Origin of the sequence: Pseudomonas sp. NPDC087185, from assembly GCF_044744955.1 — a bacterium.
Classification (GTDB): Bacteria; Pseudomonadota; Gammaproteobacteria; order Pseudomonadales; family Pseudomonadaceae; genus Aquipseudomonas.
In genome coordinates this window covers 1-115,343 of record NZ_JBIUZK010000003.1, presented here as the reverse complement: position 1 = coordinate 115,343, position 115,343 = coordinate 1, and the positions used below count along the sequence as shown (strand labels likewise).

The 115,343-nt window shown below is 64.3% G+C and carries 88 protein-coding genes, 2 pseudogenes and 1 riboswitch (1 of these 91 running past the window's edge); of the genes and pseudogenes, 45 read left to right on the top strand and 45 right to left on the bottom strand.

Features of this window, described 5'->3' with window-relative positions:
• The 12 genes and pseudogenes from pcaF to ACIPIJ_RS10685 all read left to right on the top strand — a co-directional run.
• Positions 1 to 1,190, top strand: partial view of a 3-oxoadipyl-CoA thiolase gene (gene pcaF / locus ACIPIJ_RS10740; protein WP_401076045.1) — the 3' portion only. 31 nt of this gene lie to the left of the window's left edge; the window shows 1,190 of its 1,221 coding nt (coding positions 32-1,221); the start codon falls outside the window, past its left edge; it ends in the stop codon at positions 1,188 to 1,190.
• A gap of 100 nt (positions 1,191 to 1,290) precedes the next feature.
• On the top strand, positions 1,291 to 2,610 hold the full coding sequence (gene paaK, locus ACIPIJ_RS10735) for a phenylacetate--CoA ligase PaaK (RefSeq protein ID WP_401076042.1): 1,320 nt from the start codon (positions 1,291 to 1,293) through the stop codon (positions 2,608 to 2,610).
• Positions 2,611 to 2,791: 181 nt separating this feature from the next.
• Positions 2,792 to 3,781, top strand: coding sequence for a 1,2-phenylacetyl-CoA epoxidase subunit PaaA (gene paaA / locus ACIPIJ_RS10730; protein WP_401076040.1), 990 nt, complete (start codon positions 2,792 to 2,794; stop codon positions 3,779 to 3,781).
• Positions 3,782 to 3,806: 25 nt separating this feature from the next.
• A complete protein-coding gene (gene paaB / locus ACIPIJ_RS10725) occupies positions 3,807 to 4,088 on the top strand; it encodes a 1,2-phenylacetyl-CoA epoxidase subunit PaaB (RefSeq protein WP_401076037.1) in 282 nt (93 codons plus the stop codon).
• An 8-nt stretch (positions 4,089 to 4,096) separates the two neighbouring features.
• Positions 4,097 to 4,855, top strand: coding sequence for a 1,2-phenylacetyl-CoA epoxidase subunit PaaC (gene paaC, locus ACIPIJ_RS10720; protein ID WP_401076034.1), 759 nt, complete (start codon positions 4,097 to 4,099; stop codon positions 4,853 to 4,855).
• Positions 4,842 to 5,375 carry a 1,2-phenylacetyl-CoA epoxidase subunit PaaD gene (gene paaD / locus ACIPIJ_RS10715; RefSeq protein WP_401076031.1) on the top strand — a complete coding sequence of 178 codons (534 nt, stop codon included), beginning with the start codon at positions 4,842 to 4,844 and terminating at the stop codon, positions 5,373 to 5,375. The genes paaC and paaD overlap by 14 nt, the downstream gene beginning before the upstream one ends.
• Positions 5,376 to 5,390: 15 nt before the next feature.
• Positions 5,391 to 6,467 (top strand): 1,2-phenylacetyl-CoA epoxidase subunit PaaE, encoded by a 1,077-nt coding sequence (gene paaE / locus ACIPIJ_RS10710; protein ID WP_401076028.1) that lies wholly within the window; start codon positions 5,391 to 5,393, stop codon positions 6,465 to 6,467.
• 146 nt (positions 6,468 to 6,613) lie between these two features.
• Positions 6,614 to 6,922, top strand: a complete 309-nt coding sequence (locus ACIPIJ_RS10705) for a DUF485 domain-containing protein (RefSeq protein ID WP_401076025.1) — start codon at positions 6,614 to 6,616, stop codon at positions 6,920 to 6,922.
• A pseudogene (locus tag ACIPIJ_RS10700) lies at positions 6,919 to 8,481 on the top strand (cation acetate symporter); the annotation flags it as partial. The gene ACIPIJ_RS10705 and the pseudogene ACIPIJ_RS10700, both read left to right, overlap by 4 nt.
• A 27-nt stretch (positions 8,482 to 8,508) precedes the next feature.
• Entirely contained in the window at positions 8,509 to 9,741 is a 1,233-nt protein-coding gene (locus ACIPIJ_RS10695; protein WP_401076022.1) for an OprD family porin, read from the top strand.
• Positions 9,742 to 9,780: 39 nt separating this feature from the next.
• Complete coding sequence (paaZ, locus tag ACIPIJ_RS10690) at positions 9,781 to 11,832, top strand: phenylacetic acid degradation bifunctional protein PaaZ (RefSeq protein ID WP_401076019.1); 2,052 nt, start codon at positions 9,781 to 9,783, stop codon at positions 11,830 to 11,832.
• 190 nt (positions 11,833 to 12,022) lie between these two features.
• Positions 12,023 to 12,322: a hypothetical protein gene (locus tag ACIPIJ_RS10685; RefSeq protein ID WP_401076016.1), complete on the top strand. Its 300-nt coding sequence runs from the start codon at positions 12,023 to 12,025 to the stop codon at positions 12,320 to 12,322.
• A gap of 23 nt (positions 12,323 to 12,345) precedes the next feature.
• On the opposite strand, the gene ACIPIJ_RS10680 is transcribed toward ACIPIJ_RS10685, so the two are convergent.
• Positions 12,346 to 13,968, bottom strand: a complete 1,623-nt coding sequence (locus ACIPIJ_RS10680; RefSeq protein WP_401076013.1) for a hybrid sensor histidine kinase/response regulator — start codon at positions 13,966 to 13,968, stop codon at positions 12,346 to 12,348.
• A 115-nt stretch (positions 13,969 to 14,083) separates the two neighbouring features.
• Between ACIPIJ_RS10680 and ACIPIJ_RS10675 the strand changes: the two genes are divergently transcribed.
• The gene (locus ACIPIJ_RS10675; protein WP_401076010.1) at positions 14,084 to 14,698 is read left to right on the top strand and encodes a LuxR C-terminal-related transcriptional regulator; all 615 of its coding nucleotides are present in this window, start codon (positions 14,084 to 14,086) and stop codon (positions 14,696 to 14,698) included.
• An 87-nt stretch (positions 14,699 to 14,785) separates the two neighbouring features.
• Entirely contained in the window at positions 14,786 to 14,956 is a 171-nt protein-coding gene (locus ACIPIJ_RS10670; RefSeq protein ID WP_401076008.1) for a hypothetical protein, read from the top strand.
• Positions 14,957 to 14,991: 35 nt separating this feature from the next.
• Here ACIPIJ_RS10670 and ACIPIJ_RS10665 read toward each other — a convergent pair whose 3' ends face one another.
• From ACIPIJ_RS10665 to ACIPIJ_RS10650, 4 genes are all read right to left on the bottom strand, one after another.
• Positions 14,992 to 15,261 carry a DUF6555 family protein gene (locus tag ACIPIJ_RS10665; protein WP_401076005.1) on the bottom strand — a complete coding sequence of 90 codons (270 nt, stop codon included), beginning with the start codon at positions 15,259 to 15,261 and terminating at the stop codon, positions 14,992 to 14,994.
• A gap of 140 nt (positions 15,262 to 15,401) precedes the next feature.
• On the bottom strand, positions 15,402 to 15,617 hold the full coding sequence (locus tag ACIPIJ_RS10660; RefSeq protein ID WP_401076003.1) for a general stress protein: 216 nt from the start codon (positions 15,615 to 15,617) through the stop codon (positions 15,402 to 15,404).
• A gap of 168 nt (positions 15,618 to 15,785) precedes the next feature.
• A complete protein-coding gene (locus tag ACIPIJ_RS10655; RefSeq protein ID WP_401076000.1) occupies positions 15,786 to 16,337 on the bottom strand; it encodes an ATP-dependent Clp protease proteolytic subunit in 552 nt (183 codons plus the stop codon).
• Between the two features lie 46 nt (positions 16,338 to 16,383).
• Complete coding sequence (locus ACIPIJ_RS10650; RefSeq protein ID WP_401075997.1) at positions 16,384 to 16,776, bottom strand: low affinity iron permease family protein; 393 nt, start codon at positions 16,774 to 16,776, stop codon at positions 16,384 to 16,386.
• 152 nt (positions 16,777 to 16,928) lie between these two features.
• Here ACIPIJ_RS10650 and ACIPIJ_RS10645 point away from each other — a divergent pair, with 152 nt between their 5' ends.
• The 5 genes from ACIPIJ_RS10645 to ACIPIJ_RS10625 are packed head-to-tail and all read left to right on the top strand — an operon-like array spanning position 16,929 to position 21,232.
• Entirely contained in the window at positions 16,929 to 17,846 is a 918-nt protein-coding gene (locus tag ACIPIJ_RS10645) for a DUF72 domain-containing protein (protein ID WP_401075996.1), read from the top strand.
• A complete protein-coding gene (locus ACIPIJ_RS10640; protein ID WP_401075994.1) occupies positions 17,843 to 18,616 on the top strand; it encodes an endonuclease/exonuclease/phosphatase family protein in 774 nt (257 codons plus the stop codon). The genes ACIPIJ_RS10645 and ACIPIJ_RS10640 overlap by 4 nt, the downstream gene beginning before the upstream one ends.
• Positions 18,613 to 19,815 carry a cardiolipin synthase ClsB gene (clsB, locus tag ACIPIJ_RS10635; RefSeq protein WP_401075993.1) on the top strand — a complete coding sequence of 401 codons (1,203 nt, stop codon included), beginning with the start codon at positions 18,613 to 18,615 and terminating at the stop codon, positions 19,813 to 19,815. The genes ACIPIJ_RS10640 and clsB overlap by 4 nt, the downstream gene beginning before the upstream one ends.
• Positions 19,815 to 20,774: a lysylphosphatidylglycerol synthase domain-containing protein gene (locus ACIPIJ_RS10630; protein ID WP_401075991.1), complete on the top strand. Its 960-nt coding sequence runs from the start codon at positions 19,815 to 19,817 to the stop codon at positions 20,772 to 20,774. Before clsB ends, ACIPIJ_RS10630 begins: the two co-directional genes overlap by 1 nt.
• A 29-nt stretch (positions 20,775 to 20,803) precedes the next feature.
• Complete coding sequence (locus ACIPIJ_RS10625) at positions 20,804 to 21,232, top strand: hypothetical protein (protein WP_401075988.1); 429 nt, start codon at positions 20,804 to 20,806, stop codon at positions 21,230 to 21,232.
• Positions 21,233 to 21,244: 12 nt separating this feature from the next.
• Here the strand turns inward: ACIPIJ_RS10625 and ACIPIJ_RS10620 are convergent, their stop codons facing one another.
• A complete protein-coding gene (locus ACIPIJ_RS10620) occupies positions 21,245 to 21,706 on the bottom strand; it encodes a phosphotransferase system, HPr-related protein (RefSeq protein WP_401075986.1) in 462 nt (153 codons plus the stop codon).
• A 150-nt stretch (positions 21,707 to 21,856) separates the two neighbouring features.
• On the opposite strand from ACIPIJ_RS10620, the gene ligD reads away from it, so the two are divergent.
• Genes ligD through ACIPIJ_RS10595 form a run of 5 tightly spaced genes read left to right on the top strand, consistent with a single transcriptional unit; the run spans position 21,857 to position 27,417 of the window.
• On the top strand, positions 21,857 to 24,355 hold the full coding sequence (gene ligD / locus ACIPIJ_RS10615; protein ID WP_401075983.1) for a DNA ligase D: 2,499 nt from the start codon (positions 21,857 to 21,859) through the stop codon (positions 24,353 to 24,355).
• Positions 24,352 to 25,395 (top strand): acyl-CoA dehydrogenase, encoded by a 1,044-nt coding sequence (locus tag ACIPIJ_RS10610; RefSeq protein WP_401075980.1) that lies wholly within the window; start codon positions 24,352 to 24,354, stop codon positions 25,393 to 25,395. The genes ligD and ACIPIJ_RS10610 overlap by 4 nt, the downstream gene beginning before the upstream one ends.
• A complete protein-coding gene (locus tag ACIPIJ_RS10605; RefSeq protein WP_401075977.1) occupies positions 25,392 to 26,147 on the top strand; it encodes a PIG-L deacetylase family protein in 756 nt (251 codons plus the stop codon). Before ACIPIJ_RS10610 ends, ACIPIJ_RS10605 begins: the two co-directional genes overlap by 4 nt.
• An 11-nt stretch (positions 26,148 to 26,158) precedes the next feature.
• Positions 26,159 to 26,758 (top strand): class I SAM-dependent methyltransferase, encoded by a 600-nt coding sequence (locus tag ACIPIJ_RS10600; protein ID WP_401075974.1) that lies wholly within the window; start codon positions 26,159 to 26,161, stop codon positions 26,756 to 26,758.
• Positions 26,755 to 27,417: a glycosyltransferase gene (locus ACIPIJ_RS10595; protein WP_401077544.1), complete on the top strand. Its 663-nt coding sequence runs from the start codon at positions 26,755 to 26,757 to the stop codon at positions 27,415 to 27,417. The genes ACIPIJ_RS10600 and ACIPIJ_RS10595 overlap by 4 nt, the downstream gene beginning before the upstream one ends.
• A gap of 53 nt (positions 27,418 to 27,470) precedes the next feature.
• Here ACIPIJ_RS10595 and ACIPIJ_RS10590 read toward each other — a convergent pair whose 3' ends face one another.
• From ACIPIJ_RS10590 to ACIPIJ_RS10545, 10 genes are all read right to left on the bottom strand, one after another.
• Positions 27,471 to 28,319 carry a Ku protein gene (locus ACIPIJ_RS10590; RefSeq protein WP_401075971.1) on the bottom strand — a complete coding sequence of 283 codons (849 nt, stop codon included), beginning with the start codon at positions 28,317 to 28,319 and terminating at the stop codon, positions 27,471 to 27,473.
• A 10-nt stretch (positions 28,320 to 28,329) separates the two neighbouring features.
• Positions 28,330 to 28,467 (bottom strand): PSPA7_2676 family Cys-rich small protein, encoded by a 138-nt coding sequence (locus ACIPIJ_RS10585; protein WP_401075968.1) that lies wholly within the window; start codon positions 28,465 to 28,467, stop codon positions 28,330 to 28,332.
• 153 nt (positions 28,468 to 28,620) lie between these two features.
• Positions 28,621 to 29,211: a nucleosidase gene (locus ACIPIJ_RS10580; RefSeq protein ID WP_401077542.1), complete on the bottom strand. Its 591-nt coding sequence runs from the start codon at positions 29,209 to 29,211 to the stop codon at positions 28,621 to 28,623.
• Between the two features lie 85 nt (positions 29,212 to 29,296).
• The gene (locus tag ACIPIJ_RS10575; protein WP_401075965.1) at positions 29,297 to 30,247 is read right to left on the bottom strand and encodes a methyltransferase; all 951 of its coding nucleotides are present in this window, start codon (positions 30,245 to 30,247) and stop codon (positions 29,297 to 29,299) included.
• A gap of 2 nt (positions 30,248 to 30,249) precedes the next feature.
• Positions 30,250 to 31,584 carry an iron-containing redox enzyme family protein gene (locus ACIPIJ_RS10570; RefSeq protein WP_401075962.1) on the bottom strand — a complete coding sequence of 445 codons (1,335 nt, stop codon included), beginning with the start codon at positions 31,582 to 31,584 and terminating at the stop codon, positions 30,250 to 30,252.
• A gap of 19 nt (positions 31,585 to 31,603) precedes the next feature.
• On the bottom strand, positions 31,604 to 31,801 hold the full coding sequence (locus ACIPIJ_RS10565; protein ID WP_401075959.1) for a hypothetical protein: 198 nt from the start codon (positions 31,799 to 31,801) through the stop codon (positions 31,604 to 31,606).
• A gap of 62 nt (positions 31,802 to 31,863) precedes the next feature.
• Complete coding sequence (locus ACIPIJ_RS10560) at positions 31,864 to 32,046, bottom strand: general stress protein (protein ID WP_401075957.1); 183 nt, start codon at positions 32,044 to 32,046, stop codon at positions 31,864 to 31,866.
• Between the two features lie 111 nt (positions 32,047 to 32,157).
• Positions 32,158 to 33,465: an NTP/NDP exchange transporter gene (locus tag ACIPIJ_RS10555; protein WP_401075954.1), complete on the bottom strand. Its 1,308-nt coding sequence runs from the start codon at positions 33,463 to 33,465 to the stop codon at positions 32,158 to 32,160.
• Positions 33,466 to 33,469: 4 nt separating this feature from the next.
• Complete coding sequence (locus ACIPIJ_RS10550; protein WP_401075952.1) at positions 33,470 to 34,378, bottom strand: aldo/keto reductase; 909 nt, start codon at positions 34,376 to 34,378, stop codon at positions 33,470 to 33,472.
• Between the two features lie 88 nt (positions 34,379 to 34,466).
• Entirely contained in the window at positions 34,467 to 35,348 is an 882-nt protein-coding gene (locus tag ACIPIJ_RS10545) for a Dyp-type peroxidase (RefSeq protein ID WP_401075949.1), read from the bottom strand.
• A 193-nt stretch (positions 35,349 to 35,541) separates the two neighbouring features.
• On the opposite strand from ACIPIJ_RS10545, the gene ACIPIJ_RS10540 reads away from it, so the two are divergent.
• Complete coding sequence (locus ACIPIJ_RS10540) at positions 35,542 to 36,441, top strand: bile acid:sodium symporter family protein (protein WP_401075946.1); 900 nt, start codon at positions 35,542 to 35,544, stop codon at positions 36,439 to 36,441.
• A gap of 5 nt (positions 36,442 to 36,446) precedes the next feature.
• Here ACIPIJ_RS10540 and ACIPIJ_RS10535 read toward each other — a convergent pair whose 3' ends face one another.
• Positions 36,447 to 36,914 carry a sterol desaturase family protein gene (locus ACIPIJ_RS10535; RefSeq protein WP_401075943.1) on the bottom strand — a complete coding sequence of 156 codons (468 nt, stop codon included), beginning with the start codon at positions 36,912 to 36,914 and terminating at the stop codon, positions 36,447 to 36,449.
• Between the two features lie 412 nt (positions 36,915 to 37,326).
• Here ACIPIJ_RS10535 and ACIPIJ_RS10530 point away from each other — a divergent pair, with 412 nt between their 5' ends.
• Positions 37,327 to 38,040 carry an MgtC/SapB family protein gene (locus ACIPIJ_RS10530; protein WP_401075940.1) on the top strand — a complete coding sequence of 238 codons (714 nt, stop codon included), beginning with the start codon at positions 37,327 to 37,329 and terminating at the stop codon, positions 38,038 to 38,040.
• An 84-nt stretch (positions 38,041 to 38,124) separates the two neighbouring features.
• Here ACIPIJ_RS10530 and ACIPIJ_RS10525 read toward each other — a convergent pair whose 3' ends face one another.
• Genes ACIPIJ_RS10525 through ACIPIJ_RS10515 form a run of 3 tightly spaced genes read right to left on the bottom strand, consistent with a single transcriptional unit; the run spans position 38,125 to position 40,766 of the window.
• Positions 38,125 to 39,690 carry a diguanylate cyclase gene (locus ACIPIJ_RS10525; protein WP_401075937.1) on the bottom strand — a complete coding sequence of 522 codons (1,566 nt, stop codon included), beginning with the start codon at positions 39,688 to 39,690 and terminating at the stop codon, positions 38,125 to 38,127.
• 42 nt (positions 39,691 to 39,732) lie between these two features.
• Complete coding sequence (gene xth / locus ACIPIJ_RS10520) at positions 39,733 to 40,527, bottom strand: exodeoxyribonuclease III (RefSeq protein ID WP_401075934.1); 795 nt, start codon at positions 40,525 to 40,527, stop codon at positions 39,733 to 39,735.
• Positions 40,524 to 40,766 carry a hypothetical protein gene (locus tag ACIPIJ_RS10515; RefSeq protein WP_401075931.1) on the bottom strand — a complete coding sequence of 81 codons (243 nt, stop codon included), beginning with the start codon at positions 40,764 to 40,766 and terminating at the stop codon, positions 40,524 to 40,526. Before ACIPIJ_RS10515 ends, xth begins: the two co-directional genes overlap by 4 nt.
• A gap of 171 nt (positions 40,767 to 40,937) precedes the next feature.
• On the opposite strand from ACIPIJ_RS10515, the gene ACIPIJ_RS10510 reads away from it, so the two are divergent.
• Together ACIPIJ_RS10510 and ACIPIJ_RS10505 are read left to right on the top strand one after the other, a co-directional pair.
• Entirely contained in the window at positions 40,938 to 41,438 is a 501-nt protein-coding gene (locus ACIPIJ_RS10510; protein WP_401075928.1) for a DUF4142 domain-containing protein, read from the top strand.
• A 13-nt stretch (positions 41,439 to 41,451) separates the two neighbouring features.
• On the top strand, positions 41,452 to 41,703 hold the full coding sequence (locus ACIPIJ_RS10505; RefSeq protein WP_401075925.1) for a hypothetical protein: 252 nt from the start codon (positions 41,452 to 41,454) through the stop codon (positions 41,701 to 41,703).
• A 90-nt stretch (positions 41,704 to 41,793) separates the two neighbouring features.
• On the opposite strand, the gene ACIPIJ_RS10500 is transcribed toward ACIPIJ_RS10505, so the two are convergent.
• A complete protein-coding gene (locus tag ACIPIJ_RS10500) occupies positions 41,794 to 42,780 on the bottom strand; it encodes a DNA-binding protein (RefSeq protein ID WP_401075922.1) in 987 nt (328 codons plus the stop codon).
• A gap of 279 nt (positions 42,781 to 43,059) precedes the next feature.
• Between ACIPIJ_RS10500 and ACIPIJ_RS10495 the strand changes: the two genes are divergently transcribed.
• The 3 genes from ACIPIJ_RS10495 to ACIPIJ_RS10485 all read left to right on the top strand — a co-directional run bounded on the left by ACIPIJ_RS10495 (position 43,060) and on the right by ACIPIJ_RS10485 (position 45,683).
• Positions 43,060 to 43,674 carry a transcriptional regulator gene (locus tag ACIPIJ_RS10495; RefSeq protein WP_401075919.1) on the top strand — a complete coding sequence of 205 codons (615 nt, stop codon included), beginning with the start codon at positions 43,060 to 43,062 and terminating at the stop codon, positions 43,672 to 43,674.
• An 87-nt stretch (positions 43,675 to 43,761) separates the two neighbouring features.
• Complete coding sequence (locus ACIPIJ_RS10490) at positions 43,762 to 44,739, top strand: threonine/serine dehydratase (RefSeq protein WP_401075916.1); 978 nt, start codon at positions 43,762 to 43,764, stop codon at positions 44,737 to 44,739.
• Positions 44,736 to 45,683 (top strand): ornithine cyclodeaminase family protein, encoded by a 948-nt coding sequence (locus ACIPIJ_RS10485; RefSeq protein ID WP_401075913.1) that lies wholly within the window; start codon positions 44,736 to 44,738, stop codon positions 45,681 to 45,683. Before ACIPIJ_RS10490 ends, ACIPIJ_RS10485 begins: the two co-directional genes overlap by 4 nt.
• Positions 45,684 to 45,689: 6 nt before the next feature.
• On the opposite strand, the gene ACIPIJ_RS10480 is transcribed toward ACIPIJ_RS10485, so the two are convergent.
• From ACIPIJ_RS10480 to ACIPIJ_RS10460, 5 genes are all read right to left on the bottom strand, one after another.
• Complete coding sequence (locus tag ACIPIJ_RS10480; RefSeq protein ID WP_401075910.1) at positions 45,690 to 48,101, bottom strand: TonB-dependent siderophore receptor; 2,412 nt, start codon at positions 48,099 to 48,101, stop codon at positions 45,690 to 45,692.
• 105 nt (positions 48,102 to 48,206) lie between these two features.
• On the bottom strand, positions 48,207 to 49,175 hold the full coding sequence (locus tag ACIPIJ_RS10475; protein WP_401075907.1) for a DUF4880 domain-containing protein: 969 nt from the start codon (positions 49,173 to 49,175) through the stop codon (positions 48,207 to 48,209).
• Positions 49,172 to 49,675, bottom strand: coding sequence for a sigma-70 family RNA polymerase sigma factor (locus ACIPIJ_RS10470; protein ID WP_401075904.1), 504 nt, complete (start codon positions 49,673 to 49,675; stop codon positions 49,172 to 49,174). The genes ACIPIJ_RS10475 and ACIPIJ_RS10470 overlap by 4 nt, the downstream gene beginning before the upstream one ends.
• A gap of 86 nt (positions 49,676 to 49,761) precedes the next feature.
• On the bottom strand, positions 49,762 to 51,510 hold the full coding sequence (locus ACIPIJ_RS10465) for a BCCT family transporter (protein WP_401075901.1): 1,749 nt from the start codon (positions 51,508 to 51,510) through the stop codon (positions 49,762 to 49,764).
• Between the two features lie 241 nt (positions 51,511 to 51,751).
• The gene (locus ACIPIJ_RS10460) at positions 51,752 to 62,560 is read right to left on the bottom strand and encodes a peroxidase family protein (protein ID WP_401075898.1); all 10,809 of its coding nucleotides are present in this window, start codon (positions 62,558 to 62,560) and stop codon (positions 51,752 to 51,754) included.
• A 635-nt stretch (positions 62,561 to 63,195) separates the two neighbouring features.
• On the opposite strand from ACIPIJ_RS10460, the gene ACIPIJ_RS10455 reads away from it, so the two are divergent.
• From ACIPIJ_RS10455 to ACIPIJ_RS10445, 3 genes are read left to right on the top strand one after another with little or no spacing between them, the layout of a single operon-like run.
• Entirely contained in the window at positions 63,196 to 64,932 is a 1,737-nt protein-coding gene (locus tag ACIPIJ_RS10455) for a type I secretion system permease/ATPase (protein WP_401075895.1), read from the top strand.
• A 6-nt stretch (positions 64,933 to 64,938) separates the two neighbouring features.
• Positions 64,939 to 66,279, top strand: coding sequence for an HlyD family type I secretion periplasmic adaptor subunit (locus tag ACIPIJ_RS10450; RefSeq protein WP_401075892.1), 1,341 nt, complete (start codon positions 64,939 to 64,941; stop codon positions 66,277 to 66,279).
• A gap of 1 nt (position 66,280) precedes the next feature.
• On the top strand, positions 66,281 to 67,609 hold the full coding sequence (locus tag ACIPIJ_RS10445; protein ID WP_401075889.1) for a TolC family outer membrane protein: 1,329 nt from the start codon (positions 66,281 to 66,283) through the stop codon (positions 67,607 to 67,609).
• A gap of 88 nt (positions 67,610 to 67,697) precedes the next feature.
• Here the strand turns inward: ACIPIJ_RS10445 and tenA are convergent, their stop codons facing one another.
• Positions 67,698 to 68,363, bottom strand: coding sequence for a thiaminase II (gene tenA, locus ACIPIJ_RS10440; RefSeq protein WP_401077540.1), 666 nt, complete (start codon positions 68,361 to 68,363; stop codon positions 67,698 to 67,700).
• Positions 68,360 to 69,007, bottom strand: a complete 648-nt coding sequence (locus ACIPIJ_RS10435) for a TenA family protein (RefSeq protein WP_401075886.1) — start codon at positions 69,005 to 69,007, stop codon at positions 68,360 to 68,362. The genes tenA and ACIPIJ_RS10435 overlap by 4 nt, the downstream gene beginning before the upstream one ends.
• 78 nt (positions 69,008 to 69,085) lie before the next feature.
• Positions 69,086 to 69,199, bottom strand: a riboswitch (TPP riboswitch).
• Positions 69,200 to 69,440: 241 nt separating this feature from the next.
• Between ACIPIJ_RS10435 and ACIPIJ_RS10430 the strand changes: the two genes are divergently transcribed.
• The 5 genes from ACIPIJ_RS10430 to ACIPIJ_RS10410 all read left to right on the top strand — a co-directional run bounded on the left by ACIPIJ_RS10430 (position 69,441) and on the right by ACIPIJ_RS10410 (position 78,315).
• The gene (locus ACIPIJ_RS10430) at positions 69,441 to 72,839 is read left to right on the top strand and encodes an Ig-like domain-containing protein (protein WP_401075883.1); all 3,399 of its coding nucleotides are present in this window, start codon (positions 69,441 to 69,443) and stop codon (positions 72,837 to 72,839) included.
• Between the two features lie 85 nt (positions 72,840 to 72,924).
• A complete protein-coding gene (locus ACIPIJ_RS10425; protein WP_401075880.1) occupies positions 72,925 to 73,926 on the top strand; it encodes an SCO family protein in 1,002 nt (333 codons plus the stop codon).
• A gap of 80 nt (positions 73,927 to 74,006) precedes the next feature.
• Positions 74,007 to 76,334 (top strand): putative bifunctional diguanylate cyclase/phosphodiesterase, encoded by a 2,328-nt coding sequence (locus ACIPIJ_RS10420; RefSeq protein WP_401075877.1) that lies wholly within the window; start codon positions 74,007 to 74,009, stop codon positions 76,332 to 76,334.
• Positions 76,322 to 77,194 carry a phosphate/phosphite/phosphonate ABC transporter substrate-binding protein gene (locus tag ACIPIJ_RS10415; protein WP_401075874.1) on the top strand — a complete coding sequence of 291 codons (873 nt, stop codon included), beginning with the start codon at positions 76,322 to 76,324 and terminating at the stop codon, positions 77,192 to 77,194. Before ACIPIJ_RS10420 ends, ACIPIJ_RS10415 begins: the two co-directional genes overlap by 13 nt.
• Positions 77,195 to 77,334: 140 nt before the next feature.
• Positions 77,335 to 78,315 (top strand): site-specific integrase, encoded by a 981-nt coding sequence (locus ACIPIJ_RS10410; protein WP_401075871.1) that lies wholly within the window; start codon positions 77,335 to 77,337, stop codon positions 78,313 to 78,315.
• Here ACIPIJ_RS10410 and ACIPIJ_RS10405 read toward each other — a convergent pair.
• Both ACIPIJ_RS10405 and ACIPIJ_RS10400 read right to left on the bottom strand, forming a co-directional pair.
• Positions 78,305 to 79,414 (bottom strand): SMP-30/gluconolactonase/LRE family protein, encoded by a 1,110-nt coding sequence (locus ACIPIJ_RS10405; RefSeq protein WP_401077539.1) that lies wholly within the window; start codon positions 79,412 to 79,414, stop codon positions 78,305 to 78,307. The two genes, ACIPIJ_RS10410 and ACIPIJ_RS10405, sit on opposite strands and share 11 nt — an antisense overlap.
• Positions 79,409 to 80,029, bottom strand: a pseudogene (locus ACIPIJ_RS10400) (SDR family NAD(P)-dependent oxidoreductase); the annotation flags it as partial. The pseudogene ACIPIJ_RS10400 and the gene ACIPIJ_RS10405, both read right to left, overlap by 6 nt.
• Before the next feature lie 271 nt (positions 80,030 to 80,300).
• Between ACIPIJ_RS10400 and ACIPIJ_RS10395 the strand changes: the two are divergent.
• A complete protein-coding gene (locus ACIPIJ_RS10395; protein ID WP_401075868.1) occupies positions 80,301 to 81,272 on the top strand; it encodes a LysR family transcriptional regulator in 972 nt (323 codons plus the stop codon).
• Here the strand turns inward: ACIPIJ_RS10395 and asnB are convergent.
• Genes asnB through ACIPIJ_RS10360 form a run of 7 tightly spaced genes read right to left on the bottom strand, consistent with a single transcriptional unit; the run spans position 81,261 to position 89,197 of the window.
• Complete coding sequence (gene asnB, locus ACIPIJ_RS10390; RefSeq protein ID WP_401075865.1) at positions 81,261 to 83,096, bottom strand: asparagine synthase (glutamine-hydrolyzing); 1,836 nt, start codon at positions 83,094 to 83,096, stop codon at positions 81,261 to 81,263. The genes ACIPIJ_RS10395 and asnB overlap by 12 nt on opposite strands.
• 10 nt (positions 83,097 to 83,106) lie before the next feature.
• On the bottom strand, positions 83,107 to 84,492 hold the full coding sequence (locus ACIPIJ_RS10385; RefSeq protein ID WP_401075862.1) for an amidase family protein: 1,386 nt from the start codon (positions 84,490 to 84,492) through the stop codon (positions 83,107 to 83,109).
• On the bottom strand, positions 84,479 to 85,474 hold the full coding sequence (locus tag ACIPIJ_RS10380) for an AMP-binding protein (protein WP_401075859.1): 996 nt from the start codon (positions 85,472 to 85,474) through the stop codon (positions 84,479 to 84,481). The genes ACIPIJ_RS10385 and ACIPIJ_RS10380 overlap by 14 nt, the downstream gene beginning before the upstream one ends.
• A complete protein-coding gene (locus tag ACIPIJ_RS10375) occupies positions 85,471 to 85,755 on the bottom strand; it encodes an acyl carrier protein (RefSeq protein ID WP_401075856.1) in 285 nt (94 codons plus the stop codon). The genes ACIPIJ_RS10380 and ACIPIJ_RS10375 overlap by 4 nt, the downstream gene beginning before the upstream one ends.
• Positions 85,752 to 86,159, bottom strand: a complete 408-nt coding sequence (locus tag ACIPIJ_RS10370) for a hypothetical protein (protein ID WP_401075853.1) — start codon at positions 86,157 to 86,159, stop codon at positions 85,752 to 85,754. The genes ACIPIJ_RS10375 and ACIPIJ_RS10370 overlap by 4 nt, the downstream gene beginning before the upstream one ends.
• A gap of 9 nt (positions 86,160 to 86,168) precedes the next feature.
• Positions 86,169 to 87,884, bottom strand: a complete 1,716-nt coding sequence (locus ACIPIJ_RS10365) for a prenyltransferase/squalene oxidase repeat-containing protein (protein WP_401075850.1) — start codon at positions 87,882 to 87,884, stop codon at positions 86,169 to 86,171.
• Positions 87,881 to 89,197, bottom strand: coding sequence for an AMP-binding protein (locus ACIPIJ_RS10360; protein WP_401075847.1), 1,317 nt, complete (start codon positions 89,195 to 89,197; stop codon positions 87,881 to 87,883). Before ACIPIJ_RS10360 ends, ACIPIJ_RS10365 begins: the two co-directional genes overlap by 4 nt.
• A gap of 295 nt (positions 89,198 to 89,492) precedes the next feature.
• On the opposite strand from ACIPIJ_RS10360, the gene ACIPIJ_RS10355 reads away from it, so the two are divergent.
• Positions 89,493 to 90,872 carry a 3-deoxy-7-phosphoheptulonate synthase class II gene (locus ACIPIJ_RS10355; RefSeq protein WP_401075844.1) on the top strand — a complete coding sequence of 460 codons (1,380 nt, stop codon included), beginning with the start codon at positions 89,493 to 89,495 and terminating at the stop codon, positions 90,870 to 90,872.
• A 24-nt stretch (positions 90,873 to 90,896) separates the two neighbouring features.
• A complete protein-coding gene (locus tag ACIPIJ_RS10350) occupies positions 90,897 to 92,084 on the top strand; it encodes an MFS transporter (RefSeq protein WP_401075841.1) in 1,188 nt (395 codons plus the stop codon).
• 31 nt (positions 92,085 to 92,115) lie between these two features.
• Here the strand turns inward: ACIPIJ_RS10350 and ACIPIJ_RS10345 are convergent, their stop codons facing one another.
• Positions 92,116 to 93,255, bottom strand: coding sequence for a glycerate kinase (locus tag ACIPIJ_RS10345; RefSeq protein ID WP_401075838.1), 1,140 nt, complete (start codon positions 93,253 to 93,255; stop codon positions 92,116 to 92,118).
• Between the two features lie 112 nt (positions 93,256 to 93,367).
• Positions 93,368 to 94,465 (bottom strand): sugar diacid recognition domain-containing protein, encoded by a 1,098-nt coding sequence (locus ACIPIJ_RS10340; RefSeq protein WP_401075835.1) that lies wholly within the window; start codon positions 94,463 to 94,465, stop codon positions 93,368 to 93,370.
• A 163-nt stretch (positions 94,466 to 94,628) separates the two neighbouring features.
• On the opposite strand from ACIPIJ_RS10340, the gene ACIPIJ_RS10335 reads away from it, so the two are divergent.
• The gene (locus ACIPIJ_RS10335) at positions 94,629 to 95,957 is read left to right on the top strand and encodes an MFS transporter (protein WP_401075832.1); all 1,329 of its coding nucleotides are present in this window, start codon (positions 94,629 to 94,631) and stop codon (positions 95,955 to 95,957) included.
• A gap of 115 nt (positions 95,958 to 96,072) precedes the next feature.
• Positions 96,073 to 96,957 (top strand): alpha/beta hydrolase, encoded by an 885-nt coding sequence (locus ACIPIJ_RS10330; RefSeq protein WP_401075829.1) that lies wholly within the window; start codon positions 96,073 to 96,075, stop codon positions 96,955 to 96,957.
• A 7-nt stretch (positions 96,958 to 96,964) separates the two neighbouring features.
• Here ACIPIJ_RS10330 and ACIPIJ_RS10325 read toward each other — a convergent pair whose 3' ends face one another.
• Together ACIPIJ_RS10325 and hisN are read right to left on the bottom strand one after the other, a co-directional pair.
• Positions 96,965 to 97,696 carry a hypothetical protein gene (locus ACIPIJ_RS10325; protein WP_401077537.1) on the bottom strand — a complete coding sequence of 244 codons (732 nt, stop codon included), beginning with the start codon at positions 97,694 to 97,696 and terminating at the stop codon, positions 96,965 to 96,967.
• A gap of 161 nt (positions 97,697 to 97,857) precedes the next feature.
• Positions 97,858 to 98,649 (bottom strand): histidinol-phosphatase, encoded by a 792-nt coding sequence (gene hisN / locus ACIPIJ_RS10320; protein WP_401075826.1) that lies wholly within the window; start codon positions 98,647 to 98,649, stop codon positions 97,858 to 97,860.
• 220 nt (positions 98,650 to 98,869) lie between these two features.
• On the opposite strand from hisN, the gene ACIPIJ_RS10315 reads away from it, so the two are divergent.
• Positions 98,870 to 99,502: a LuxR C-terminal-related transcriptional regulator gene (locus ACIPIJ_RS10315; RefSeq protein WP_401075823.1), complete on the top strand. Its 633-nt coding sequence runs from the start codon at positions 98,870 to 98,872 to the stop codon at positions 99,500 to 99,502.
• 64 nt (positions 99,503 to 99,566) lie between these two features.
• Here ACIPIJ_RS10315 and ACIPIJ_RS10310 read toward each other — a convergent pair whose 3' ends face one another.
• The 4 genes from ACIPIJ_RS10310 to ACIPIJ_RS10295 all read right to left on the bottom strand — a co-directional run.
• Complete coding sequence (locus tag ACIPIJ_RS10310) at positions 99,567 to 101,570, bottom strand: MacB family efflux pump subunit (RefSeq protein WP_401075820.1); 2,004 nt, start codon at positions 101,568 to 101,570, stop codon at positions 99,567 to 99,569.
• Positions 101,571 to 101,572: 2 nt separating this feature from the next.
• Complete coding sequence (macA, locus tag ACIPIJ_RS10305; protein WP_401075817.1) at positions 101,573 to 102,730, bottom strand: macrolide transporter subunit MacA; 1,158 nt, start codon at positions 102,728 to 102,730, stop codon at positions 101,573 to 101,575.
• 176 nt (positions 102,731 to 102,906) lie between these two features.
• Positions 102,907 to 114,231, bottom strand: a complete 11,325-nt coding sequence (locus ACIPIJ_RS10300) for an amino acid adenylation domain-containing protein (RefSeq protein ID WP_401075814.1) — start codon at positions 114,229 to 114,231, stop codon at positions 102,907 to 102,909.
• On the bottom strand, positions 114,228 to 115,343 hold a 1,116-nt coding region (locus ACIPIJ_RS10295; protein ID WP_401075811.1), incomplete at its 5' end, for an AMP-binding protein. The genes ACIPIJ_RS10295 and ACIPIJ_RS10300, both read right to left, overlap by 4 nt.

The following is a 115,343-nucleotide window of genomic DNA, read 5'->3' as shown; positions in this document are numbered from 1 at the left end:
TCATCGATGCCGTGCGCACGCCAATCGGCCGGTACGGCGGCGCGCTCAGCAGCGTGCGCGCCGACGACCTGGCCGCCGTACCGATCAAGGCGCTGGTCGCACGCCACCCTGAGCTGGACTGGAGCGCCATCGACGACGTGATCCTCGGCTGTGCCAACCAGGCCGGTGAAGACAACCGCAACGTCGCGCGCATGGCCGCGCTGCTGGCCGGCCTGCCGACCCGCGTGCCGGGCACCACCCTCAACCGCCTGTGCGGTTCTGGCATGGACGCCATCGGCAATGCCGCCCGCGCCCTGCGCTGCGGTGAGGCCGGGTTGATACTGGCGGGTGGGGTCGAATCGATGTCGCGTGCACCGTTTGTCATGGGCAAATCGGAACAGGCCTTTGGCCGTAGCGCCGAGCTGTTCGACACGACGATTGGCTGGCGTTTCGTCAACAAACTGATGCACGCCGAATACGGCATCGATTCGATGCCAGAGACGGCTGAAAACGTCGCCGAACAGTTCGCCATTTCCCGTGCCGACCAGGATGCCTTTGCCTTGCGCAGCCAGCACAAGGCCGCCGCAGCCCAGGCCCGCGGTCGCCTGGCGCGTGAGATCGTGCCGGTCGAGATCGCCCAGCGCAAAGGCCCGGCCATTCGCGTCGAGCAGGATGAACACCCGCGGGCCGACACCACGCTGGAGCAACTGGCCAAGCTCGGCACCCCGTTCCGCCAGGGCGGGAGCGTCACCGCAGGCAACGCCTCCGGGGTCAACGATGGCGCCTGTGCGCTGTTGCTGGCCAATAGCGAAGCGGCTCGCCGCCACGGGCTCAAGGCGCGCGGGCGGATTGTCGGCATGGCCGTGGCCGGGGTCGAACCACGCATCATGGGCATCGGCCCGGTACCTGCGACGCGCAAGTTGCTGGCACTGACCGGCCTGGCGCTGGCCGACATGGACGTGATCGAACTCAATGAGGCGTTCGCTGCCCAGGGCCTGGCCGTGCTGCGCGAGTTGGGCTTGGCCGACGACGATGCGCGGGTCAACCGCAACGGCGGCGCCATTGCGCTGGGCCACCCGCTGGGCATGAGCGGTGCACGCCTGATCACCACCGCCCTGCACGAGCTGGAAGAAACCGCCGGACGCTACGCCTTGTGCACAATGTGCATCGGCGTCGGCCAAGGCATTGCCATGGTCATCGAGCGCCTCTGACCAATGGCGTGTTACTGAACGCGACGCCGCCGGTTATGCTGCGTCCATGACACTCACGGCCGCCCTGCGGCCGGTCTACAAGAACAATTCGAGTGATGCCATGAACATGTACCATGATGCCGATCGTGCCCTGCTGGACCCGATGGAAACCGCCAGTGTCGACGCCTTGCGCCAGCATCAGCTGGAGCGTCTGCGCTGGAGCCTGCAACACGCCTACGACAACGTCCCGCTTTACCGCAAACGCTTTGACGAATGCGGCGCTCACCCGGATGACCTGAAATCGCTCGACGACCTGGCGAAGTTCCCCTTCACCGGCAAGAACGACCTGCGCGACAACTACCCCTACGGCATGTTCGCCGTGCCCCAGCAGGAGGTCGTGCGCCTACATGCCTCCAGCGGCACCACCGGCAAGCCGACCGTGGTCGGCTACACCCAGAACGACATCGACACCTGGGCCAACGTGGTCGCCCGTTCGATCCGCGCCGCTGGGGGGCGCAAAGGCGACAAGGTGCATGTGTCCTACGGCTATGGCCTGTTTACTGGCGGCCTGGGCGCGCACTACGGTGCCGAACGCCTGGGTTGCACGGTGATCCCCATGTCGGGCGGCCAAACCGAGAAGCAGGTGCAGCTGATTCGCGACTTCCAGCCTGACATCATCATGGTCACCCCGTCGTACATGCTCAACCTCGCCGACGAGATCGAGCGCCAGGGCATCGACCCGCACGACCTCAAGCTGCGCCTGGGCATCTTCGGTGCCGAGCCCTGGACCGACGAGCTGCGCCGCTCCATCGAGCAGCGCCTGGGCATCGATGCGCTGGATATCTATGGCCTGTCCGAGATCATGGGCCCAGGCGTGGCCATGGAATGCCTCGAAACCAAGGATGGCCCGACCATCTGGGAAGACCACTTCTACCCCGAAATCATCGACCCGGTGACTGGCGCAGTGCTGCCGGACGGTCAGCTCGGCGAGCTGGTGTTCACCTCGCTGAGCAAGGAGGCGCTGCCGATGGTGCGCTACCGCACCCGCGACCTGACCCGTTTGCTGCCTGGCACGGCGCGGCCGATGCGGCGCATTGGCAAGATCACCGGGCGCAGTGACGACATGCTGATCATCCGCGGGGTCAACGTATTCCCGACGCAGATTGAGGAGCAGGTGCTTAAAATAAAACACCTTTCAGAGCTGTATGAAATACATCTGTATCGCAATGGGAATCTGGACAGTGTCGAGGTGCATGTGGAGCTTCGTGCCGAGTGCCAGGCGATGGAGGAAGGCCAGCGCAAGCTGCTTACCGGTGAACTGACCCAGCAAATCAAGACCTACATCGGCATCAGCACCCACGTTCGGCTACAGCCTTGCGGGACGCTCAAGCGCTCTGAGGGCAAGGCGTGTCACGTGTTCGACAAACGCTTGGCTAGCTGACCTATCAGCTGCCTGTTGCGCCCCGGCCTGGTCCGGGGCTTTTTTTTGCGTTGAATCTGAAGGCCTCTTCGCGGGCCAAGCCCGCATGTGATACACAAATCATATTTGATACATTCAAAACTGTTTGACGTTATGTTTTGTATCGCTTACAAATGACTCATGCCTTAGCAGGAGTCGGAACATGTACGCACAGCTAGTGGAAACCGGAGTCAAACGCGTCAAGGCGCTGGACGAGATGTCGCCTGAAGAGCGCAACTTCCAGGAAAAAATCGACGCCGAGATCAAGATCGAAGCCAAGAACTGGATGCCCGATGCCTATCGCCAGACCCTGATCCGGCAGATCTCCCAGCACGCCCATTCGGAAATCGTCGGCATGCTGCCCGAAGGCAACTGGGTCACCCGCGCCCCCAGCCTCAAGCGCAAACTGCAACTGATGGCCAAGATCCAGGACGAAGCCGGCCACGGCCTGTACCTGTACAGCGCCATGGAGACCCTCGGCGCCGACCGCGACGAAGAAATTGCCAAGCTGCACAGCGGCAAGGCCAAGTACTCGAGCATCTTCAACTACCCGACCCTGAGCTGGGCGGACATGGGCGCCGTGGGCTGGCTGGTCGATGGCGCCGCCATCGTCAACCAGGTAGTGCTGCAGCGCACCTCCTACGGCCCGTATTCCCGCGCGATGATCCGCATCTGCAAGGAAGAAAGCTTCCACCAGCGCCAGGGCTACGAGCTGCTGCTGACCATGATGCGCCAGGGCACCCAGGCGCAGAAGGACATGGTCCAGGACGCCATCAACCGCCTCTGGTGGCCGGCGTTGATGATGTTCGGCCCCAGCGACGAACACTCCCCCAACAGCGCCCAGTCGATGGCCTGGAAAATCAAGCGCCAGACCAACGACGAGCTGCGCCAACGCTTCATCGACCAGACTGTGCCGCAGCTCGAACTGCTCGGCTGCACGGCGCCCGATCCTGACCTGAAATGGAACGAAGCCCGCGGCCACTACGACTTCGGCGCCATCCAGTGGGACGAGTTCTACGAAGTTATCAAGGGCAACGGCCCGTGCAACCAGGAGCGTGTCGCCACCCGGCGCAAGGCCATCGAGGATGGCGCCTGGGTGCGCGAAGCCGCTGTGGCCTACGCACGCAAGCAACAGAACAAAAACGCCGCCTGAGCGGCGATTGATGCGGAGATCTGAAATGTCTGTCTGGACCCTCTATGAAGTGTTCGTGCGCAGCAAGCACGGCCTGAACCACAAGCATGTCGGCAGCGTGCACGCCGCCGACGCCGCCATGGCCATCGAGAACGCGCGCGAGCTGTACACCCGTCGCAGCGAAGGGGTCAGCCTGTGGGTGGTGCCTTCGGCACTGATCACCGCCTCCTCGCCTGACGATAAAGACCCGCTGTTCGCGCCGTCGGACGACAAGGTCTACCGCCACGCCAGCTTCTATGAACTGCCCGACGAAGTGGGGCACATGTGAGGTTGACCATGCACAAGCACGATCTCATCCCTTACCTGCTGTTGCTCGGTGACAGCGCCCTGGTCCAGGGTCAGCGCCTGTGCGAGTGGTGCGGCCACGCACCGGCACTGGAAGAAGAATTGGCCTTGATGAACGTCGGCCTCGACCTGGTGGGCCAAGCGCGCAACTGGCTGGAGTACGCCGCCGAGTTGCTGGACGACGGCCGCGACGCCGACGCCCTGGCTTTTAGCCGTGACGAGCGGGCGTACCGTAACCTGTTGCTGGTCGAACAGCCCAATGGCGACTTTGCCGTGACCATGGCCAAGCAGTTCTTCTATGACGCCTGGCACCACGCCGTGCTTCAGCGGTTGGTCGACTCCAGCGACGGGCGGATTGCCGGCATCGCTGCCAAAGCACTCAAGGAAGTCACCTACCACCTGCGCCGCTCGGCTGAATGGGTGCAGCGCCTGGGCGGTGGCACTGACGAAAGCCGTCGGCGCATGCTCGAAGCGATCCCGGCACTATGGCGCTTCACTGTCGAGCTCGCGGCGGGCAGCGATCACGAAGGGCAGATGGCCCAAGCCGGTATTGCGGCCGACCCGGCACAGGTGGGCGCGGATTGGCTCAAGCAGGTCAGCGCCGTCTTCACCTCGGTCGACCTGCCCCTGCCCCAGGCTGCCAGCCATTTCTACCTCAGTGGGCGCCAAGGGCTGCACACCGAACACCTGGGCCTGCTGCTGGCCGAGATGCAGTTCCTGCCAAGGGCTTACCCCGATGCAACCTGGTGAGCTGATCGCCGGTGACCGTGGCGCCCGGGCGCCGCGCGGCGACGACCTGGCGCGGGCCTGGGAAGTGCTGGGCGAGGTCATGGACCCGGAAGTGCCGGTGGTCAGCGTGGTCGACCTGGGCATTGTCCGCGACCTGGGCTGGCGTGACGGCCACCTGCACCTGGTGGTCACGCCCACCTACTCCGGTTGCCCCGCCACCGAAGTGATCGAGGGCGATATCCGCCAGGCGCTGGAGCAGGCCGGTTTTCCCGCGCCAGGCCTGGAGCGCCGGCTGACCCCGGCCTGGAGCACCGACTGGATCAGCGCCTTGGGCCGTGAACGCCTGCATGCCTACGGCATCGCCCCTCCAAGCGGCAGCGCCAGCAAGCGCAGCCTGCTCGGCGAGCCCCCCCAGGTGTGTTGCCCGCAGTGCGGCAGCCACCACACCGAACTGCTCAGCCAGTTCGGCTCCACGGCCTGCAAGGCGCTGTACCGCTGCCGCGAGTGCCTGGAGCCGTTCGACTATTTCAAATGCATTTGAGCCGTGGAGACGACCATGAGCCAGTTTCACAGCCTGACCATCAAGCAAGTGCGCAACGAGACCCGCGACGCGGTGTCAATTGCCTTCGACGTGCCGGCGCACCTGCAGGACGCCTTCCGCTTCACCCAAGGCCAGTACCTGGTAATGCGCACCCAGCTGGGCGATGAGGAAGTACGCCGCTCCTACTCCATCTGCAGCGCCGTGCAGGACGGCGAACTGCGCGTGGCCGTCAAACGCGTGCCTGGGGGGCGTTTTTCGGCGTTTGCCAACGAAGTGCTCAAGGCCGGCCAGCAACTGGAGGTGATGCCACCGTCCGGCAGTTTCTTTGTGCCGCTGGAGCCAGCCCGCCAGGGCAACTACCTGGGTGTGGCCGCCGGCAGCGGCATCACGCCGATCCTGTCGATCATCGCCACCACCTTGGCCAGCGAGCCGCACAGCCGCTTCACCTTGCTGTACGGCAACCGCTCCAGTTCCGGCGCGTTGTTCCGCAACACGCTGGAAGACCTGAAAAACCGCTACCTCGACCGCCTCAACCTGATTTTCGTGTTCAGCCGCGAGCAACAGGACGTCGACCTGTACAACGGCCGCATCGACGCCCACAAGTGTGGCCAGCTGTTTTCCCGCTGGATGGATGTGGGCAGCCTGGATGCCGCGTTCATCTGCGGCCCGCAAGCCATGACCGAAACGGTGCGTGACAGCCTGCAGGCCAACGGCATGGCCAAGGAGCGCATTCATTTCGAACTGTTCGCCGCCGCCGGCAGCGAAGCCCGTCGCGAAGCCCGCGAGGCGGCGCGCCAGGTGGATTCGGCGCTCAGCCACATCACCGTGATCAGCGATGGCCGGGCGCTGAGCTTCGACCTGCCGCGCAACACCCAGAACGTGCTGGACGCCGGCAACGCCATTGGTGCCGAACTGCCCTACTCGTGCAAGGCCGGGGTGTGCTCGACCTGCAAATGCCGGGTGATCGAAGGCGAGGTGGAGATGGACAGCAACCATGCGCTGGAAGACTACGAAGTGGCGGCCGGGTATGTGCTGTCGTGCCAGACCTACCCGGTCAGCGACAAGGTGGTCCTCGATTTCGACCAGCTTTGAGACCGATTCGCCTTCATCGCCGGCAAGCCGGCTCCCACGGATAGCCCCCCTGTGGGCGCCGGCTTGCCGGCGATAGGGCCCTGAGCAACACCGCATCACCCGCGTGACCTCACAAAAACAATTACAACACCCAGAGATCGCTTGCCATGACCCCCGAACACATCGAGAGCATCAGCAACCACCCCGATTTCCAGCACCTGGTGCGGCGTAAACGCCGTCTCAACGGCAGCCTGACCCTGGCCATGCTGGTGATCTACTACGGCTTCGTGTTGCTGGTGGCGTTCTCGCCCAGCACCCTGGGCCAGTCCCTCAGCGGCGGGGTGACCACCGTCGGCATGCTGGTCGGGGTGCTCATGGTCGTGCTGTCCTTCGCCCTCACCGGCCTCTACGTGCACCGCGCCAACAACGTGCTCGACCCGCTGAACGACAAGGTCAAGCAGGAGTGTGCGCAATGAACTGGACTGCCATCTCGATGTTCATGGTGTTCGTCTGCTTCACCTTGCTGGTGACACGCTGGGCTGCCTTGCGCACCCGCTCGGCCAGCGACTTCTACACCGCCGGCGGCGGCCTCACCGGCATGCAGAACGGCCTGGCGATTGCCGGCGACATGATCAGCGCCGCGTCCTTCCTGGGCATCTCGGCGATGATGTTCATGAACGGCTATGACGGCCTGCTGTATGCCCTGGGCGTACTGGCCGGTTGGCCGATCATCCTGTTCCTGATTGCCGAGCGCCTGCGCAACCTGGGCAAATACACCTTTGCCGACGTGGTCTCGTACCGCCTGGCGCAGACCCCGGTACGCCTCAGCTCGGCCTTCGGCACCCTGGTCGTGGCGCTGATGTACCTGGTGGCGCAGATGGTCGGTGCCGGCAAGCTGATCGAGCTGCTGTTCGGCATCAGCTACCTGTACGCGGTGATGCTGGTCGGCGTGTTGATGGTCGCCTACGTCACCTTCGGCGGCATGCTCGCCACCACCTGGGTGCAGATCATCAAAGCGGTCATGCTGTTGTCCGGAACCACGTTCATGGCCTTCATGGTGCTCAAGCATTTCGGCTTCAGCACCGAGGCAATGTTCGCCAACGCCGTGGCCGTGCACGCCAAGGGCCAGGCGATCATGGCGCCGGGTGGCTTGCTGTCGAACCCGGTGGATGCGATCTCGCTGGGCCTGGGCATGATGTTCGGCACCGCCGGCCTGCCGCATATCCTGATGCGCTTCTTCACCGTCAGCGATGCCAAGGAAGCGCGCAAGAGCGTGTTCTATGCCACCGGTTTCATCGGTTACTTCTACCTGCTGCTGATCGTCATCGGCTTCGGCGCCATCGTCATGGTCGGCACCGAGCCGGCCTACCGCGATGCCAGCGGCGCAATCATCGGCGGCGGCAACATGGTCGCCGTGCACCTGGCGCAAGCCGTGGGTGGCAACCTGTTCCTGGGTTTCATCTCCGCCGTGGCGTTCGCAACGATTCTTGCCGTGGTGGCTGGCCTGGCGCTTTCCGGTGCGTCGGCCGTGTCCCATGACCTGTATGCCTGCGTGGTGCGCAAAGGCCAGGCCACCGAACAGCAAGAGATGCGTGTCTCGCGCATCGCCACGCTGCTGATCGGCCTGCTGGCGGTGATGCTGGGGCTGATGTTCGAGTCGCAGAACATCGCCTTCCTTTCCGGCCTGGTATTGGCCGTGGCCGCCTCGGTCAACTTCCCAGTGCTGCTGCTCTCCATGTTCTGGAAGGGCCTGACCACCCGCGGCGCGGTGGTCGGCAGCATGGCCGGGCTGGTTTCGGCCGTGGTGCTGGTGGTGCTGGGCCCGGCGGTGTGGGTCAACGTGCTGCACAACGAGCGGGCGTTGTTCCCCTACAGCAACCCGGCGCTGTTCTCCATGAGCCTGGCGTTCCTCGGCGCCTGGGTGTTCTCGGTGACGGACACCTCCGCGCGTGCCAGCGAAGAGCGTGGCCGCTACCTGGCGCAGTTCATCCGTTCCATGACCGGTATCGGCGCCGCTGGCGCCAGCAAGCACTGAACCTTGAACAGCTCGGGTATAACAACAATGAACCGCATGCACTTCAAATCTGCCGCCTGGCTGGCCACCCTCGCCCTGCCCCTGCCGGCCCTGGCCGATTTCATCGGTGACAGCCACGCACGCCTGGACCTGCGCAACCACTACATCAACCGCGACTTCCGCCAGAGCAACGCCCCGCAGGCCAAGGCCGAGGAATGGGGCCAGGGCTTTACCGCCCGGCTGGAATCAGGCTTTACCGAAGGCCCGGTGGGCATGGGTGTGGACGCCATGGGCCAGTTGGGCATCAAGCTCGACGCCAGCCGTGACCGGCGCAACACCGGCCTGCTGCCGTTCGGCCCGAATAGCCAGGAGCCGGTGGACAACTACAGCGAACTGGGCCTGACCGGCAAAGTGCGTGTATCCAAGAGCACCCTGCGCCTCGGCACCCTGCAGCCGATCCTGCCGGTGGTGGTGTACAACGACACCCGATTGCTGGCCTCGACCTTCCAGGGCGGCCTGCTGAACAGCCAGGAACTGGCCGGCCTGACGGTCAACGCCGGGCGCCTGAGCAAGGCCAACCTGCGCGATTCGTCCGGCCGCGATGACATGGGCTACGGCGCCGCCAGCAGCGACCACCTGGACTTCGGCGGCGGCAGCTACGCGATCACCCCGCAGACCAGCGTCAGCTATTACTACGCCAAGCTCGAAGACATCTACCGCCAGCAGTTCGTCGGCCTGATCGACACCCGCCCGCTGGGCGAGGGCCTGAGCCTGCGTACCGACTTGCGCTATTTCGACAGCCGCAACGACGGCGCCAAACGCGCTGGCAACATCGACAACCGCAACTTCAACGCCATGTTCACCCTGGGCGTACGGGCGCACAAGTTCACCGCCACCTGGCAGCAGATGTCCGGCGACAGCGCCTTCCCGTTCGTCAACGGTGGCGACCCGTTCACCGTCAACCTGGTGACCTACAACACCTTCACCCGCGCCGGGCTGGATTCCTGGCAGGTGCGCTACGACTACGACTTCGTCGCCATGGGTATCCCCGGCCTGAGCTTCATGACCCGCTACACCGACGGCCGCCACGCCGAAACCGCCACCGTCAGCAATGGCCGTGAGCGCGAGCGCGACACCGACCTGACCTACGTCATCCAGAGCGGGCCGTTAAAGGACGTCAGCCTGCGTTGGCGCAACGTCACCTTCCGTTCCGGCAATGGCCTGACCAACGCCGTGGACGAGAACCGCCTGATTATCGGCTACACCCTGGCGCTGTGGTAACAGCGCCCTTCCCGACATTAGAACAGCATGGAGAACAGCATGTCTGACGCCCCAACCCTGCAGAGTTTCATCGCCGGCCGCTGGACCGGCCAGCACGGCGCCCAGGCCTTGCGTAGCGCACTGGATGGTCACGCCCTGGCCTATTGCCCCGAAGAGCGCCCTGATTTTGCCGAGGCCGTGGATTTTGCCCGGGCCCGTGGCCTGGTCGAACTGATGGCCATGGATTTCCAGCAACGCGCCGCCCGCCTCAAGGCCATTGCGCTGTACCTGGCCGAACGCAAGGAGCAGCTGTACGCGCTGTCCCACCACAGCGGTGCCACCCGCGCCGACAGCTGGATCGACATCGAGGGCGGCAATGCCACGCTCTTCGCCTATGCCGGCATCGGCAGCCGTGAACTGCCCTCGGGCAACCTGGTGCATGAAGGGCCGGCAATTGCGCTGGGCAAGCAGGGCCATTTCGCCGGCAGCCATATCCTGGTACCGCGCGCTGGCGTTGCCGTGCATATCAACGCCTTCAACTTCCCCATCTGGGGCATGTTGGAGAAGTTCGCACCCACTTTCCTGGCCGGCATGCCGTGCATCGTCAAACCCGCCACCTCCACCAGCTACCTGACCGAAGCCGTGGTGCGCCTGATGAACGAGTCCGGCCTGCTTCCGGCCGGCAGCCTGCAGTTGGTGATCGGCAGCACCGGCGATTTGCTCGACCGCCTGCAAGGCCAGGATGTGGTGACCTTTACCGGTTCCGCCGACACCGCGGCAAAACTGCGCGTCACGCCCAACCTGATCCGCAACTCGGTACCCTTCACTGCCGAGGCCGACTCGCTCAACTGCGCTATCCTCGGCCCAGATGTCAACCCGGACAGTGAAGAGTTCGACCTGTACATCAAGGAAGTGGTGCGTGAAATGACCACCAAGGCCGGGCAGAAATGCACCGCCATCCGCCGCGCCATCGTCCCGGCCAAGCACCTGGATGCCGTGGCCACGCGCCTGCGTGAGCGCCTGAGCAAGGTAGTGGTCGGCGACCCGTCGGTGGAAGGTGTGCGCATGGGCGCCCTGGCCTCGCATGACCAGCAGCGCGACGTCGGCGAGCGCGTACGCGCCCTGCTGAACAGCTGCGACCAACTGTTCGGCGCCAGCGATGGCTTCGCCCCGCGTGGCGAAGGCGTGGCTGAAGGTGCATTCTTCGCCCCGACCCTGCTCCAGGCCCGCGACCCGCATGCCGACGGCGGCGCACACGATATCGAAGCGTTCGGCCCGGTCAGCACGCTGATGGCCTACGATGACCTGGACGAGGCCCTGGCCCTGGCGGCGCGCGGCAAGGGCAGCCTGGTGGCGACCCTGGTCACCGCAGACCGCGCCGTGGCCGCCAAGGCGGTCCCGGTTGCCGCCGCCTGGCACGGCCGCTTGCTGGTACTGGACAGCGAGGCCGCTAAAGAATCCACCGGCCATGGCTCGCCATTGCCACAGCTCAAGCACGGTGGCCCTGGCCGCGCCGGTGGCGGTGAGGAGCTGGGTGGCCTGCGTGCGGTCAAGCATTACCTGCAACGCGCCGCCGTGCAGGGTTCGCCGAGCATGCTCACTGCCGTGACCGGTGAGTATGTACGCGGCGCTGAAGTGATCGAGACCGAAGTGCATCCGTTCCGCCGTTACTTCGGCGACCTGCGCATCGGTGAGTCGCTGCTCACCCACCGTCGCACGGTGACCGAAGCCGACCTGGTCAACTTCGGCTGTCTGTCGGGCGACCACTTCTACATGCACTTCGACGAGATTGCGGCCAAGGCGTCGCAGTTCGGCAAGCGTATCGCCCATGGCTATTTCGTGCTGTCAGCGGCGGCCGGGCTGTTCGTGTCCCCAGGCGTCGGGCCGGTGCTGGCCAACTACGGTCTGGATACCCTGCGCTTCATCAGCCCGGTGGGCATTGGCGATACCCTCCAGGCGCGGCTGACCTGCAAGCGCAAGATCGACCAGGGCAAGACCAGCCCGCTGGGGCAACCGCAAGGCGTGGTGGCCTGGGATGTAGAGGTCACCAACCAGCTGGGCGAGCTGGTGGCCAGTTACGACATTCTGACCTTGGTGCTGAAAGAGCCCTGACAGCAAACGCACGGGTCCTGTCGACAGCCTGGCTGCGACAAGACCCGTGCCCACAATGGCTAAAGGCAACTGGCCATCTCGTACATCCGCCCTAATCGCCCTCACCCTGCCTCGGCGCTATAGTCCGGCCACCCGCGCTGCAAACAGCGCGCGCCGTACACCCAGAACAACGCCAAGGAAGCCTATTGTCATGAATGCCCTCAAACTCCTCCTGAGCGCCGCCGTACTGGTCGGTGTCGCCGGATGCCAAACCATCAACCCTTCCAACGACACCCTCAAGGAGCGCGCCGAGTTTGCCTTGAACACCCCGGTGAGCAAGGTTGCCAATGTGCGCAGCGACAGCACCATCACCTACTACACCGCCACCACGGCCAAGGGCGAGTACAACTGCCAGATCCCGAGCGGCGCGATCGTCGCGGTCGGTGGCATGGGCTTGTACCAGCCGACGCCGTCGTGCCTCAAGGAAGGCCAGGCGTTGATCCTGCAGTAAAACGGGCCTGTCCCGACGCCGGTCTAGCCAGTCGGCGTCGAGGCCTCCTCGCGCAGCTTGCGCAAGGCTACCCGCAACTCCGCAGGACGCACGGGTTTGGAAAGGACGGCGATATTGCGCCCTTGCACGATGGCCTGAATCTTCTCAAGGTCATGCCCCGTCATGATCAGCGACGGGACCTGCCAGCCACGCTGCTGGCGCAGGCTGTCGATACAGTCCACCCCCGTCGCCTCCTGCCCCAGGTCATAATCGGCCACGATCACCTCGCATTGGCTGCTCAGCCCCACCGGTGAGCTGTGCGGCTCCACCTCGCACCCCCAGCGCTGCAGCAACGCTGACGTGGCGCGCAGCACGTTGTGGTCATCCTCCACCAGGCAAACACGCAAACCACCCAGCAACGCGTGCTGCAGCGCTTGCTGTTCAACGCCAGCCACCGGTTTTTGGGCGGCGAGCCGTGGCAAGCCCAGCAGACTGACCGCAGTACCTCGGCCAAGCCGTGAACGCAAGCGCACCTGCAAGCCCATCAGCTGCCCCAGCCGCTTGACGATCGACAAGCCCAAACCAACGCCTTCAACATCCTTGTCACGCAGCTGGCGCACGCGGTAGAACTCTTCGAAGACCAGCCCCTGGTGCTCGTCGGCAATGCCGCGCCCTTGGTCATAGACGACGATGGCCAGCCCTTCGCCATGGCGCCGAACGCCCATCAGCAAGGGGCGATGTGCCGCGTACTTGAAACAGTTCGAGAGCACGTTCTGCACCATGGTCGCGAGCATCCCGCGGTCGGCGCGGGTCCAGTGCCTGCTGGGGCGCAGGCGCATCTCCACGCCAGCCCAGCGGGCCGCTTCGGCGTTCTGGCGCAGCAGTTCGGCCAGAAGGTCGCCCACCGCAAAGGTGTCGTGCTTGGGCTGCACCCGGCCGTTGTCCAGGGTGTACAGGTCGAGGATCGAGCGGAACAGCTGCGACACATTGAGCAGGGACCGGTCGATGCTGTCCACCAGGCGTCGCTCCTGCTCGCCCAGTGACGCTTCGCGCAGGCATGCGGTGAACAGGCCGATGGAGTGGATCGGCTGGCGCAGGTCATGGCTGGCCTGGGCGAGGAACCGCGACTTCTCCTGGGTGGCGGCCATCGCCAGCTCCGAGGCCTGGCGCGTGCGCTCCAGCAGCATGTGGGCATATACCGGGATCACCGTACTGGTGGTCAGCAGCATGAGCACCATGAAGGGGTTGGCCTGCCAATAGGGGGTGAGCTGGTAGACCACCAGCAGCGCCGTCAGCGCCAGCAGCGTGGCAATCAGCAGGTAACGCGTGCCGAAGCGCATGCCGTTGCCCAGGTTGACCCAGACCATCACCGCATACAGCGGCAACGCCGCTTCGCCGCCCAGCACCAGGCCGAAGCAGGTGCCCGTGTAGTCATGCACGATGCCCAGCACCCGTCGCCAGGGGTAATGCCCCGGCCAGCGGGCGATGGCCTGGCGCAAGCCGATCGACAGCACGATGAAACTGACGATGTAGCAGATCACCGGCAGGTAGTCTTGCAGCGACTGCCCGGGCAAAAAGCCCAGCACGGTGATGTACACCAGGGCAAAGCTGGCGACCTTCACCCGCAGGTTGGCCTGGTCGAGTTCGTTGTTCTTGTCGTAGTCCATGGTGACATCCCTGTGCACGGGGTCGCATAACGGCCCTCTCGGCGCGACGTTTGCCGTTGTCAGCTGCTAAATTAGCATGGCCCGGAAAACCGGCGTTCACAGGGAGTGTCAGGACGTGACGTGCCGCATCATCGTGGCGGATGACCATCCGCTGTTCAGGGAAGCGATGGCCCGCACCGTACAGCGGGTGTTGCCCGATGCCCAACTGGAAGAAGCCGGCGACCTTCAACAGGTGCTGGCCCTGGCGTGTCAGGGCGAAGCGCCGGATACCCTCATCCTCGACCTGCGCTTCCCCGGGCTGACCGGCATCGACCGCCTGGCCGAGTTGCGCCAGCAACTGCGCCGCACCACGCTGATCATCGTGTCGATGGTCGATGACCCCGCGCTGATCGAGTTGGTCATGGCCAGCGGCGTCGATGGTTTCATCGGCAAGAGCATCGCGCCCGACGAGGTCGGCGCGGCGATCCTGGCCATTCGCGAGGGTGAAGTGCTGGTCAGGTACGCGCCTTCCGGGCTGTTGCCAAACTTGGGCGGTGATGCCGAACTCGAACAGCTCACCCACCGTCAGCATGAAGTGTTGCGGCTGATTGCCCAGGGCAAGACCAACAAGGAAATCGCCCGTGCCCTGGACATCTCGCCATTCACCGTACGCATTCATGTGTCATCGCTGCTCAAAGTGCTGAATGTCACCTCGCGTACGGCTGCAGCGGTCAAGTACACCGGTACCTGATGCCGTTGGTCGGGGGCGGCCGCCTGCAGGCCGATCATCCGTGGCGGATGCGCACTCTAAATTGCACATGCCACCAAGGAGACCGTGATGAACGAGACACTGCGAATGGGCGGCGGCAACGCCCAGGATGACTGGCCCGAACTCGACCCTGAAAAGCGTAATGACCGTGCGGACGATCCGGATGCCGACCCGAATGTCGCCGATGATGATCAAAACCGCCCTGGCGTGCCGGCCAGCGACCCGGAGTCGGGGGCGTAACCTGCCTGAGCGGGCCTGCAGCCCGCTCCCGCTTTTTAGCTGATCACTGCAGAATCCCCGACCGACTGGCTCGGTTTGCCCCCCGACAACCGCCAACTCACCGCGGTAATGCCATAACGCTCGGCCATCGGCCGGCTGACCTTCTTGATTTTCTCGCGGCCAAATTTGGGAATGATGCCGATACCCGCATCACAGCTTGCCCAATGCCAGGCTTCGGTATTGTCCATTCGCTCCATGCGAATGATGAAACTGCGTGGCTCGCCATGCAGTTGGTAGTCGATGATGTACAGCTGGGGGTTAGGCATCACGGGGCCCTCCTCTTCTCCATGGATGACTTCTTCATTGAGTGACACCTGACGGCAAAGATTCAAAATAATTGTCGAACAATTGCACTGAGCAGGGGCTCGCAGCGCGAACCCCTGAAGCCTGAAAGTGATCCAGACGTTCATCCCTGTGGCTGACGGCCCCCGCCGTGGCTGTTCTGGCCACCTTTGCGCCCGGCTTGCGAGGCCCTTTCACGGTCGTTGGCAAAATTGCCGCCTGAGGCCTGGCCGCCTTTGTGGCCGGCACGGGACGCCCGTTCGCGGTCATTGGCGAAGTTACCGGGGTTGGTTTCCTTGGTGCCGCCACGTTGTCCGGTCCGCTGTTGATCACGAGCCATGTCGTTTCTCCTTGCGATGGAATGGTTGGGCGCATGAAACGGTGCCATGCCTCTTTTCCGAGCCGGCCTGGCAGTGATCTGCTCAATCCATTTATGCAAAGCTGACCAGCGGCGCGAAACATCGGCCAGGCAAATGTTTGTGCGCCGCTTTTTCTGCTCTGCCGCCCATCAGGCATGCACGCTCCACTGGGTGACCTCAGCCTCGATCGGCATCTCGTCGATGGCGTGGATCATGCCGCTCTCCAGGGCCTCCTTGGGCCCCAGGATGCGCGGGTATGCCATTAAATAGCGCGGCACATCCAGCACTTCGCTACTGCCTTGGGTGCGTTCGGCGACGATCTCTGCGTATAGGCGCAAGTCGTAGTCCAGGCTCATCGCATACTCGGCCATGCGTGCGTGGTCTACCGAACCGTGCAGCGTCCAGTGGAACGGGTGGAAAAGGAACTTGCTGTGGGCGCAAGCGGTGCGGTGCTCGCCCGCCAGGAACAGGATGTTGCCCATCGATTCGACGGTGCCCAGGTTGTGGGTGTGCACCGGCACCGGCAAGGCGCGCAGGAAGTTGTACAGGGTGAAGCCGTAGCTGCACTCCCCGCCCATGGTGGCGATGTTCAGCTGCAGCACCTCGGCGCCTTGTTGCAGCACCTTTGAACAAGTGTTGATCAGGTTGCCGCAGGTGGATGAATTGATCGGGCCGGTGAAGTGGATGATGTGTCTGGCCATGCTTGCCTCCAGGTTGGCGGGTCATTCCAGATGAACGGGCAGGCCTTCAATCGCGCGTGTCATCCTCGTTGGATGCTGCTGGTTGATCACCGCCACGCTCGCCCATCAGCTGGTATTGCTTGCGCAGCGCATGCAGCTCGGCCGAGTCCATGTCTTCGAGGTCCAGCAAGGCCTTGTGCGCGCGGCGGGTGGTGCGCAGCAGTTCGTCGATCTTGATGTGCAGTTCGTCGTTGTCACGGTTCTGGGTGTTCTGGATGAGGAACACCATGAGAAAGGTGATGATGGTGGTCGAGGTGTTGATCACCAGCTGCCAGGTGTCGTTGAAGTCGAACAATGGCCCGCTCACGCCCCAGATCAGGATCAGCAGCAGGGCCACGGCGAAAGACAGCGGGCGGCCGGTCCAGTTGGCCAGCCATTGGGCGAAACGGTTGAATTTCATGCCAACGGTCCTCACCAGGCTTCGTCCTTCGGTGGAATCGTCGGCGGGCGCAAAGTTCCCCGGCGCTGGCTTGCCGGCCATTGGTCACAGACCCTGAACCGTTTGTGCTCATCGCGGGTCGCTATTCAAGGGACAGCAATGAGGACAACAGCGTGAGCGAGATCCGCATCGGAATATCCGGATGGCGCTACGGCCCCTGGCGCAAGGACTTCTACCCGCAGGGCCTGCCGCAGGACAGCGAATTGGCATTTGCCTCGCGGGCGGTCAACAGTATCGAGATCAATGGCTCGTTCTATAGCCTGCAGTCACCGGAACGCTACCAGCACTGGCGGGATGACACGCCCGACGATTTCGTGTTTTCGGTCAAAGGGCCGCGCTACATCACCCATGTACGCAGGCTCAAGGATGTCGAAGAACCGCTGGCCAATTTCTTTGCCTCCGGCCCCTTGCTGCTTGGCAAGAAGCTGGGGCCCATCCTGTGGCAGTTTCCGCCGAACATGACGTTCGATGAAGCCCGCTTTGCCCGCTTTCTCGAGCTGCTGCCGCGTGACCGCCAGGCTGCCCGCGCCTGCGCAGCGCAGTGCGCCGAACGCCTGCAGGGCAATGGCAGCACCGCCATCAAAGGCAATGCGCGTTTGCGCCATGCGGTGGAGATCCGAAACGAAAGCTTTCTGTGCGAGGCGTTCGTCCAGCTGCTGCGCAAGCATCGCGTGGCCCTGGTGGTAGCGGACAGTGCGGGTAAATGGCCCTGTGTCGAGGACGTGACTGCCGATTTCGTCTACATGCGCCTGCACGGCGATGTCGAACTCTACAGCAGCGGCTATACCGCCCGCGCCCTGCGGCGCTGGAAGCAGCGCATCCAGCACTGGAGCCAGGGCGGGCAGCCGGACGATGCGCAACTCATCGTCGACCGGCCACCGCGGCGGCGTGCCTCGCGGGACATCTACTGCTACTTCGATAATGACCAGAAGGTTCATGCCCCCTTCGACGCGCGCCGCCTGCTCGAGAAGCTTGAACTGGACGGTGAACTGGTCACCGAGCCCGGCGTCGAACCGGAGGTGGCATTGTGAACAAGACCTTGCCCAACCCCGGCTGCATCATCGACCGCATTACCACGGTACACCGCCTGAACGTGCTGACGATCAACGTGCATAAAGGGTTCACCGCGTTGAACCGGCGTTTCATCCTGCCAGAGTTGCGCGAGGCGGTACGCGCCACCGGTGCCGACCTGGTGTTCCTGCAGGAGGTGCATGGTAGCCATCAGCAGCATGCGCAGCGTCATCCAGCCTGGCCCGAGACGCCGCAATACGAGTTTCTGGCCGACAGCATGTGGCCGCAGTTCGCCTACGGGCGTAATGCCGTGTATCCGCATGGCGACCATGGCAACGCCCTGCTGTCGAAATTCCCCATTGCCGATCATCGCAACCTTGACGTGTCGATCAAAGGCAATGAAGAGCGCGGCTTGCTGCATTGCCGCCTGGATGTTCCGGGCCATGAGGACGTTCACGCCATTTGCGTGCACCTGGGCCTGCGCGAAGGGCATCGGCAACGCCAAGTGCACTTGTTACTCGAGCTGCTGGACAGCCTGCCGGCGAAAGCCCCGGTGATTATCGCGGGTGACTTCAACGATTGGCGGCTGAAAGCCGACGCTGTGCTCTCTCGACATGTAGAGGAAGCCTTTGGCAGCCCTGCACGCAGTTTTCCGGCGCGCCTGCCGTTGCTGCGCCTGGACCGCATCTACCTGCGCAACGCCAAGGCAAGCCAGGCGCAGGTGCTGTCGAAATACCCCTGGTCACACTTGTCGGACCATGCCCCCTTGGCTGCGGAGATCAACCTGTGAACAGACCCTGGGTGGACGGCAACAGCGTCGAGCTGTTGATCAACGGCGAAGACTATTACCCCCGCGTGTTCGAGGCCATGGCCCAGGCACGCGAGGAAATCCTCCTGGAGACCTTCATCATTTTCGACGACAAGGTCGGCCAGCAACTGCAGCAGGTGCTGATCGATGCAGCGCGCCGCGGCGTGCGCGTAGAGCTGGCGGTGGATGGCTACGGCACTGCAGACCTCCCGGAAGGGTTCATTTCAGCCATGACCGACGCGGGCGTGAATTTTCACGCGTTCGACCCGCAGCCGCGTGTGGCCGGCATGCGCACCAACCTGTTCCGCCGCCTGCACCGCAAGATCGTGGTGGTCGATGGCGAGCGGGCGTTTATCGGCGGGATCAACTACAGCGCCGACCATCTGGGCGACTTCGGCCCGATGGCCAAGCAGGATTATGCGGTGGAGGTGTGGGGCCCGGTGGTGGCGCAGGTGCATGCCTCCAGTCGACGGTTGATGGCACCGGTGCTGGACCCACCCAGCCAGGTGCGCCCCCTCACCCAGCCTGCAGGCCAGGCCAGCGCCGTGCTGGTCGAACGCGACAATGTGCGCCATCGTACCGATATAGAGGTGTGTTACCTGCAGGCGTTGCGCGCGGCGCGCCAGCGGATCGTGGTAGCCAACGCGTACTTTTTCCCGGGTTACCGGCTGTTGCGCGAATTGCGCAACGCGGCCCGCCGTGGCGTGCAGGTGACGTTGATTCTGCAAGGCCAACCGGACATGCGCTGGGTGCGCGCGCTCTCGCGGCTGCTGTACAACTACCTGCTGCGCGATGGCGTGCGGATTCACGAATATTGCCAACGGCCGCTGCACGGCAAGGTCGCCCTGGTGGACGATGAATGGTCGACCGTGGGTTCGAGCAACCTCGACCCGCTGAGCCTGTCGTTCAACCTGGAGGCCAACCTGCTGATACGTGACCGGGCCTTCAACCAGCACCTGTACCATCACCTCACGTCGCTGGCCAGCGAACAATGCAAGGCGGTAACGCTGGAACGGATGATTCGCGGCTACTGGTGGCGAGCACCGCTGATCTTCATCGGCTTTCACCTCACCCGCTATTTCCCGCGCATTGCCGGCTGGTTTCCGGCACACCGGCAACGGCTGCGCTCGTTGCAGCCGGAAATACAAGCTCAGGGCGACCTTCACGAGGGCAATACCTGATGGCACAAAAAGCCTGGCATACCTGGGGCAAGCGCGGGTTGACCCTGCTGTTCGTCATACTGGTCCCCACACTGCTGTACCTGCTGGCGCGCAACCTGGACTGGAACGAGGTGCGCCAGTCGCTGGTGGCCTACAAGCCAGGCACCCTGGTCGTCGGCCTGGCCCTGGCGCTGTGCAGCTACCTGACGTTCGCTAGCTACGACCTGCTGGCGCGGGCCTATACCGGGCATCACCTGCCCGCCAGTCAGGTGCTGCCGGTGGCGTTCGTCTGTTATGCCTTCAACCTCAACTTCACCACCTGGGTGGGTGGCGTGGCCCTGCGCTACCGGCTGTATGGGCGGCTGGGCCTGGACACCGCGACCATCACCAAAATCCTCACCCTGGGCCTGCTGACCAACTGGATGGGCTATATGCTGCTGGCCGGTACGGTCTTCGCGTTGCGCCTGGTCAAGTTGCCGAACAGCTGGGCGGTGGGCGTGACCGGGCTGCAGATGATTGGCTTGCTGTTGCTGGGTATCGCCCTGGCCTACCTGTTGGCGTGCGCATTCGCCAAGCGCCGCACCTGGCAGGTGCGCGAGCATGAGATCACCCTGCCTTCGCTGCGCCTGGCGCTGTGCCAGGTGATGCTGGGTGCGAGCAACTGGGCGTTGATGGCAGCGCTGATCTATTGGTTGTTGCCGGATGACCTGTTCTACCCGTCTGTCCTCGGCATCTTGTTGATCAGTTGCGTCGCGGGCGTTGTGGCGCATATTCCCGCCGGGCTTGGCGTGCTGGAAGCAGTATTCCTCGCGCTGCTCCACGGCCAGCTGGGTCAGGGCACCCTGGTGGCGGCACTGCTGGGCTACCGCACCCTGTATTACCTGATCCCGCTGCTGCTGGCGGTGATCACCTACCTGGTGCTGGAGAAACGCGCGCGCACCCTGCGCCAGCGCGGCGATACGTCCTTGCGCAAGACCTGAACACGGGCCAGCGGCCCGGGAGGTGACACATGCGTCTACCCCTGTTGATGGTGATGCTGGCCGGCCTGGCCAGTGGCGAGGTGCAGGCCGAGGCCTGCGAGGTGATGACCCGATCATCCAGTGAAGCGGTCAAGCCTGTCGAAGGGCGGACCTGCTACAGCTACAGCAACATGCCGGCCGAAGCGATCAACTGGTCGTGTAGCAACGAAAGCAAGGAGATGCTCAATACCGAGAAGCACAAAGTGGCGCGTTGCGCCGATGGCAGCGTCGGTAGCTGCATCGCGCCGCTGACCCAGGAAACCTTGGCCAACCCCAAAGCCGCAGGCCGCGACGAGCCTTCGACGCGGCCTGCACTGGGCAAGGATGCCAGGGTGATCACGTATTACTACGACACCCCCAGCCTGGGCCAGGCCCGCGCCGACTGCGAACGCAGCAACGGGATCTGGCAAACGCATTAGCGCGCTGGCGGGTCAGTTGGAAGGTTTTTCGTCCACCACGTCGTCAGTCCACGGTTCACCGTCCAGTGGCGCGGAGCGGGCAAGTTCGGCTTCGTCCAGGCCAATGCCGCCACCAATCTCGTTGGCCTCGACCTGCCGCAGGCTTTCGTCAGCCGGGCCCTCGCCATCGCCCGGCTCATACGGGTCGCGCGCGCCGGTTTCATCGAACAACGTATCCGGGCTGAGGTCATCGTCGGTGACGTTGTCCTCGTGCAGGCTGTCGGTGAGCGCCTCACCGCCGGTCATGCCGCTTTCTGCAACGCGCCGCGGCGTGAACTCCTTGGCCACTTCCGAAGCAGGGCGTTCATCACCGATTCGTCCCTCGCGGTCGTCGTTGCGGTCGCTGAAGTCCAGCTCATGCACGCTGCCCATGCGGTCCTCGGTGTCATCGATTTCATTGGGCGTGTAGGGCTTGCGGTCCGTGGGTTGGCTCATCTCGGCTCTCCATCAGCGGGGTGTATCCGGTCGACTGGTGGGGCCGCCGAAGATTCAGACTTTTTTGCCAGCGCGGTGAAATGAATTTTTGAACTACCGCCAAGCCCGTTGCCTCCCAAATTAAAGACCGCGACCCCTTTGGAGCCTGTCATGGCCAAACCCCTGCAGGAATATGAGCGCAAGCGCGATTTCAACGCCACGCCCGAGCCCAGTGGCAAGCGCGGCCGTGCCAAAACGGCGCATGCCCTGCAGTTTTGCATCCAGAAGCACGACGCCAGCCACCTTCATTACGACTTCCGGCTCGAACTGGATGGCACGTTGAAAAGCTGGGCGATCCCCAAAGGCCCATCGCTGGACCCGAAAGTGCGGCGCCTGGCCGTTCATGTAGAAGACCACCCCCTCGATTACGCCAATTTTGAAGGCCATATCCCGGAAGGCCACTACGGCGCCGGCGATGTGATTGTCTGGGATCGCGGTAGCTGGGAGCCCGAAGGTGACGCACGGGAGGCCTATGCCAAGGGCAAGCTGCGCTTTCGCCTGCAGGGCGAAAAGCTCAGTGGGGTGTGGAACCTGTTTCGCACCCACCTGGCCGGCAAGAAGGAACAGTGGATGCTGGTCAAGTCGCATGACGGCCAGGCACGCAGCGAGGCCGAGTACAGCATTGTCGAGGCGCAGCCCGACAGCGTGCTCAGCGACCGCACGTTAGTACCGCGACGTGCCGCCAACGCGGACAAGACCGCCAACCCCACCAAACGTCGACGTGCAAGTGCAGCCAAAAAAACCGCACTGCCCGATAAACTCCCGCCTCAGCTGGCGACCTTGGTCGACTCGCCCCCTGCGGGCGACTGGCGCTATGAAGTCAAATTCGACGGCTATCGCATCCTTGCCCGTATCGATGGTGACGATGTGCGCCTGTTCACCCGCAATGGCCACGACTGGAGCGCCAAGATGCCTCGGCAGGTGGCTGCACTGCGTGCATTGGGTGTTGATTCTGCCTGGCTCGATGGCGAGATGGTGGTCAATGGCGAGAACGGCGTGGCCGATTTCCAGGCCCTGCAGAATGCCTTTGACACCGACCAGGACGAGCAGATTGTCTATTACCTGTTCGACCTGCCTTATCTGGGCGGTCAGGACCTGCGCGAGCAGCCGGTCGAGGAGCGGCGCGAGGCGCTTCGCCAACTGCTGGAGCACGACAGCTCGGACGTGCTTCAATTTTCCGCCGACTTCGACCAGCCGGTCGACTCGTTGCTCGACAGTGCCTGCCGCTTGGCGCTTGAAGGCTTGATCGGCAAACGCGCCGGCAGCCCTTACAGCGGCCGGCGCAGCGCCGACTGGATCAAGCTCAAGTGCAAGCAGCGCCAGGAGTTCGTGATCGTCGGTTTCACCGACCCCAAGGGCAGCCGCAGCGGCTTCGGTGCTCTATTGTTGGCCCTGCATGACGCCGAAAACGGCGAGCTACGGTACGCCGGCAAGGTCGGCACGGGCTTCAGCGCCACCACGCTGGACAGCCTCCATGCCCGCCTCAAACCCCTGCAAATCGCCAAGCCCGCCCTGCCCCGACCGCCAACCGGTGCCGACGCCCGTGGCGTGCATTGGCTCAAGCCGCAACTGATGGCCGAGGTGGCCTATGCACAGATGACCCGGGACGGCATCGTGCGCCACTCGGTGTTCCACGGCTTGCGCGACGACAAACCGGCCAGAGCCATCGACCTGGAGCGCGCCATGCCTGCCAAGACCGTGTCCCAACGTAAAGCAGCGAAACAACACGAAGGCCTCGGCGACCTGCGCCTTACCCACCCGGACCGCGTGATCGACGCCACGATCGGCGCCACCAAGCGCCAGGTTGCCGAATACTACGCAGGCGTCAGCGAGTGGATCCTGCCCCACCTCAAGGAGCGTCCGGTCGCGTTGGTCCGCGCCCCGGACGGACTGGGCGGCGAACTGTTCTTCCAGAAAAATGCCGAGCAATTGCACATCGCCAACGTGGTCACCTACGACAAGACCGAGGCTGGCCAGGCGGCGATGGTCATCAACCGCCCCGATACCTTGCTCGGTGCGGTGCAGATGAACATGCTCGAACTGCACACCTGGAACGCCATCGACACGGATTTCGACAAGCCCGACCGCTTCGTGCTCGACCTCGACCCGGACCCGGCACTGCCGTGGAAAGCCATGCTCGAAGCCACCCAGTTGGCCCTGACCCTGCTCGACGAACTGGGCCTCACGGTGTTTCTGAAAACCAGCGGCGGCAAAGGCATTCACCTGGTAGTGCCCCTGACCCGGCGCGCCGGCTGGGACGAGGTCAAGGACTTCAGCCACGCCATCGTCAACTACCTGGCCAAGCTGTTCCCCGACCGCCTGAGCGCGGTGTCCGGGCCCAAGAACCGTGTGGGGCGGATCTTCATCGATTACCTGCGCAACGGCAAAGGCGCCACCACGGCTTGTGCCTATTCCCTGCGCGCCCGTGAGGGCCTGCCGGTGTCGGTACCGATCTGGCGCGAGGAGCTGGGGCAGCTCAAGGGCGCCAACCAGTGGCACATCGGCAACCTGCACGAACGCCTGGCCGAGGTCGACGACCCATGGGCAGGCATGGCCAAGACCCGCCAATCGATTACCGCACGCATGCGCAAACAGATGGGAATGGCATGAGCATCATTCAGGATTTCAACCTCAGCAACCTCGACAGCTTGCTGCGCACCTTTAGCGAACGGCCGCAGGCGCTCAACTTGGACACCCAGCTGGCACAGCTGATGCGGGCCTTGTTGGCCGACCACCTCGACCTGTTGCCGCTGCCTGGCCAAGGCCATACCCTGCAACGCTGGCAGACCCTGGCGCGCGTCGCCGGTTGCGACCTGGCGCTGGCGAAGCTGTATGAAGGCCATACCGACGCCCTGGCGATCCTGGCTGAATGTGGCGCGGCTCACCTCGTGGGTGATGCGATATGGGGGGTATGGGCTGCCGAACCCCCGGATGCCCGTGCCCGTATCATTGGCCGAGAGGGCGACCAGGTGCGCCTGGCAGGGCACAAGGCCTGGTGCTCCGGCGCCTTGCAGATCGATCGCGCGCTGATCACCGCCTGGGCCGATGACGAGCAGCCGCAGCTGGTCGCGATCGAACTCGGGCACACCAGCCAGAGCCTGCACGTCGATCACTGGCAAGCGGTCGGCATGGGCACCACCACCAGCGTGCAAATCGCCTTCGCCGACTCGCCGGGCATCGCGGTCGGCCAGCCAGGCCAATACTTGTCGCGCCCCGGGTTCTGGCACGGCGGCGGCGGTATTGCCGCCTGCTGGTACGGCGCCGCCGAAGCGTTGGCCGATTACCTGCGCGAGCAGTGCCGCAAGCCCCGGCCCGACCCTCATGCCCAGGCGCACCTCGGCGCGGTTGACGCAACGTTGTGTGGCGCCCGCGCGGCGTTGCGCGAATGCGCCGCATGGATTGATCACCAGCCCACCGCCGACGCCAGTTTCGAGGTGCGTCGCGTACGTGCCCAGGTGGAACAGGCGGTCGAACAGGTCATCCGGCACGTGGGGCGGGCCCTGGGCGCGACCCCGTTCTGCCGCAGCAGCCACTTCGCCCGGCTGAGTGCCGACCTGCCGGTGTTCCTGCGCCAGAGCCACGCCGAACGCGACCTGGCCGTACTTGGACAACAGCTGGCCCAAGTGCCGGCAGGAGCCTGGCAGCTATGACGGTAAACCTTATTCAGGCCAGTTCCGGCACGTCCTGGGCGGATTGGCAACAGTCCGCGCACCTGGCGCGGGCGACCTGGATCACGCCCGAGCAGCTGCTCCCACCGGGCCGGCGCCTGGTGTTGCTGGCCCCGCACCCGGATGACGAGATTCTGATGGCCGGTGGCTTGCTGGCCGGCATGCACGGCCGCGAGCAAGATTTGCTGTTGATTTCCGCCACCGATGGTGAAGGCAGCCACCCCGACTCTTCGACCTGGACCGAACACCGCCTGCGCCGCCAAAGGCCGCTGGAGAGCCGGCATGCCCTGCAACAGCTGGACCTGGACCTCAACCAGCTGGACTGGCGGCGTTTGCACCTCAAGGACGGTGCGCTACCGCGCGACGAAGCCTTTCTGGTCAACCACCTCAACCAACTGTTGCGCCCTGACGACCTGCTGATGACCACCTGGCGTGGCGACGGCCACTGCGACCACGAGGCGCTCGGCCGCGCCGCAGCCCAGGCGGCGCTCGCGCGCAAGGTGCAGCTGGTGGAAGTGCCGGTGTGGGCCTGGCACTGGGCGCAGCCTGACGACCCGCGCCTGCCTTGGCCACGGGCGCATCGCCTGCAGGTGGATGAACCTCGGGTGGCACGCAAACGCCAGGCGCTGGCCGCGCATCACAGCCAGCTGGAGCCCGATCAACACCGGCCACCGGTACTGCCCGCGCAGCTGCTCGACTGCCTGCTGCAACCGTTCGAACTGGTATTCCTCTGAAGGAGGTCGTCATGAGCCTCGATGCGCAGTATTTCGCTGAGTTGTATGCCAACGATGAAGACCCCTGGGCGTTTCGCACGCGCTGGTACGAGCGCCGCAAGCGTGACCTGCTGTTGGCCAGCCTGCCGCGCCAGTGCTACCAGCGCGTGTTCGAGCCGGCGTGTGCCAATGGCGAATTGAGCGCCGCGTTGGCGGAACGCTGCGCCGAACTGTTGTGCCAGGACCTGGACCCGACCGCCGTGCAGCTGGCACGGCAGCGCCTCACAGGGCTGCACAATGTGTCGGTTGCCGCGGGCCGCCTGCCAGCGGACTGGCCAGGCGGGCGCTTCGACCTGATCGTGCTCAGCGAGGTGGGTTATTACTTGGCCCCGACCGACTGGTTGCAAGTGATCGAGCAATCGGTCGCCAGCCTCACCTTGGACGGCGGGCTGCTGGCCTGTCACTGGCGCCATCCGATCGAAGGCTGCCCGCAAGAGGGTCGGGAAGTCCATCAACTGCTGGCCAAGTACCTGCCGTTGTACCCGGTATTGCGCCATGAAGAAGCGGATTTTCTGCTCGAGTACTGGTCATGCCAGCCCAGCGTGGTCGACCTGGGCGAGACCTGCTCATGATTGCCGTGGTCATTCCTGCGCATAACGAAGCGCGCCGCTTGGGCCGTTGCCTCAAGGCCATGGCGCTGGCGGTGGCGATGGCCGAGCAGGCAGGCCATCAGGTCGAGGTGCTGGTGGTGCTCGACCGGTGTGTCGACGGCAGTGTGGCGGTAGCCAGGCGCTTTGGCGTGCGCACGCTGGCGGTGCAGGCCGGCAGTGTCGGCATGGCCCGCCGGCTTGGCGCCGCGCTTATGCTGGACCGAGGCGCTACGTGGCTGGCCTGCACCGATGCCGACAGCCAGGTGCCGCCACACTGGTTGCTGTCGCAGCTGGCGTGCACGGCGGAGGTGGTGTGTGGCACGGTTCATATCGAGCGTTGGCAGCCCTGGCAACGTGCGGCCCTGCGCAAGCTGTACCGTAGTGGTTACCAGGCGTGCGAGGGGCACAGGCATATCCATGGCGCCAACCTTGGGGTGTGCGCGCGCGCCTATGAGCGTGTTGGCGGTTTTCAGCCTTTGGCGGCGCATGAGGATGTGCAGCTGGTGACTGACCTGGAAGCCAGCGGTGCGCAGATTGTCTGGACGGCCAGGCACAGTGTGGCGACCAGCAGCCGGCTGGATAGCCGGGCTCGGGAAGGGTTCGGGGATTTTCTGGCGGATCTGCAGGCTCAAGTGCTTTAGGGGGTTCACCGGCCTCTTCGCGGGGCAACCCGGCGAAGAGGCCGCGCCTGCTTTCAAGAGGCTTTGCGGGTTCGCTTGGCCGGTTTTTTCTCTGCCGGCGCCTTCTTGGCTGCTTTGCCGCCAAGGCTGCGCTTGAGCAACTCGGTAAGGTCGATGATGTCGGCGCTTTTCTCGCTGTCGCCACCCTCGCCCTTGTCGACCACGCTGATCTTGCCTTTACTGGCCTTCTCCTCCACCAGGTCCATGATGGTCTGGCGAAACGCGTCATGGTAGTCATCTGGCGCCCAGGCCCCGCTCATGTCCTCGACCAACCGCTTCGCCATGTCCAGTTCACGCTTGTCGACCTTGGTGTCGGTGACGCTCTTGTCCAGTTCCAGGGTATCCAGCCCGCGTACCTCTTCTGGCCAGCGCAACGTGATCATTACCAGTGCATCATCCAGCGGCCGCAACAGCGCCAGGTGCTGACGGGTGTGCAGCACCACCGTGGCGAGGGCTACTTTGCCAGTGCTTTCCAGGGTTTCACGCAGCAACGCATACACTTTGCCACCACGGCGGTCGGGGCTCAGGTAATAGGGGGTATCGAATTGCTGCAGCGGGATTTCGCTGGCGGCCACGAAAGAAAAAATGTCGATGGTCTGCGTCGCTTCGGGGCGGGCCTTGCGGATCTCATCCTCGCTGATCACCACATAGCGCCCTTTCTCGTACTCCACGCCTTTGACAATGTTGTCTTTGTCGATTTCCTTGCCGGTCACCTTGTTGACCCGCTTGTAACCCACCGGCTCCATGCTGCGCTTGTCCAGCCAGTCGAAGTCGATGCGTTCGGTGCGCACAGCGGTGTTGAGGGAGACCGGGATATGCACCAGGCCAAAACTGATCGCGCCTTTCCAGATTGCCCTGGCCATGGCGAGCCTCCTAAGGTTGCATGGGTTGGCCGGGCTGGCAGTAACGCACCGCGCCACAGCGTTCGCAAAGCTGGCAGTGCAGCCCGATCACTTCAGGGTTGGCCATGGCGCGCCAGTGGCAGCCACGCAGCAGGCAGACAAGGGTCATCAGCCACCTCCTTGGCCCGGAAATGCCGGGCGCTTACTTGAAGTGACTGCACGGCGCGCCGAAGGTTTATTCAATATGCTGGAAACCGCGTCGCCCTTTTCGCGTTTAAACCCCCTCAGGTTTGCCTGTGCTCAGGGCGGCCCCAAAGGAGGGTCAGCTCGCGGCGTTGAACAACACCCGCTTGAAGGCCTCAGCCGCCAAGTGAACCTGCACCGCCCAGTCCTCGGCCGCATCGCTGCCGGCGTCATCGGAGATGTATTTCAGGCACACGAACGGAATACCTTCATTACGGGCGATCAGCGCAAGCACGTAGGCCTCCATGTCGACGACGTCATACGGCGCTTCGCCGTGGTTGATCTCGAAACTGTCGCCGCTGCCGCAAGTCTCTACCGGCAGGCCGGGGATCTGGTGGCCATACTCCAGCAACACCGGAATGTCCGATAGCGGCGTTTGATAGCGGGCAAAGCCCAACGGGGTCACGTCCATGTCACGTTGCACGAAGCGCGTACAGCACACCACTGCGCCTTTGCCATGCCCTTGGCTGCCAGCGGAACCCAGGTTGACGATGAGCTTGGGCTTGCGCCGGTGGATGGCCTTGGTCAGGGCGATCGCGGCGTTGACCTTGCCGATGCCGGTGAACACGCTGTTCATCTCGGTAAAAACGTTGCCGGCTTCGGCTTCGAGGGCAAAGACGAACAGGGTATCAGCGAGGGAAATCTCGGGGAATTGCTGGATCAGCATCATGGCGCGGGCGGTTCCGAATGGCATGCGGGAGCGTCGCCATTGTCGGCAAACGCGGCCCTTTTGCAAGCCCTGCTGCAGCGTGCGCTCACGCGCTGCGGTTGACGGTCAGGGCCACTGCGGCGATGCGTTCGACCTGCTCATACCCAGGTTCGTCCAATTGTTCGCCGAATACGTCCGGGTCCACCTCGCGATACACCCACGCCCATTCCGGGCCGGCCAGCCGCAGACGGATGGCTTCGAGCAGAGGGTCGCGGCCCTCGACGATTGCCACGCCGGTGTAAAGCAACAGCGAGCCCCCTGGGCTCAAGCGTTCGCGGGCCTGTTCGACGATCCGCAGTGACAATTGCGCGCCAAGGCTGCCGCCCCCATGGCGGTAGGTGCGCTGAGTGGGGTCGAGCATATACGGCGGGTTGGCCACGATCAGGTCGAAACTGCCGCTGAGGCCGTCGAGCAGGTCGCTGCACTCGACCGATACATTGCTCACCCCCGCCAGCGCCGCGTTGATCGCGGTGTAGCGCAGGGCCAGCGGGTTGATGTCGACCGCGCTGACCTGTGCGTGCTGTGCGGCGCGGGCAATCAGCAAGGCGCCAATGCCTGTGCCGCAGCCGATGTCCACGGCATGTTCGACACGCACCGGGCAGCGCTGTAGGTGGTCGTGGATGACCTGGGCGAAACGGTAGCTGTCGGGGCCGAAGAACACCGCATCGCTGGCCTCGGTCGGGTAGGCGGAATGCACCAGAAGCAAGTCGTCGAGGCTGGACCAGCCCACCTGGCTGCGCAGCAGTGCGCCCTCTTCGTGCAGCACCTGCGCGGTGCGCAATTGTTCCAGTTCGTCAGCGGATAACAGCGAACGTGGGAACGGGCGGCTCCAGCCGAACACGCCGCGCAGGTCACTGGCCTGCGCGGCCCCACTTTTCGCGTTGTTGAGGGCATGAGTGGCAGGCGTCACGCAGGTAAAGCGATAGCCGTCAGCACGCAAGCGCCGGCCCAATTGCAGCAACGCTTGGTCTGCCTGGAACTGTTGTGGGGTGAGCATCGTCAGTGCGCCCGTTCCTGGGCGAGACCGGTGGCTTCGAGGTAGGCACGGGTGGCGTGCAGGCCCTCCGGCAGGGCGTGACGATTACCGGCCATGCGCGCGATCAGGGTGTCCATCTCCACCTGCACCTGAGCGGTGTCGTGCAGCGGCTTCTGCGGCGTAGCGGATTGCCAGCTGCCTGGCGCCACCCGGCGCAGCGGTGAATGCCACTCGCCGGCAATCCAGTCATGCCACAGCTGCTTTTCGTAGGCGTTGAATACGCCGAACATGGGTGCGCTGGGGCCTTCGATCAGCGACCACCAGCGGCTGTCGGCGGGGTTCTGCCCACGTTTGATCCAGCCCTGGGCTTGCAGGGCCTGCAAGAAATCCGGTAACGCACCGGGTTCGGCCAGCCATTGGTTGACTGTACGCTGCTGTAGCCGGCAGCGGTCAGCATGCATGAACTGGCCGAATACTCGCTTGCGCTCCAGCGCTGCGAGCAATTCGCCATCCAGGTCGAAGCAGCCGATCAGGCTCGGGGTGTCGGTGCCCAGGTCATTCAGGCGATAACCGTGTCTGACCCGTCGGTAGAACCGCTCGGCGCCGTGTTGCGGGCAGAGTTGCTGCAACGCATGGATGGCTTTGCTGGCATGGCCGCTGGATGCATTGTCGATAGTGACGTGCAATTGGAAGTAATGTCCGTCGATGCCAAGCTCGGCCAGTTCGTGGGTCGTGATCAGCAGATGAAGCGGCGGCTGCTCATAGCCCAGGTTGTAGCCGATCACTTCTGGCAGAAACTCATCACCGCTCAAACCCAGCGCCAGTTGCAGCGCGCCCTGCAGGTAACGGTCATCCTCCAGCGCTGCAGGCTCCAGGCAGCCTAGCCGGCTGAGCAGCCGGTGGTAGATCAGTACATGGTTGCAGCGTGGGTCGCCCTCGCCCAGTTCTTCGAGGTAGGTGCGAATCAAGCCGTGGAAACGGGGGTCCTGCCAGTGACGCAGCGTGCTGAACAGCCATGCTCCGTCCACAGCCTTGGTCGGTGCTACCTGCTGCACAAACCACAACGCATGGGCGCGGTTGGCGAAGTACCGGCGGGGCGCGCCTTGATGGCGTTTTTTAAGGTATTCGGCGTGCTCGCCGGCAACCTGTGAAGCGTGTCGCGCGCTCCAGGCAAGCAGCTCCTGCGGGTTGTCCGGCAGGTCATCGGGCTTGCCGTCGACCCGCGCGAGCTGTTCGCAAAGCCATTGCCGCGCGCCGCTGGCATTGCCATTCAAGAATGCCTGGTAGCGGTTGGCGAGGGTCGGACACGCGGTCTCTGCCCGTGTGGGTAGGGAGCTGTCATCGGTCAGTACCGTCATGCCGCGCCTCATCGTCTGTTTACTGGCTTTGGCCTTGGCCAGGCATCGGCTCAGGGCCTGGCGCGGGTTGTGGCGCAGGTTTTTCGGTGTTTTGCTGCATCTGCAGCGAGGGTTTGCTTTCGTCGGCATCCTTGGCCGGGTGGTCACTGTCACGGTCAAAACAACCGCCAATCAGGGACAAGGTGCCGAGTAGGCCCAACATCGGTATCAAGCGCATGGGTTGTCCTCGTTTTACGGTGAACCGCAGTGCCAGGTTGCCCCGGCACTGCGTTACGTCACTTACGAACGGCCGCCCTTGCGGCTCGTGTCGTTGGTGTGGCCACCACCGGACTGTTGGCCCCCTTTGCGTCCGGCCTCGGAGGCCTTCTCGCGGTCATTGGCGAAGTTCCCTGGGTTTTTGCTGCCGCCCTGGCTGCCCTGACCTGCCTGACTGCCGGAACTGCCCTTATCTTTCTTGTCCATGGTGCAAAACCTCATGTGACTTAGGGATGCACGGCTTGGCGCCGTACATAGGTTCGGAGTTCGGCGATATCCAGGGATTCGTTTTATTGCGATGGGTTCGGACCGGTGGCGTTAAATAAGCGGCGGTGGAGTATTTGGTGCGCCAGTGGTTGCCGTCGGTTCAACATCCAGCTGCTGCTGCCGCCTGCCCAACCAAGCACCGGTGACACCCCAGCCGAGGGCAATCGCCGTGCCGATGAGCATGGCCAGTTGCGGATGGTCGCCCAGCACATCCAGGCCACGCTTGACCCAACCGCTCAGGGCATCGCCGCCACGGTAGACCACCGTGTCGATAAAGTTCTTGGCTTTGTACTTGTCCTCGGCCGGCAACACCGTGAACAGCATCTCCCGCCCCGGCCGCACCAGGGCGTACTCCCCTGCCCGGCGGACCACCATCACCACCACGAACACGGCAAATACCGGGGCCAGTGCCAGCCAGACAAAGCCTGCCGCCATGACCAGCGGCACCGCCACCAGCAACACGCCGACGCCCATGCGTTTGGCCAGGCGGCCGGTGATAAAGACCTGGGTGAGTATCGCCAGGGCCTGGACCACACTGTCGATGAGGCCAAAGACTTGGGTCTGACGGGTGCGGTCGCTGAAGGTTACGCTGACGATCCGCGCCTGCTCGAAGTAAAGGAAAGTGCTGACGCTGGCCAATAGCACGACGAACAGGGCTATCCCCAACAGGTACGGCGAACGCAATACAGCGGTCGCGCCGGCGAATGGATTGCCGCCCAAGGGCTTCGAGGCAGATTGTTCACGGTGTGCAGGCAATGGATGCCGATCTCGCCAGCGTTGCAGGTAACCGCCTGCGGCAACGCTGCCGAGCAGAAACAGGCCAGCGAGCAGCACCAGGCCGGCATGGCCCAGTGGTGCGACCAGCAACGTGCCAAGGATCGGCCCGCTCAGGCCGCCCAGGCTGGCCCCGGCGGCCAGCAAACCGAACAGGCGCTTGCCCTGTTCGGTGGTAAATAGATCGGTGAGCACACTCCAGGCAAGTGAGATGGTCAGCAGGTTGAACACCGACAGCCAGATATAGAACGCCCGCGCAGTCCACAGGTCGTCCGGTTCACGGGCAAAGAGCATGGCAAACAGCAACAGGTTGCAGGCGAAGAAACCGTAGGTCCAAGGCAGGATCTGCCGTCGACGGACCTTCGAGGCCAACCAGCCGAACAGCGGCAGGCAGGCCAGCGTGGCAATGAAAGTGCCGGTAAACAGCCATTGCAGGTTGTCGACCCCTCCTGCGATACCCATGGTTTCACGCACCGGGCGCAACATGAAATAACCGGTGAACAGCAGGTAGAACAGCGCCAATCCCGCCACCACGGCCGGGCCCTCGCCCGGCTCAAGGTTCAGCCCTCCGCGCCAACGGCTCATGGTGTCAGGCGAACTGTTGGATCAGCGCCTGTTGCTGCGCCGGGGTGAGCAAGGGCTCGTGGCCCGCCTTGAGCTGGTCGAGCTGGCGATCGGGGCGGCCGGTTGCAGGGATGACGGTGGTCACGGCCGGGTGGCTGATGGCGAACTTGAGGAACAGCTGCGCCCAACTGCCAATGCCCGCCTCTGCGGCCCAGGCTGGCAAGGGTTGGTCCTTGACCTTGGCGAACAGGCGGCCGTCGTCGAACGCGCGGTTGATCAGCACGGCCACGCCTTTGTCCTGGCACAGTGGCAGCAGTTCACGGGCCGCGTGTGGCGCATTGACCGAATAGTTGATCTGGATGAAGTCCAGCGGCTCGCTGCGCACGATGCGCGCGACTTCGTCCTGGCCACTGTTGAGGTAATGGGTAATGCCGACGTAGCGGGTTTTGCCCTGCTGCTTGAGCTCACGGGCGTAGGGCAGTTGCGTCTGCCAGTCACGCAGGTTGTGGATCTGCAGCAGGTCGACCTTGTCGGTACGCAGGCTCTGGAGGCTGCCGGCCCATTGCGCCTCGGCGTCGGCCCGGCTGTCGGCTGCGATCTTGGTGGCGATGAAGCACTGCCGGTGCCAGCCACCCTCCTCCAGCAACTGGCCGAGAATGCTGTCGGCACCGCCGTAGTTCGGTGAGGTGTCAATGACCTTGCCGCCACCGTCGAAGAACGCCTTGAGCACCTGCTTGAGCTGCTGGTACTCGGCGGACCCGGCCACAACTTCGAAACTGCCTGAAGTGCCGGCGCCAATTACCGGCAAGGCCTCGCCTGTAGACGGGACCTTGCGCGTCAACAACCCGGCAGAGGGCGCAGCATGCAGCCAGGGGGCGGTGGCGAGCAGGCCTAAAGCCGCCCCGGCGCGTAGGACATCGCGACGTGCATACATGGAAAGCTCCCGTAATGAATCGGAAACTTTCAAGGCTAGCCGCTCTACCCTGGCCTGGCCTGTGATTCTGTATCTGGATGTTTAGTGATCAGGCGTGCAGCAGCAGGCTGAGGTCCAGGCGCGTATCGATCATCGGCGGGCACCAGTAGTAACCACCGGTCAGCGGGCGGCTGAAGCGGTACAGGCCATCGATGATGCCGTCTTCCAGGCCGCTCATGCGCCGCAGTTGCACCTCGAAGGCATCGAAGCTATGGCCAAGGGCGACAAATGCCAGGCCTGCGCCGCGGCTGTCGGCCCAGGCCACCGAGCGGCGCACCATGAAGGCCTCCGGCTCGAAGCTTTCCTGAGCGGTGCGTTTGACGTGGGCCGACTCCGGCGCGTCGTCGAGCTCTTCGTTGTCGCTCAAGCGACGGCCGATGATGTTGTCCTGGTCTGCCTGGGGCAGCGATTTGAAGTATTCCAGGTCATGCTTCCACAGCTGGAAGGCCGCAAAGCTGGAGCCCGCCAGGCCCGGTTCACCGTGCGCAACGATGGCGGCCTCGACGGCATCCTGATCCACTGGGTTTTCGGTACCGTCTTCGTAACCGGTCAGGTCGTGGCCACCGCGGTGCAGGAAGCCATCGACGCTGTCGGCCAGGTGCAAGGCTGGGGCCAGTGCCTGCTCCAGCGCGTGGGCTTGCAGCAGCAGGTCGCCGCGTTCATCGCCGCGCAGCCAGACCCACAAGGCGTGCTGGGTGCTGGGGTTCTCCACCGCTGCATCCAATTGCGGGAAGGCGCGCAGACCGGCTACTTCGCGGCCCAGGGCCTTCACCAGCGGCGCGCCGATGCCGACGATCAGGCGCTGGCCATCCACCTGCGGCAGCAGTGCGTCCAATGCAGCCGGCAATGCGTCGGCGGACTGCACGGAGAAGAACAGGTGGCGGGCGTGGGCCGGCACCGGAGTGGCAAGCAGACCTTGCTGGAACGGCATGACAGGCTAATCCTCGGTAAAAGCGGGAATGCTACTGTGCGCAGCGGGCTACCGCAACGAGGCATGCAGACGCGATGGCACCGGGCTTGCCGGGATTGCAGTAACAAAAGGTTACCAACTAGTGGCGCATTGCAATTAGCTATCGTTCAGGGCCGTCCTAGACTGCTTGGATCCCTTGCCCGAGTGACCGCCAATGACCGCCTCGCCCTTGCTGACCGCCTTTCTCCCTTTGGCCCTGGGCATCATCATGCTGGGCCTTGGCTTGTCACTGACCCTGGCCGACTTCGCCCGTGTAGTGAAGTATCCAAAACCCGTGGTGGTCGGCCTGGCCTGCCAGATACTGCTGCTGCCGCTGGTGTGCTTCCTGATTGCCAACGGCTTCGGCCTGGAGTCGGCATTGGCCGTCGGCCTGATGCTGCTGGCGGCCTCGCCGGGCGGTACCACCGCCAACCTGTTCAGCCACCTGGCGAAGGGTGATGTGGCGCTGAATATCACCCTGACGGCGGTCAACTCGTTGATCGCAATCCTGACCATGCCGCTCCTGGTGAACCTGTCGCTGATGTGGTTTATGGCATCGGACCAGGCCATCCCGCTGCAATTCGCCAAGGTGATGCAGGTGTTCGCCATCGTCCTGTTGCCGGTCGCCCTGGGCATGCTGATCCGCCGCTGGGCGCCGGGTTTTGCCGCACGCATGGAGAAGCCGATGAAGCTGGTGGCCGCGCTGTTCCTGGCGTTCACCATCGTGTTGGCCCTGGCCAAGGACTGGCAGACGGTGGTCGCGTACGCCCCCGTGGTCGGCCTGGCGGCGCTGCTGTTCAACCTGATCAGCCTGGCACTCGGTTACTGGGTGCCGCGCTGGTTGAACATTCCCAGGCGTCAGGCCATCGCCATTGGCATGGAGATCGGCATCCACAATGGCACCCTGGCGATCGCTTTGGCCTTGAGCCCTTCGCTGCTGAACAACGCAACCATGGCGGTGCCGGCGGCGCTGTACAGCCTGATCATGTTCTTCACGGCGGCGGGGTTTGGCTGGTGGGTGAGCCGTGGGCATGCGGCGGCAGCGCCGCAAGGCAAGGGTGAAACGGTGAATTGACGCGCTCAGCTACGGCTGCGCCGGGCCTGTAACTGGCGCTTGAGCACGTTCAGCGGCGGCGCATAGAAAAAACCGAACGACACGCTGCCCGTGCGCCCCTTGACCGCATGGTGCAGCCGGTGGGCGCGGTGCAGGCGTTTGAGGTAACGGTTGATGGGCCGCGGCGTGCGTGGCCAATGCCGATGGAATAAGCCGTCATGGGCCAGCACATACAACACCCCATAACCCGCCACACCGCCACCGACCCACTGCAATGGCGCATAGCCAGCCTTGCCCAGTGCCACCAGCGCAGCGGCGATCAGGCCCAGGGCCAGCAGATAGAGGTCGTTGGTTTCGAGCATGCCCAAGTGCGGCTCGTGGTGCGAACGGTGCAGCCACCAGCCCCAGCCATGCATGATGTATTTGTGTGCCAGCGTGCCGACACCTTCCATGGCCACCAGGGTGCCGATCAGCACGACGAAATTGAACAGCATGTCACGGTCCGGGTGATGGCGAAGAATGGCGCAAGGGTACCGATTACCGGCGTTTTTTTCCATGCAGCAGTGACCGACTGTAGGGCATTTCCTGATGAAGCCATTGTCATCTCTTTGCCCTTGACCCCGCGCAGACCGGGGCGTAAGGTCCACCCCGCAATTTCTCTTCCCTGAACAGGAGCCCTGCATTGGACAGTAGCCCCAGTCGCTTGCGACAGGCCCACTCGGCGAGCTAGTCCGGCAGCGTCCTGCCACTGTCTCGCTTACGGCTAGACGGTGGAATGCTCCAGCCCCATGGCTTGAGCCACTCCTCCCTTCCTACCCTTCGTGGTACTGCGCATTTCTGGTTTTTTCAAACCGCGCCACCTGCTGTGGCGTTAGAGCGGGCATGTGCCCGCGCAAGAGGTTCGCTATGGATTGGAAAGTATTTCTGCTGCGTGTCAGCATCGCCCTGCTGCTCGGTGCCGTGATCGGTGCCGAGCGCCAACTGCGTCAACGCCTGACCGGGCTGCGCACCAATGCGCTGGTCAGCACCGGCGCCTGTCTGTTCGTGCTGATGACCCAGGCCGTGCCCGGCATGGCCCCCACCGATGCTTCACGGGTTGCGGCCTATGTGGTGTCGGGGATCGGCTTTCTGGGGGGCGGTGTGATCATGCGCGACGGCATGACCGTGCGTGGCTTGAACACCGCTGCCACGCTGTGGTGCACCGCGGCGGTCGGTGTATTGTGCAGCCTTGGCCTGCTCCTGGAGGCCGCACTGGGTAGCCTGGTGGTGCTGTGCGCCAACATTTTGCTGCGCGACATCGCCCAGCGCCTGGACCGTCAGGAAGTGCTGCCGGCCAGCGAAGTCGAACAGCGCTACGAGGTGCGCGTGGTGTGCCGTGCCGAGGACGAGATCCAGGTGCGCAGCCTGATGCTGCACAGCCTGGGCGACCCGGAACTGCGCCTGCAGTCGCTGCACAGCGAGGACCTGGCCAACCCGGCGCGCCTGGAAGTGCGCGCCGAACTGCTGGGCAATCCGCAGGCACCGGCGCAACTGGAGCGCCTGGTGAGCCGGGTAAGCCTGGAGAAAGGTGTCAGTTCGGTGCGCTGGCAGTTGCAGGCGCAGCCATTGGCAACGGACTAAGGAACGCCGGCCCTACCTGTAGATCTTCCCAAACGCTCTCTGATTCAGTGAATAACCGCGAAGAGGCCGATAAAGCGCTCAAGGTCATCCGGTACTCATGGCCATGCTGCCCGCGACGGTGTAGCCATCCCTGCCCTGCCGCTTAGCCTGATACAAGGCACTGTCCGCTGCTGCCATCAGGCTTTCTGCGCTGCTTGCGTCAGTTGCCGGGTGCCCCACGGCTATGCCGGCACTGGCCGACACTCGCCCCAGCGGGCTGCCGGCATGCTCGATCAGTTGACGGCGCAGCAACTGCAGAATGTCCTCGACCACCAGCTCGGCGCCCTGCACGTCGGTGTCCGGCAACAGTACGGTGAACTCTTCACCGCCATAGCGCACGGCCAGGTCCGCCGGCCGTTTCAGCGCCTGCTGCAGCAGTTCGGCGAAACGCCGCAGGCACTGGTCACCCGCCGGGTGGCCATAGCGGTCGTTGTAGAGTTTGAAGTAATCCAGGTCGAGCATCACCAGCGCTAGCGCATAGCCTTGGCGCCGTGCCCGGCGAATCTCAGCCTCGAACACCGCATCCAGCCGGCGACGGTTGCCCAAGCCGGTCAGGCTGTCCGTCAGGGCCAGCGACTTGAGGGTCTGATGCGCCTGGTGCAACGCCCGTTCGATGGCGATCCGCTCGCGCAACTGGCGCAACACCACCCAGCCAAATGCGCCCAACCCCACCAGCAATAACAACAGCACCGCAGCCGACTTGATCACATCATGCCGCCAGGGCGCGATGATCGATTCGCGTGACAACCCTGCCTCGACCACCAAAGGGTAGCTCGCCAGTGCCCGATAGCCATACAGCCGCGGCGTACCGTCGACGACCGCAACGGCCTCTGCCAGCCCCTCACTTGCATAGGGCAGGTGGTTGAGAAAGATCTCGCTGTTGGCCAGGCTGCGGCCCACTACCTGTTCGACGAACGGCCGGCGTACCAGGATGGTGCCATCGCGCTTGGCCAATACCAGGGCGCCGCGCTCGTCGATCTTGAAGTCGCCGTAGTAGCGCACGAACCAGTCCACCTTGATGGTCCCGAGCAGAACCCCGGCGAAGCTGCCGTCAGGGTTGTCCAACCTGCGCGAGATGGGAATGATCAGGTCGCCGGTCGAACGGCTGCGCACCACCGAGCCGATGCGCACACTGCGGTCGGTATGGGTGCGGTGAAAAACAAAATAGTCACGGTCGCCATTGTTGGCATTGGCCGGGACATCGGCCTGATCGGTGACGATCCAGCTGCCGTCCGGGCCATAGACGAACAACCCGTGCAGTTGCGGCATGATTGCTTTCTGTTGCGCCAGCAAGGCATGCAACCGCGGACGGTCGAGGTGGTCGAAGCCATCGCCTTCGAGGCGCTCGGCCAGGGCTGCGGTGATGGCGTCGACCTGGCGGATGGCGTCTTCGGCGTGCTGGGCGGTGGCCCTCGCCAGGTTGCTGACCATGTTCTCGGCATTGCTGAAGGCGTGCCTGTAGTCACGCCAGATGCGCCAGCCCTCGATCGACACGAACGTCAGCATGACCACGGCCATGAAGGACAGCACCAGCCGGAACAACGCCACCGCGCGCCCCTCGCCGGTAACCGCGAATAGCCCGTCCTCGTCCTGTTTCCTGGCCGCACCCATGGAAGTCCTTGCCCTCAAGCGTTCGCCGCCTATCACTATAGTTCAGCGCTGCTTGCGCGTAGCCAGTTCGAGCCAAGTCGGCGCATGGTCGCTGGCCTTGGGTTCGTTGCGCACCCACGCGTCCACCCCGCCGGCCTTGAGGTACGGCGCAAGCCCGGGGTTGAGCAGCAGGTGGTCGATACGCAGCCCAGCGTTGCGCGCCCAATGGTTGCGAAAGTAATCCCAGAAGGTATAGATGCGCTCCTTGGGATAGAGGTGGCGGATGGCGTCGGTCCAGCCCTGGTCGAGCAGGCCTTGGTAGCAACTGCGCGACTCCGGCTGCAGCAACGCATCCTTGAGCCAGGATTTCGGGTTGTAGATGTCGAAATCGCTGGGTACCACATTGAAGTCGCCTGCCAGCACGGTGGGATGCCCCTTGCTCAGCAGTTCACGGGCATGCGCGTTCAAGCACTCGAACCAGCGCAGCTTGTAATCGAATTTGGGCCCAGGCTGGGGGTTGCCGTTGGGCAGGTACAGGCACCCCACCAGCAAGCCATGAACTGCGGCTTCCAGATAGCGGCTCTGGCCGTCGTCTTCCATGCCCGGCAGCCCTCGGCGCACCTCCAGTGGCTGGCTGCCGCGCGCCAGGATCGCGACCCCGTTCCACGACGGCTGGCCGTGGTGCAGGTAGCCATAGCCTGCGGCCTCGAAGGCTTCGCCAGGGAACTGCGCATCGGCTGCCTTGAGTTCCTGCAGGCAGGCGATGTCGGGCTTTTCCCGCTCCAGCCAGGCCAGCAAGCCCGGCAGGCGGCTGCGGATACCGTTGATATTGAAGGTGGCGATGCGCAGCGCTTTCATGCGTCTGGGTCTTCTACACGGGCCTGCACCGCGTCTTGCAACGCACCGACATGGGCCTCATCCGCCAAGGCCTTGAGCGCCAGCCAGTCGTCCCAGTCGATGGCGCCATCGTCACGCAGCGCTTCGGCTGTACGCACCAGTTCATGGTGGTAGGCGTCCGGCGACTCACGGCGGTAGCTGTCATCGTCGTACTGCGCATACCAGGCCTCCAGCTCGGGAATGCTGCGTTCAATGCTCATCCTCTGCTCCTTCGCGGCAACCTTTGAATGTGTGAGCGTAGCCGCCAGGCATCGTTCAACCGCAAAGGCGCGGTGGTCGCCAGCCCTTGAAAAAAATTAAACCTCTGACCACGGACGCGGCTCAACCGTACGCGACACTGAGGTCGCGCCACCGATAGCAAGGAGTGAGACATGAGCAATTTGTTCATCAAACGCGCAGGTTTGTCGTTGGTGCTGGGCATGGCGTCGCTGCAGGCTCTGGCGGCATCCTCCGATGACTTCGTCGATGCGGCCACCGAGGCCGGCATCGCCGAGGTGGTCACCGGCAATCTGGCCCTGGAAAAGAGCCAGAATGCTGAGATCAAGACCTTCGCCCAGCAGATGGTCACCGACCACACCAAGGCTAACCAGAAGCTCGGGGATATCGCCCGCAAACTCGACATCAGCGTGCCCGACGAGGCGGCCCTGACCGACAAGGTCAAGAAGGTGATCCTCGAATGGCGCGAGGAGTCTTTCGACAAGTCCTACGTCAACAACCAGGTCGATGCCCATGAAAAGGCCGTGGAGCTGTTCAAGAAGGAAGCCGCTTCATCTGACAAGGCTGAGCTGAAAGCGTTTGCCAGCGAAACGCTGCCCACGCTGCAGCACCACCTGGAGCAGGCTAAGGCGCTCCAGGCCACCCACGGCAAATGATCGGAGGACACCGATGACTATCGATACATTGCGCAGCGAAATCCTGACTCGGCTGTTGCATGCCCACCCGCACGGGCTGGGCAAAGAAGTGCTCGACAACTACCGTGGTGAAAAGGCCGTCGCCGATGTGCTCAATACCTTGCAAGCGCACGGGTTGATCCAGGATGGCAGCGTGGTGACCGAAGGTGATCACCCGCTGAGCATCAGCTACCCGATCAAGCTGTCTGCGGCAGGCGTTGAGGCCGCAAAGCAGGTTGACAGTTAACACCTGAAGGCTGTGTAGGAGCCGGCAAGCCGGCTCCTACACGAGTTGCGACACCTTTGGTCATTGGCGCAGCCAGTGGCTTGCGCAGCATTAGCGGGTCACTTCGTCGGCCGTGGCTTGAAGCGCCTTGATTGCCTCATCCCGCTTGAGCAACTCATCTTCAAGAAACTGCAGCTGCCTGCCCTGCTCTGCACTCAGCGCACGCTTGTCCTCAAGGGTCTGGTTCTGCGCCTGCAGCTGCCGGCGCATTTCATCGCTGGCGCCCTGCGCCTGCGCCAGGATGGTACGCAGGCCTTGGATCTGCGTGTCGCGCTGTTCAAGCAGCTCATCGAGTGCCTTGCGCTCGCTGCTGACCTGGCGATGCTCGCCGAGCAGGCGTTCGTTATCGCGGTGCAGCCGGGTCAACTCATCCTGCTTGATGATCATCCCCTGCTGCAGCTGACGCAGCTCGACTTGTAGCTGTTGCACTTGCGCCTCGTGGCGACGCTGGTCCTGCTCACGCTGCTCCCGGCTGGCGTTGCGGTAGTGCTCCAGGGCATCGCGGGCGTGGCGGTGTTTCTCCTCCAGCGAGCGCACCTGCTCGTCCTTGTCGGCCAGGCGCACCTGCAACTCGCCCAGCGCCTGGTTGAGGCTCGCACCGCGCAGTTGCTCGGCTTGCAGCGTGCTGAGCGTAGCGCTCAGGCGCTCCGATTCTGCGGCCAGCGCGGCGTCCTGGATCTGCTGTTGCTGGTGCGCGGCGGCCAGCGCCTGCTGGGCCAGTTGCAGCTGCGCTTCGAGCTGCTCGCGCTGTTGATTGAGCGTGGCTTCAACCTGCTCGAACCGCGCATCCGCCTCTTCCTGCAGTTGCTCTGCCAGCTGCGACACCAGTTTTGACAGCGTATCGCTCAAGGCAGGCGTGCCCTGCAGCGCCGCAGGCTTCACGCCTTCGAGCTCCTTGAGGTAGCGGTGAATGGTGGTCTTCGAGCCTGTATTGCCCAGCTCGATACGTACCGCATCGATGCTGGGGTACTCACCCCGGGCGATCAGCACCTGCCTTGCCTGCTGCACTACCGCCTTGTTGATACCGCCCCGGGCCATGTTTGCTCCTACGATTTCGTGTTGTGTTACGTACTATGTAATTACGTACTTATTTTGGCTTTTTAGCACTATAAAAACAAGCCTTATCTAAGGCGTAATAATCACGGCTTATCGCATGAGAGGGCATAAAAACCGCGTTTGGAATGAGCTGTCGTAGCAGGGGCAGTACGAAAGGCACTCAAAAGCGACTTTGCAGGCGCCTTGAAGTTGGGTAGCGGTTGAGTCCACCATGGACAAAATGGCTACACGCCAACTCCAGTCCTTGATCCTTGGCCGAAGATGAACATCGAAAACTACAAGGCAATCGCCGACAGCATCGCGCTGCTGCTCTTCCCCCACGCTGAAGTCATCGTCCATGAGGTGCGCAGCCAGACGGTGGTCCACATCGCGAATAATTTTTCCAAGCGCAAACTGGGCGATGACTCGGCACTGGACCTGGAGCTGGGCGATTTTCGCAACACTGCCAAGCTTGGCCCTTACGAGAAGCTCAACTGGGACGGGCAGAAGATTCGCTCGATTACTACCGTGCTCTACAACGCGAGCGGTGAAGCCGAACACCTGCTGTGCATCAACCTGAATTTCTCGGTACTGGAGCAGGCGCGCGAAGCGCTTGATGCGTTCTTCCAGCTCAGCCGCCTGGTGCCGCAGCCCGATGCGTTGTTCAAGGATGACTGGCAGGAACGCATCAACACCTTCCTGCACGCCTGGTTGCAGGCGCGCAACTTGTCATTGCGCACATTGAAGATGAAAGAGAAACGCGCCCTCGTGGAGGCGCTGCATGCCGAAGGCGCATTCGAAGGCCGCAGCGCTGCTGACTATGTGGCCAATGTACTGAGCATGGGGCGGGCGACGGTTTACAAGTACCTGAAAGAACTGCGGGACCTGCCCGCCTGAAGGCTTTCCAGGGGTCGCCCGGCCCTTGTCTATTGTAGATATTGAGTCTATTGTGGATTTCAAATCCACAAATGGACCCGTACTCCCATGTCTCTCGATGCCCATTACCTGACTTCGCTGTACCAGGCGATCAAAGAAGCCCATCAAGCGCTGCGCCCGGAAGTCAGTGTCACCCCGCTGACTTACAGCGCGCGGCTGTCGTCGAGCACCGAGTGCAGCGTGTATCTGAAATGCGAGCACCTGCAACACACTGGCTCGTTCAAGTTTCGCGGCGCCAGCAACAAGCTTCGCCTGCTGCCAGCCGAACAGCGCAAGCACGGCGTCATCACGGCCTCTTCGGGTAACCACGGGCAGGGCCTGGCACTGGCGGGCAAGGTGATGGGAGTGCCGGTCACCGTGTACACCACCACCTCGGCCTCTGCGTACAAGCTCGACGCCATGCGCGCGCTCGGCGCCGACGTGGTGACGCTCGCCCTGGACCCGCTGGGTGTGGAACTGGAAGCTGCACGGCAGGCCGCAACCCAGGGCAAACCCTTTGTCTCGCCCTACAACGACCCACAGGTCATCGCCGGCCAAGGCACCATCGGCATGGAACTGTTCGAACAGGCCCCAGACCTGGACGCGGTGTTCGTTGCGGTAGGGGGTGGTGGAATGATCTCGGGCATCGGCGTTGCACTGCGCGCGCTCAACCCGAACATCGACATCATCGGCTGCTGGCCCGCGAACGCACCAACCCTGCTGCGTTCGCTCGAAGCCGGGGACATCATCGAGATGGAAGAAGAGGACACGATCTCCGATGGCACCGCAGGCGGTGTCGAGCCGGGCTGCATCACTTTCCCGCTCTGCCAGGCGCTACTGACCCGCACCGTGCTGGTCAGCGAAGCTGAGATCAAGGCAGCGATGCGCGATGTCGCCAGCGCTGAGCGCTGGATCATCGAAGGCGCCGCCGGTGTCGCGGTTGCCGGCATGCAGAAACTGGCCAAGGACTATCGCGGCAAGCGCGTCGCCGTGGTGATCTGCGGGCGCAACATCGTGCTCGAAAAATTCCTCGAGGCGGTCCAATGAAAGTCTTCAGCAAAGAACAAATCATTTCCCGGCTTGATCTGGATCTGGCGGTGCAGCGCCTTGAGCAAGGGTTCATCGCCTTCTCACAGGGCAAGGTCCAGGTTCCACCCACCCAGGCATTCACGTTCCCGCAGGCGAACGGGGACTGCTGCATCAAGTCGGCCCATGTCGAAGGCAGCGACACCTTCACGGTGAAGGTGTCGACCGGCTTCTACGACAACCCGTCCAAAGGGTTGCCCAGCAATGACGGCCTGATGATGGTGGTCTCGGCCACCACCGGGCAGCCCATTGCCCTGTTGCAGGATGAGGGCTGGCTGACCTGCATCCGCACTGCGCTGGCCGGGCGCATCGCCGCTCGCCTGCTGGCGCCCGCCCAGGTCAAAGCGATCGGCATCCTGGGCACCGGCGTGCAGGCGCGGATGCAGCTGGAACAGCTGGCTAGCGTCACCCCTTGCCGTAAGGTGGTCGTGTGGGGGCGCGGTGAAACCCAGTTGGAGGAATACAAAGCATTCGCCAGCGGCCTTGGCTATGACGTTGACGTCACGCGCAGCGCTGAAAAGGTTGCACTCGATGCAAACTTCATCGTCTGCGCAACGCCCTCACGTGAACCGTTGTTACGCAGCGACTGGGTGCAACCCGGCAGCCATATCACCGCCGTGGGCGCAGACGCACTGGGCAAGCAGGAGCTGGATCCGGCACTGGTCGCGCGGGCTGAGCGCATCGTCGTTGACTCCCTTTACCAATGCACGCAGTACGGCGAGGTCTCCCACGCACTGAAAGCCGGCTTGATCGGCGAGCAGCAACTGGTCGAACTGGGCGCCCTGCTCGAAGGCCGCGCGCCAGGGCGTGACAACGACGAGCAGATTACCCTGGCCGATCTGACCGGCGTGGCCGTCCAGGACGCGCAGATTTCAAGCTGCGTCCTGGGCGCCCCCAATGGCTGAGTATTTTCAGAAGTCGTAACGCACATTCATCATCAGGTTACGCGGAGCGCCATAGTGCGCGTAGCTGCCGGCGAACCCCGCATAGTACTTCTCGTCGAACAGGTTGTTGAGGTTGAGCGTGGTCGACAGGTGATCGTTGATGCGGTACCGCGCCATCAGGTTGACCACGCTGTAGTCATCCTGGCCCACACGGCTGTTATATCGGCTGAAGTACAGCGAGTTGCTGGAATTCCAGTCGACGCCGCCGCCCAGGGTCAGGCGCCGCCATTCACCCGGCAGCTGGTAGGTGCTCCATAGGCGCAAGGTGTCCAGGGGCAGTTGCGCGGTCAGCCGTTGGCCGTCGGCATCCTCGGTGCGTGAATGGCTGTAGCCACCCTGCACGTTCCAGCCGGGGCTGAGCTCCCCTGCCAGCTCCAGGTCGATACCCTTGGTTTCGGCACCGTTCACTGCACGGTAGGCGCTCTCTTCGGGGTTGGTGCCGGGCACGGTGAAGCCGCCATCCAGTTCGGCGACGTTGTCGCGCTTGATCAGGTAAGCGGCAACGCTGGCGTTGAGCCGGCCTTCGTAGAATTCGCCCTTCCAGCCCATTTCATAGTTCTTGCCCACCACCGGGTCGAGCATTTTGCCGTCACGGTCGCGGCTCGATTGCGGTTTGAAGATGTCGGTGTAGCTGACATAGACCGATTGCTGCGCCGTCAGGTCGTAGACCAGGCCGGCGTAAGGCGTCACCACGCCACGTTCGGTCAGGCGGTAGTCGGTGGGTACGCCGTTGGGCAGGCTGCGCAGGTAATAGTGGTACCGGTAGTTGCTGCCACGGGCGCCGAGGATCAGGTGCAGGTCATCGCTAAGGTTGAAGCGCCCTGCGGCGAAATAGCCGCTCTGCTGAGTAGCGACATCGTAGTCCAGGTTGGGGGTGAAGCTGTCGATCGCAGGTTTGGGCAGCTCGTTGTCCCACTGGTTGAAATCGACAGTCACCGCCTGGCCGGCCACCGCGTGGTGGTGGTTGACGTAGTCGAGGTAGTTGGCACCCAGGATCAGCTCATGGGTCTGCCCGAACAGCTCGAACGGCCCTTGCAGCGTTGCGTCCACGGCTTTCTGCCGTTGGCTGGCCCAGGATGCGCTCTGGGCAATGCTGGCAAGCCCCTGCGGCGTGATATTGGAGTTGCCGGACGGGCTGGAATAGGAGCCTGTGCGGGTGTCGCGGTCGACGTCCATGTAGGTCGTCGCCACCTTGAACTGCCAGTCTCCCGCCAGCTGCTGTTCAAGCCCGAGATTGTAATTGGTGGTTTCGAAACGGTCCTCGTTCCAGCGTGCACCGGAGCTGGTCGAACGGGAAAAATCAGTTTGCTGGCCGTTGTTGTAGAGCAGCGGCACGCCTTGGGCGCCGGTCGGGCGATAGCGTTGGTGGTCAATGCTCAGGCGCAGCAGCGTGCTCTCGCTCAGGTCGGCTTCGAGCGCGCCGTAGGCAATGTCGCGGTCCTGCTGGTACCAGTCCATGAAGGTATGGTTGGTCTGTTTGGCCGCCACCAAGCGCCCGCGCAGGTTGCCGCTTGGGGTCAGCGGGCCGGAAATGTCCGCTTCCAGGCGCTGGTAGTTCCACGAGCCGATTCCGCCCTGGATATAAGCCTGGAAGGTCGGGGTCGGGCGCTTGCGCACCACGTTGACCACGCCACTAGGGTCGCCCGCACCGGTCATCAGGCCGGTGGCGCCGCGCACCACCTCGACGCGGTCGTAGATCGCCATGTCCAGCAATGTGCTAGGCATGGTGCGGGTCTGGTTCTCCTGGTAGGTGGTAACGCCGTCGAACTGGTAGGTATTCAGGGCACTGCCACGCGAGTAGATGTTAAAACGCTCGCCGCCGTCCTGAGACATGGTGATGCCCGGCGTGTGCTTGAGCACATCCGACATGCTGGTAAGTTGCTGGTCATCCATGAACTGGCGGGTGATGACGCTGATGCTCTGCGGGGTTTCGCGAACCGACAGGTTCATCTTGGTCGCGGTACTGGTCACCCCGGTGGTGTAGGCACCCGTGCCTTCGGTTGTGGAGCCGAGCCCTGAAGCATTGATGCTGGTGGCGCCCAGCTCCAGCGCATGGGCCTCGGCAGCCTTGCGGATCAACCGGTAACGGCCAGGGCCAACCGCCAGCGGTTGCAGCCCGGTCCCGGCGAGCAACACGGCAAGCCCCTGTTCGACCGCGTACTCACCTTTCAGCCCCGGGCTTTTCACACCTTTGGAATCCTGAGAATCCACCGCCACCATCACCCCCGCCTGTTGGCCGAATTGCCCTAGCACGCGATCGAGGCCGCCCGGTGCGATGTCGAAAGTTGCCGCCTGTGCAGGCAGGTGGAATGCGGCCACGGCAAGGCCGAACAGCAGCGGGCGCGCGGCAGTGGCAAGGGGGGTAAGGCGACAATGCATCGAGACAATCCTTGGCAGACAGGGGGAGTAAAAGCGCGGTCAATTCGGCGCTTTCCCTGTCTTGATGCGTGAAAATGGAAAACCTGCCGGCCGCCATGAAAAAAATCAGGCGGGCGTCACCGAGGCCCAGTAGCCGAGTACGCGCTGGATGCGAACGGGCAGCACCGCGGCGAGCAAGTCCAGGCTCGCCTCCGGCTGATCGACCGAAAACGATCCACTGACCTGCAGTTCGGCAATCCGTGGGTCGCAGCGCAGTACGCCGGGGCGATAGCGATCAAGCTCGGCCAGCAGCTGCGCCAAGGGCATGCGCTCGGCAACCAGTTGGCCTTGAGCCCAGGCCGCTGTACCCGCAGGCAGCGCAGCCAACGGCTCGGCAGTTCTTGCACTGAAGCGCTGTTGCCAGCCTGCGGCCAGCGCCACGTCCGCGCCCTGCCCGTACCCGACCAGTGCCGTGCCTTCGAGTAACTGCACCAGTGTGCTCGCTGCTTGCTGATAAACCACCAGGCGCGAGGCCGGCGCAGGCCTGACCCAGGCCTGACCGGTGCGCAAGCTGACACGCGCACCCGGCCCCGCCTCCAGCAACACCCGGCCGCGGTTGAGGGTCATGGCCTGCGCCCCGGCTGCGCTGTCGCTGTCCAACGCGCTGCCGGTGTCGAGTTGCAGGGCGACCTCGCCCATCAAGCGCCAACGGCGGCGCTCACCCGTGGCAGTGGCGTAATCGCTGAACACTGTTGGCAGTACGCTGCGCTGATGGACGCCATAACCACTGGCGATCATCACGCCAGCGCCGACCAACCCGCCCAGTACGGCTCTGCGTGAAACCACCGAGCGTGCCTGCAACAGATCACGCGCCCCCTGCGCAGACAAACCGCAGGCGCTATCGCGCAACCCCTGGCCAAGGCCGTTGAGCCGCTGCCACGCCAGTTCGTGGGCCGCGCTTTGCAGGCGCCAGCGCTGGCAGGCGAGCTGATCGGCCTCGCTGCTGAGCCCCGACTGCAGGTGCACCATCCACAGCATGGCCTGCTCCACAACGGCCGGGTCCAACCGTTGATCGTGCGCTGCCTGCGGTTTCATTCGCCGTAGACCTCGGCATAGCAATGCCGGTAGGCCTTGAGCATGGCTTTTTGCACCACATTGACGGTAAGCCCCAGGCGTTCGCCAATCTGCGCGTAGGTCAGGCCATCGAGCTGCGACAACAGGAAGACCTCGCGCACGCGACTGCCCAGGCCATCGAGCACCTGCCCCACCGCATCGAGCGCTTCGAGCACCAGCAGGCGGGTTTCTTCCGAAGGTTGATGCTGAGGCTCCAGCGCGGCTAGGCTTTCCAGATAAGCCCGCTCCAGCGCCTGTCGGCGAAAATGTTGCAGGCACAGGCGCCCGGCAACGGTGCTCAAATATGCCCGCGGCTCACGCAGCGGCGCAGGCAACTCGCTGCGCAGCAGGCGCACGAACGTGTCCTGGGCCAGGTCCAGCGCCTGCTCGCGGTTGCCAAGCCTGCGCCGCAACAAGCTCACGACCCAGCTATGGTGCTGCAGGTAGAGGTCTGCGACGGCGTTTTGGCGAGTGGGTGGCATGCAGCGGCTCTCTGGAACGGGCGGTGATATCCGCTCATGATAATACTTATCATTTGTTTTCAGCCAGAGGTGCCGCACGTAGGCCTTCAGGTTTCCGCGCGCTCGGCCTCCGTAGGTGCTGGCTTGAGCGAGGCCTTCTTCTCCTGCACCACGATGTAGAACTCCTCACCATGCTTGACCGCGCCGTACAGCACGGCCTTTTCGATCAGCTCGCTGCCGCGCAAGTGGCGCAGCATCATCGGGTCCTTGCGCAGGTCGCGGTACAGCGCCAGGCACAGCAGCACCATCACCAGCACAAAGGGCAGCGCCACAACGATGGTCAGGTTCTGCAGGCCGGTCAGCGCTTGGCCAGGGTTACCCGGGTCGCCGATGGCCAGCATGATGGCGGCGACCGTACCGGTCAGTGCGCCCCAGAAAATCACCGTACGCCGCGAGGGCTCCGTGGTGCCGTGCTCGGACAAGGTGCCCATCACCAGCGATGCGGCATCCGCCCCGGACACGAAGAAGATCGCCACCAGGATCATCACCAGCACTGAAGTCGCTGCTGCCAGCGGGTAGCTGTCGAGCAATTGATACAGCGCATGGTTGCTGTTTACCGCCCCGTCGATCAGCACGAAGCTGCCCTCGCGCAGGGCGTCGATGCCAGCGCCGCCGAAAATGCTGAACCACACCAGGCTCACCAGGCTCGGCACCAGCAGCACGCCGCTGACGAACTGGCGAATGCTGCGGCCTCGGCTGATGCGGGCGATGAACATGCCGACAAAGGGCGTCCAGGAAATCCACCAGGCCCAATAGAACACGGTCCAGCTGGCCAGCCAGCTGTCCATCGCATCGCCGCCACTGGCGCTGGTGCGCGCCATCATTTCGGGCAGCAACTTGATGTAGACGCCAATCGATGTCGGCAACAGGTTGAGCATCAACAAGGTCGGCCCGACCAGAAAGACGAACACCGCCAGCGCCAGTGCCAGCACCATGTTGGTGTTGGACAGCCACTGGATGCCTTTGCCGATACCGGACACGGCCGAGGCGACAAAGGCGATGGTCAGCACGGTGATCAGGGTAATGTAGAACAGCTTGCCCGGGTGTTCGATCCAGCCGTTGTATTCCAGGCCACCGGCGATCTGCAGGGCGCCGAGCCCCAGCGAAGCCGCCGAACCGAACAGGGTGGCGAAGATCGCCATCATGTCGATCACCCGGCCGAGGGGGCCGTTGGCATGCTTGCCGATCAATGGCCTGAACGCCGTCGAGATAAGCTGCGAGCGCCCGCGGCGAAAGGTGCCATAGGCAATCGCCAGGCCGACGATGGCGTACATCGCCCAGGGGTGCAGCGACCAGTGGAACAGCGTGGTTGCCATCGCCACCTGCAGCGCCTCGTCGGACTGCCCGGTGGCGGCGCCCGGCGGGGGCGTCACATAGTGCGACAGTGGCTCGGCGACGCCGAAGAACATCAGGCCGATGCCCATTCCTGCGCTGAACATCATGGCGACCCAGGACACCGTACGGAATTCCGGCGTTTCGCCGTCGCGCCCCAGCGGTATCCGCCCGTAGCGGCTGGCCGCCAGCCACAGCACGAAGATCACGAACACGGTCGAGGTCAGGACGAAGAACCAGCCGAAGTTGACGATGACCCAGGACTGCGCCGTGGAAGCGCTGGCCGCAAGGCTGGCCTGGTTGACGAAACCCCAGAGGATGAAGGCAATTGCCAGCACGCTGGTGACGCCGAACACCACCCAGTCGAGCTTGCCTTCCAGGTGGCGGTCCTGCCTGGCCTCGGCGGTCTTGGACGGGTCGGTGACGCCGAGCGCCGGTGTTTCAAGGTTCTCTTGCGTTGCCATCGGTGGGCCCTTTTCGGTTTTGCTGCAGGCTTTTGTTGTTGTAGGTGCGAGCGATGCCTGCGCAAGAACCGGGGACGGCCACAGGGAAGGCCTTGTGATTATCCAGTGCCCGAAACAACGGCCCCTATTCCAGGACCGTCCTGGCGCGTCCAATGAACGACCTGGCGGTCACACAGCGACCCAGTGGAACAACGCAAAAAAAGGGAGGGCATCCCTGCTCTCCCCCTTTACAGCCTGCGCACTACCCCAGGATGAAGTCCGCCGCCGTCACCGTCGTGGCATCAGCCACACCCACCAGGCGAATGGAGTCCGCAGCACCAATGCTGACCAAGGTGTCAGCGCCCACATCGGCGATGGTCACGCTGGCGGCAAAGTTCGCTGCGGTGATGTTGAGCGCGGTGATATCCAGCCGGTCCTGGCCGCCCGCCGGGTTGGCATCAAAGTTGATGATCAGGTCAGCGCCAAAACCGGCGGCGAACTGGAAGACATCGTTGCCGTCGGTTGCAATCATCGTGTCGTTGCCGGCCCCGCCGCTGACCGTGTCGTTACCCTCGGCGCCATTGAGGAAGTCATTGCCGTTGCCGCCCTGCAAGGTGTCGTTGCCGGCTGCGCCGAACAGCGTATCGCTACCGTCACCGCCCACCATCAGGTCGTTGCCGACATCGCCGTTGAGGTTGTCGTTACCCACCCCGCCCAGCATCGTGTCGTTGCCATTACCGCCGTTGAGGGTGTCGTCACCGTCGCCACCATCGAGGTTATCGTCACCACCGCCACCGTTCAGGCTGTCGGCACCCAGGCCACCGAACAGCTGGTCGTTACCGGCGTCACCATTGAGGGTGTCGTTGCCGGCGTTGCCGTTGAGGATGTCGTTGCCACCGTCACCGCTGAGGGTGTCATTGCCGGCACCGCCGTTGATGAGGTTGTTCAGACCGTTACCGATGGCGCTGAAATTGCCAACCCCGGTGAAGTTCAGGTTCTCGACGTTGGCCGCCAGGTTGTAGCTGCCCAGCGAGGTCTGCACGGTATCGGTACCGGCGCCGGTGGCCTCGACCACCACATCGCCGGCGTCATCGACCCCATAGGTATCGTTACCGACACCGCCCACCATACGGTCTGCCCCCGCTCCGCCGTTGAGTACATCATTGCTGGCGCCGCCGGTGAGGGTGTTGGCCAGGGCGTTACCGGTACCGGTAAAGCTGCTGCTGCCGGTGTAGGTCAGGTTCTCGACGTTGGCGCCGAGGGTGTAGCTGGCCAGGCCGGTCTGCACCAGGTCGGTGCCGCCATTGGCGGCCTCGGTGACGCTGTCGCCGAGGCTGTCGACCACGAAGGTATCGTTGCCGGCACCGCCATTCATGGCATCGACGCCGGTGCCGCCGTCGAGGGTGTCGTTGCCATCATCGCCATTGAGGATGTCGTTGTCGGCACCCCCGTTGAGGATGTCGTTACCTAGGCCACCGAACAGCTGATCGTTGCCAGCCAGGCCGTTGAGGGTATCGTTGCCGCCCAGCCCGGACAGCACATCGTTGCCCAGGGTACCGGTGAGTGTGTTGGCCTGGTTGTTACCCGTCAGCACCACGCCCGGTGGCACCACCACGGCCGCTGTTGCCGCCGAGGTCAGCGATTCCAGCGTGCCGAAGCCATCGGTATAGCGCACGATCACCCGCAGTTGCTGGTTACCTTGCGCGGCGCCCGGGGTGAAGGTTGCCGCGGTAGCGCCAGCGATATCGCTGAAGCTGGCGCCGGTACCCTGTTGCCACTGGAAGCTGAACGTTCCCAGCCCGTCCAGGTCGGCGATGCCAGTGGTCGAGGCCGTCAGCAGCTGGCCCTGGTCCGGGGTGGTGTCGCTGATCAGCGGCAGGCCGGTCGGGGCATCGTTGACGTTGGCCACCGGGTCGAGGATGTCCGACGCCACGCTTTCGCTGACACCGAAGTCATCCACGTAGCTGACCACCACGCGCATGTTCTGCCCCACCTGGGCCTGGGTGAGAACGAAGGTGCTGCCGATGGCGCCGGCGATATTGACCCAGCCCACGCCACGGTTCGCCTGCCACTGGAAGGTGAACTGCGGGTTGCTCAGGCCATCGATGTCGACGATGCTCGCCGGGTTGGCGGTCAATGTCTGGTTCTGCACCAGTAGCCCAGTAACGGTCGGCCCGGCGCTGGCGGTGCTGTTCGGCGACGAGTCGACGATCTCAAGCGTGCCCTTGGCGTCCTGGTACACCGCCCGCACGCGGATGTTCAGCCCCGCCACGTCGTCGGTAACCCGGAAAGTGGTACCGGTTGCCCGCGTGGCTTCGCCGGCAGCGACAAGGGTGATGTCCTCGTACACGCCCGAGCCTGGTAGGGCTTCAACCTGCCAGTAGTACGCCACGCCTCCGGTGACTGCGCCGCTCGGGTTGGCCCCGTTGACGTTATCGGCGTCATGCACTGCACGGTCGGTAACCCGCAGCAGTTGGCCGGCAACCGGTGTGTCGTCACGCACACCGCTGGCATCGTCGAGGATCACCAGGTGCCCCGATGGGCCGTTGTTGACCGCGGTACCCACGCCAGACGCCAGCGCGCGGTCGGAGAACTGCAGCCGTTCGATGCCGGTCAGGTGGTCGACACCATCGCGCCCGGCCACCAGGTCGGTGACGGTCACGCCATTGCCATCGACCACCACGTTGTAGTCCGTCGCCACCCCGGAGAACAAGGCCGTGTCGTAGCTGTTGCTGCCGTTGAGGATCTCCCGCACGATCACCAGCTGGCCAGGGTTGTAGGTGCCGTTGAGCATGTAAGGCACCATCGGTTCCATGCTGTCGAAGCTGGCGATTTCCGGGCCGCTGCCGTCAACGTTGGCGCGTACGCTGATGCGCACGTTCAGCCACTTGTCGCCGTCGAGGATGTCATCGCCGCCGCGGCCTTCAAGCAGGTCGCTGCCGCTGCCGCCGAGGATGATGTTGCCGCCATCATAGAACGTCGCGCCGGCGGCCAGCAGGTCGGCCAGGCCATTGATCAGGCTGATGTTGGTCAGCACGCTGCCGGTGGCCCCGGCGGTGGGCAGTGAGGTGGCATCCTCATTGTCACCGCGCAGGAAGTCACCGTGCGCCGAACCCGAAAGGCCTTCCATGATGTCGAAGCGCACCAGTGCCGAGGCGCCGGAGCCTGGCACCAGCGGCACATCGAAGAAGCGGTCGCTCATGTCGATGCTCACGCCTTGGGCAAGGCCCTTGAACGTCGCCCAGTCGTAGCCGGAACCGCCGATGTAGCGGTCGCCGAAGCCAAGGCTGCCGACCATGATGTCATCGCCGCCCTCCCCGTTGAACTTGTCATTCTCGTTGCCGCCGATGAACACGTCGTTGCCGATCACCGGGTCGTTGCCGAGCGGGTCGAAGTTGTCGCCGGGCGCACCGTCCGAGGTGCCCTTCTCGATCCAGTCATCGCCTTCGTTGCCCATGTCCTGCTCGTTGGCCTTGCTGCCCAGGATGAAGTCGTTGCCCTGGCCGCCAATCGCTTCGGAGGCATCCTCGCCGGTGATGATGAAGTCGCTGCCGAAACCACCGATGATCAGGTTGACGCCGTTGCCACCGTGCAGCACGTCGTTGCCGTCGCCGCCCTGGATGTTATCGTCGCCGCCCACGTCAGTGATGATGTCATCGCCGGCGCCACCGCGCAGTTGGTCGTTGCCGTCCCCCCCTTCGATGCGGTCGTTGCCCGCGTCGCCCCACACGGTGTCATCACCGGCGCCAGCGACGAGAATGTCGGCGTTGTTGCTGCCACCGAGCACGATGTGCTCGTCGCCTGCATAGCGGATGTAGTTGCTGTCCGCCCCGGCGGTCACCGGGTTGTTGCGGAACACGCCATCCGGGTCGGCGCTGCCCAGGCCGTCGTTGTACTGCTTGCTCTGGTCCACTTCCAGGTAGAACGCCGGGTCCGAGAACACCAGGCCCGGCAGGTGGGTGGCCGAGGTGTTGGCCATGATCAGCTTGGCGAACGAGTTGCTTTCCAGCTCGGCGTTCATCGAAAGCCCAGCAGTGCGCTCCAGGTAATAGAAGCGGTCGCCGTCCTGGAGTTTCTCCAGCTGGTTTTCGAACACGAAGTTGAAGGTGCTGCCGAGCATGCCGCCAAAGGGCGTTTTCGCTTCGGCCAGGCCGCCGATCCACAGGTCGATGGCATCGACACCGGTGACCGTCACGCCTTTGAGGTCGTCGACGGTACCCATCACGCCATCCTTGCCCGCCCGGGTGATACTGGCCCAGGCACCCGTGCCGTTGAGGAAGTCCAGGCGGTCAGCCGGTGCGCCGTCACCACCGAATATCAACGCCATGGCGGCATCGCGCTTGGCGACCAATGTGCTTGCCGAGGTGATGGAGGCATGGGTGCCGTAGGCGGCAATGAAGTTGATCAGCGACTCTGGGTGCTTCAGGTGCTGCACCAGGTCCACCCAGCTGGTGTACGGCTTGAGCTGGGTATCGCCGGTTTGCCCGTAGATGTCACGGCGCACCGCGTTCAGTGACGGGATACCGGCATCGCGGCCACGGGCGATGTTGATCGCCGGCAGGTCCAGCGGCAGGCCAAGCAGGTTGTTGCGCAGCGCCTCGGTGACGAACTCGTCGATTTCATTGCCGGCTTGCCGGGTGACCCCGCGCACGATCGCGCTGGTCGCATCCTCCGGGGTCACGCCACTGGCGGCGTACGCCAGCGGGTTGAGGAACGCCGCGATCAGACCAAGCTGCTGGTCAGGGTTGGCACTGCTCGGGTCGCCGATGACGTTGAAGTCGATGTCGAAGCGGTCGACCGTCTCGGTCAGCATCGAGTGGCCAAAGCGGTACACGGTGTGCGCGAATTCGGCGACGATCGACGCATCGAGGTCGACGTCATACACCTGGGTCGGGGCGAAGAACAGGTCGACACGGGGCTGGATGGTACGCGCGAACTCCTCGAACACCAGGTGCTGGTACTGCATCTCGGTGCCGAACTTGGCGGCCTGGAACAACCGCTCGCCATTCCACACCATCGCATCGATTTCGGCCTGGCTGGCCGGCAGTGTGGTGACCGGGTTGAGCAGCCATTCGTTGAGGAAGGCCACATCACCTGAATCGAGCACCGTGTCCTTGGTTTGCGCCACCAGCCGGTTGTGCTCCGAATGGAAGATCGCATGCACGGCGGTCAGGCCGATGTTCTCGTTGACCCGGCCGTCACCCGCGATGTAATGCGCGTCCAGCAGTTCATTGTCGTAGGCGAGATTGTTGCCGGTCTGCGGGTTCATCGGCACGGCGTTGCCAGCCACGTTGTCAGCGTCTGGCGCGAGCACGCCGCCACTGAACACCGGCACGGCATTGTGGGCGATATCGGCGAGGAACTGGTGGCCGGTGCGTACCGCGTTGGTCAGGTCGATCGGTGCCAGCGGGTTGCCTTCAACCAGCGTGTCATCCGCCGTGCCGCCCAGGCCGTCAGCGCCCTTCATCACCACCATCGGGTAGCCATGCGGGCCTTTGATGAAGTTGCCATAGGCATCGGTCGCCAGCAGCGGCACGTTGTCGACGTCCGCATCGGTCAGGCGGATGCCGAGCACATCGTTGGCCTGCGCCTTGACCACCTTCCAGGTCGCCATGCCGCCGATTTCGATGTCGTCGCCGGTCCCGTACTTGCCATCGGCGCCCAGGTCACGGTTGGTGATCAGCTGGCCCGTGGCAACTGGGCCATTGCTGGTCAGCTGGTAGCCACGCAGGAACACCTGGTGGGACGGGTGCGAGCTGTAGGTCTGGTTCTGGTCCACGAATGGCGTGGTGGTGTTGGTGTGCTCGTGAATGTCGTCGGCGGTGCCGAGCACGCCATCGGCGCCTGGCTGGTTGGTGGCGCGGGTCAGCACCATGAAGTTGCTGTGGCCGCCCGGTACGTACAACGGGTCGTCCGGCTGCAGTGGGATGAACACCGTGCCCGAGCCGCCCTTGGTGAGCAGGTCCAGGCCATGGTCGAAGAACTGCCCGAAGAAGGTCATCCAGGCGTTGAACGGGGCCGACAAGCCGGCATCGGCGGTGGTGTTCTCGAACAGGTAGACGTCGTGGTCGTCGGTGGTGCCGAACTTGCCGTCCATGCCTGGGCTGGCGACGATGCGCACACCGTCCTTGAGTACGTCATCGTTACCCTCGGCACCGTAGTCGAGTTTGCCGTCTGCACCTGGGTCATAGGCTGTGGCATAGGCCGCCGGGTTGTTGGAGGTCTGGTCGACGATCAGGTTACTGATGGTGCGTGGCTGCGAGTCGAACACGTAACCACTGGTCTGCTGGTAAGAGGAACCGGGTATGGCCGGCGAACCGGGGCCGAAGAAGCCTGCCGGCGCACCTTCTGCCGGGTTGAACACCGGGTCGGTCACGCGCGGGAAGAGGTTGTCTGCAGCGCCGTACTGGGTGTTGTTTTGGCCGTTGAGGTTCAGCAGGTTGTTGTTCGAGCCGTCAACTGAACGCAGGCCCAGGGGCGCACGAACGTTCGGCACCAGCGAGAGGATGTCCTGCCCCGCTGCGTCCGCTTCGGCAATCTTGATCTGGGCGAGGATGAAGTTCAGGTCCGAACGGACCATGTGCAGCCCGTCACCGCCTGCAGTGGCATCCACCACAGGCGTAGCCGGCGTAGGCACGACCGGCGCACCGGGCTCGACCACGCCAGTCGGCTGGGAGTACAGCACTTCGGTGGTGCCATGGGCATCCTGGTAGATCGCCTTGACCCGCAGCGACAAGCCTGCCAAGTCCGGCGACACCTTGAACGCCGTGCCGTCAGCACTCTGGAACGCCAGGTCGCCGGCAGGCAACAGGACGATGTCCTCGAACACACCGCTGCCCGGGTCGGCCTCGAACTGCCAGTAGTAGGACACCGAACTGTCGTTGAGCGTACCCAGCGGGTTACCCACGCCGATATTGTCGGCATCACGCACGCCCGCCACGCTGACCGTGAGCAGGTCACCCACGGTGATCGCGCCGCCGTTGCCATCGGTGAGGGTTGGCGTGCCCGTAGGCTGCGCGTTCACACCTGTCACCAGTACCCGCTGGCCATCGGCGAACTGCAGGCGCTCGATGTGCAGCAGCGTGTCGGTGCCGTCGCGCCCGGCCACCGTGTCGGTCACCGTCCACACATCATCGGCGGTATTGGCGGTGCCACGGTCGTTGACGCTGACCACGTACTCACCCTGCAGGCCGGAGAACACGGCCGTGTCGAACGCTGCGCCGCCGGTCGAGGTGCCGGGCAGGATTTCCCGCACGGCCTTGAGCTGGCCGGGGTTGTAGGTGCGGTCGAGCATGAACGGGATCATCTCGACCATGCTGTCGAAGCTGGCGATCTCAGGGCCGGTATGGTTGACGTCGCCGGGGGCATACACCGCGATGCGCACGTTGAGCCACTTGTCGCCGTCGATCAGGTCATCGCCACCGCGCCCTTCGATCAGGTCACTGCCATTGCCGCCGAGCAGGATGTTGCCCGTGGCAAAGCCTGTGGTCGGCAAGCCTGCCTCGGCCAGGAACTGCTCCAGCCCCCGAATCAACGCGACGTTGCTCAGCGCGCTGCCTGTGGCCCCGCCATGGTTGAGGATGGTCACGGCATCGACGTTGTCGCCCTTGAGCACGTCGGCGAATTTCGAGCCTGACACGCCTTCGACCTCGGCAAAGCGGTCGAGAATCGACGCTGGCGAGGCGCCGACCGGGTTGAACACCCCAGCATTCTGGTTCGGCGCGTTGCCATGCGGCTGGGCCAGCGCGGCCAGGCTCAGGTCGACGGTCACGCCCGCCAGGTCGTTCTTGTGGGTCACCCAGTCGAAACCGGACATGCCGTCCATCTTGTCCTGGGCATCGCTGCCCACAAAAATGTCGTCGCCGCCCTCGCCGAGCATTTCGTCAAAACCACCGCCACCGACAAAGATGTCGTTGCCGATCACATCATCGGTCAGCAGCGGCGCGAAGTTGTCGCCGGGCGCGCCGTCCTGGGTGCCCTTCTCGATCCAGTCGTCACCTGCGTTACCGGTGGGCGGCAGGTTGGTCTTGGCGCCCAGGATGAAGTCGTCACCCTGGCCACCGAAGGTGGTGCTGATGTCTTCGGTGGTGATGATGAAGTCCTGGCCATCACCACCGAGGATCAGGTTGCCGGCGGCGAGCATGCTGCCAGCCACGATCACATCGTTGCCGGCGTTGCCTTCCAGGCGGTTGTCGCCGAACGCGTCGGTGATGATGTCATCGCCTGCGCCGCCGAGCACCGCGTCGTTACCGGCACCGCCTTCGAGGCGGTCGTTGCCGCCGTCACCGTACAGGGTATCGTCGCCCTCACCGGAGACGATGATGTCATCGCCGGCGGTGCCACCCAGCACCACATGGTCTTCGCCGTTGTACTGCAGGAAGTTGCTGTCCGGGCCTGCTGTGTCGGGGTTGTCGCGCACCACCAGCTTGACGATTTCCACGCCGTTGATCATCAGGCCGCCAGTCGGGTCGGCCTTGCCATCGGTACCCAGGCCGGTGAACTGGCTGGCCTGGTTCACTTCAAGGGTGTAGGTCGGCGTCAGGAACACCGTGTTGGACAAGTGGGTGACATCGGTGTTGAGCATGATCAATTTGGCGAACGAGTTGTTCTCAAGCTCGGTGCCGAAGTTCAAGCCGGCGGTACGCGACAGGTAGTAGAAACGGTCGCCGTCCTGCAGGGCCTCAAGCTGAGTTTCGAAGACGAAGTTGAAGCTGGAGCCAAGCATGCCGCCGAATGGCATCTTCTGCTCGGCAAGGCCACCGACCCAGAAATCGATGGCGTCGACACCGCTGATGGTGACACCGGTCACGTCATCCGCAGTACCGGTAAGCCCATCCTTGCCCGCCAGGCTGACGTTGGCCCAGGCACCCGAACTGCTCAGGAAGTCCAGGCGGTCTGCCGGGGAGCCCGAACCACCGAACACCAGGGCCATGGCGGCGGCGCGTTTGTCTGCCAGCGTGGTGGCATTGGTGATCGAGCTATGGGTGCCGTAGGCGGCGATGAAGTTGACCAGCGAGGCCGGGTGTTTCAGGTGGTCGGCAAAGTCTATCCAGCTGGTGTACGCCTTCAGCTGGCTGTCGCCGGTCATGTCGTAGAACTCGCGGCGTGCCTGGTTCAGCGTGGGGATGCCGGTGTCGCGGCCCCGTGCCAGGTTCAGTGCGGGCAGGTCGAGCGGCAGGCCGAGCAAATTGTTGCGCAGCGCTTCGGTGACGAATTCGTCGATCTCGTTACCGAGCTGGCGTGTCACCCCACGGATGATCGCCCCGGCGGCTTCGTCCGCAGTCGCCCCGCTGCCGGCGAACGCCAACGGGTTCAGGAACGCCGCAATGAGGCCCATTTGCTGGTCGGGGTTGTTCGGGTCGGTGAGGATCGGGTTGAACTGCGGGTCCAGGCGATCGACAGTCTCGGTCAGCATCGAGTGGCCGAAGCGGTACACCACGTGGGCGAACTCGGCCAGGATGGCCGGGTTGATCGAGGTGTCGTAACCATTGGGCGCGAGGAACGCGTCGACTTGCGGCTGAATGGTGCGCGCGAACTCCTCGAATACCAGGTGCTGATATTGCATCTCGGTGCCGAACTTGGCGGCCTGGAACAGCCGCTCGCCGTCCCACACCAGGGCAGCGATCTGCGCAGGAGTGGTGGGTATCGCGACGACGTCGTCGATCAGCCATTCATTGAGGAAGGCCAGGTCGCCCGCCGCGAGAATGGTGTCCTTCGATTGCTGCACCAGGCGGTTGTGCTCGGAGTGGAACACGTGGTGCACGGCGGTGAGGCCGATGTTTTCGTTGGCGCGACCGTCACCGGCGATGTAGTGGGCGTCGAGCAACTCGTTGTCGTAGGTCAGGTTGTTGCCGCCAGTGCCAACCGGCTGGGCATTGCCCACATCGCTGTCGGCATCAGCTTGCAGCACGCCGCCGACCACGACTGGCGCGGCATCGTGGGCGATATCGTCAAGGAAGCCATGCCCGGTGCTGACGGCATTGGCCAGGCTGATCGGCGCTGCGCGATTGCCTTCGACCAGTTGCGTGACGTCATCGGCGGTGCCGGCGATACCGTCGGCACCGTTGCTGACGCGCATCACCACCTGGGGCATGCCGCCCGGCCCGCGAATGAAGTTGCCATAGGCGTCGGTGGCCAGCAGCGGCACATTATGCACGTCGGCGTCGGTCAGGTTGATGCCCAGGATGTCACGCGCCTGGGCCTTGACCACCGCCCAGGTGGCCATGCCGCCATTCTCGCCGTCGCCATCGTCGGCGGTACCGAACTTGCCATCGGCGCCCAGGTCGCGGTTGGTGATCAGGCGCCCGGTCGCCAACGGCTGACCGGCAGCATTGACGGTGTACTCGCGCAGGAACACCTGGTGCGAGGGGTGCGAACTGTAGGTCTGGCTCTGGTCGACGAAGGGCGACGTAGTGTTCGGCTGGCCATCGTCGGCGGTGCCGACCACGCCATCGGCGCCGGCAGTGCGCACCGCACGCGACAGCACCATGAAGTTGGTCGGGCTGCCCGGTTCGTACAGCGGATCGTCCGGCTGCAGTGGGATGAACACGATGTCGCTGGTGCTTTTGCTGACCAGGTCCAGGCCATGGTCAAAGAATTGCCCGAAGAACGTCATCCAGGAGTTGAAGCCTGCGGTGAGCCCGGCGTCCGCCGAAACGTTGGGTATGAAGAACACCGGCGTATCGTCGGCCGTGCCGAATACTCCGTCCTGGCCGGGGCTCATTACCGGCGTGGCGCCGGCGTTGGCCTCCACCGCTGCCGGGTTGTTGGCAGTCTGGTCGACGATCAGGTTGCTGATGACCCGTGGTTGCGAATCCACCACCGTGCCCGTCGCGGCATAGGCTGCCGACCAGTACTGGGCATCGAGCAGGCGCAGGAACGAGTTGTCGGCGGCGCCAAACTCGGTTTGCCCGGCGACCAGGTTGTTGTAGCTGCCATCGACGGTACGCAGGCCGAACGGCACCTGGCCGTTCGGCAGTAGATCGATGAGGTTGGCGCCCTTGGCATGGGCTTCGGCGATGAAGATTTGCTGGAGGATGAACGCCAGGTCCGACTTGCTGAAATTGGCCATTTTCGATTGCCCTCGATGTGTCGGGAGAAGACACAGGGCGACAGGGTCCATCCCGCGCCCGGTCTGTGATGACTTGCGCAGTGAGTGGGAAGCTGTTTTCAGGCGAGCACTGGCGCGGGGATGCCTTCACCGCGGGGGCAGGATATGCACCTGGAAATCGCGAAGCTGTAACGGCGGCCTAACAGGCAGGTGGGCCGTGGAAGCAGAAGGTCGAGTGGATGGCCATGGGAAGCTCCAGGTGCTCGACAGAGCCAGGGCGAGGTTTATCGGTGGGCAAGGCTCAATCCCTTGCCGTAGGCCGCGTAGATAAAGACCTGCTCCTGCAGCTGCCGCGATTAAGCAAGACTAAAGTCGCATAGCCAAAGCTTGTCAACATTGCGTCGAAAAAATGGCTCTCGATGATAATGCGTTGCAACTCGCTGTTTTGCTGGAACTTATGAAAAGTTCAAAACTTTATTAGAGCAAAATGATATTACAAGATATTTCGTTGCAACCTACGCTCGTGCATGAGGGAGCTGCACAAGCATTTTGCCCAGCCGCCAACACAACGACCGGCCTGCACCCCCTCTAGAACGCCTGTTTGTTGAAGTCCGGCGCGCCGCAATGGCCCCCGGTTGTTCGAAAAGGGAGGCCTCATGCACAAGTCGTCACGCACCCGCTCCGAGCTGGCCGATGCTTTTTTTCGCCTGCGCCGCAGTTTTTTTGCCTTGGCCGCCTTCAGCGGTGTGATCAACGTCATGATGTTGACGCCATCGGTGTACATGCTTCAGGTGTACGACCGGGCGCTGGTCAGCCGCAACGTGACGACGCTGACCATGCTGACGTTCCTGGTGGTCGGGCTGTTCCTGCTGATGTCCACCCTGGAGTGGGTGCGCAGCCGGGTGCTGGTGCGGGTCGGAAACTGCCTCGACATGGGCCTCAACCAGCGCATCTTCAGTGCAGCGTTCGAGCGCAACCTGAGCCGCGCCGGTGGTAACCCGGCGCAAGCCCTGCAGGACTTGGCGCAGGTGCGCCAATTTCTGACCGGAAATGCCCTGTTCGCCTTTTTCGATGCGCCGTGGACACCGATCTACCTGCTGGTGTCGTACCTGATCCACCCACTGCTGGGCCTGGTCACGTTGATCGGTTCACTGATGCTGGTTGCCCTGGCCTACCTGACCGAAAAGGCCACGCAAAAGCCGCTGGCCGAGGCCAACCAGGCGGCCCTCTCCAGCGCCAACTACGCCAACAACAACTTGCGCAACGCCGAAGTGATCGAGGCCATGGGCATGCTGCCATCGATCAGCAAACGCTGGTATCAGGGCCATCTGCGCATCCTGCAGATGCAAGGCCTGGCGTCCGACCGCGCCGCCATCATCAGCAGCACCGGGCGCTTCGTGCGCATCAGCCTGCAATCGCTGATTCTTGGCACCGGCGCGCTGCTGGCCATCGAGGGCAAGATCACCCCAGGCATGATGATCGCCTGCTCGATCCTCACCGGCCGGGCACTGGGCCCGGTGGAACAGGTCATCGCCTCGTGGAAGCAGCTGCTCGGGTGCCGCTCGGCATGGGGGCGGCTCAACGAATTGCTCAACGACTACCCACGCCGCCCACCGAGCATGTCACTGCAGCGCCCGCTGGGCATGCTGGCCGTGGAGAACATATTCGCCGGCGCTCCGGGTGCCAACAACACGATCGTGCGCGGGGTGAGTTTCAACCTGGCCCCGGGCGAAAGCCTCGGCATCATCGGCCCGTCCGCCTCGGGCAAGTCCACACTCGCCCGCCTGCTGGTGGGCGTCTGGCCGACGCAGGCCGGCAAGGTGCGCCTGGACGGCGCCGACATCTTCAGCTGGAACAAGGCCGAACTCGGCCCCTGGCTCGGCTACCTGCCACAGGACGTGGAGCTGTTCGAAGGCACCATCGCCGACAACATCGCCCGCTTTGGCGAAGTGGACAGTGACGCGGTGATCCGCGCCGCCAAAATCACCGGCGTACACGAGATGATCCTGCGCCTGGCCCAAGGCTACGACACCCGCCTGGGCACCGATGGCAGCCCGCTGTCCGGTGGCCAGAAGCAACGCATTGCGTTGGCCCGTGCGCTGTATGGCGAGCCCAGCCTGGTGGTATTGGACGAGCCAAACGCCAGCCTGGACGACGTTGGCGAAAAGGCCCTGGTCGATGCCCTGGCCGATCTCAAAGCCCGCGGCGCCACGGTCATTTTGATCTCCCACCGGCCCAATGTGCTGGGCGCTGTCGACAAGGTGCTGATGCTGCGAGACGGCGGCGTGCAGATGCTTGGCAGCCGCGATGAAGTGTTCACCGCGTTGCGCAAAGCCAGTGTGATACCGGCTGGCGCCGCAGCCCCGTTGGCCGCCGTGAAAGTACGGGAGTGACCGATCATGCAACTGAGCCAACACACCGAGATCATCCCCGCCGATGGCAAGAGCCTGATCGACCTGGACGTCGGCAAACCGGCGCGGGTGGGCCTGTGGCTGATGCTTGCCGGGTTCGGCGGTTTCCTGCTGTGGTCCTGGCTGGCGCCGCTGGATGCCGGCGTGGTCGCGACCGGCACGGTCAAGGTCACCAGCAATCGCAAGGCGGTGCAGCACCTGACCGGGGGCACCGTGGAGGCGATCCTGGTACGCGAGGGCGATGTCGTGAAAAAGGGCCAGGAAGTGGTCCGCCTCGACGCCTTGCACGCGTTGGCCGAACAAGGTGCGCTGAGCGCCCAGTACATCGTCAGCCAGACCGTGCAGAACCGCCTGGAAGCCGAACGGGATGGCCGCGACACGGTGGCCTACGCCCCCGAACTGACCCAGCGCTACGCCGATGACCCGCGCCTGGTGGCTGCCATGGACTTGCAACAGCGGTTGCTCGACACCCGGCGTGCAGGGCTGGCAGGCGAAATCAGCATCCTCGAGGAAAACCTCACCGCTTCGAACGTGCAGCTCAAGGGCTTGCAGCAGGTCTATGGTGCTCGCGCCTCGCAAATCGGCTTTCTCAATCAGGAGCTCAAAGGCACCCGTACACTGGCCGCTGAAGGCTATGTACCGCGCAACCGCCTGCTGGAACTGGAACGCAGCAATGCCGACCTGTCCGCCGGCCAGGCCGAAAACCTCAACAACATCGCCCGGGTGCGCAGCCAGGTGACGGAAATCAAGCTGCGCATCCTGCAGCGCCAGCACGACTACCTGAAGGAAGTCGAGTCGCAGCTGACCGACACCGCCAAGGAAAACACTACCCTCGCCGACCGTCTGCGCGCGCTGGATTACGAAGTGACGCACACGGTGATCCGCTCACCGATCGACGGCATGATCCAGGCGCTGAGCATCGCCACCGTCGGCGGCATCATCCAGCCTGGCGCGAAGATCATGGAGGTCGTACCGCTGAACGAGCCGCTGCAAGTCGATGCGATGATACCGGTGCAGGCCATCGACAAGATGGTCCCCGGCCTTGCCGTGGACATCGCCTTCCCGGCCTTCAACCATGCACAAACGCCAAACATCCCCGGCCGGGTCAAGACCATTTCGGCTGACCGGCTGATGGATGAGGAAAGCAAACAACCCTTCTACCTGGCCCAGGTTGAAGTCACCCCCACGGGCATGAAACTGCTTGGCAGCAACCATATACGGCCTGGCATGCCGGCTACGGTCACCATCAAGACCGGCGAGCGCAACCTGCTCAGCTACCTGCTCAAACCCATGCTCGAACGCGTCGACAGCGCGTTCAAGGAGCAATGAAATGAACCGTCATTGCCTGTTCGTCTGCCTGTTGGGGTTGGCCGCACCGGCCAGCGCCATGGACCTCAAGCAAGCCTGGGACCTGTTGCAGTACCAGGGGCCTATCTACCAGGCCGCCGTGCACGAGAAGCAGGCCGGCGCCGAGAACCGCGCCATCGGCCAGGCGGGCCTGCTGCCGCAGATCAATGGCTCGGCCTACTACAACAAGATCAATGGCAGCCAACGCCAGAACGGCCTTGACCGCGACCTCGACTACGACTCCAAAGGCGCCAGCGTGCGCCTGCGCCAACCCGTGTTCAATAAACAGAAAATGGCCGAGTACCACCAGGGCCAGCAGCGCGCCGACTACAGCGTCGCGGTGTTCGATGCCAAGAGCCAGGACGCTGCGGTGCGCCTGGCCGACAGTTATTTCGACGTGCTCCTGGCCAGTGAAACCATCACCCTGGCCAAGGCCAAACTGAGTGCATTCGAGGAGCAACTGGCGTCGGCCAGGCGGCGCATGGAGCTGGGTGACGGCACCATCACCGACATCGACGAATCGGCCGCCCGGCGCGACCTGGCCGAAGCCGAGCTGATCGAGGCGCAGGACAACCTGGTTAATACGCGACGCAAGCTGGAGGAATACATCGGCGAAACGCCTGACTCGCTGACCACTCTGCAGCCTGCCTTCGATACGCCGCCGTTGCTGCCGAGCAACCTGCAGGACTGGCTGGTCAAGGCCCAGGCCGATAGCCCGTTGATCCATGCCCGCCGGCACAGCTACGAGCTGGCCGAAGAGGAAGTCAAACGCGCACGGGCTGGCCATTATCCGACCCTCGACTTTGTCGCGGGTTACACCGCCGGCGAAAGCCAGTCGATCTCCGAGCTGAACCAGCGCAACCACTACAGCTCGATTGGCCTGGAGCTGAATATTCCGCTGTACAGCGGTGGCGGTGTCAGTGCGCTGACGCGCCAGGCCTCGGCCAACAGTTCCAAGGCGCTGGATGAACTCGACGCTACGCGCCAGGAAGTGATTTCCGGCACCACCCGGGAGTACCGTGGCGTGCAAAGCGGCGCGTTGCGGGTGCGTGCGCTGGAGAAAGCCGTGGCCTCCAACGAACGCTCGCTGCTGTCGACACGCAAGGGCTTCAAGGAAGGCGGCACCAGCACCAACTCGGATGTGCTCAATGCCGAGGAGTTGCTGTTCGTGGCCCGGCATGACCTGTTCGAGGCCAAGTTGCGCTACCTGATGTCACGCTTGCGCCTGGCGTCTTCGGTGGGCAGCCTGGGGGATGATGATATCGCGCTGGTCAACGGCTACCTGGGGCCGGAGTTGATGGTCAGTAATTGAACTCTACCGCGGTCGATAGCACGGGCTTCGCCCGTGTTTCGGTGCCCCGATCAACCCGCTCCACAGGGGCCGCGACCAGCAAGGTGGGTTATGCCACCCCATCCAACCCCATCTGCCAGAAATCCGCCTCCAGCCGCGAAGCCTGGCCGAAGATCCCCGCCAGCTCGACAAAGCGCTGCTCGGTCATGCTGCGTGCCGCCAGCTCATCGAGGTGCTTGCGTGCCGCCGCCGCCACGCCCTGGTAACCTTCGCCGGCATATTCGCCAATCCACTCCCGGTAAGGGTGATTGCTCAGGTCACCGATCTGCTGCGCCAGCGTGCGGCCAATTTCGGCGTAGCCAATCACGCACGGCGCCAACGCCACGTGCAGCTCCAGCAGGTCGCCGGCAGCGCCGCAGTCAAGCACATAACGCGTGTAGGCCACCGTAGCCTGGTGCTCGGGCGCCGCCTCGATATCGGCCTGCGACAGGCCCCAGCGCGCACACAGGCGCAGGTGCAGCTCGGTTTCATCGAGGATGGCCGCCAGGCCAGCCTGCGCAGCGCGAATGTCGGCCGGCAGGCGGCTCTTGTAGGCGGCCAGTGCCCAGGCGCGGGCGAACTGGATCAGGAACAGGTAGTCCTGCACCAGGTACGTCCGGAAGGCCTCCTCGCTCAAGGTGCCCTCACCCATCTGCCGCACGAAATCGTGGTCCACGTAGCTGGCCCACTGCGGTGTGGTGGCGGCTTTCAGGCGCTCGAAGATATCCATGCTCAGGCCTCCTCCTCAAAGAGGGCGTCGAAGAAGGCGAGCTCCAGTGCCACGGTGCGCGCATAGAAATCGCGGCTCAGCGCAGCCGCTTGCGGCCCTACACGGTCGAGTTCCGCCTGCAGGAAGGCGACAAACTCAGCGAACGCCGGGTTGTCGTGCAGGGTGATCCATTCGGCATGCACAAAGTTGCCGGGCAAGGGTTTGGCGGCTTTGCTTGCCCAATCCAGGTACAGGCCCTCGGCCACGTTCAGCACGGCCAGCGCCGCGGCATACGAACGGGTGGCGGCGGCTTCCTGCATGATCGCTTTGAAGCCGGCAGTGGGTACCGTGTCCTTCGCTTCGACGCGCTGCGCAGGGCTTACATCCAGCGCCTCGAAGGCACGCAGGAAGTAGGTGTTTTCGTCGCTGGAAATCATCCCGGCGAAACGGCCGAAGCGCAGCCGTGCCTCGAAGGTATCGGCGGTGGCGATGGCGGCGCCCAGCAAGGTCAGGAAGCTGTCGAGAAAGCGATGGTCCTGGACCAGGTAGCGGACCATGATCGGGTCCGCCACGCTGCCGTCGCACAGCTCAGTGACGAAGCGGTGGCCAACGGCAGCCGACCAGGTCGGTTCGCTCTGGCGGCGCAGGGTTTCAGTGAAGCGTTCGGTCATGGTGCTGCACTCCATGGGGTGACAGCGAGACCGTTACGGTGCGGCATGGAGCGGCCTCGCAATGAGGCCGGCAAAAAGGCAGGTCGTTCGTCCCATCCCTTCGCCGGCATGATCCGGATCAGGTTCGAAGGGTCACCGCGCTGCTGTGCCAGCGGTCTCTCAGCCCGTTGCCGGACGCCCCTTGGTGGGGTGCAGGTATACAGCACCTGCACCGGGGTTGTCACGGGGCAAATCACCAGAACTGGGCCTTGCCATACCCGCTTGTGGGTACCTATACCCATTTTTTGACGCGACAACGTTTATGTCGCATCAGTTCCGACAAGGTTTTGTTTAACAAAAGATTACTTGGCACAGCCGTTGCTCCGGCCAGTAAAACGAGGCAATACGCCATTGATGGCCCCAAGCCATTTAGCTGCGACCGAGGCATAAGGCGATGAAAAAAGCTGCCGTGATCCACCCCTGCCGCCCCCTGTTCAGATTGACCGCTGTGACCGCGATGATCCTCAGCCTTGGGCAGCACGGTGCCGTGGCTGGCTCTATGGATGATGTCAGCCAGCCGCCGCCAACGGACCCTTCCCACTTTGACGACCAACCGGCAGATCCGAACCCGGCCCTGCTCAACCTGCTTACACTGCCCGAGGCCAACCAGGGCTCGCTTGAGCTCAAGGACGGTGTCTATGGCGACCGCGACACCAACCGCGTCGACAACGTGCTGCCACCGGCCATGCAGACCTCACGCAATTACCCTACCAACGGCAAGCCCAGCCCGCTGTATGGCGCGCAACCCTTCACCCAGCAGCTGCTGCTGTTCGAAGAGTTCGGCCCGGAGAAACTCGACCCGAGCCTGCCGCCGCCCAGCCTGACGTTCCCTGTCCCCACGCTCGGTGCGGCACCGGCACAGGACCCTGACATCGTCGCCCGCAGCAGCCCGAACGGCAACGCCCTGGAAGCCTTCCTCAAGCAACCCGGGCTGTACCCGTTCCCGACCCAGTATTCCAACGTGTTGGACCGCAACCCGTGGAAGGCGCAGATCGAGATGTTCCTCAATCGCAATTCGGTCGGCTCGCCGGCGGAAGGCCGGCCGCCAGGAAAAGGCTGGTCGCACCAGCGCTGGAACGAGTTCTACCCCCAGGCCGCGTTCAAGACCGCACAGGCGGGTGCGCGCATCAACCAGGGGCTGCGTGACCGCAAGCAGCTGCACAACTATGCCGTGGGCGAATTCGCGCCAGGTGGGTTGTACTACCAGACCTCGGATATCCCCACCACGCTCGGCACCACCAAAGGCATCGACACGCGCTTTCACCCGAACATGCCGCTGCAGAACCACAAGTCACTGTGGACGTTCGACGGCACCTTCCCTACCAAGTTGCTGATGGTCCGCTACGGCCAGCCGGTGCTCATGCGCCACTACAACGCGTTGCCGATCGACCCGGCCGCCAACGCCGGGTTCGGCCTGCACACCATCTCGACCCACGAGCACAACGGCCATTCCCCGGCCGAGAGCGATGGTTTCGCCAACGCCTACTTCTTCCCCGGCCAGTACTACGACTACCGCTGGCCGATCCAGCTGGCCGGCTATGACACCATCAACACCCGCGCCCAGGACCCCCGCGCAGCATTCCCCTGCGCGCCGGGCGAAACCCTGTTCGTCAACGACGCATCCCCTGGCCTGAAGACCTGCCAGAACGGCAGCATCAAGATTCGCGGCGACTGGCGCGAAACCATGAGTACCCACTGGTTCCACGACCACATGATGGATTTCACGGCGCAGAACGTCTACAAAGGCAATGCCGTGATGATGAACTACTACAGCGCCCTGGACCGCGGCAACGAAGCCCTGCAGGACGGTGTCAACCTGCGCTTCCCAAGCGGTAGCGGCATGGCCTGGGGCAACCGCGACTACGACGTTAACCTGGTGATCGCCGACAAGGCCTGGGATCAGAACGGCCAGCTGTGGTTCAACCCGTTCAATACCGACGGGTTCCTGGGCGATCAGATCCTGGTCAACTGGCAGTACCAGCCCACGCTCAAGGTACGCGCGCGCAGCTACCGCTTCCGCATTCTCAATGGTTCGGTGTCGCGCTACTTCAAGTTCGCCGTGGTGCGTGAAATCGCAGGCAGCAGCGGTGAATTCAAAGGCCCGAGCGGCTCCAATGTGTCCTATGCACGCGTGCCGTTCCACATGATTGCCAACGACGGCAACATCATGGAACACGCGGTGCCATTCGACGGCACCCTGGACCTCAATGCTGACGGCAACCTGCAGGACAATAATGGCATCCTGCCGTTGCAGGCCATTGCCGAGCGCTACGACATCATCATCAACTTCGCCAAGAACGGCATCAAGGCCGGCGACAAGCTGTACTTCGTCAACCTGATGGAGCACGAAACCGGCAAGGGCCCGAAACAGGCCATCGCGCTGGCCGATGTTTTGTCGGAGAAATACAAGGCGGTCATCAAGCAGACCAGCAAAGGGCCGGAATGGGACAACGGCGACCCGGTGGTGGGCAAGTTCATGCAGTTGCTGGTGCAGCCCTACAGCGGTCAGGACGTGAGCATGGACCCAACCGCCTACGAGCCCGCCAAGCCCGGCAAGGCCGAAGGCCTGAAGATGATCCCGCTGACCATCGACCGCACCGCCCAGGCCGACAAGGACAAGATCAATGCCGCCCGCCACCGCGAGTTCATCTTCGGCCGCTCCGACGGCACCGACACCGCACCCTGGACCATCAAGACCGACGGCGGCTTCGGCTACAGCATGGACCCACGGCGCATCACGGCCGCCGCGCAATTGACGAACGAAGCCACCGACGGCGGCTTCAGCGGCGACGGCACCCTGGAAGTGTGGAAGATCAAGAACGGCGGCAACGGCTGGAGCCACCCGGTGCACGTGCACTTCGAAGAAGGTGTGATCCTCAGCCGCGATGGCAAGGCGCCGCCTGAGTGGGAAAAATGGGCACGCAAGGACGTGTATCGGATCGGCTCCGAGGTGGACTCCTCCGAAGAGGTTGAAATGGCGATTCGCTTCCGCGAGTTCGCCGGGACCTACATGGAGCATTGCCACAACACCCAGCATGAAGACTCCTCGATGCTGCTGCGCTGGGACATCGAGCACCCAGGGCAATTCCAGGTGATGCCGACCCCGTTGCCGGGCTGGGACGGCGTGCAGTACGTCGCCTCGGTCGGCCTGCCGACCTTCCGCACCAGCAGTGGCCATGGCGGTGGCGACGACACCAGCAACAAGCCACCAGTGGCCGTGAACGACAGTGCAGCCACCACGGCCGGCAAACCGATCGTGCTCAATGTGCTGGCGAACGACACCGACCCGGAGGGCAACCTGCCGCTGAGCGTCATAGGCCTGAGCCAACCGGATTCCGGCAAGGGTTCGGTGAGCACCGATGGCACTGTCGTCACCTATACCCCGCCGGCGACGGTGCCCACCCCCTTCACCGCCAGCTTCAATTACTCGGCGCGTGATGCCAAAGGGGCCGAGTCAGTGGCACCGGCCACGGTCAGCATTGCAGTGGGCCCGGCGGTGGCCATGGACGAGATCCAGGTCAGCAGTGCATCGGTGCAGTTGCGCAGCAACAACCGCTACACCTGGGACGTGTCCGGTACCACCTCGGTGGCCACGGGCAACAGCATCACGGTGACTGCCGCAACCACCAGCGGGCCGCTGAACCTGGGTACCGCCACGCTGACAGCGGCGACCACCGGGGCACGCTGGCGGTTGTCGGTCACCACCACCGGCAGTGGCCCGGCCACGCCTGCGACGGTAACCGTGAAGTCGACGCTGGGGCAGAGCGTGACCGCCCCGGTCAGCATCAGGTAAGGCGGGGGCTGCTTTGCAGCCCTATCGCCGGCTTGCCGGCGATAGGGCCTAAACAGACCCTGAAATAACACAAGAGGACTGCATCATGACCGGCTCATGGCGTGTTCTGCTCGCACTCTCCCTGTTCGCCGCCAGCACCCACTACTGGCCGATCAAGCCAGTGCTGCAGGCTCAAGCACAAATCCCGATCCAGGCCCAAGGCACCAGCCCTTGGGGCGCCGATTACTTCCCCAATACCCGCTTGCTCACCCAGGACGGCCAGCAAGTCCACTTCTTCGACGACCTGATCAAGGACAAGGTCGTCGCGATCAACTTCATCTTCACCGGCTGTTCCGACTCCTGCCCGGTCGAAACCGCGCGCCTGCGACAAGTCCAGAAGATCCTCGGCGACCGCGTGGGCAAGGACATCTTCCTCTATTCCATCAGCATCGACCCGTACAACGACACCCCCGCAACGCTCAAACGCTACGCCGAACAGTTCGGCATCGGCCCTGGGTGGACCCTGCTCACCGGTGAACCCGGCGACATCGAACACCTGCGCCGGCGCCTGGGCCTGTATATAGAAGGCCTGGAAAACGGCCGCTCGAAGGACCACAACCTGAGCCTGATCATCGGTAACCAGGCCACCGGCCGCTGGATGAAAGCCTCGCCCTTCGAAAGCCCCTACATCCTCGCCGACCGCCTGGGCAACAGCCTGCACAACTGGAAGCAGGCCGCGGCAATGGCCAACGACTACGCCAGCGCCCCCGACATCCGCCCACCCAGCAGCGGCGAGCAGATTTTCCGCACCCGCTGTTCGTCCTGCCATTCGGTGGGTAACACCGAACCCGGTCAACCTGGCATCGGCCCCGACTTGCTCGGTGTCACCCGCCAGCGTGAAGCCCGCTGGCTGGCCCGCTGGCTCAAGGAGCCGGACCAGATGCTCGCCGAAAAGGACCCGCTGGCCACGCTGCTCTTTGAACAGTACAACCGCCTGGCCATGCCCAACATGCGATTGGGCGACGCCGAGGTCGCTGCCTTGCTCAGCTACCTCGAAGAGGAAACCACGCGGCTGCAGGCCCCCCTGGCAGATCGGGGAAAACCTTAACGGCATTTAGCCATCAGTCATGAGCCTGTCATCTGGCTGTCGTATTTTTCGACCATCACCCAGGGTCGGGAACACCAGCCGTGATACGCCGTTTTCTCTCGTCTGCAGGCCTGCTGCGCCTGTTGATCCTGATGCTCTGTGCAGCCACCCTCACCTTCCTTTGGGGGCTGCACTTCAGCCAGAAGGCTGCCGCACGCCAGGATGCGTTGCGGGCCAAGGCGGCCGAGCATCTGAACCTCGCCAGCATCGTCGGCGAAAGCCTGCGCCAGCTGGTTGACCGTGCGCAGGCCGTAGGTCGCGTCACCCAGGACGACATGAAAGTGCTGCGCCAGGGCAACCTGAGCCTGGCCCGGTTGCTGGCCGAAGACCCGGTGTTCAAGCGCATGAGCCTGTACGACCGCAACGGGCGGCTGCTCTCGGCGAGCCACAGCGATGAAGCGCCAGCGCTGCCGGAAGACTGGCTGCAACAGCTGAAACTGCACGTGGCCCACTACGGTTTCAAACCCTTCCTGCCGCGAACCGCGCCCGCGCTCACCCCGCCAGCCATGCCGAACTGGCGCCTGCCCTTCCTCCTGCCCTTGACCAACCTGCCGGGCCGCGAAATCGACAATATCCTCGTGGTTCAGCTGGATATTGGCTACCTCGCCGTGTTGTTCCAGCACATCGACCTGGGCACGACTGGTTTGATGCGCCTGTTGCAGGATGACGGCCAGGAGCGCCTGCGTATCGACACCAGTGGCGTGGTCGTCGCCGGCGACGCGTTCGAGCCCGGCCTGCCGGCCCTGGGTAGCGAGTCGGGTTTGCTGGTCCAGTACGCGGCAGGCAACCCTTACCAAAGCCTGTACCGGCGCACCGACGAACGCGGCTTCAGCATCGTGGTCAGCCAGCGCTATGACGAAATCCTCGCCCCCACCGCCCTGGCCTACTCGCGGCAGTTCTGGCTGAACCTGAGCATGACCCTGATGATCCTCGCCAGCCTGGCCTGGACCTTGCGTCTGCTGGGCAAGCGCCAGGAAGCCTTCAGTGCCCTGGAGCACGCGCAGCAGGTCAACCAGCAACTGATCGGGCGCCTGGAGGACGAACACCGGCGCAGCAGCCATGCCGCCGCCACCGACCACCTCAGCGGTTTGCACAACCGCCGCCAGTTCGTCGAAGTCGCAGGCCTGGCACTGACCCGGCAACGCGGCAAGCGCCGGTTGATGGCAATCCTGTTCATCGACATGGACCGCTTCAAGTCGATCAACGACTCGCTCGGGCACAAGATCGGCGACCTGCTGCTGCAGGCCGTGGCTGGGCGCATCCAGCGCCTGCTCGAACCAGGCGACGAAGCCTCGCGCTTTGGCGGCGACGAATTCGTGGTGCTGCTGGCGGGTGAACGCAGCGAAGAACAGATCAACAACTGGGTGCGCAACTTGGTGCAAAAGCTCTCGGCGACCTATGCCCTTGACGGCCAGGAGGTCAACACCAGCCCCAGTGTCGGGGTCAGCATCTGCCCGCGCGACGGCCAGGACATCGACAGCCTGATCCGCTGTGCCGACGCTGCAATGTATTCGGCCAAGCAGGCCGGGCGCGCCCAGTATCGCTTCTTCGACCCGTCACTGAACCTGGCCGACATCCAGGCTTTCACCCTCGAACAGGCCTTCGGCAGTGCCCTGGCCGAACGCCAGTTCGTGCTGCACTACCAGCCGCAGATTCGCCTGGATACCCACCAGGTACTGGGTTACGAAGCGCTGGTGCGCTGGGAGCACCCGGAGTTCGGCCTGCTCTACCCGGACCGATTCATCGGCCTGGCCGAGCGCAGCGGCTTTATCATCGAGCTGGGCTGGGAAGTGTTGCGCCTGGCTTGCGAAGCGCTGGCACGCTGGGACGCCCAAGGCCGTGAAACGTGCCTGGCGGTGAATGTTTCGGCGCTGCAGCTGCGCCAGGCCGACTTCAGCACCCGACTGCTGGCCAAGTTGCAGCTGCACGGCATCGCCCCCCAACGGCTGGAGCTGGAGATCACCGAAACCACCATTCTCGACCCCGAAGGCACTGCGGTCGATCACCTGCACCGCCTTCGCGCGGCGGGCCTGGGGATCAGCCTGGACGATTTCGGCCGCGGCTACGCAGGCTTTGCGCACTTGCAGTCGTTGCCGTTGAGCAAGCTCAAGATCGACCGTTCGCTGATCGCCCCGTTGTCCAACAGCTACGACGACAGCCCGATCGTTTCCTCGACCATCATCCTCGCCAAGCGCCTGGGCCTGGAGGTGGTTGCCGAAGGCGTCGAGACCCGCGAGCAGGTGGTGTGCCTGAGAATTGCCGGCTGCGACATCGCCCAGGGCTACCACTTCAGCCGCCCCTTGTCGCCGGCGCAATTGCGTGACTACCCGCCCTTCAACGGTATCGAGGTAAAACCATGCGTGCTTTGAAGGCGCTGGCCGTTCTGTTGCTGGCCATCCTGTCGGCAGCCAACGTGCTGGCCGACTGCACGCCCCGCAGCCTGCGCCTGGCGGTGATACCGATCACAAGCAACGAGGACATGACACAGGACCATCAAGCCCTGCTGCAGCGCTTGAGCCAGGCGACCGGTGTACCGGTGGAGCTGGTCATCGCCGCCTCCTATGAAAGCGTGGTCGATGCCATCGTTTCCGGCGGCGCCGACATCGCCCGCCTCGGCCCTGCTTCTTATGTGCTTGCCCAACGCCGTGAACCGCGGATAGAACCCTTTGCCACCTTCACCCTGAGCGCCGGGCCTTTCACTGCAGCGGGCAATCATTACCAGGCCTTGCTGTTGACCCGAGCCGACGGCCCTGACGGTATCGACCCGCTGCGCGGCAAGCGCCTGGCCCTTAGCGACCCGGCCAGCACCTCGGGCAGCCTGGTGCCCAGCGTGGAGTTCGCTGCCCAGGTGGGCGTGCCTTTGCCACGGTTTTTCGGCTCACTGGTGTACGCCGGCAACCACGACAAAGCGCTGGAAGCACTGCTGGATGGCCGTGTGGATGCAGCCTTCGTCGCCAGTGAACGGGCCGATGCCTACCTGGCCCGGCACGCGCTGGCACCGGGTACGCTCACCGTGCAGTGGCGTTCGCGGCCGATCTATTACGACCCTTATGTGTTCAGTGCCAACGTGTGTCCGGTGCTGAAAAACCGTATTCGCCAAGCAATGCTGGATGACCCAGGGGCCTTGGCGGCGTTCGTTGCCACCCAGGATGCCAGCGGGCTGGTGCCGGTGAGCCAGGCCGAGTACGAACCCTTGCGGCAACTGATGGATGCTGCAGTACCACGCTGAAACTGGCTTCGTTTACACCGGCCCTTTCGCAGGGCAAGCCCGCTCCCACAGGAACCGTGTGATCTTCAAGCCAGTGCAATACCTGTAGGAGCCGGCTTGCCGGCGAAAGGGCCGGGACAGACAAACCAATAAGCTTTATCGTGTCACTGTCCACCACCACACCGCCGACCATGACCGATATCGAGCGCTACGTCCGCGCCGCCACCCGCGACAACACCCGGCGCAGCTACCAGGCCGCCATCGAGCATTTCGAGGCGCACTGGGGTGGGTTCCTGCCCGCCACCGCCGACAGCATCGCCCGCTACCTGGCCGATCATGCCGAACAGCACGCGGTCAGCACCCTGCGCCAACGCCTGGCAGCCCTCAGCCAATGGCACATCAGCCAGGGCTTCCCCGACCCGACCAAGGCGCCCCTGGTGCGCCAGGTACTGCGCGGCATCCGCACCTTGCACCCGACGCCACCCAAACAGGCTGCGCCGCTGCTGTTGCAGCACCTGCAAACCGCTGTCGAGTGTTTCGAGGAAGCCGCCAGGCAAGCCCGCGAGCACCACGATCTGCCAGCTTTGCGCCGTGCCCGGCGTGACACGGCACTGCTGCTGTTGGGCTTCTGGCGAGGCTTTCGCGGTGATGAACTGGCGCGCCTGCGCGTTGAGCATATCCAGGCCGAGGCAGGCGTCGGCATCACGCTGTTCCTGCCGCGTAGCAAGGGCGACCGTGAAGCGCTCGGCGTACAGCACCGCACACCGGCGCTCAAGGCGCTGTGCCCGGTCACAGCCTACCTGCAGTGGCTGGAAGTGGCCGGCATTGCCCACGGCCCGGTGTTTCGCAAGCTCGACCGCTGGGGCAACCTGAGTGACACGCCGCTCAACAGCAACAGCCTGGTGGGCCTGCTGCGGCGCATGCTCGAGCGCGCCGGCGTGCCGGCGGCGCTGTACACCGGCCACTCCCTGCGCCGCGGCTTTGCCACCTGGGCCACGGCCAACGGCTGGGAGTTGAAGTCGCTGATGAGTTACGTCGGTTGGAAGGATGCCAAATCGGCGCTGCGCTACATCGACTCGGCGCAACGCTTCGGCGAGCTGGCCGTGTTACCGGCCAGCCAGGTGCAAGCGCTTATTCCTTGAAGGCGACGCGCGCGATGCCGCCCACTTCCGGGCGGATCGCATACAGGTCACCGGCGTCCGGGTAGTGCCGCAGCTCGGCGGGCGACATGCCGACACGGGCTGTGGTGATGAACAGTGTGCCCATGCCATCGCCACCGAAACAGCAACTGGTCGGGCGTGGCACCGGCATGACCACCTGGTCGGTCAGGTGCCCATCGCGGTCATAGCGCAGCAGGCAGCTGCCATTGAACTGGCAGACCCACAGCCCACCCTCACGATCCAGCGCAATGCCGTCCGGGCGCCCCAGTTCGGCGGGCGTCTCGGCGAACAGGCTGACCTGCTCCAGGCGGCCTTCGGCCAGATACTCGGCCCGGTAGATCGCGCGCGCAACGGAATCGACGAAGAACACAGTCTGGCCATCCGCCGACCAGGCAATCCCGTTGGGTAACGACAAACCGTCGTGGATCACCTCATCGTGCAGTTCGCCGTCAAAGCGGAACAAGGCGCCGGTCTTGCCGCTCGGGCCCTCGTCCATCAACCCGGTAACGAAGCGCCCTTGCGGGTCGCAGGCACCGTCGTTGAAGCGGTAGCTCGAGCGGTGATGCACCGGCACGGAATATTGCCGCACCTTGCCCGGCTGTACATCGAGAATGGCCACGCTGGCGTCTTCGGTGAAGATCAGGTTGCCCTGATCGGTCAGCGCCAGGGCACCGATGCGCGCAGCCGATTCGTAGAGCATCTCGACCTCGCCATCGGGCAGCAGCCGGTGGATGCGCCCGCCCGTGATGTCGACAAAATACAGCGCGCCTGTGCGGGCATCCCACACCGGGCTTTCGCCCAGGTCGGCACGGGTATTGGCGACCTTGATCGGCACGTAGTGGCATTCCTTGATGCGGCTCCAGCGCTCGGCCACCTCGGCCAGGCTGGTCGCCTCCACCCGCGCCAGGTCACGCGGGTAGCTGACGCCGCTGTTCTCGCTGAAACGCGTGGCGGTGAACTGGCCATTGCTGGCGCGCAGGATGTAGCCGGTATCCCGGCACAGCGCACTGGCCAGGTACAGCACACCCGGTGTCACCCATTCGGGCTTGAGCTCTTCCGGCGGCTGGGTCACGCCCCACATGCGGGTCTTGGCCACCGGCGAGATCGCGTTCACCAGGATGCCGTGCTCCTGCCCTTCCATGCTGAGGGCATTCATGATGCCCACCTGGGCCATCTTGCCGGCCGAGTACGCGACCAGGCCCGGCTGGGCATAGCGTTGGTACATGGCGCGGTCCGAGGTGGTCAAGACGATGCGTGGCGCTTCGGACGCCTTGAGGTGCTTCCAGGCATGCTTGGCCAGCCACACCGGGGCGTGCACGCTGATACCCAGCGCACGCTCGAGAAACGCCTGCTCCTGGGTCTCGATGCCTTGGTAGTCGACCCAGCCGGCGTTGTGGATCAGGATATCCAACGCACCGAAATGCGCGATGGCCAGCTCCACCAGCTGGCTGCATTCTTCTTCGTTCTCCAGGTGGCCGACATGGGCGACCACCTCATAGCCCTTGGCCTGCAGGGCTTGGAGGGCCTCGCTGACCGCACCGGGGTTCTGCCCTTCGCCCGAGCGATCCGTGCCCAGGTCGCTGATGACCACCCGTGCACCGCGCGCGGCCAAGGCCATGGCGTAGTCCAGGCCTAGCCCCTGGGCGGCACCGGTGACGATGGCGACTTTGTCTTTGAATGGGTCTGTGCTTGGCATTGTAGCGCCCTTCCGATTCTCCTTTTTTACGATAACAATAAAAAAATCAATGACTTAATATTAAAAGCATGCAACTTTGATATCTCGCAGATATCACCTGAGACCCGCGACCCACGGGTGTGCTCCTGCCAACAACGTAATGCCCCACCCAACACGATTGCAGCAGAGGCTTTGTCACCGCGATGCCACGCACTATGATGGCCGCCTTGCCGGGTCGCCCGCCGGAATACGCCCTCCTGGCGCCCGTTCGACTCGATGAAGGAACGTAAGCATGATCGAGACACGTTTGCTCAGGCAGTTCATTGCCGTGGCCGAGGAGCTGCACTTTCACAAGGCAGCCATCCGCCTGCACATGGCACAGCCCCCCCTGAGCCAGGCGATCAACCGACTCGAAGAGAAGCTGGGCTTCAGCCTGTTCCTGCGCAACAAGCGCGGGGTCAAGCTGACTGCCGCCGGCATGGCGTTCCTGGAAACCGCCTACCGCACGCTCAAGGAGCTGGAGCAAGGCATCGAGTACGCGCGAAACGTCTCCGAAGGCATCTGCGGCAAGCTGACCATCACCGCCATTTCCATCGCGTACTACGAATCGCTGCTCAATACACTGAAGAAATTTCGCGAGATCTACCCGAACGTGCGGCTGACCATCCGCGAGATGCCGTCGGCCTCCCAGGCCAAGGCGTTGATGGCCGGCGAAGCGGACATCGGCTTCATGCGCAAGCTGCCGATGCCGCCGGACACCATCGAATCACGGCTGCTGCTCAATGAGCAGATCGTCATGGCCCTGCCCACCAGCCACGCCAAGGCCCAGCAAGCGGTGGTCGACCTGCGTGATTTTGCCGAAGAAGACTTCGTCTTCACCCCGCAGGCGCTGGGCAGCGGCTACCACAGCCAGTTGATCGCCCTGTGCGAATCGGCCGGTTTCTACCCCAAGGTGGTGCAGGAAGCGGCGCAGATCCACACCCTGATCGGCCTGGTCGCCTGCGGCTTCGGCGTTGCATTGGTACCCGAGTCCATCGCCTACTCCACGCTGCGTGACCGCGTGCAGTTCCGCCCCATCCGGCCGATCAAGGACCAGCCGACACCGACCATGGGCCTGTACATGAACTGGAACCTGCAAAACGCCTCCCCAGCCCTGGGCAGCTTCATTTCCATGCTCGACCTGGGGGCGCCACGGCGCTATGCCGATACCATCCAGAACCCGGTGATGCTGGATGGCAGCGACACGCGCGAACTACACCGTTAAGCGGTATTCACGCAGCCAGGCATCCAGCGCCAGGGCCGTTTCCAGGTTGTTGCGCCGCAGCTGCGAGTTGAAATAGCCCTCGGGCTTGCGCAGTTCAGCGGCCAGGCGACCACGGTCGACCACCTGGAACACCGGGCTGCCAGCCTCACCCAGCAATTGCCTGGCACGCTCACGCAGGAACCGCTCATACGCCAGGTTGGCCGAGGTCGGGTACGGGCTCTTGCGCCGCTGCAACACCGCCGGCGGCAGGATGTCGGCACAGGCCTGCTTGAGCAGCCACTTCTCCTGGCCATCCTTGCCCTTGATCGCCCACGGCACGTTGTACACGTATTCGACCAGTTCATGGTCGGTGAACGGCACCCGCACCTCCAGGCTGGCAGCCATGCTCAAGCGGTCCTTGCGATCGAGCAGGATGGGTAGCCAGCGCTGCAGGTGCATGTGGCAGAGTTCGCGCATGCGCCGCTCTTGCGCGCTGTCGCCCGGCAAGTGCTCGACGCTGTCCAGCGCCTGGTGGTAGCAACTGTCCTGGTAGTTGGCAAAGTCGCACAGCTGGTTGAACTCAGGGTTGATCAACGCGGGCTGCAGCAACTGCATGCGCGATAGCCAGGGGAAACGCTGCGCTGCCACGGCCTGTGGGTCGCGGAACCAGGGGTAACCGCCAAACACCTCGTCCGCCGCTTCACCGGAAATGGCCACCGTGGAGTGACCGCGGATGGCCTTGAACAGCAGGTACAACGAGGTGTCGACATCGCCGAAGGTCGCCGCCGAGTCATTGGCCCGGTACACCGCCCTGCGCGCGGGGTCGGCGACCAGTTCGCGGTTGTCGATGAGGATGGTCTGGTGCTGGCTGCCAATGTACTCGGCAGCCGCCAGCGCGTAAAGCTGGTCGCGCTCCGGGCGGAATTCGTCGCTCTGGAACTGTTCGGCCTGGCCGACGAAGTCCACCGAGAACGAATTGACCCTGCCGCCCTGCTCTGCCTGCAGGCGCTGCTGCGCCATGGCGGTGAGGATGGTCGAGTCCAGCCCGCCAGAAAGCAGCGAGCACACCGGCACATCGGCGTACAGCTGTTCGCCCAACGCCTTGCCAAGCAATTCGCGGGTACGCGCCACGGTACTCGCCAGGTCGTCCGGGTGCTCGCGCCGCTGCAGCTGCCAGTAGCGGCTGAGCGTGGGCTGCCCGTTGGGCCGCCACGACATGCGATGCCCCGGCGGCAGTTCGCTGACCCCACGCAAGGCCGTGCGCACGGTGCCGCGCGACAAGCTCAGGGCATCTACCAGGCCGACCACATCCAGTGCGCTGACGAACTCCGGGTGCGCCAGGATGGCCTTGATCTCCGAACCGAACAGCAGCCCTTGCTGATGCCGGGCGTAATACAGGGGTTTGACCCCCAGGCGATCACGCACCAGCAGGAAGTGGCCGTCGCGCCCGTCGAACACGGCGAAAGCGAACATCCCGCTCAAGTACTCGCAGCACTGCTCGCCCCATTCCAGATAAGCGTGCAGCACCACTTCGGTGTCGCTGCGGGTCTGAAATTGATGCCCTGCCTGCTGCAACCGCTGACGCAGTGCGTTGTGGTTGTAGACCTCGCCGGTGTAGACCAGGGCGATTTCCTCGCCGCTGGCACAGCGGTAGGTCATCGGTTGCACGCCCCCGCTGAGGTCGATGATCGCCAACCGCCGATGGCCCAACAGGGCATTGCGATGCTGCCAGCTGCCGCTGGCATCCGGGCCGCGCAGGGCCAGGGTATCGGTCATGGCTCCGAGGGCCGCTGTGGCCTGGGGCAGGTCGCGGGTGTAGTCCACCCAGCCGGTGATTCCGCACATGCTGCGCTCCTTACACCTGAAGACGATGGGTTGGCAGCAGGCCCGTCACAGCCTGCAGGCGCTTGGCAATGTCCAGCAGCTGCCGCTCGCTGTCGCGCCGGCCCATGATCTGCACAGCCAGCGGTGCCTTGCCGTCGGCACTCAGGCAGATCGGCACGGTGATGGCCGGCAGGCCGCTGAAGCTGGCCAAGGGCGTGAAACTGATCTTCTGGTCATAGCCCGGTTCCGCTGGGCACGGAATGGTCGAGTCACCGGGTTGCGGGTTGCGTCGATCGAATGGCCGGTTGGGGTCCATGGGGAACACCACGAAGTCCACCCGGGCGGTGTCGAACCAGGCGTCAATACCGGCACGGATGCTGTCCATGCGCTGGTGGATGCGCTGGTAGTCGCTGTCGCTGACACCCTCGCCCACCTTGAGCGCGCTGAGCGTCGACCAATGCAGTTCGCAGTCGAAACGCTGCGCCCAGGCCGCCGAAGCCAGCCATGCATCGCGCGCGCACAACTGCCACGCGTCACCGCGGCAGGCCCACAGCTCGGGCATGGCAACTTCGCCGGGGGCCATGCCCAGGTCTGCCAGTGCGCTGCGCGCCTGGCCCAGCATGTCGAGCATCGCCGGGCTGGTCAGCGCCGGGTCTAGCGCGTGTTCCAGAATGGCGACCTGGTAGCGGTCCTTCAGGGGTTGTTGCTGCCCCAGCAGCGGCTCCAGGCCCAGCAACGGGAACAGCAGATCGAGGTCGTCAGCGCTGCGGGTCACCCAGCCCAAGGCGTCCATGCGCGGCGACAGCGGGAACACCCCGGCCAGGCTCGCGGCCTTCTGGGTCATGCGCAAGCCGACCATGCCGCAATGCGAGGCTGGCCAGCGTACCGAACCCAGCACATCGGTACCCAGCGAGATATCACACAGGCCTGCGGCCACCGACACCGCCGACCCGGTGCTGGAACCGGACGGGTCAATGGTCGGGAAATACGGGTTGCGACAGCCCGCGCCGAAGGCGATGTTCAGCTCGGTGGTGGCGACCTTGCTGGCCACGGCGACGCGCGGGTCGAGGAAGGTCAGCGCCTGGGCGCTGCGCTGCGGGTAGTGGCGGTAGCTGCGCAGGCCCAGGCGGGTCGGCAGGCCGGCAACGTCGACGGTGTCCTTGACGCCCAGGCGGTACCAGGGTGCTTCAACGTCGCGGGTGCTGGTCAGGCAACGGTAGTGGCTGTCGGCGTGCACCGACCATGGTTGGTACTGGGATGCCCAGTCCGCCGCCAACGCAGGGTTGCTCTGCAGCAGTTGGTGACGCTTGCGCAGGCTGAGGCCGAGGTACTCGGGCTGTACGCGGCCGCTGCTGGCATCGGCGCCGCAGCTGCCGAGGTACTGGGTGATGGTGTCCTGGGTATTAGCGGGGGTCATGGGTGTATTCCTTGACAGACATTGAGGCCGCCCACGGCAAGGGCTTGCCAGTGGCGGATAAAGGCAGGTCGGTAACGCGGCGCACCGCAACCGGCCGCGGATGGCCCGCAGGCAGTTGCTGAAACGCCTCCAGCACAGTGCGCTCGCTAAGCGTGATCGAGCTGAACAGCACTTCGAACGCTTCACCGCGCAGCGCATCGCTGACTGCCACGCAGGCCAGCGTCGAGCATTGCAGGCGCTGGCCGAGCTCACTGGCCAGGCGGGCCAGGTCGACGCGCAGGCCGTTGACCTTGATCAGGCTGCTGGCCCTGCCCAGCCACTGGAAGCGCTGCGGGCCCAACGCCAGTATCTGGTCATCGCAGCAATGACTGGCCGCAGGCAGTGCCTGGCCCTGCTCACGGGCAATGCGCGGGCTGGCGACTTCGAGTGCGCACGGTCGGCCCGGGGCGCTGAGCAGCGTGACATCGTCGAGCAGCGTCCAGGCCTGCTCCGGGCTGCTGTGTGCATCCAGCTCGCGGTAGGCCATGGCGCCGGTTTCGGTAGAACCCAGCAATTCGACGAAGCGCACCTGTGGCCCCGCATGGCACCGCACCGTGGCCAGGGCGTCCGGTGGCAGCAGCGAGGCGCTGTGCACCACCAGCACCGTGCGCTGGGCCGAAAGCCGGGCCAGCAGCGCCGGCAGCACACGCCAGGTACTGGCAATGGCAAGAATCACGCACGGCCCGTCGCCGTCGAGCACGGGCAGCCGCTGCTGCTCCAGCGAGCAGGCTTGCAGTTGCGCGTTCAACACCCGCGCACCGACTTCACCCAGGATCATGCCGTAGCTGTGGCTGGCCGGCGCAAAGGAGAAAATCTCCCGGGCATCGGGTGCCCAGCGGCCGAGAATCAAGGCCGCCTCGCGCTCCATCTGCGCCACACTGCGCAGCCATTGGCGCGGCATACCGGTGGAGCCGGAAGTCGCGAACAAATGCTCGGCGTTCACTCGGCGGCCTGCAAGGTCAGTTGGTCTTCCAGTTTCTGCCCGACGAATTGCTCCATTTTCTCCAACGTTTCGAACCAGAAGCGCACGTCGTCGCTGAGGTAGTCCACTTCGATGTCGAAACTGGCTTCGATGGCGGTGATCACTTCGACGGCCATGAGGCTGTCGAAGCGCTCGCCGAGAAAGTCGCGAAAGCTGTCGCGCTTGTCGATGGCGTCGACCTGCTCGCCAAGCAGTTGGCCGAGGGTCTGGCGAATGCGCTGTTCAATGCTGAGGTCGTTCACGAGCCGGTCTTTCCTTGTTGATAGGCAGCGTTGATCAATTCTGCGCCGGCACTGAAGAACACGTGCTCGGGCAGGATCGGGTCGAAATGCAGGTAGATGAAAGCGTTGGGGTACAGTGTCCGCAGGCAGCCGTGCAGCCCTTGGGCCAGCGCCTGATGCGCCAGTGTGTCGCGCGCCACCGACAGGGTGATGCGCACATGGAACTGCGCCGCTACGCCATCGCGGTCAACGGTTGGCAGCGGCATGCCAGCGCTGAACACGCAGGCCTCGGGCAACGGGTTGAAGAACACCATGCAGTGGGCGGTATCCGCGCCCAGGTTTTTCAGTTGGCGGGTAAAGGCCAGCGCCAGGCGTTTGCGCTCCAGCGTTGGCAGTGGCGCGCAGGAAACAGTGAGGGTGGGCATGACGATTCCTTACGACAACTGCAGGCTGGGCAACTGCTGACGCTGGCCGTTGGCAAAGGCTTCCAGCAAACGCCCCAGGCACGTGGACAGCGCATCGACCCCTTGCAGGAACAGCGGTGACCAGGCGTGGCCTGCATCACTGCGCACCTTGTCGAGGAAGAAGCTCAGGTGCGCCATGTCCACCGGCAGGCCCAGGTCGGCAGCCAGTGCTACCGCCTGGTAGGTACTGAGCAGGTCGGGGATACGCTGCCCCTGGTTGGCGAAACCGCCCTGGCGCACCGTGTGCGCGGCCAGTAACTGCGCTGCAGCCTCGGCAACGTGATGGCCGAGATAGGCAAGGCAACCCAGCGCCTGCAGCCCGGCACGCAGGGACGTTTCGCCACGCGGGAACGAGGCGTAGCCCTGCGCCTGCCGGCAGCTGGCCAGGTACGTTTCGATGGCCACAAGGTCCACGCCGCTGGCGTCCCCCAGTTGGCGCAGGATCGAAACGGCCGAAGCAGTGGACACCATATCCGAGCCACGCCCCTCCCAGAAGCCGAAGCCACCGTCGGGGTTTTGCAGCGAGGCCAGCCAGCGCCCGATCGCCTGGCGTGCGGCAGGTTGACCGGTGAACGCACCGGCCGCCAGCCCCCAATTGGTGCAACGCACTTCGGCGCCCCGGCCAGGCATGTACATGATCCCCGGCTCGTTGGGCATCTGGCAGCCTTCGATCCAACGCACGGCGGCATCGCGCTGCTCGGGTGCCAGGCTGCCACCCAGCACCGCAGACGCGCTGGTGAGGACGTCCGCTGCGCTGTCGGCCAAGCGGTAGGTGTAGCCGCCCTGGGGCATCGACAAGGTTGCAATGAACCGCGCCACATCGTCAGCCAGGTGCGCCACCGGCTCCCCCATGGCCTTGAGCGAACCCACCGCGCAGAAAGCTGCCCAGACATCCTCGCCGTCGTAACCGGCCCAGCGCACAAAGGCCCCCGTCGGGCCGCGCAACGCAGCGATCCACTCGGCGCAGCACTGCCGGCCCAGCGGTTGCGCGTGCAAGGCCGCGAGGCTGGCCGTGGCGCGATAGGTCGCCCACAGGCAGGGCACCTGCGCCGCTTCGCTGAAACGAAAGCCGCCGCAATCCATCTGCTGCGCCTGCAACCAGGCGACCAGCCGCGGCACGTCCCACTGCGGCGCTGGCAGGCCCTGACGTGCCAGGGCACGTGCAGCCATCACGCCGTAGAAGCAGGCGCGCGTATCCGCGAGATTGCGCCGGGCAAAATCGGCGGACCAGCTGAGGCCGCCATTGGCGCACTGCAGGCCTTTGAGCCAGGCATACAGGGGGGCGGTGTCTGCCACCTGGCCCTGGCAGACTTCAATCAAGGTACGCAGCGCATAGTGGCTGGCCCACACGTCGGCCGTCTGGCCAGGGCACATGGCGTAAGCGTCACCGTCAAACAGCGTGTGCAGCCACTTCGCGGTCTCGTCGCAGCGTTCGACTGCAACGCCCAGGTCATTCAACGTTTCGGTGCAGTAGAAGGTGGCCCAGGCATCGGAGGGCATGCCCTTGCTCCAGGCAAAGCCACCATCGCGGTTGCGCCGCGACTGGATGTAAGCCTGCAATGCCGGAGCATCCACCTGTTCGAGCCGTTCAATCCAGGCCAGGGTGCGAATCGCGGCATAGGTGCACCACAAGTCCGGCTGGCCGTTGCCCAGGCCCTGCCCCTGGGGAACGCGTGGCGGCATCATTGCGGGCCCCCGACAAACCGCAGGTTGGTCTTCTTCCAGCTCTTTTGCGAGGCGCCGCTCTTGTTCACCGCCGACAGGTTGTTGACGAACAGCACACGGCTCCAGCGCAGCCCCATGTGCTGCTCGGAGCGTGCCAGTAACAGAGCCTGCAACTGCGCTTCCTGGCTGGCGTCCCAGCCAACGTCACGCTCGAGAATCAGCGCAGCGCTATCATGCTGGCGGTCCACTTCGATGACATAACCGGTGGCATCGCAGGTGCCATAGACGACCTCTTCGACCGCGCGGATTTCCAACCCGACCCCGCCGACCACGATGCTGTCGCTGTCGCGGCCGTTGATCAACAGGCTCGGGCTAATGTGGCCAGGCTCCCATGGCGCGGTGATGGTCACGCTGTCGCCGGTGTCCAGGCGCAACAGGGGGCGCGCGTACAGGTTGAGCGGCGTGACCACCAGGCGGCCCGTCAGGCCTTCGGCCGGGGTGACCAGCCTGCCATCGGGCAGCAGCAGTTCGAAATAGTGGGTGGCGGTGGCCAGGCGCATCTGCAGGTCGTGGCCCACTGCCGCCAGCGTACCGGTTTCTGTGCTGCCGTAACTGGCGTCAAACACTTCGCACTGCCACCAACGCGCCAGGCGCTCACGGAACGGCTGGGTGTTGACCTCGCCGAGCAGCATGATCGCGCGCACCGATTCAGCGAAGGTCTGCAGCAATTCACGCTGTTTCAGGTAGCGGGTCAGTTGCACCAGCACCCCCGGTGCAATGAACAGCACGGTTGGCCGATAGGTGTCGAAGGTCTTGCACACCCGCTCCCAGTCGGTAATACCCGTGGTGAACGGGTAAAGACGCACGTGGGAAACATCCAGGTACTCGCAGACATTGGCGATCAAGTCGCCGACCGGAACGATATCCGATGGCATCAGGTTGGCCACCCGTGCGCCGGGGCGCAGTACCGCTCGCCAGTGGCTGGCGACGCTGACGGCGTTCCAGATGATGTCTTCTTTCAACCGTGGCGTCGGTGTTGGCTCGCCGGTCGTACCGGTGGTTGCGTAGTACTTGGCCGCCTCGCCAAGTTCCACTGTGCAAAACTGCAACGGTTGACGTTTTAATAATGCCTTGGCGGTCAGCGGCAATTGCTTGAACGCAGTAAAACTGTATTGACCTATGTTTGCGTAGTGGCTGCTGTCTTGTGCCCGCGCCCACACTGCTTGCAACTTGCGCTCATAAAATGCAGCGTCGGGGATATGCCCCGCCTGCAGCTGAAGCTCGCGCTCCGCCTCCTTCAGCACACCGTAATCCTGGTCGCCGTGAACTAACATCGACTCGCCCTCTCGAATAAACAGCGCAGAGAATTAGCGAGCGTCCGCCCCAAGTAAAATACTTATTTGAAACTACCCGTGATAGTTGAAAGGTATTAGTCAACTGTTTCCGCAGACAGAAACTGGTCGGTGCGTGGGAAATTTCTGGCAGCAACTGGTGATACACCCCGTGAATCCGGTGAGATATCAGACAAAGATATTTATTGTATTTCCCAAGCCGTGTCTGCCCTGCGCACTATCGCCGCCACCTGCTCTTCGGGCAGATCGAGCGAAGCACCTCTCAGGAGAGACATACATGCAGCCCCCCACCGCCACAGTGCAGGACGCCCTGGCGCCCTGGACGATCGACTCATGGCGCGGCATGCCGGCCCTGCAGCAACCGGTCTATGAAGAGCTTCACGCACTACACCTCGCGCTCGACGTACTCAGGCAACGCCCCGCGCTGGTGGCCGCCGAGCGCGTCCAACAGCTCAAGGCGCTGCTGGCCGAAGCCCAGCAAGGGCGCCGTTTCGTCCTGCAGCTAGGCGACTGCGCGGAGCGTTTCGAGCACAACGACCTGGCGCAGAGCACGCGCCAGGTTGCGCTGCTGCAGCAGATGAGCCAGGTGCTGATGCATGGCCTGCAACTGCCGATCGTGCAGATCGGCCGCCTGGCCGGGCAATATGCAAAGCCGCGCTCCAGTGATCGGGAGCAACGCGAAGGGCTGAGTCTGCCGGTGTATCGCGGTGATATCGTCAACCATCATGATTTCACTGCGCAGGCGCGCCGGGCAGACCCGCAGCGCCTGCTGCAGGCCCATGCCCACTCGGCGACAACCCTCGAACACCTGCATCAGTTGCAAGCTGAAGGTATCGACAACCTGTTGCTGCCCGCACGCTGGCCGCTCGACTGGCTCAACCGGGCCCACGGCGGCGAGCGGCTACGTCCACTGCTGGCGGAGATTCACGGTGCCTTGCAGTTCATGCGCACCTTGGCCGGCTCGCAGCCGGGTAATTTCCTGCACCGTGAAATGTACATTTCCCACGAAGCGTTACTGTTGGAGTACGAACAGGCGCTGACCCGTCTGCACCACGATGGCCGTTGGTACAACCTGGGCACTCACCTGCCGTGGATCGGCTTGCGTACCGCGCAGCCGGATGGCGCCCATGTCGAGTACCTGCGCGGCCTGGCCAACCCACTGGCGGTCAAGGTGGGTATCGACACCGCCCCGGATCAACTACGCCGCCTGCTCACGCGGCTCAACCCCAGCAACGAACCCGGGCGCCTGACCCTGATCCACCGCATGGGCGCGGCGCACCTGCAGGACCACCTGGGGCGGCTGATCGAAACCGTCCGCTCGGCTGACGCCCAGGTGCTTTGGCTGTGCGACCCGATGCACGGCAACACCCACGCCCTGCCCTGCGGCACCAAGACACGCGCCTTCGACGACATTCTCGCGGAGATCACCAGCGCCTTCGCCGTGCATGCGCGCCACGGGTCGACACTGGGCGGCTTGCACCTGGAAGCCAGTGGCGATGCCGTCACCGAATGCCTGGGCGGTGCGCTGGGCCTGCAACCGGCGGACCTGGGCCAGCGCTATCTGAGCCAGGTCGACCCGCGGCTCAATCGCGACCAGGCCATGGAACTGGCGCTGCGCGTCAGCCTCGACGCCAGTGCCTGGCGGCAGCACCCTTGAACCTGTAAGGACCCTGTTCACCCCATGCCAATCGTCATCTATGTATTTTCCCTGTGTACCTTCACCTTCGGGCTGTCGGAGTTCGTGGTGGCCGGGCTGGTTTCGGCCATGGCCGACGACCTCGCTGCGTCCACCACCGCCGTCGGCTCGGCCATCGCCGCCTATGCACTGGGCGCGGCCATCGGCGCACCGCTGCTGACCGCCTGGGTGCTCAATTGGCGTGAGCGCACGTCACTGGCGCTGACCTTGACCGTGCTGGCCGTGGGCAGCCTGGCATTTGCCTGGGTCGAACAGCTCGCGACCGTGAACCTGGTGCGGTTCGTCATCGGCCTGGCACATGGCGTATTCATGGCAGTGGCGGCTGACGTGGCGGTAAAGCTGGTCGACGCACCTCGCGCAGGCCGGGCCTTGTCGCTGGTGTGGCTGGGGCTGACCCTGGCACTGGCCTTGGGTGTACCACTGGGGACGTTGCTGGGCAGCCTGTGGTCGTGGCGGGCCATTTTCGTGGTGCTGGGGGTGATGGGCCTGCTCAGCCTATTCGGGCTGCTGCGCCTGATGCCCCGGCAAGACGCACCACCACTGCCCGCGGGAGGCCGCTTGGCAGGCCTGGCTGCATTGATGCAGCGGCCACTGTTGGCGGCAGCAAGCATTGCCATGCTGGTGAGCGTCGCCACGTTTTCGTTCCTGACTTACGTATCGCCATTCCTGCTGCAGGTGACCCTCGGCGGCATACGGTTGCTGAGCCTGGCGATGCTGCTGTTCGGCGCTGCAACCATCCTGGGCAACCTGCTGGGCGGCGTGTTGGCCGACCGGTTCGAGCCGGGGCAATGCCTGAAAGTCGCCTTGGCCGTGCTTGCCGCGAACCTTGGCCTGCTTTACCTGGGGCGTGAGCAACCGTGGGCGGTGGTGCTGCTGGTCGGCGTATTGGGCGCGGTGTTTTTTGCCATCGTCACCCTGTCCACCCTGCGCCTGCTCAGCCTGGCCAGGCAGTGGGCGCCGCAGGCAACGGGGGTGGCATCAGGGTTGAGTATCGCGGCGTTCAACCTGGGGACGGCCCTGGGTGGTGGGCTAGGTGGGTGGATGATCGAACGGTTCGGCTTGGCTTATCTGCCGTTGACGGGCGCGGTGGCTGCATTGCTTGCGCTTGGGTTGTTGACAGTCCAGTCAAGCCGTTCGCCATCTCCACTCCGGCAGATCAAGCCCCAGGCCTAGGGGCGCATAGCGCCCCCAAAGTGCGGCTCGATCACGCGTGACCAGCACAGCGCCAAACCCGGGCAATATCACTGGCCCGAGCCTGCAGCAACTGGGCGGCATCGGCACAGGCCTGCTCCAAGGTCATCGGCCCGCTGGCCAATGCAAAGGCAGCATCGATACCGTGCGCATACAGCTGCTGATAGCCCTCGCCCAAGGTGCCCGCCAGCACCACTACCGGCACGCCGTGGCGCTTGGCAACCCGCGCCACGCCCATCGGTGTCTTGCCACGCAGGGTCTGGGCATCGAAGCGCCCTTCACCGGTAATCACCAGGTCAGCACCTTGTACCAGCGCATCGAGGCCCGCCAACTCGGCCACCACCTCGACCCCCGGACGGAACTGCGCGCCCATGAATGCCTTGGCCGCAAAGCCCATGCCGCCGGCGGCGCCGCTGCCTGGCTGCTCGCGTACATCGGTGCCCAGCAGCTGCGCACAGTGGTCGGCGAAGCGGCCCAACGCTTGGTCCAGCGCCTGCACCTGCTCTGGGCTGGCCCCCTTTTGCGGGCCGAAAATCGCCGAAGCGCCATTGGGACCACACAACGGGTTGTCGACATCGGCAGCCACCTCCACCTGCACGTGAGCCAAACGCGGGTCCAGGTCGCGGGCGTCGATGCGTGCCAGCCGGGCCAAGGCCAGCCCGCCCTCCTCCAGCGCCTGGCCATCGGCATCCAGCAAGCGCAGGCCCAAGGCCCGCAGCATGCCGCTGCCGCCATCGTTGGTGGCGCTGCCGCCAATCGCCAGCACAATACGGCGAGCGCCAGCGGCGAGCGCGGCAGCAATCAGCTCGCCAGTGCCCCAGGTCGAGCTGCGGCAGGCATCACGCTGCGCGCTCGGCACCCGCTGAATGCCACTGGCCTGGGCCATTTCGATGATCGCCGTGCGGCTGTCCGCCAGCCAACCCCACCCCGCCTCGACGCGCGGCCCCAACGGACCGCGCACAGTCAGGCGGCGCAGTTCACCGTGGCTAGCAGCGACAATCGCCTCCATGGTGCCTTCGCCACCATCGGCCATAGGGCACTCGACCAGTTCGGCGGCCGGCAACGCTTCGGCCAGGCCGGCAGCAATGGCACGGGCAACGCTGGCAGCGTCGAGGCTGTCCTTGAACGAGTCGGGGGCGATGACGATCTTCATGGGGATTCTCCTGTCCAGATGAGCGGCATGCTGACAGCTGTGCAGCGCAAGGGCCTCGGTCGGATGCACAAAATGGTCGAGGCGATGTTTGGGCAAATGCCTTTGCCTGCACTCAATCCGCAGGCAACAACTGCAAGCCCAGGTACAAACTCAGCATGCCTTCAAGCCGCAGCGGGTCGACTTCACCCAGCTCGGCAATGCGCTCCAGGCGGTAGCGCAAGCTGTTGCGGTGAATCCCCAAGGCATCGGCGCAGGCCTGGCTCTGGCCGTCGTGCGCGCACCAGGCGCGCAAGGTTGCAAGCAACTGGCCGCTGGCGTCCTTGGCGCGAATACGGTGCAGCGGCTCGAGCAGTTCATCCAGCGCATCTTCATTGCGATGGCGCCACAGCAACGCCGGCAGGCGATAACGGGCAAGGCTCAGCAAGGGCTCGTTGGGCAACACTTCGCGGCCATAGGCAAGCAAGTCACGCACGCGCCGGTAGCCACGGCGCAGCTGCTCCAGGCTCTGCGCCGGGCTGCCCAGCGCCAGGCGTTCGATTACCCAGCCACCGCGCTGCACGCGCTCTAACAGGCGCTCTTCGTCCATCACCAGCCCCGCCGGCCGGCACCACAGCAGGGAGTCGCGCGCGGGGCTGACGCACCAGCTATCTGGATATCGGCTCATCAACCAGGCGGCCAAGGCTTCGGCGGGTGGCCCGGCGCGCAACTCGAACAAACACGGGATGCGCGGCAACTGCGGTTTCAAACCCAGTTGCTGGGCTTCGTCCAGCAGCCGCGGGGAGTCACCGGTGCCGCCCAGCAGCAAAGCCAGCAAATCGTCACAACGCTGCCGGCGCCATTGCTGTTCAACCTGCAAATGGCGCTGTGCCAGGAGCATTTCGGCGGTCATGCGCACCAGTTCGCCATACGTGCGCATCTGCTGCGGGTCGCCTGTAAGCCCGAGCACGCCGATCAGCCGGCCATCGAGCATCAGCGGCAGGTTGACGCCGGGCTGCACGCCCTTCAGGCACTTGGCGGCCTCTACGTCCAGCTCGACGATGCGGCCATTGGCCAACACCAGTTGGGCCCCCTCGTGGCGGGTATTGATGCGCTCCGGCTCGCCACTCCCCAGTATCAACCCCTGGCTGTCCATGACGTTGACGTTGCACGGCAGGATGGCCATTGCCCGATCAACGATATCCTGCGCCAGGTCATGGTCCAGTTCGAACATTCAGCGATCCTTATGGGTGTTAGGCTTTGTTCGCAGGCACAGCAGCGTTGGCAGCTGGCTGTGCAAAAGCACAAAGACACGCGCGTCGCACTCCCCGAGACTCGTCAGGGCGAGCGCCGGCACAGGCGACGCGGCGACAATCATAACAACAGAGATCACGATCATGGCACACAGCCCTGCCCCTGACCAAGGCGCACAGGTCACCCGCAACGCGCTCTACCGGCGCATCACCCTGCGGCTGATTCCGTTCATATTCATCTGCTACCTGTTCAACTACCTGGACCGTGTCAACGTCGGCTTCGCCAAGCTGCAGATGCTCGACGCGCTCAAGTTCAGCGAAACCGTCTACGGCCTCGGCGCCGGGATTTTCTTCATCGGCTATGTATTGTGCGGCCTGCCGAGCAACCTGGCGCTGAACCGCTTTGGCCCACGGCGCTGGATCGCGGCGATGATGATCGCCTGGGGCAGCCTTTCGACCTGCCTGCTGTTCGTCACCACCCCCACCGAGTTCTACGCCTTGCGCTTGCTGACCGGCGCGGCCGAGGCCGGGTTCTTCCCCGGCGTGGTGCTGTACCTTTCGCGCTGGTTCCCGGCTGACCGTCGCGGCCGCATCATGGCCCTGTTCATGTCAGCGATCCCGGTCTCGGGCCTGCTGGGCGGGCCGTTCTCCGGCTGGATCCTGCAGCACTTCGCCGCCGGGCAGCATGGCCTGGCCGGCTGGCAGTGGATGTTCCTGATCCAGGGCCTGCCGACGGTCGTACTGGGTATCCTGGCCATCGTCATGCTCAGCGATGGTTACCAGAAAGCCACCTGGCTGAGCCCGGCCGAACGCCAATTGATCGAAGCCGACCTCAAGGCCGACGCCGCCAGCAAACCGGCCACCCACGGTGATGGCGTGCTCGCGGTGCTGACCAACCCACTGATCTGGACCTTCGGCTTCGTCTACTTCTGCATCCAGAGCGGCGTGTATGCGATCAACTTCTGGCTGCCGTCGATCATCAAGAGCATGGGGTTCGACAACCCGCTGCTGATCGGCTGGCTCAGCGCCATCCCGTACCTGCTGGCGGGTGTGTTCATGATCCTCTGTGGCCGCTCGGCAGACCTGCGCAACGAGCGCCGCTGGCACCTGGTGGTACCGATGCTGATGGGTGCCCTGGGCCTGTTGATCGCGGTCAACTTCGCCGCCAACCCGACCATTGCCATCCTCGGCCTGTCGATCGCCACCATGGGCGCCCTCACTGGCCTGCCGATGTTCTGGCCGATGCCGACTGCACTGCTCAGCGCCAGTGCCGCCGTCGCGGGCCTGGCGATCATCAACTCGGTTGGGCAGATGGCCGGGTTCCTCAGCCCGTACCTGGTCGGTTTCATCAAGGACCAGACCGGCTCGACCGATGCTGCGTTGTACTCGCTGGCAGCGCTGATCGTGCTGGGCAGCCTGGTGGCACTGCGCGTCTCGCGCGCCGGTGCCTTGAACGCGGCTCGGGCAAACTGAGCCGTGCAGGGGGCCGCACTGCGGCCCCTTCGCTTAATCTCCCGTAACAATCCTCTCTCGCCCGCTCGGTAACTTTTCCGCCATCAAACCTTGGGCATCTGTTAAAAACGCCCCCATGCCTAGCCAATTCATCACCCACCTACGCCGCCGCTGGCTCACCTGGCTGTGTGCCACGCTGCTGATCATCGGCCTGCCCTCCGGTTGCGCCGTGCTGCAGCACAAGGAGCGCGAGCTGGTATTTCGCATCGAGCCCGGCCAGGCCAGCTGGTTCCGTGGCCTGCCCAGCGGCGTGCAGGAACTCGACCTGCGCCCGCGCAGCTTTGCCGACAACCAGAGCCTGCACGCCTGGTGGTGGCCGGCGCGGCGCACCGATGCACCGGCCATCCTCTACCTGCACGGCGTGCGCTGGAACCTCACCGGCCAGCTGTTTCGCATTGAGCAGCTGCATGCCATGGGCTATTCGGTGCTGGCCGTGGATTACCGCGGCTTCGGGCAAAGCCGTGGCGACTTGCCGTCCGAAGCGACGGTCTATGAAGACGCCCGTATCGCCTGGGAGCGCTTTGCCCAGCTGCAGCCGGACGCTGGCAAGCGCCTGATCTTCGGCCATTCGCTGGGCGGTGCAGTGGCGGTCGAGTTGGCCTCGGAACTGGCGCGTGAGGCCGAAAAAGCAGGCAGCGCAGCGCCGGCACGCGGGCTGATTCTCGAATCGACCTTTACGTCGCTGGGTGATGTCGCCGCCGCCGTCGCCGATACCACGCTTCCCGTGCGCTGGTTGCTGTCGCAGAAATTCGATTCGCTGGACAAGATCAAGGACGTCGGCCTGCCATTGTTGCTGGTGCATGGGCTGGATGACCGTTTCGTGCCACCACGCTTCAGCCAGCAGCTGTTCGAGGCGGCGCAGGAGCCCAAGACCTTGCTGCTGGTGCCGGGCGCGACCCACAACAACAGCATGAGCCTGGCGGGGCAACGCTACCGACGGGCGATACAAGCATTGCTTTGAACCGGGGCTATTGCACCGGCAGGAAGTTCATCAGCAACAGGCTCTGCGCATAGTTGAGCCCGATCCGTCGGTAGCGCTCATCCAGCAACTCTGCCAGCAAATCCAGCCGCGCCACGATCTTGCCGAACTCCACGGCGAAACTCAGGTTGCTGCCCTCCTCCGAGATCTCGTTGGAGAACAGCAGCAGCACGCCATTGGCGTCCTGGCGCTGGCTCAGCATCCAGGTGGCTTTCTCGATATTGCGCGCCGCGTTGTTGACGAACAGCGGGTCGATGGTATCGGTCATGTAGAACTCGGTGCGCCCGCCGTGGGCAGTGATCAGCATGCTGCCGATGGCGTAGATGAAGGCGCCCACCCGGTCGCCACGAAACGCCGGGCTCAGGGCATAGCTCAAGGCGGCAAGGTCGCGGCGGTTGCCCAGCTGCGCCAGGGGCTGGCGCTGTTCGATAGCGATGCGGATCTGCCGCTCGGCAGTGGCGGCATCCAGGTAGCCGGACATCTTCCACTGGTTGGGGTTGCGCAGGTACAGCTTGTTCATCAGCAGGTACAGGCTTTGCAGGTTGTCGCGCATGGCCAGCGTCGCCATGCGGTCGACACTGGTCTGGAACAGCTCGCTGGGCTTGCCGTTGCCGAACTGGCTGACAATGTCCTGGCCTTGTTGCTGGGTGCAGGCACCGAGGCACATCAGTGCACCTGCAAGCAGCAGGCGCGGGAGAATTTGAGGTGTGTTTGCAACCATCGGCACCGGGTCGAAGTCGGCGGCTGCGCTGGGGATCGGCACGGCCTGGCCATGCATAGAGCCCGGAAAGCGGAAAAAGTGCGACGGTGGGGTTACCGGTTGTCAGTACCGGCCTCTTCGCGGGCTTGCCCGCGAAGAGGCCGGCAGCAACACCACAACCATCACAGGGCGTGGCGCAGCATCTCCATCACCTGCGCATGCAGCGCTGGGTCACCACAGGCCACCACACACCCACCATGCTGCGCCGAGCTGCCATCCCAGGCAGTGATCACCCCGCCCGCCCCTTCGATGATCGGCATCAGCGCCTGCACATCGTACGGCTGCAGGCTGGCCTCGACGATCACGTCGACAAAGCCTGAAGCCAGCATGCAGTAGGCGTAGCAGTCGCCACCGTAGCGCATCAGCCGCGCCTGGCCGGCCACCGCTTCGAAGGCGGCCTTACGGTCGGCCGTATCAAACATGTCTGGCGTGGTGCACATCAAGGTGGCCGACGCCAGGTCAGCGCAGGGCCGGGTCCTCAGCGGCGTGCCGTTGCGCCAGGCGCCTTCTGGCGTGCCGATGAAGCGTTCACCGGTGAACGGCTGGTTCATCACACCCAGCACCGGGCGCGTGCCATCGTTCAGGGCAATCAGCGTGCCCCAAAGCGGCAGGCCGGTGATGAACGCGCGGGTGCCGTCGATGGGGTCGAGCACCCAGGTCAGTGGGCTGCTGCCGACGGCTACGCCCTGCTCTTCACCGAGAATGCCGTGCGCCGGGTAACGGGCCTGGATCAGTTCGCGCATGGCGTCTTCGGCGGCCTTGTCGGCCACGGTCACCGGGTCGTACAGGCGCCCGCCCTTGTCTTCGACGTCCAGGCTGGCACGAAAGTACGGTTGGATCGCGGCTGCGGCAGCATCGGCCAACTGTTCGGCGAAAACGCGATATTCGCCGATCTGTTCAGCACTCAGGGACATGGGACGGGCCTCGTGAAAATGATGGGGCTCGCATGATACCCGACAACCCGCGCAGCAGTAGACGGCTGCGAATAGTCGCCATTATTCTGCCACTATTCCAACTTCATTTAACCGTCACTCAATCGTTGTACTAGGATACCAACCACCGCCCACCGCAGGTCCAGGATGCAGGCCGGCAACACGGTGGGGGGTTGCACCTCGAAACCTCAGGGATGACACGATGAATTCGCACTTGCTCTACCCGCAGATCGGCAAGGTCATTGCCAGCACCGGCAGCCGCCAGTTCCCCCGCATGTTGCACGACTTGATCCAGGCGCACCTGAGCATCGATGCCACGCAGATACGGCAATTGCCAACGGCCAACACGGATTCGGCGTTGATCGATGAAACGGTGTTTTCTTCGAATCAGTGCCTGGAAAGCGGCTTCAACGACCCTTCGCGCCTGCACCTGATTCGCCGCAAGGGTGACTCGCGCTATGAGATCCAGGTCCTGCGCGGGGGCTCAACCTATGGCTTTTCGGCGTATGAGCGCAGCCGGCTGGATGACATCTCGCCACTGCTGCTGCCGATGCTGGAAAAGCACATAGATGCCCTTCAGCCCAGCCCTGAGCGCAGTGCGCCCGAGCGCCTGCCACAGCGCTTTGTGGAACGTTTGGCGCAGTCAGGGCTGAAACTATCAGAGCGTGAATGCCAGGTCTGCCTGGGCCTGCTGGCCGGGCATACCGCGCCGGAGCAGGCCGAACGGCTGGAACTCAAGGTGAACACGGTGGAAAGCTACCTGCGCCGGGCGGCGATCAAGCTGGGGATCAGCGGGCGGCATTCGTTGATGCGTTGGATGTACGGTGACAGCTGATCTTTTGTAGCCTGCACCGGCCGTTTCGCGAGGCAAGCCCGCGAAACGGCCGGTGCAGCCAACATCAGTCCCGCGCCAACGCCTCGATCGGGTCCAGCCGCGCCGCATTTCTTGCAGGCACAAACCCGAACACCACGCCAATCAATGTCGAACAGGCAAACGCCATCACGATCGACCCCGGCGAAAACACCATTTCCCACTGTTTGACGAACAACTCGAACAGCGAGCCAATGCCATACGACAGGGCAATCCCTACCACCCCGCCAAACAGGCAGACCATCACCGCCTCCACCAGAAACTGCTGGCGAATGTCCGACTGCCGCGCCCCCACCGCCATGCGGATACCAATTTCGCGGGTACGTTCGGTCACCGACACGAGCATGATATTCATGACCCCGATACCGCCCACTACCAAAGAAATGACCGCGATCAGCGACAACAGCAGGGTCAGCGAGCGGCTGGTCTTCTGCACCGTCTGCATGATGCTGTCGAGGTTATTGGTGAAGAAGTCCTTGGTGCCATGGCGCTGCAGCATCAGCTTGGTCACCTCCTCCTCCACCCGTTTGCTCGGCACGCCGTCCTTGATGCGCACGCTGATGCTGTCCAGGTGGCGCTGGCCGAGCACGCGGCCTGCGGCAGTTTCGTAGGGCACCCAGATATTCAGCTGGTTGCTGGCGACGAACAGGTTCTTGTTCTCGGCCGTCACGCCAATCACCGTGCACGGCAGGTTGCCGACCAGGATCACCTGGCCCAGCGGGTCGATGTTCTGCCCGAACAGGCGCTTGCGTGTGTTGTGGTCGATCACCACCACCTGTGCCTGGCGCCGGGCATCGTCGGCGCTGAATACGATGCCGGCGGCCAAGGGGATATTGCGCACCTGGAAGTAGTGTTCGCTGACACCGTTGAGCTGTACATCGACATCCAGGTTGCGGTAGCGCACCAGGGTGCTCTGGCCGATTACCGGGGTGGCGCTGTCGACGTAGTACAGTTCGTTCAGCGCTGCCACGTCGGCCGGTAGCAAGGTTTCGATGGTCTTGGCCCGGCTGTCGCCGAAGTTGCTGCCTGAGTAGATATCGATGGTATTGCTGCCGATCGCCTGGATGTCTTTCAGCACATAGCCCTTGGCGCCTTCACCGATGGCCGAGATGGACACCACCGAGGTGATGCCGATGACGATCCCGAGCATGGTCAGCAAGGTGCGCATGCGGTGCGAGATCAGGGCGATCCAGGCCATCTTGAATGCTTCGCGGAACATCCCCAGGCTGGCGACCAGGCGCCGCGCTGCCGGTGACTGAGGGGCCGGCTCTGCGGCTGGCGTGGGTAGCGCTTCGGCGGCGTGGCGGCGGTCGCTGATGATCTGCCCGTCGCTCACCTCGATGATACGCTGGGCATGGGCGGCCACTTTCGGGTCGTGGGTCACCAGGATCACCGTGTGCCCCGCGGCGTGCAGCTCCAGCAGGATGTTCATCACCTCCTTGCCGCTGGCGGTGTCCAGTGCGCCGGTGGGTTCGTCGGCGAGGATTACCTGGCCACCGTTCATCAAAGCCCTGCAGATACTCACCCGCTGTTGTTGACCGCCGGACAACTGGCTGGGGCGGTGTTCGAGGTGCCCAGCCAGGCCCAGGCGCGTCAACAGTTCGCGCGCCCGACCGTGCCGTTGGCCCTGCGGTGTGCCGGCATACACCGCGGGTATCTCGACGTTGTGCAGGGCGTCCAGGTGCGGCAGCAGGTGGTAGCGCTGGAAGATAAAGCCGAAATGGTCGCGGCGCAGCGCGGCCAGGGCGTCGTCGTCCAGCTCGCGGGTTTCCTGCCCGCCTACCTGGTAGCTGCCGCTGCTGGCGTTGTCCAGGCAACCGAGGATGTTCATCAGGGTCGATTTGCCCGAGCCGGACGCACCGATGATCGCCACCAGCTCGCCACTGCGAATGTCCAGGTCGATACCTTTAAGTGCAAGGAATTCGCGGTCGCCGGCCCTGAAACTGCGGCTGACGCCTTGCAGGCGCAACAAGGGCTCGCCAGTCCCGCTGGCGACCGCCCTGTGCGGGGTAAGCTCGACATTCATGTTCATGCTCAGGCCCCTGCTTCGCCAGACACCGGCTCACCAATCACCACCCGGTCGCCTTCGGCCAGCCCGCCCTTGATCTGCACCTTGACGTTGTTGTTGATGCCGGTCTGCACGTTGCGCACCTGGGCGAAGCCTTTGGCATCGAGCACCCGCACCGGGAAGCTGCCATCACCATTGCGCAGGCCCAGTGCCGCCACGGGCACGGTCAGCACGCCGGCAGCGGTATCGAGCACGATATGCACCTGCGCGGTCATCGATATGCGCAGGCGGTGCTCGGGGTTGGGCACTTCGAACAGCGCGTTGTAGAACACCGCGCCATTGGGCTTGGCGCTGCTGCCGTCGCTCTTGTCGCTGCTTTGCGCGTAGTTTTGCGGGGCAGGTTCCGTGCCGCGCAGCTTGGCGTAGTAGCGTTTGTCCTCGCCGAGGATGGTGAAGTACACCTGCTGGCCCGGGGTGATGTGGATCACGTCGGCTTCCGAGACCTGGGCCTTGACGGTCATGGTGTCGAGGTCGGCCAGCTTGAGCAGTACCGGCGCCAGCTGGTTGGCGATCACGGTCTGCCCTTGCTGGGTGACGATGCCCACCACATGGCCGGTGATGGGGGCGTTGATGCGGGTGTAGCCAAGGTTGACCCTGGCCGTGTCGATCTCCACCCGGGCGCTCTGGATTTGCGCATCGAGCGAGCGTACGGCCGCCTGCTGCACTTCGTACTCGGACTCTGCGTTCTCGAAATCCTGGCGTGACACTGATTCGTCGGCCTGCAGTTCACGGTAACGCTCGTACACACGCCTGGCCTGCTTGAGCTGGGCCAAGGTCGAGCGGCGTTCTGCCTGAAGCTTGTCTTCATCGACCTCGGCCTGGCGCAGGGTGTTGCGCAGCACCAGCGGGTCGATTTCGGCCAACCACTGGCCCTGTTCGACCTTGTCGCCGAGCTTGACCTTGAGCGACTTCAGCTGCCCGGATACCTGGGCACCGACATCCACCTGCTTGATGCCTTCAAGAATGCCGGTGGCCAGCACCGCGTTCTCGATGTCGCCTCGTTCGACCGTGGCAGTAATGTATTGCGGCGCCTTGGCCGGCGCCTGGATGGCATACAACGCAATGCCGGCGACCAGGGCCACGGCGACGCCGAGGCTGTATTTGCGGAATCTGGACTTGTCCATGAATACTCACTTTTCATTCAACACTTAAAAGTGTGGGTCTGCTTTGCTGCCCAATCGCCGACAAGCCGGCTCCCACAGGGTCAGTACTGCACCAACGAGCACTGATGTGCCTGTGGGAGCCGGCTTGCCGGCGATGAGGCCAGATGCGGCAGTACAAGAAGTCGCCTTCCACCTAGCTACTGAGCCACCCGGTCCAACTGCAGTGCCTGCCCGTCATGCCACCACGCCGCCAGGCTGAACACATCCGGCACCTTGAGGATGCTGAAGTGGTTGCCCGGCCCCTGCCATAGGGCCAGTTGCGGCATCAATTGCTGCCAGCCGGCCTGCATCGCTGCCTGTTCCCGTGCGTTGCCCGCCATGTCCAGGCTCGGGTCATCGACCAGCACCAGCCCCACCGGCCCGCTGTAACTCAGCGTCGGCTGGTAACGGGTGCGCAAGGCGGTAGCGAAGGTCCGCACCGTGCCTTCCAGGGCTGTGGGCAGGGAACGCGCCGGCATCAGCCCGACCCGCACCATGGCACCATGCAGCTGTCGCAATTGCTCGTCATCACTGGCCTGGGCAAAGGCCAGTGGCTCGATGCCCAGTGCCTTGCCGGTCGACAACTGCAGCGCGTCGATCAACCGTTGCAGCGCTTCACCAAAGGTGTAGGGCTGGCCACAGGTACCGCCGTCGCCCGGTGCTTCGCTGTCGATGAGGGTCAACGAACGCACCTGGCGCCCTTTGGCCTCAAACCGCGCCGCCATGGCATGCGCGACCCAACCGCCAAACGAGTGCCCCACCAGGTTCAGTGGCCCTTGCGGGTACAGCGCCTCGATGGCCTGCATATGGCAATCGACTGCGGCTTGCACTGACGCATGCGGCACGGAGCAACCGTCCAGGCCACGTGCCTGCAGGCCGTACAGCGGCCAGTCCGGCCCAAGCGCTTCGGCCAGGCCGATGAAGCTGGTGACGCTGTCACCGGCCCCCGGCACGCAGAACAGCGGCGCATGGCCTTGCTGGCCCGTCTGGATCGCCACCAGCGGCTGGTAAGCGTGAGCCTGTTCGGCTGGGCGCGCCGCAACGCTGCCGAGTGCCTGGGCAATGGCTTCGCCAACCGATGCCACATGGGGTGCCTGCATCATGCTGCGGTGATTGCCGGGCACGGCGATCTCGACCAGCGCCTGGGCGGGCAGCGCTTCTCGCCAACCCAGGTTCGACAAGCCCTCGCTGCCCTGCTCGGCGCGGAACAGGTGCACCGGCACACTCAGCGGCGCCAGGCGGTAGTGGGCCAGGGCATGACCGTGCGCCAGCTCGCGGTTGAAGTAATGGCGCAACTGCTCATCGCTCATGCTCGACCACAGCCCATACAGCAGATGGTGTTCACTGCAGCTGGCCAGCAGCGTATCGAAGTCGGCTTGCTCGGCTTCCAGGCGCTGCAGATGCGCCAACCGCGCCTCGCCGGCCTCCCCCTGGGTACGCCAGAAGGTGCTGCAGTTGAGCAGCAACTGGCGCTCCAATGCACGCGGCCCTTGCCAGCGCGCCTTGCCCTGGTCGGCCAGGCGCGGCGTATAGGTGTCGATCAGCCCAAGGAACTCGACCTGCTCATCGGCGCCCAACAGTTGATTCGCCATTTCGAAGGCCAGCACACCGCCGAACGACCAGCCCGCCAAGCGATAAGGCCCGTGCGGCTGGACTTTGCGCAGCTGTTCGATCTGGTAGCGGGCCAGGCACTCCAGCGTGCGTGGCTGGGGCTCGCCACACGGCACGCCCGGCAAGCCGTAAAGCGGGAAATCCCCTGGAAGGTGCTGGCCCAGCACCGGGAAATAAAAGTCCAGGCCGGTGAACTCGTGCACCAGGAACAACGCAGGTTGGCTGCCAGCACGCCTGACGGTGACGACAGGCTGCGCCTGACCGGCGTGGCTGGCGTCCAATTGGCGGGCCAACAGGGCCACGCTTGGCTGTTGGAACACGTCGTTGAGGGTGGCCTGCAGGCCGGCCTTCACGAGTTTGTCGATCAAGCGGATGGCCGCCAGCGAATGGCCGCCCAGTTCGAAGAAGTTGTCATGGCGCCCTACCCGCTCCACGCCCAGCAGTTCGGCCCAGATCGCCGCCAGCAGGGTTTCGGTTTCGCCTTCCGGGGCTTCGTACGGCCGGTCCTGGATGGCGTCGGGCTCAGGCAAGGCCTTGCGGTCCAGCTTGCCGTTGGGGCTCAAAGGCAGTGCGCCGAGGTGCATGAACAGCGCGGGCACCATGAACTCCGGCAGGTGTGTCAGCAGCGCCGAACGCAGGGTTTCGGTGGCCTGCGCTTCGCCGGTGTAGTACGCCACCAGGCGTTGCTCGCGGGCCACCACCACGGCTTCCTTGATACCCGCGATGGCGGTCAGGCCGGCCTGGATCTCGCCCAGCTCTATGCGCAGGCCACGGATTTTCACCTGGTCGTCGTTGCGGCCCAGGTATTCGATGTTGCCGTCGGGCAGATGCCGTGCCAGGTCGCCGGTGCGATACAGACGTGCACCGGGGCGTGTGCTGAACGGGTCATCGATGAAGCGTTCGGTGGTCAGCTCGGCGCGGTTGAGGTAGCCACGGGCGACTTGCACGCCACCGATGAACAGCTCACCGGCCACACCTTGCGGCACGGGCTGACCTTGGCCATCGAGGACGTACAGCGTGGTGTTGGCGATCGGTTTGCCGATAGGCGTGTTGTCCGGTGCCGTGGTGCAGTGCCAGGCACTGACATCCACGGCGGCTTCGGTGGGGCCGTAGAGGTTGTGCAACTCCACCGTTGGCAACTGCGCGTGGAAACGCCGCACCAGGCTGCCCGGCAACGCCTCGCCACTGCACAGCACACGCTTGAGAGCGTCCGCCGAGGCTTCGCCATGGGCGAGGAACACGTCCAGCATCGACGGCACGAAGTGCAAGGTGGTGACGCCTTCGCGGCGAATAACCTCGCGCAGGTACTGCGGATCGCGGTGCCCGCCTGGGCGGGCCATGACCAGGCGCGCGCCGGTTTGCAGCGGCCAGAGGAACTCCCACACCGAAACGTCGAAGCTGAACGGGGTCTTCTGCAGCACCACGTCTTCAGCGCCCAGGGCGTACGCGCCCTGCATCCACAGCAGGCGGTTGACCACGCCGGCGTGCTCGTTCATCACGCCTTTGGGCAGGCCGGTCGAACCCGAGGTGTAGATCACGTAGGCCAGATGGCGCGGGGTCAGTGCTGCAACCACAGGGTTGCTGGCAGCTTGCTCGCCCCAGGTCGGCTGATCCAGGTCGATGACCTGGCCGCTTTCCGGCACATGGCGCGTCGCGGCATGCACCAGCACCGCCACTGGCGCGCTGTCGCTCAGCATGTGCCGCACCCGTTCGGCTGGGTAATCCGGATCGACCGGCACGTAGGCGCCGCCGGCTTTGAGGATGGCCAGCAGCCCAACCACCATCGACAGCCCACGTTCGACGCAAATCGCGACGCGATCGTCAGGTTTTACTCCAAGACCGATCAAGTGATGCGCCAAACGGTTGGCCTGTTCGTTGAGCTGGCGATAGCTCAACGTACCTTCTTCAGCCCGCACCGCCACGGCATCCGGGGTGCGGTCGACCTGCGCCTCGATCAGCCCATGCAGCGTCTGCTCAAGGTCGTAGTCCACCGCCGTGTCGTTGAACGCCAGCAGCAACCGCTTGCGCTCGTCCGCATCGGGCAACCCGGTGTGGGCTGGAATGGCCTGCGCGCCTTCGACAAAGGTCCACAGCAACTGCTCCAGATACCCCGCATAACGCTCGATGGTTGCCCGGTCGAACAGCGCCGTGGCATAGACGATGCCGCCGGCAAAGCCCTCCACCCCCTCGCCCAGGCTCAGGCTCAGGTCGAACTTGGCGATTCGCGCCTGGCCGCCCAGCGCGGTTACCGCCAGTTCACCCAGCTGCAGCTCCTGCCGCTGCGGGCTGCCCTCCCAGTCCAACGACACCTGGTACACCGGCGTATGGGCCAGGCTGCGCTGTGGCCGCACGGCCTCGACCACCTGCTCGAAAGGCAGGTCCTGATGCGCCTGGGCCGCCAGCACGGTCGCCTTGACCTGTGCCAGCAGGCTGGCGACATCCGGCGCGCCTGAGGTTTCCACACGCACGGCGATGGAATTGACGAACATGCCGATCAACCCATCCACTTCGGCCTGACGACGGTTGGCCAGTGGCGAACCGATCACCACCTCGTCCTGGCCGGCAAGCCGCGTCAGCAATACCGCCCAGGCGGCCATGAACAGCATGTACGGCGTCACCCCATGGCCCCGGCACAGCGCCTTGAGCTCGACGCTCAAGCGCGGATCCAGGCAGACCGCGACGCTGTCGCCGGCATGATCCTGGCGTTCAGGCCGTGGCCGATCCCACGGCAGGCTGATCAGCGTTGGTACCCCGTCCAGCTGCGCCGCCCAGTATTGCGCTTGGCGCTGCAAGGTATCGCCGCCCAGCGTGCGCCGTTGCCACAGGGCATAGTCGAGGTACTGCACGGGCAACGCCGGTAGCGGGTCATCACGCTCCTGGCTGAACGCTTGGTAAAGCTCGCCCAGTTCCCGCACCAGCACGCCCAGCGACCAACCATCGGCCACCAGGTGGTGCAGGGTCAGCAGCAGCACATGGTGGTCCGCCGCCAAGTGCAGCAGGCGGCCACGGATCGGCAAGTCCTGATGCAGCATGAACGGCCGGCTGGCTTCCTGCTCGACCAGCGCAGCCAGTGCCTGTTCATTCAGGCCAGGCACCTCTGCCTTGGCAAGGCTGAACGCCTCTGTTGCCAGCACCACGTGCGGTTCGCCATCCTGCCCGACGAAGTGGCTGCGCAGGCTCTCATGGCGTTCCACCAGGCGCCGCAGCGCACGTTCCAGTGCCACAGCATCCAGCGCCCCCTGCAAGCGCAGGCCGATGGGGATGTGATATGCCGCACTGCCCGGCGCCATCTGCGCCAGGAACCAGAGCCGCTGCTGGGCGAACGACAATGGCAATGGCCCCACGCGCAAGCTCGGCTGCAGGGCAGGCAGCACCTGCGCGGGGTGGCTGGCCAAACGGGCGGCGACCGCAGCCAGGCGGTCGTCCGCGAACAAATCAGCCAAGGCCAGCTCCAGGCCCAGCCGCTGGCGAACCTGGGCCAGCATGCGCATGGCCAGCAGCGAGTGGCCGCCCAGCTCGAAGAAGCGGTCGTCGCGCCCGACTCGCTCGATGTTCAGCAGCTCGCCCCACAGCTGCGCCAGCACCTGCTCCTGCGGCCCTTGCGGTGCCTCGTAGGCGGCTGCAGCGAAATCTTGCGGGCCCGGTTGCGGCAGCGCCTTGCGTTCGACCTTGCCGTTGTTGCTCAGCGGCATCCGCTGCAGTGCCACAAAGGCGGCCGGGACCATGTACTCAGGCAGGCGCCCACGCAGGTAGCTGCGCAGGTCACTGGCTTGCAGCGCCGCATCCAGGCGGGTGAACCAAGCCACCAGGCGCAACGGCCCCTGCTCGGCAGGCACCGCCATGACGATGACGTCACCGATACCGGGGCACTGCGCCAGTTGTTGCTGGATCTCCCCCAGCTCGATGCGAAAACCGCGAATCTTCACCTGATCGTCGTTGCGCCCAAGGCATTCGAGCTGGCCATCGGCCTGCCAGCGCACCAGGTCGCCCGTGCGGTACAGCCTGGCACCGGCCTGTTGGCTGAACGGGTCTTCGACAAAGCGTTCGGCGGTCAGCGCCGGGCGGTTGAGGTAGCCCAGGGCCACGCCATCGCCGCCGATGTACAACTCACCGACCACACCCCGGGGGGCCAGTTGCTGGTGCGAATCGAGGACATAGACCTGGGTGTTGCCGATGGGTTGGCCAATCGGCACGTGGGTAGCGTTCGCCGCCAGCTCGCGTACTTCGCAGGTCACCGCAAAGGTGGTGGTTTCGGTGGGCCCATAGCCATTGACCAGGCGCAGCGTCGGCGCGCGTTCGAGCAAGGCACGAAACGCCGCAGGCTCGGCACGCTCACCACCGCTGATGAGGATGCGCAGCCCCGCCAGCGCTTCAGGCAGCAATTGCACGTATTGGTTGAACAGCGCGGTGGTCAGGAACAGTACGCTGATGCCTTCCTCTGCCAGCGCGCTGGCGAAGCGCCGAGAGTCGACCAGCGTTGCGTGGTCCACCACCCGCACCTGCCCGCCGTTGAGCAGCGCGCCCCAGACTTCCAGGGTGCTGGCATCGAACGCCGGGTTGGAGGCAAAGGCGACACGGTCCTGCGTGGTGAAGTCGGCATAACCGTTCGCCATCACCAGCCGCACGATGCCACGGTGCGGCACGCATACGCCCTTGGGCATCCCGGTGGTGCCCGAGGTGTACATCACGTAGGCGCTGGTACCGGCATCCTGGGGCAGGCCCGGATTATGCGCGGGCTGGCTGTCGAGTGCGAGCTGATCAAGGTCGATGCGCCGCACTGGGAAATCTGCAGGCGTATCGGCCACCGTCAGCAGCGCCGCGGCCTGGCAATCTTGAAGCATGAATGCCTGGCGCTCGACCGGCGCATGGATATCCAGCGGCACATACACTGCCGCGCACTTGAGCACCGCCAGTTGCGCCACCAGCAACGGCAGCGAGCGTGGCAGCAGGATCGCCACGCAGGCCCCCGGTGCAACGCCCTCGGCGATCAGATAATGGGCCAGGCGGTTGGCCCGTGCGTTGAGTTCGCCGTAGCTCAGGCTCAGCTCGCCGTGCACTGCCGCCAGTGCCAATGGATGGCGTGCGACACGTTGTTCGAACAGGCGCTGTACGCTCTGCTCGCGCGGGTAATGGCGGTGGGTCGCGTTGAGCGTGTGCAGCAGGGTGTGGCGCTCTTCATCGCCGATCAGGTCGATGTGTGCCAGGGTGGACTGGTCATTGCCGACCATCGCCCACAGCAAACGCTCGAAGTAGCCGAGGTAGCGGCGCACCGTGGTCTCATCGAACAGCGCGGTGGCGTATTCGAGGCTGCCGGCCAGCGCTTCGCCGTGCTCACCCAGGTTAAGCGTGAGGTCGAACTTGGCCACCTGCCCGACCTGGGCCACGGCCTCCAGCTGCAGGCCTTGCAACGCTAGCGCCGGGCCGTGGGTGGCCTGCCAGTTGAGCGTCGCCTGGAACAATGGGGTATGGGCCAGGCTGCGCACCGGGCGCACGATCTCGACCACCTGTTCGAACGGCAGGTCCTGATGTGCCTGGGCCTCGAGCACACGGGTGCGGACCTGTTCGAGCAACGCCTGCGCGGTCGGCGCAGCGCCCGTGTCGATACGGATGGCCAAGGTATTGACGAACAACCCCGCCAGCACTTCGAGCTCGGCGCGGCCACGGCCGGCCACCGGGCAGCCAATCACGACCTCAGGCTGCCCGGAAAGCCGCGCCAGCAGTGCCGCCCAGGCGCCGAGCAGGGCCATGTACAGCGTTACCCCATGGCGCTGGGCCAGGGTACGCAGGCCTGCGGCCAAGCGCGGGTCCAGTTGCAGGGGCAGGTTCGCGCCGGCAAAGTCCTGGCGCTCGGGGCGTGGCCGATCGCTGGGGAGTTTGAGCATGGTGGGTGCGCCGTCCAGCGCCTGGCGCCAATAGTCGGCCTGGCGTTGCAACTGTTCACCGGCCAGCCAGCGACGTTGCCACACCGCATAGTCACCGTACTGGATCGGCAGTGGCGGCAGCGGGTCTGGCAGGCCTTGGCAGAAGGTTGGGTATAACGCCCGCAGCTCCTGGGTCAGCACCCCGAGCGACCAGCCATCCGCGACGATATGGTGCACCGTCAGTGCCAGCACATGGTGTTCGGCGCCCAGGCGCAGCAGGCGTGCGCGCAGCAGCGGGCCATGGGCCAGGTCAAAAGGCGCGCTGGCTGCTTCGCGCAACTTCGCGGCCAGCGCATCGTGGCTCGACGCTTCGCGCTGGAACCAGTCGCCCCCGACAGTGGCGGCGATGATCACCTCAGCGCTGTCATCACAAGGCACGAAGCGGCTGCGCAGGGTGTCATGGCGCTCGACGATACGCCGAAGGGCACATTCCAACGCATCGGCATCCAGGGGCCCGCGCAGCCCCAGGGCCAACGGAACGTTGTAGGCCTGATTGCCGCCTTCCATCTGGGCCAGGAACCACAGCCGCTGCTGGGCGAACGACATCGGCAGCGGTTGCTCGCGTGGCACCGGCAATATCGCCGGCAGCTCACTGCGCCCGGCGTTGGCCAGCACTGCAGCCACTGCCGCCAGTTCGGCATTGGCGAACAGTTCGGCCAAGGTCAGCTCTACGCCCAGGCGCAGGCGCACCTGCGACACCATGCGCATGGCCAGCAACGAATGCCCGCCAAGGGTGAAGAAATGATCATGCCGGCCCACCCGCTCGACCTGCAGCAATTCTGCCCAGAGCTGCGCCAGGGCGTTTTCGAGTTCGCCTTCGGGGGCCTCGAAGCCTTGCTCGAACAGCGCCGAGCGCTCGGGTTTGGGCAGCGCGCGGCGGTCGAGTTTGCCGTTGGCGGTCAGCGGCAAGGCCGCCAGCTCGACGAAGGCCACCGGCACCATGTATTCCGGCAAGTGCGCCTGCAGTTGGGCGCGCAGGCTTTCAGGGGTTGCCGCCTCGACATCGGCCTGTGGCGTGAAATACGCCACCAGGCGCGGTTGGCCGGGCTGGTCCTCGCGGGCCAGCACCACGGCTTCGTTGATACCCGGCAAGGTGGCCAGGCGGCTCTCGATTTCACCCAGTTCGATGCGCACGCCGCGGATCTTCACCTGGTCGTCGTTGCGGCCCAGGTAATCCAAGGTGCCGTCGGCCAGCCAGCGCACCAGGTCGCCGGTGCGGTACATGCGCGCGCCTGGCGTGGCAGTAAAGGGGTCGTCGAGGAAACGTTCGGCGGTGAGCGCTGGCCGGTTCAGGTAACCGCGGGCAACCCCGGCTCCGCCAATGTACAGCTCGCCTGGCACGCCCAGGGCCACGGGCTGGCGACGTTCGTCGAGGACATACAGGCGAGCATTGTCCACCGGCCGGCCGATGTGCAGCACCTCGCCCGCCTCGACCACCCCGGAGCTGGCCACCACGGTGGTTTCGGTCGGGCCGTAATTGTTGACCACGGCAAAGCGCTGGATGCGGTTGAACTGGCGCAGGCGGTCGCCGCCGATCAGCAAGGTGCGCAGGGTCGGGTGTTCGAGCTGGTGGCTGAAGGCATATTCGGCCACCGGTGTGGGCAGGAAGCTTACATCCAGTGGCTGGTCGCGCCACCAGGCGAGCATGGCGTCGAGGTCTTCATGGCCTTCGGCGCACGGGGCCAGGTGCAACGTCGCTCCGGCGCACAAGGCAGGCCAGACCTCCCAGGCCATCGCATCGAAACCGAAGCCGGCCAGGCATGAGGTGTGGCGGCCATGGCACAGGTCGAAGGCGCGGCAGTGCCAGTCGACCAGGTTGTTGACGGTCTGGTGCTCGACCATCACGCCCTTGGGTTGGCCGGTCGAGCCGGAGGTGTAGATCACGTAGGCCAGGTGCCGGGCATTGAGGGCTGGCAACGCGGGGTTGTCAGCGCGTACCGGCCAGCCCGGCCGGTCGAGCAGCAACACGGGAACCGGCAGGGTTCCCAGGCGCCCACGCAGGGCCTGCTGGGTCAGTACCACCACGGGTGCGCTGTCGGTGAGCAGGTAGTGCACGCGCTCGTCCGGGTGGGCCGGGTCAACCGGCACATAACCGGCACCGGCCTTGAGCACAGCGAGCAACCCCACCAGCGTCTCCAGGCCACGCCGGGCCACCACCGCAACACGGTCATCGGCACCGACGCCAAGGCCGATCAAGTGGTGGGCCAGCGCATTGGCCTGGTGGTTGAGGTCGGCGTAGGTCAAGAATGCGCCCGCCTGGGTGGCGGCTGTGTCCTGTGGGTGTGCCGCAGCCTGGCGCTCGATGCGTTGCTGCAGCGTCAGGCTGGTCTGGCAGTGGGCTGGGGAGCCATTGAACCCTTCCAGCAGTTCCTCGCGCTCGCTGCCTGGCAGCATGTCGAGCGCCAGCACCTGCGCAGCCGGGGCCTGCAGCAGGCTTTCCAGGGTTTGCTGCAAGTAGGCGCAGACGCGCTGCGCCGGAACGCCCGCGCCGGCCAACAGGGTCAGGCGGAACGCCTCGCCCAAATCATCGACACTGAGGGTCAGCGGGTAGTTGGTGGCCTCGGCTGACGCGACGATATCGATTCCGGCCAGCGCCGCACGGCGTGGTTCGCTGGCCGCGACCGCACTGTGGCGGTAGTTGAGCAGCGCATTGAACAGCGGTGCCGGCGCCGCCACGCCGCTGCAGCGCTGGGCCAGTGCCAGTGGCGCATGCTCATGACGCATCAGTGCGCTCAGGCGCTGGTGGGTGGCGCGAATCGCTGTCGGCAGGTCGACGCCGTCCAGGTCAACCCGCAGCGGCAAGGTGTTGATGAAGATGCCCAGTGCCCGGTCGGTAGCTTCGGCGCCCTGCAGCCGGCCCATGAGTACCGTGCCGAACACCACCTGTGTGCGCCCGGTCAGCCCGCCCAATACGCGGCCCCAGGCCAGGTGGAACAGGCTGGCGACACTCACGCCCTGCCCCCGCGCATAGGCCCGCAGGCGCTGGCACAGGCCCAGCGACAGGTCGAGCGCGTGCTCGTTGTGCTCGACGCCGTCGCCCTGCACATCCTGGATGCCATAGGCCAGGGTCGATTCGTCGATGTCGCCAAGCATCTCGCGGAAGAACGCTTCGTGCTGCGCCTCGCTGATACCCAGTACCGCCTGCGCGACATAATTGCGGAACGGTACCGGAGCGCCCAGGTGCTGGTGCTCCCCTGTCAGGAAGGCGATCAGCTCGTGGCGCACCACGTCCAGGGCACTGTGGTCCATCGCAATATGGTGGAACTGCAACGTCGCGCTCAGCGTGCCGTCGGCCTGCGCCGGCTCACGCAGCAGACGGATCAGTGGGGCCTGGGTCAGGTCGAGCCGGGCACGCTGCGGATCCTGTTCGGGCAGTTCCAGCACCTGCAGCTCGGCCTCCCGCCAGACCACTTGCACCGGGGTTTCCAAACCTTGCCAATGCACCGAGGTGCGCAGGATATCGTGGCGCGCGATCACCCCGCGCAGGGCAGCGGCAAACGCCTGCAGCCGGTCTTCGCCGGCGAACGCGAAGCGCGCCTGCATCACGTACGGGTCATGGTCGATGGCACTGGCGTGGTGGAACAGCATGCCCTGCTGCAGCGGTGCCAGCGGGTAGATGTCCTGTACGTTGGCAGCGCCACCGGGGATGCAGGCGACGAGCCGGTCGAGGCTGGCCTGGTCGAGGTCGATCAGGTTCAGCTGCTGCGGGGTGATCCGCGTGCACCCGGGCTCGATCAGGTTAGCCGGCACTGGCACCGCGCCCTGTTTCACCGCCACGTATTCGCCGCGCTCGATCATTGCCACCAGCGCGGGCTTGTGCTCGCGCAGGCGCGCCACCAGGGCTGCGTCGGTCAGGGCCTGGCGGTTGCCCTGGATCACCAGCTGGCCGTCCTTGAGTGCCAGCTGTACGTTGTTGGCCGTCAGTGTTGCCAATAATTGGTTGATGCTCACAGGACGATCTCCATGCTGTCTGTGATGGCTGCATAGCCGGCCAGGGTCGGTTGCTCGAACAGTGCGCGCACGTCGGCTTCCAGGCCTTGCTCGCGCAGGCGGGAGGTCAGGGTCACCGCCAGCAGTGAATGGCCGCCCAGTTCGAAGAAGTTGTCATGGCGCCCTACCCGCTCCACGCCCAGCAGTTCGGCCCAGATCGCCGCCAACAGGGTTTCGGTTTCGCCTTCCGGGGCTTCGTACGGCCGGTCCTGGATGGCGTCGGGCTCAGGCAGGGCCTTGCGGTCCAGCTTGCCGTTGGGGCTCAAAGGCAGTGCGCCGAGGTGCATGAACAGCGCGGGCAGCATGAACTCCGGCAGGTGTGTCAGCAGCGCCGAACGCAGGGTTTCGGTGGCCTGCGCTTCGCCGGTGTAGTACGCCACCAGGCGTTGCTCGCGGGCCACCACCACGGCTTCCTTGATACCCGCGATGGCGGTCAGGCCGGCCTGGATCTCGCCCAGCTCTATGCGCAGGCCACGGATTTTCACCTGGTCGTCGTTGCGGCCCAGGTATTCGATGTTGCCGTCGGGCAGATGCCGTGCCAGGTCGCCGGTGCGATACAGACGTGCACCGGGGCGTGTGCTGAACGGGTCATCGATGAAGCGTTCGGTGGTCAGCTCGGCGCGGTTGAGGTAGCCACGGGCGACTTGCACGCCACCGATGAACAGCTCACCGGCCACACCTTGCGGCACGGGCTGACCTTGGCCATCGAGGACGTACAGCGTGGTGTTGGCGATCGGTTTGCCGATAGGCGTGTTGTCCGGTGCCGTGATGCAATGCCAGGCACTGACATCCACGGCCGCTTCGGTGGGGCCGTAGAGGTTGTGCAACTCCACCGTTGGCAACTGCGCGTGGAAACGCCGCACCAGGCTGCCCGGCAGGGCCTCACCGCTGCACAGCACACGCTTGAGAGCGTCCGCCGAGGCTTCGCCATGGGCGAGGAACACGTCCAGCATCGACGGCACGAAGTGCAAGGTGGTGACGCCTTCGCGGCGAATAACCTCGCGCAGGTACTGCGGATCGCGGTGCCCGCCTGGGCGGGCCATGACCAGGCGCGCGCCGGTTTGCAGCGGCCA

Coding starts and splice junctions, on each gene's coding strand:
- ACIPIJ_RS10570 (WP_401075962.1), bottom strand. CDS start 31,584: ATGACGGTACTGACCGATGACAGCTCCCTACCCACACGGGCAGAGACC.
- ACIPIJ_RS10680 (WP_401076013.1), bottom strand. CDS start 13,968: ATGGACTACGACAAGAACAACGAACTCGACCAGGCCAACCTGCGGGTG.
- ACIPIJ_RS10705 (WP_401076025.1), top strand. CDS start 6,614: ATGACCCCCGAACACATCGAGAGCATCAGCAACCACCCCGATTTCCAG.
- paaE (WP_401076028.1), top strand. CDS start 5,391: ATGAGCCAGTTTCACAGCCTGACCATCAAGCAAGTGCGCAACGAGACC.
- ACIPIJ_RS10560 (WP_401075957.1), bottom strand. CDS start 32,046: ATGGACAAGAAAGATAAGGGCAGTTCCGGCAGTCAGGCAGGTCAGGGC.
- ACIPIJ_RS10505 (WP_401075925.1), top strand. CDS start 41,452: ATGACTATCGATACATTGCGCAGCGAAATCCTGACTCGGCTGTTGCAT.
- asnB (WP_401075865.1), bottom strand. CDS start 83,096: ATGTGCGGAATCACCGGCTGGGTGGACTACACCCGCGACCTGCCCCAG.
- paaA (WP_401076040.1), top strand. CDS start 2,792: ATGTACGCACAGCTAGTGGAAACCGGAGTCAAACGCGTCAAGGCGCTG.
- ACIPIJ_RS10535 (WP_401075943.1), bottom strand. CDS start 36,914: ATGCTGTTCAATTTCGTCGTGCTGATCGGCACCCTGGTGGCCATGGAA.
- ACIPIJ_RS10540 (WP_401075946.1), top strand. CDS start 35,542: ATGACCGCCTCGCCCTTGCTGACCGCCTTTCTCCCTTTGGCCCTGGGC.
- ACIPIJ_RS10630 (WP_401075991.1), top strand. CDS start 19,815: ATGGCACAAAAAGCCTGGCATACCTGGGGCAAGCGCGGGTTGACCCTG.
- paaC (WP_401076034.1), top strand. CDS start 4,097: ATGCACAAGCACGATCTCATCCCTTACCTGCTGTTGCTCGGTGACAGC.
- ACIPIJ_RS10580 (WP_401077542.1), bottom strand. CDS start 29,211: ATGATGCTGATCCAGCAATTCCCCGAGATTTCCCTCGCTGATACCCTG.
- ACIPIJ_RS10590 (WP_401075971.1), bottom strand. CDS start 28,319: ATGGCCAGGGCAATCTGGAAAGGCGCGATCAGTTTTGGCCTGGTGCAT.
- ACIPIJ_RS10470 (WP_401075904.1), bottom strand. CDS start 49,675: ATGCCACCCACTCGCCAAAACGCCGTCGCAGACCTCTACCTGCAGCAC.
- ACIPIJ_RS10665 (WP_401076005.1), bottom strand. CDS start 15,261: ATGCCTAACCCCCAGCTGTACATCATCGACTACCAACTGCATGGCGAG.
- ACIPIJ_RS10325 (WP_401077537.1), bottom strand. CDS start 97,696: ATGGTTGCAAACACACCTCAAATTCTCCCGCGCCTGCTGCTTGCAGGT.
- ACIPIJ_RS10595 (WP_401077544.1), top strand. CDS start 26,755: ATGATTGCCGTGGTCATTCCTGCGCATAACGAAGCGCGCCGCTTGGGC.
- ACIPIJ_RS10385 (WP_401075862.1), bottom strand. CDS start 84,492: ATGACCCCCGCTAATACCCAGGACACCATCACCCAGTACCTCGGCAGC.
- xth (WP_401075934.1), bottom strand. CDS start 40,527: ATGAAAGCGCTGCGCATCGCCACCTTCAATATCAACGGTATCCGCAGC.
- paaK (WP_401076042.1), top strand. CDS start 1,291: ATGAACATGTACCATGATGCCGATCGTGCCCTGCTGGACCCGATGGAA.
- paaB (WP_401076037.1), top strand. CDS start 3,807: ATGTCTGTCTGGACCCTCTATGAAGTGTTCGTGCGCAGCAAGCACGGC.
- ACIPIJ_RS10405 (WP_401077539.1), bottom strand. CDS start 79,414: ATGTGGGGCGTGACCCAGCCGCCGGAAGAGCTCAAGCCCGAATGGGTG.
- ACIPIJ_RS10340 (WP_401075835.1), bottom strand. CDS start 94,465: ATGTTCGAACTGGACCATGACCTGGCGCAGGATATCGTTGATCGGGCA.
- ACIPIJ_RS10415 (WP_401075874.1), top strand. CDS start 76,322: ATGCGTGCTTTGAAGGCGCTGGCCGTTCTGTTGCTGGCCATCCTGTCG.
- ACIPIJ_RS10555 (WP_401075954.1), bottom strand. CDS start 33,465: ATGAGCCGTTGGCGCGGAGGGCTGAACCTTGAGCCGGGCGAGGGCCCG.
- ACIPIJ_RS10610 (WP_401075980.1), top strand. CDS start 24,352: ATGAGCATCATTCAGGATTTCAACCTCAGCAACCTCGACAGCTTGCTG.
- ACIPIJ_RS10575 (WP_401075965.1), bottom strand. CDS start 30,247: ATGCTCACCCCACAACAGTTCCAGGCAGACCAAGCGTTGCTGCAATTG.
- ACIPIJ_RS10335 (WP_401075832.1), top strand. CDS start 94,629: ATGGCACACAGCCCTGCCCCTGACCAAGGCGCACAGGTCACCCGCAAC.
- ACIPIJ_RS10330 (WP_401075829.1), top strand. CDS start 96,073: ATGCCTAGCCAATTCATCACCCACCTACGCCGCCGCTGGCTCACCTGG.
- ACIPIJ_RS10425 (WP_401075880.1), top strand. CDS start 72,925: ATGACCGGCTCATGGCGTGTTCTGCTCGCACTCTCCCTGTTCGCCGCC.
- ACIPIJ_RS10310 (WP_401075820.1), bottom strand. CDS start 101,570: ATGAACATGAATGTCGAGCTTACCCCGCACAGGGCGGTCGCCAGCGGG.
- ACIPIJ_RS10605 (WP_401075977.1), top strand. CDS start 25,392: ATGACGGTAAACCTTATTCAGGCCAGTTCCGGCACGTCCTGGGCGGAT.
- ACIPIJ_RS10345 (WP_401075838.1), bottom strand. CDS start 93,255: ATGAAGATCGTCATCGCCCCCGACTCGTTCAAGGACAGCCTCGACGCT.
- ACIPIJ_RS10500 (WP_401075922.1), bottom strand. CDS start 42,780: ATGGCCCGGGGCGGTATCAACAAGGCGGTAGTGCAGCAGGCAAGGCAG.
- ACIPIJ_RS10350 (WP_401075841.1), top strand. CDS start 90,897: ATGCCAATCGTCATCTATGTATTTTCCCTGTGTACCTTCACCTTCGGG.
- ACIPIJ_RS10450 (WP_401075892.1), top strand. CDS start 64,939: ATGCAACTGAGCCAACACACCGAGATCATCCCCGCCGATGGCAAGAGC.
- ACIPIJ_RS10435 (WP_401075886.1), bottom strand. CDS start 69,007: ATGACCGAACGCTTCACTGAAACCCTGCGCCGCCAGAGCGAACCGACC.
- macA (WP_401075817.1), bottom strand. CDS start 102,730: ATGGACAAGTCCAGATTCCGCAAATACAGCCTCGGCGTCGCCGTGGCC.
- ACIPIJ_RS10655 (WP_401076000.1), bottom strand. CDS start 16,337: ATGGCCAGACACATCATCCACTTCACCGGCCCGATCAATTCATCCACC.
- ACIPIJ_RS10670 (WP_401076008.1), top strand. CDS start 14,786: ATGAACGAGACACTGCGAATGGGCGGCGGCAACGCCCAGGATGACTGG.
- ACIPIJ_RS10355 (WP_401075844.1), top strand. CDS start 89,493: ATGCAGCCCCCCACCGCCACAGTGCAGGACGCCCTGGCGCCCTGGACG.
- ACIPIJ_RS10365 (WP_401075850.1), bottom strand. CDS start 87,884: ATGATGCCGCCACGCGTTCCCCAGGGGCAGGGCCTGGGCAACGGCCAG.
- ACIPIJ_RS10650 (WP_401075997.1), bottom strand. CDS start 16,776: ATGAAATTCAACCGTTTCGCCCAATGGCTGGCCAACTGGACCGGCCGC.
- ACIPIJ_RS10475 (WP_401075907.1), bottom strand. CDS start 49,175: ATGAAACCGCAGGCAGCGCACGATCAACGGTTGGACCCGGCCGTTGTG.
- ACIPIJ_RS10445 (WP_401075889.1), top strand. CDS start 66,281: ATGAACCGTCATTGCCTGTTCGTCTGCCTGTTGGGGTTGGCCGCACCG.
- paaZ (WP_401076019.1), top strand. CDS start 9,781: ATGTCTGACGCCCCAACCCTGCAGAGTTTCATCGCCGGCCGCTGGACC.
- ACIPIJ_RS10695 (WP_401076022.1), top strand. CDS start 8,509: ATGAACCGCATGCACTTCAAATCTGCCGCCTGGCTGGCCACCCTCGCC.
- ACIPIJ_RS10495 (WP_401075919.1), top strand. CDS start 43,060: ATGAACATCGAAAACTACAAGGCAATCGCCGACAGCATCGCGCTGCTG.
- ACIPIJ_RS10360 (WP_401075847.1), bottom strand. CDS start 89,197: ATGTTAGTTCACGGCGACCAGGATTACGGTGTGCTGAAGGAGGCGGAG.
- ACIPIJ_RS10430 (WP_401075883.1), top strand. CDS start 69,441: ATGAAAAAAGCTGCCGTGATCCACCCCTGCCGCCCCCTGTTCAGATTG.
- ACIPIJ_RS10455 (WP_401075895.1), top strand. CDS start 63,196: ATGCACAAGTCGTCACGCACCCGCTCCGAGCTGGCCGATGCTTTTTTT.
- ACIPIJ_RS10530 (WP_401075940.1), top strand. CDS start 37,327: ATGGATTGGAAAGTATTTCTGCTGCGTGTCAGCATCGCCCTGCTGCTC.
- ACIPIJ_RS10585 (WP_401075968.1), bottom strand. CDS start 28,467: ATGACCCTTGTCTGCCTGCTGCGTGGCTGCCACTGGCGCGCCATGGCC.
- ACIPIJ_RS10600 (WP_401075974.1), top strand. CDS start 26,159: ATGAGCCTCGATGCGCAGTATTTCGCTGAGTTGTATGCCAACGATGAA.
- ACIPIJ_RS10620 (WP_401075986.1), bottom strand. CDS start 21,706: ATGAGCCAACCCACGGACCGCAAGCCCTACACGCCCAATGAAATCGAT.
- ACIPIJ_RS10550 (WP_401075952.1), bottom strand. CDS start 34,378: ATGTATGCACGTCGCGATGTCCTACGCGCCGGGGCGGCTTTAGGCCTG.
- hisN (WP_401075826.1), bottom strand. CDS start 98,649: ATGTCCCTGAGTGCTGAACAGATCGGCGAATATCGCGTTTTCGCCGAA.
- ACIPIJ_RS10480 (WP_401075910.1), bottom strand. CDS start 48,101: ATGCATTGTCGCCTTACCCCCCTTGCCACTGCCGCGCGCCCGCTGCTG.
- ACIPIJ_RS10660 (WP_401076003.1), bottom strand. CDS start 15,617: ATGGCTCGTGATCAACAGCGGACCGGACAACGTGGCGGCACCAAGGAA.
- ACIPIJ_RS10460 (WP_401075898.1), bottom strand. CDS start 62,560: ATGGCCAATTTCAGCAAGTCGGACCTGGCGTTCATCCTCCAGCAAATC.
- ligD (WP_401075983.1), top strand. CDS start 21,857: ATGGCCAAACCCCTGCAGGAATATGAGCGCAAGCGCGATTTCAACGCC.
- ACIPIJ_RS10485 (WP_401075913.1), top strand. CDS start 44,736: ATGAAAGTCTTCAGCAAAGAACAAATCATTTCCCGGCTTGATCTGGAT.
- ACIPIJ_RS10515 (WP_401075931.1), bottom strand. CDS start 40,766: ATGAGCATTGAACGCAGCATTCCCGAGCTGGAGGCCTGGTATGCGCAG.
- ACIPIJ_RS10490 (WP_401075916.1), top strand. CDS start 43,762: ATGTCTCTCGATGCCCATTACCTGACTTCGCTGTACCAGGCGATCAAA.
- ACIPIJ_RS10510 (WP_401075928.1), top strand. CDS start 40,938: ATGAGCAATTTGTTCATCAAACGCGCAGGTTTGTCGTTGGTGCTGGGC.
- ACIPIJ_RS10465 (WP_401075901.1), bottom strand. CDS start 51,510: ATGGCAACGCAAGAGAACCTTGAAACACCGGCGCTCGGCGTCACCGAC.
- paaD (WP_401076031.1), top strand. CDS start 4,842: ATGCAACCTGGTGAGCTGATCGCCGGTGACCGTGGCGCCCGGGCGCCG.
- ACIPIJ_RS10315 (WP_401075823.1), top strand. CDS start 98,870: ATGAATTCGCACTTGCTCTACCCGCAGATCGGCAAGGTCATTGCCAGC.
- ACIPIJ_RS10685 (WP_401076016.1), top strand. CDS start 12,023: ATGAATGCCCTCAAACTCCTCCTGAGCGCCGCCGTACTGGTCGGTGTC.
- ACIPIJ_RS10370 (WP_401075853.1), bottom strand. CDS start 86,159: ATGCCCACCCTCACTGTTTCCTGCGCGCCACTGCCAACGCTGGAGCGC.
- ACIPIJ_RS10525 (WP_401075937.1), bottom strand. CDS start 39,690: ATGGGTGCGGCCAGGAAACAGGACGAGGACGGGCTATTCGCGGTTACC.
- ACIPIJ_RS10395 (WP_401075868.1), top strand. CDS start 80,301: ATGATCGAGACACGTTTGCTCAGGCAGTTCATTGCCGTGGCCGAGGAG.
- ACIPIJ_RS10565 (WP_401075959.1), bottom strand. CDS start 31,801: ATGCGCTTGATACCGATGTTGGGCCTACTCGGCACCTTGTCCCTGATT.
- ACIPIJ_RS10545 (WP_401075949.1), bottom strand. CDS start 35,348: ATGCCGTTCCAGCAAGGTCTGCTTGCCACTCCGGTGCCGGCCCACGCC.
- ACIPIJ_RS10625 (WP_401075988.1), top strand. CDS start 20,804: ATGCGTCTACCCCTGTTGATGGTGATGCTGGCCGGCCTGGCCAGTGGC.